The organism is Lederbergia citri, from assembly GCF_018343625.1.
GTDB classification, from domain to species: Bacteria; Bacillota; Bacilli; order Bacillales; family Bacillaceae_C; genus Lederbergia; species Lederbergia citri.
This window is the reverse complement of record NZ_JAGYPG010000007.1, coordinates 1-81,710: the sequence shown is the minus strand read 5'-3', so window position 1 is coordinate 81,710 and position 81,710 is coordinate 1. Positions and strand designations below refer to the sequence as shown.

77 protein-coding genes, 4 tRNA genes, 3 rRNA genes, 1 other RNA gene and 1 other annotated feature are annotated in these 81,710 nt (G+C 39.7%); of the genes, 6 read left to right on the top strand and 79 right to left on the bottom strand.

The window, feature by feature from the left end:
• The 44 genes from KHA97_RS23710 to metG all read right to left on the bottom strand — a co-directional run.
• A 16S ribosomal RNA gene (locus KHA97_RS23710) occupies positions 1 to 1,453 on the bottom strand; the annotation flags it as partial.
• A gap of 318 nt (positions 1,454 to 1,771) precedes the next feature.
• Positions 1,772 to 3,259 (bottom strand): lysine--tRNA ligase, encoded by a 1,488-nt coding sequence (lysS, locus tag KHA97_RS23705; protein WP_213127266.1) that lies wholly within the window; start codon positions 3,257 to 3,259, stop codon positions 1,772 to 1,774.
• A gap of 87 nt (positions 3,260 to 3,346) precedes the next feature.
• Complete coding sequence (dusB, locus tag KHA97_RS23700; protein WP_213127275.1) at positions 3,347 to 4,339, bottom strand: tRNA dihydrouridine synthase DusB; 993 nt, start codon at positions 4,337 to 4,339, stop codon at positions 3,347 to 3,349.
• A 48-nt stretch (positions 4,340 to 4,387) separates the two neighbouring features.
• Complete coding sequence (locus KHA97_RS23695) at positions 4,388 to 4,603, bottom strand: helix-turn-helix domain-containing protein (protein ID WP_213127265.1); 216 nt, start codon at positions 4,601 to 4,603, stop codon at positions 4,388 to 4,390.
• Positions 4,555 to 5,082, bottom strand: coding sequence for a 2-amino-4-hydroxy-6-hydroxymethyldihydropteridine diphosphokinase (folK, locus tag KHA97_RS23690; RefSeq protein ID WP_213127264.1), 528 nt, complete (start codon positions 5,080 to 5,082; stop codon positions 4,555 to 4,557). Before folK ends, KHA97_RS23695 begins: the two co-directional genes overlap by 49 nt.
• The gene (gene folB / locus KHA97_RS23685) at positions 5,079 to 5,444 is read right to left on the bottom strand and encodes a dihydroneopterin aldolase (protein ID WP_213127263.1); all 366 of its coding nucleotides are present in this window, start codon (positions 5,442 to 5,444) and stop codon (positions 5,079 to 5,081) included. The genes folK and folB overlap by 4 nt, the downstream gene beginning before the upstream one ends.
• Entirely contained in the window at positions 5,437 to 6,255 is an 819-nt protein-coding gene (gene folP, locus KHA97_RS23680) for a dihydropteroate synthase (RefSeq protein ID WP_213127262.1), read from the bottom strand. The genes folB and folP overlap by 8 nt, the downstream gene beginning before the upstream one ends.
• A gap of 345 nt (positions 6,256 to 6,600) precedes the next feature.
• Positions 6,601 to 7,527, bottom strand: coding sequence for a cysteine synthase A (gene cysK, locus KHA97_RS23675; RefSeq protein ID WP_213127261.1), 927 nt, complete (start codon positions 7,525 to 7,527; stop codon positions 6,601 to 6,603).
• 200 nt (positions 7,528 to 7,727) lie between these two features.
• On the bottom strand, positions 7,728 to 8,624 hold the full coding sequence (hslO, locus tag KHA97_RS23670) for an Hsp33 family molecular chaperone HslO (RefSeq protein ID WP_213127260.1): 897 nt from the start codon (positions 8,622 to 8,624) through the stop codon (positions 7,728 to 7,730).
• A gap of 13 nt (positions 8,625 to 8,637) precedes the next feature.
• Complete coding sequence (locus KHA97_RS23665) at positions 8,638 to 9,411, bottom strand: type III pantothenate kinase (protein WP_213127259.1); 774 nt, start codon at positions 9,409 to 9,411, stop codon at positions 8,638 to 8,640.
• 109 nt (positions 9,412 to 9,520) lie between these two features.
• A complete protein-coding gene (ftsH, locus tag KHA97_RS23660) occupies positions 9,521 to 11,527 on the bottom strand; it encodes an ATP-dependent zinc metalloprotease FtsH (protein WP_213127258.1) in 2,007 nt (668 codons plus the stop codon).
• Between the two features lie 171 nt (positions 11,528 to 11,698).
• On the bottom strand, positions 11,699 to 12,244 hold the full coding sequence (gene hpt, locus KHA97_RS23655) for a hypoxanthine phosphoribosyltransferase (RefSeq protein WP_213127257.1): 546 nt from the start codon (positions 12,242 to 12,244) through the stop codon (positions 11,699 to 11,701).
• Positions 12,245 to 12,269: 25 nt separating this feature from the next.
• On the bottom strand, positions 12,270 to 13,586 hold the full coding sequence (gene tilS, locus KHA97_RS23650; RefSeq protein ID WP_325167540.1) for a tRNA lysidine(34) synthetase TilS: 1,317 nt from the start codon (positions 13,584 to 13,586) through the stop codon (positions 12,270 to 12,272).
• Positions 13,587 to 13,763: 177 nt separating this feature from the next.
• Positions 13,764 to 14,708, bottom strand: a complete 945-nt coding sequence (locus KHA97_RS23645; RefSeq protein WP_213127255.1) for a protein kinase domain-containing protein — start codon at positions 14,706 to 14,708, stop codon at positions 13,764 to 13,766.
• Positions 14,677 to 15,414 (bottom strand): vWA domain-containing protein, encoded by a 738-nt coding sequence (locus KHA97_RS23640; RefSeq protein WP_213127254.1) that lies wholly within the window; start codon positions 15,412 to 15,414, stop codon positions 14,677 to 14,679. The genes KHA97_RS23645 and KHA97_RS23640 overlap by 32 nt, the downstream gene beginning before the upstream one ends.
• Positions 15,415 to 15,695: 281 nt before the next feature.
• The gene (gene spoIIE / locus KHA97_RS23635) at positions 15,696 to 18,212 is read right to left on the bottom strand and encodes a stage II sporulation protein E (RefSeq protein ID WP_213127253.1); all 2,517 of its coding nucleotides are present in this window, start codon (positions 18,210 to 18,212) and stop codon (positions 15,696 to 15,698) included.
• A gap of 489 nt (positions 18,213 to 18,701) precedes the next feature.
• Positions 18,702 to 18,775 (bottom strand) — tRNA-Met (locus KHA97_RS23630).
• 174 nt (positions 18,776 to 18,949) lie between these two features.
• Complete coding sequence (locus KHA97_RS23625) at positions 18,950 to 19,378, bottom strand: S1 domain-containing RNA-binding protein (RefSeq protein ID WP_213127252.1); 429 nt, start codon at positions 19,376 to 19,378, stop codon at positions 18,950 to 18,952.
• A 73-nt stretch (positions 19,379 to 19,451) separates the two neighbouring features.
• Entirely contained in the window at positions 19,452 to 19,856 is a 405-nt protein-coding gene (locus KHA97_RS23620; RefSeq protein ID WP_213127251.1) for an FtsB family cell division protein, read from the bottom strand.
• A 16-nt stretch (positions 19,857 to 19,872) separates the two neighbouring features.
• Positions 19,873 to 20,511 carry a spore cortex biosynthesis protein YabQ gene (gene yabQ / locus KHA97_RS23615; protein WP_213127250.1) on the bottom strand — a complete coding sequence of 213 codons (639 nt, stop codon included), beginning with the start codon at positions 20,509 to 20,511 and terminating at the stop codon, positions 19,873 to 19,875.
• On the bottom strand, positions 20,508 to 20,810 hold the full coding sequence (gene yabP / locus KHA97_RS23610) for a sporulation protein YabP (protein ID WP_213127249.1): 303 nt from the start codon (positions 20,808 to 20,810) through the stop codon (positions 20,508 to 20,510). Before yabP ends, yabQ begins: the two co-directional genes overlap by 4 nt.
• Positions 20,811 to 21,095: 285 nt before the next feature.
• Positions 21,096 to 21,365 carry an RNA-binding S4 domain-containing protein gene (locus KHA97_RS23605; RefSeq protein ID WP_213127274.1) on the bottom strand — a complete coding sequence of 90 codons (270 nt, stop codon included), beginning with the start codon at positions 21,363 to 21,365 and terminating at the stop codon, positions 21,096 to 21,098.
• Between the two features lie 25 nt (positions 21,366 to 21,390).
• Positions 21,391 to 22,854 carry a bifunctional methyltransferase/pyrophosphohydrolase YabN gene (gene yabN / locus KHA97_RS23600; protein WP_213127248.1) on the bottom strand — a complete coding sequence of 488 codons (1,464 nt, stop codon included), beginning with the start codon at positions 22,852 to 22,854 and terminating at the stop codon, positions 21,391 to 21,393.
• Between the two features lie 2 nt (positions 22,855 to 22,856).
• Complete coding sequence (locus KHA97_RS23595; protein ID WP_213127247.1) at positions 22,857 to 24,443, bottom strand: putative polysaccharide biosynthesis protein; 1,587 nt, start codon at positions 24,441 to 24,443, stop codon at positions 22,857 to 22,859.
• Between the two features lie 561 nt (positions 24,444 to 25,004).
• Entirely contained in the window at positions 25,005 to 25,541 is a 537-nt protein-coding gene (spoVT, locus tag KHA97_RS23590; protein ID WP_213127246.1) for a stage V sporulation protein T, read from the bottom strand.
• A gap of 179 nt (positions 25,542 to 25,720) precedes the next feature.
• Positions 25,721 to 29,233, bottom strand: coding sequence for a transcription-repair coupling factor (gene mfd, locus KHA97_RS23585; RefSeq protein WP_213127245.1), 3,513 nt, complete (start codon positions 29,231 to 29,233; stop codon positions 25,721 to 25,723).
• 121 nt (positions 29,234 to 29,354) lie between these two features.
• Complete coding sequence (locus KHA97_RS23580) at positions 29,355 to 29,585, bottom strand: anti-sigma-F factor Fin family protein (RefSeq protein ID WP_213127273.1); 231 nt, start codon at positions 29,583 to 29,585, stop codon at positions 29,355 to 29,357.
• Between the two features lie 66 nt (positions 29,586 to 29,651).
• Positions 29,652 to 30,212 (bottom strand): aminoacyl-tRNA hydrolase, encoded by a 561-nt coding sequence (gene pth, locus KHA97_RS23575; RefSeq protein ID WP_213127244.1) that lies wholly within the window; start codon positions 30,210 to 30,212, stop codon positions 29,652 to 29,654.
• A 269-nt stretch (positions 30,213 to 30,481) separates the two neighbouring features.
• A complete protein-coding gene (locus tag KHA97_RS23570) occupies positions 30,482 to 31,117 on the bottom strand; it encodes a 50S ribosomal protein L25/general stress protein Ctc (protein ID WP_213127243.1) in 636 nt (211 codons plus the stop codon).
• Between the two features lie 215 nt (positions 31,118 to 31,332).
• Positions 31,333 to 31,920 (bottom strand): GNAT family N-acetyltransferase, encoded by a 588-nt coding sequence (locus KHA97_RS23565; protein ID WP_213127242.1) that lies wholly within the window; start codon positions 31,918 to 31,920, stop codon positions 31,333 to 31,335.
• 325 nt (positions 31,921 to 32,245) lie between these two features.
• A complete protein-coding gene (locus tag KHA97_RS23560; protein ID WP_213127241.1) occupies positions 32,246 to 33,205 on the bottom strand; it encodes a ribose-phosphate diphosphokinase in 960 nt (319 codons plus the stop codon).
• Between the two features lie 14 nt (positions 33,206 to 33,219).
• A complete protein-coding gene (gene glmU, locus KHA97_RS23555) occupies positions 33,220 to 34,593 on the bottom strand; it encodes a bifunctional UDP-N-acetylglucosamine diphosphorylase/glucosamine-1-phosphate N-acetyltransferase GlmU (RefSeq protein ID WP_213127240.1) in 1,374 nt (457 codons plus the stop codon).
• 437 nt (positions 34,594 to 35,030) lie between these two features.
• Positions 35,031 to 35,324 carry a septation regulator SpoVG gene (spoVG, locus tag KHA97_RS23550; RefSeq protein ID WP_213100123.1) on the bottom strand — a complete coding sequence of 98 codons (294 nt, stop codon included), beginning with the start codon at positions 35,322 to 35,324 and terminating at the stop codon, positions 35,031 to 35,033.
• A 175-nt stretch (positions 35,325 to 35,499) separates the two neighbouring features.
• Positions 35,500 to 35,874: a RidA family protein gene (locus tag KHA97_RS23545; protein ID WP_213127239.1), complete on the bottom strand. Its 375-nt coding sequence runs from the start codon at positions 35,872 to 35,874 to the stop codon at positions 35,500 to 35,502.
• Between the two features lie 31 nt (positions 35,875 to 35,905).
• Positions 35,906 to 36,739 carry a pur operon repressor gene (purR, locus tag KHA97_RS23540; RefSeq protein WP_213127238.1) on the bottom strand — a complete coding sequence of 278 codons (834 nt, stop codon included), beginning with the start codon at positions 36,737 to 36,739 and terminating at the stop codon, positions 35,906 to 35,908.
• Between the two features lie 141 nt (positions 36,740 to 36,880).
• Positions 36,881 to 37,735: a 4-(cytidine 5'-diphospho)-2-C-methyl-D-erythritol kinase gene (ispE, locus tag KHA97_RS23535; RefSeq protein WP_213127272.1), complete on the bottom strand. Its 855-nt coding sequence runs from the start codon at positions 37,733 to 37,735 to the stop codon at positions 36,881 to 36,883.
• Positions 37,736 to 37,889: 154 nt separating this feature from the next.
• Positions 37,890 to 38,066, bottom strand: a complete 177-nt coding sequence (locus KHA97_RS23530) for a small, acid-soluble spore protein, alpha/beta type (protein ID WP_213127237.1) — start codon at positions 38,064 to 38,066, stop codon at positions 37,890 to 37,892.
• A gap of 122 nt (positions 38,067 to 38,188) precedes the next feature.
• Positions 38,189 to 38,458, bottom strand: a complete 270-nt coding sequence (gene veg, locus KHA97_RS23525; RefSeq protein ID WP_213111945.1) for a biofilm formation stimulator Veg — start codon at positions 38,456 to 38,458, stop codon at positions 38,189 to 38,191.
• A 218-nt stretch (positions 38,459 to 38,676) separates the two neighbouring features.
• The gene (gene yabG, locus KHA97_RS23520) at positions 38,677 to 39,537 is read right to left on the bottom strand and encodes a sporulation peptidase YabG (protein WP_213127271.1); all 861 of its coding nucleotides are present in this window, start codon (positions 39,535 to 39,537) and stop codon (positions 38,677 to 38,679) included.
• A 176-nt stretch (positions 39,538 to 39,713) separates the two neighbouring features.
• Entirely contained in the window at positions 39,714 to 40,598 is an 885-nt protein-coding gene (gene rsmA, locus KHA97_RS23515; protein WP_325167537.1) for a 16S rRNA (adenine(1518)-N(6)/adenine(1519)-N(6))-dimethyltransferase RsmA, read from the bottom strand.
• Complete coding sequence (rnmV, locus tag KHA97_RS23510) at positions 40,598 to 41,152, bottom strand: ribonuclease M5 (RefSeq protein WP_213127235.1); 555 nt, start codon at positions 41,150 to 41,152, stop codon at positions 40,598 to 40,600. The genes rsmA and rnmV overlap by 1 nt, the downstream gene beginning before the upstream one ends.
• 200 nt (positions 41,153 to 41,352) lie before the next feature.
• Positions 41,353 to 42,573 (bottom strand): G5 and 3D domain-containing protein, encoded by a 1,221-nt coding sequence (locus KHA97_RS23505; protein WP_213127234.1) that lies wholly within the window; start codon positions 42,571 to 42,573, stop codon positions 41,353 to 41,355.
• A 227-nt stretch (positions 42,574 to 42,800) separates the two neighbouring features.
• Positions 42,801 to 43,568 (bottom strand): TatD family hydrolase, encoded by a 768-nt coding sequence (locus KHA97_RS23500; RefSeq protein ID WP_213127233.1) that lies wholly within the window; start codon positions 43,566 to 43,568, stop codon positions 42,801 to 42,803.
• A gap of 175 nt (positions 43,569 to 43,743) precedes the next feature.
• A complete protein-coding gene (gene metG / locus KHA97_RS23495; protein WP_213127232.1) occupies positions 43,744 to 45,705 on the bottom strand; it encodes a methionine--tRNA ligase in 1,962 nt (653 codons plus the stop codon).
• 584 nt (positions 45,706 to 46,289) lie between these two features.
• On the opposite strand from metG, the gene KHA97_RS23490 reads away from it, so the two are divergent.
• The gene (locus KHA97_RS23490) at positions 46,290 to 46,568 is read left to right on the top strand and encodes an AbrB/MazE/SpoVT family DNA-binding domain-containing protein (RefSeq protein WP_213127231.1); all 279 of its coding nucleotides are present in this window, start codon (positions 46,290 to 46,292) and stop codon (positions 46,566 to 46,568) included.
• 15 nt (positions 46,569 to 46,583) lie between these two features.
• Here the strand turns inward: KHA97_RS23490 and KHA97_RS23485 are convergent, their stop codons facing one another.
• From KHA97_RS23485 to dnaX, 25 genes are all read right to left on the bottom strand, one after another.
• On the bottom strand, positions 46,584 to 47,753 hold the full coding sequence (locus KHA97_RS23485; RefSeq protein WP_213127230.1) for a bifunctional cystathionine gamma-lyase/homocysteine desulfhydrase: 1,170 nt from the start codon (positions 47,751 to 47,753) through the stop codon (positions 46,584 to 46,586).
• Positions 47,750 to 48,679, bottom strand: a complete 930-nt coding sequence (locus tag KHA97_RS23480; RefSeq protein WP_213127270.1) for a PLP-dependent cysteine synthase family protein — start codon at positions 48,677 to 48,679, stop codon at positions 47,750 to 47,752. Before KHA97_RS23480 ends, KHA97_RS23485 begins: the two co-directional genes overlap by 4 nt.
• A 1-nt stretch (position 48,680) precedes the next feature.
• Positions 48,681 to 49,148, bottom strand: a complete 468-nt coding sequence (locus tag KHA97_RS23475) for an S-ribosylhomocysteine lyase (RefSeq protein WP_213127229.1) — start codon at positions 49,146 to 49,148, stop codon at positions 48,681 to 48,683.
• Positions 49,145 to 49,798, bottom strand: coding sequence for a class I SAM-dependent DNA methyltransferase (locus KHA97_RS23470; protein WP_213127228.1), 654 nt, complete (start codon positions 49,796 to 49,798; stop codon positions 49,145 to 49,147). The genes KHA97_RS23475 and KHA97_RS23470 overlap by 4 nt, the downstream gene beginning before the upstream one ends.
• A gap of 394 nt (positions 49,799 to 50,192) precedes the next feature.
• Positions 50,193 to 50,738: a helicase gene (locus tag KHA97_RS23465; protein ID WP_213127227.1), complete on the bottom strand. Its 546-nt coding sequence runs from the start codon at positions 50,736 to 50,738 to the stop codon at positions 50,193 to 50,195.
• A gap of 193 nt (positions 50,739 to 50,931) precedes the next feature.
• Positions 50,932 to 53,550: a phosphoenolpyruvate synthase gene (gene ppsA / locus KHA97_RS23460; RefSeq protein WP_213127226.1), complete on the bottom strand. Its 2,619-nt coding sequence runs from the start codon at positions 53,548 to 53,550 to the stop codon at positions 50,932 to 50,934.
• A 503-nt stretch (positions 53,551 to 54,053) separates the two neighbouring features.
• Positions 54,054 to 54,233 carry a hypothetical protein gene (locus tag KHA97_RS23455; RefSeq protein WP_213127225.1) on the bottom strand — a complete coding sequence of 60 codons (180 nt, stop codon included), beginning with the start codon at positions 54,231 to 54,233 and terminating at the stop codon, positions 54,054 to 54,056.
• A 91-nt stretch (positions 54,234 to 54,324) separates the two neighbouring features.
• The gene (locus KHA97_RS23450; protein ID WP_407658069.1) at positions 54,325 to 54,660 is read right to left on the bottom strand and encodes a YnfA family protein; all 336 of its coding nucleotides are present in this window, start codon (positions 54,658 to 54,660) and stop codon (positions 54,325 to 54,327) included.
• Between the two features lie 139 nt (positions 54,661 to 54,799).
• Positions 54,800 to 55,675 (bottom strand): 16S rRNA (cytidine(1402)-2'-O)-methyltransferase, encoded by an 876-nt coding sequence (rsmI, locus tag KHA97_RS23445; RefSeq protein ID WP_213127224.1) that lies wholly within the window; start codon positions 55,673 to 55,675, stop codon positions 54,800 to 54,802.
• On the bottom strand, positions 55,653 to 55,937 hold the full coding sequence (locus KHA97_RS23440) for a GIY-YIG nuclease family protein (RefSeq protein WP_213127223.1): 285 nt from the start codon (positions 55,935 to 55,937) through the stop codon (positions 55,653 to 55,655). The genes rsmI and KHA97_RS23440 overlap by 23 nt, the downstream gene beginning before the upstream one ends.
• Entirely contained in the window at positions 55,924 to 56,667 is a 744-nt protein-coding gene (locus KHA97_RS23435) for a tRNA1(Val) (adenine(37)-N6)-methyltransferase (protein ID WP_213127222.1), read from the bottom strand. The genes KHA97_RS23440 and KHA97_RS23435 overlap by 14 nt, the downstream gene beginning before the upstream one ends.
• Before the next feature lie 136 nt (positions 56,668 to 56,803).
• Entirely contained in the window at positions 56,804 to 57,169 is a 366-nt protein-coding gene (yabA, locus tag KHA97_RS23430) for a DNA replication initiation control protein YabA (protein WP_213127221.1), read from the bottom strand.
• A 13-nt stretch (positions 57,170 to 57,182) separates the two neighbouring features.
• Entirely contained in the window at positions 57,183 to 58,010 is an 828-nt protein-coding gene (locus KHA97_RS23425) for a PSP1 domain-containing protein (protein WP_213127220.1), read from the bottom strand.
• A complete protein-coding gene (holB, locus tag KHA97_RS23420; RefSeq protein ID WP_213127268.1) occupies positions 58,003 to 59,004 on the bottom strand; it encodes a DNA polymerase III subunit delta' in 1,002 nt (333 codons plus the stop codon). Before holB ends, KHA97_RS23425 begins: the two co-directional genes overlap by 8 nt.
• A 56-nt stretch (positions 59,005 to 59,060) precedes the next feature.
• Positions 59,061 to 59,390, bottom strand: a complete 330-nt coding sequence (locus KHA97_RS23415; RefSeq protein ID WP_213111928.1) for a cyclic-di-AMP receptor — start codon at positions 59,388 to 59,390, stop codon at positions 59,061 to 59,063.
• Positions 59,391 to 59,499: 109 nt separating this feature from the next.
• The gene (gene tmk / locus KHA97_RS23410; protein ID WP_213127219.1) at positions 59,500 to 60,138 is read right to left on the bottom strand and encodes a dTMP kinase; all 639 of its coding nucleotides are present in this window, start codon (positions 60,136 to 60,138) and stop codon (positions 59,500 to 59,502) included.
• Positions 60,139 to 60,319: 181 nt separating this feature from the next.
• Positions 60,320 to 61,738: an aminotransferase class I/II-fold pyridoxal phosphate-dependent enzyme gene (locus tag KHA97_RS23405; protein ID WP_213127218.1), complete on the bottom strand. Its 1,419-nt coding sequence runs from the start codon at positions 61,736 to 61,738 to the stop codon at positions 60,320 to 60,322.
• An 86-nt stretch (positions 61,739 to 61,824) separates the two neighbouring features.
• On the bottom strand, positions 61,825 to 61,998 hold the full coding sequence (locus KHA97_RS23400) for a sigma factor G inhibitor Gin (protein ID WP_407658068.1): 174 nt from the start codon (positions 61,996 to 61,998) through the stop codon (positions 61,825 to 61,827).
• 362 nt (positions 61,999 to 62,360) lie between these two features.
• Positions 62,361 to 62,433: transfer RNA gene (locus KHA97_RS23395), tRNA-Ala, on the bottom strand.
• Positions 62,434 to 62,450: 17 nt separating this feature from the next.
• Positions 62,451 to 62,524: transfer RNA gene (locus tag KHA97_RS23390), tRNA-Ile, on the bottom strand.
• 88 nt (positions 62,525 to 62,612) lie between these two features.
• Complete coding sequence (locus tag KHA97_RS23385; RefSeq protein WP_213127216.1) at positions 62,613 to 62,876, bottom strand: pro-sigmaK processing inhibitor BofA family protein; 264 nt, start codon at positions 62,874 to 62,876, stop codon at positions 62,613 to 62,615.
• 68 nt (positions 62,877 to 62,944) lie between these two features.
• Positions 62,945 to 63,169, bottom strand: coding sequence for a YaaL family protein (locus KHA97_RS23380; protein WP_213127215.1), 225 nt, complete (start codon positions 63,167 to 63,169; stop codon positions 62,945 to 62,947).
• Positions 63,170 to 63,187: 18 nt separating this feature from the next.
• A complete protein-coding gene (gene recR, locus KHA97_RS23375) occupies positions 63,188 to 63,784 on the bottom strand; it encodes a recombination mediator RecR (protein ID WP_213127214.1) in 597 nt (198 codons plus the stop codon).
• Positions 63,785 to 63,795: 11 nt separating this feature from the next.
• On the bottom strand, positions 63,796 to 64,113 hold the full coding sequence (locus KHA97_RS23370; RefSeq protein WP_233713763.1) for a YbaB/EbfC family nucleoid-associated protein: 318 nt from the start codon (positions 64,111 to 64,113) through the stop codon (positions 63,796 to 63,798).
• Between the two features lie 29 nt (positions 64,114 to 64,142).
• A complete protein-coding gene (gene dnaX, locus KHA97_RS23365; protein WP_213127267.1) occupies positions 64,143 to 65,825 on the bottom strand; it encodes a DNA polymerase III subunit gamma/tau in 1,683 nt (560 codons plus the stop codon).
• Positions 65,826 to 66,174: 349 nt separating this feature from the next.
• Here dnaX and KHA97_RS23360 point away from each other — a divergent pair, with 349 nt between their 5' ends.
• Positions 66,175 to 66,597, top strand: coding sequence for a VOC family protein (locus KHA97_RS23360; RefSeq protein ID WP_213127212.1), 423 nt, complete (start codon positions 66,175 to 66,177; stop codon positions 66,595 to 66,597).
• Positions 66,598 to 66,768: 171 nt separating this feature from the next.
• Here the strand turns inward: KHA97_RS23360 and ffs are convergent.
• Positions 66,769 to 67,034: signal recognition particle sRNA large type (gene ffs / locus KHA97_RS23355), an RNA gene on the bottom strand.
• Positions 67,035 to 67,123: 89 nt separating this feature from the next.
• A complete protein-coding gene (gene tadA / locus KHA97_RS23350; RefSeq protein WP_213127211.1) occupies positions 67,124 to 67,609 on the bottom strand; it encodes a tRNA adenosine(34) deaminase TadA in 486 nt (161 codons plus the stop codon).
• Between the two features lie 231 nt (positions 67,610 to 67,840).
• Between tadA and KHA97_RS23345 the strand changes: the two genes are divergently transcribed.
• From KHA97_RS23345 to KHA97_RS23335, 3 genes are all read left to right on the top strand, one after another.
• Positions 67,841 to 69,124 carry a glycoside hydrolase family 18 protein gene (locus KHA97_RS23345; protein WP_213127210.1) on the top strand — a complete coding sequence of 428 codons (1,284 nt, stop codon included), beginning with the start codon at positions 67,841 to 67,843 and terminating at the stop codon, positions 69,122 to 69,124.
• A gap of 77 nt (positions 69,125 to 69,201) precedes the next feature.
• Complete coding sequence (locus tag KHA97_RS23340) at positions 69,202 to 69,840, top strand: deoxynucleoside kinase (protein WP_213127209.1); 639 nt, start codon at positions 69,202 to 69,204, stop codon at positions 69,838 to 69,840.
• A complete protein-coding gene (locus KHA97_RS23335; protein ID WP_325167539.1) occupies positions 69,821 to 70,477 on the top strand; it encodes a deoxynucleoside kinase in 657 nt (218 codons plus the stop codon). The genes KHA97_RS23340 and KHA97_RS23335 overlap by 20 nt, the downstream gene beginning before the upstream one ends.
• A 42-nt stretch (positions 70,478 to 70,519) precedes the next feature.
• Here the strand turns inward: KHA97_RS23335 and KHA97_RS23330 are convergent.
• The 6 genes from KHA97_RS23330 to guaB form a co-directional block, all read right to left on the bottom strand.
• A tRNA-Ser gene (locus tag KHA97_RS23330) sits at positions 70,520 to 70,612 on the bottom strand.
• Positions 70,613 to 70,704: 92 nt separating this feature from the next.
• Positions 70,705 to 71,979 (bottom strand): serine--tRNA ligase, encoded by a 1,275-nt coding sequence (gene serS / locus KHA97_RS23325; RefSeq protein WP_213127207.1) that lies wholly within the window; start codon positions 71,977 to 71,979, stop codon positions 70,705 to 70,707.
• A 52-nt stretch (positions 71,980 to 72,031) separates the two neighbouring features.
• Positions 72,032 to 72,247: a binding site (T-box leader), on the bottom strand.
• A gap of 24 nt (positions 72,248 to 72,271) precedes the next feature.
• On the bottom strand, positions 72,272 to 72,886 hold the full coding sequence (gene pdxT, locus KHA97_RS23320; protein WP_213127206.1) for a pyridoxal 5'-phosphate synthase glutaminase subunit PdxT: 615 nt from the start codon (positions 72,884 to 72,886) through the stop codon (positions 72,272 to 72,274).
• Between the two features lies 1 nt (position 72,887).
• The gene (gene pdxS / locus KHA97_RS23315; RefSeq protein ID WP_213127205.1) at positions 72,888 to 73,769 is read right to left on the bottom strand and encodes a pyridoxal 5'-phosphate synthase lyase subunit PdxS; all 882 of its coding nucleotides are present in this window, start codon (positions 73,767 to 73,769) and stop codon (positions 72,888 to 72,890) included.
• A 146-nt stretch (positions 73,770 to 73,915) separates the two neighbouring features.
• The gene (locus KHA97_RS23310; RefSeq protein WP_233713762.1) at positions 73,916 to 75,208 is read right to left on the bottom strand and encodes a serine hydrolase; all 1,293 of its coding nucleotides are present in this window, start codon (positions 75,206 to 75,208) and stop codon (positions 73,916 to 73,918) included.
• 214 nt (positions 75,209 to 75,422) lie between these two features.
• Complete coding sequence (gene guaB / locus KHA97_RS23305) at positions 75,423 to 76,889, bottom strand: IMP dehydrogenase (protein ID WP_213127203.1); 1,467 nt, start codon at positions 76,887 to 76,889, stop codon at positions 75,423 to 75,425.
• Positions 76,890 to 76,998: 109 nt separating this feature from the next.
• Here guaB and KHA97_RS23300 point away from each other — a divergent pair, with 109 nt between their 5' ends.
• Positions 76,999 to 77,952: a YaaC family protein gene (locus KHA97_RS23300; RefSeq protein WP_233713759.1), complete on the top strand. Its 954-nt coding sequence runs from the start codon at positions 76,999 to 77,001 to the stop codon at positions 77,950 to 77,952.
• A gap of 628 nt (positions 77,953 to 78,580) precedes the next feature.
• On the opposite strand, the gene rrf is transcribed toward KHA97_RS23300, so the two are convergent.
• Both rrf and KHA97_RS23290 read right to left on the bottom strand, forming a co-directional pair.
• A 5S ribosomal RNA gene (gene rrf / locus KHA97_RS23295) occupies positions 78,581 to 78,696 on the bottom strand.
• Between the two features lie 59 nt (positions 78,697 to 78,755).
• Positions 78,756 to 81,689 (bottom strand): 23S ribosomal RNA (locus KHA97_RS23290).
• Between the last annotated feature and the right edge of the window lie 21 nt (positions 81,690 to 81,710).

Below are 81,710 nucleotides of genomic sequence, written 5' to 3'. Positions count from 1 at the left end.
GGTTACCCCACCGACTTCGGGTGTTACAAACTCTCGTGGTGTGACGGGCGGTGTGTACAAGGCCCGGGAACGTATTCACCGCGGCATGCTGATCCGCGATTACTAGCGATTCCGGCTTCATGCAGGCGAGTTGCAGCCTGCAATCCGAACTGAGAATGGTTTTATGGGATTGGCTCGACCTCGCGGTTTTGCTGCCCTTTGTACCATCCATTGTAGCACGTGTGTAGCCCAGGTCATAAGGGGCATGATGATTTGACGTCATCCCCACCTTCCTCCGGTTTGTCACCGGCAGTCACCTTAGAGTGCCCAACTGAATGCTGGCAACTAAGGTCAAGGGTTGCGCTCGTTGCGGGACTTAACCCAACATCTCACGACACGAGCTGACGACAACCATGCACCACCTGTCACTCTGTCCCCCGAAGGGGAACGCCCTATCTCTAGGGGTGGCAGAGGATGTCAAGACCTGGTAAGGTTCTTCGCGTTGCTTCGAATTAAACCACATGCTCCACCGCTTGTGCGGGCCCCCGTCAATTCCTTTGAGTTTCAGCCTTGCGGCCGTACTCCCCAGGCGGAGTGCTTAATGCGTTAGCTGCAGCACTAAAGGGCGGAAACCCTCTAACACTTAGCACTCATCGTTTACGGCGTGGACTACCAGGGTATCTAATCCTGTTCGCTCCCCACGCTTTCGCGCCTCAGCGTCAGTTACAGACCAAAGAGCCGCCTTCGCCACTGGTGTTCCTCCACATCTCTACGCATTTCACCGCTACACGTGGAATTCCGCTCTTCTCTTCTGCACTCAAGTTTCCCAGTTTCCAATGACCGCTCACGGTTGAGCCGCGAGATTTCACATCAGACTTAAGAAACCGCCTGCGCGCGCTTTACGCCCAATAATTCCGGACAACGCTTGCCACCTACGTATTACCGCGGCTGCTGGCACGTAGTTAGCCGTGGCTTTCTGGTCAGGTACCGTCAAGGTACCGTTAGTTAGACGGTACTTGTTCTTCCCTGATAACAGAGTTTTACGATCCGAAAACCTTCTTCACTCACGCGGCGTTGCTCCGTCAGACTTTCGTCCATTGCGGAAGATTCCCTACTGCTGCCTCCCGTAGGAGTCTGGGCCGTGTCTCAGTCCCAGTGTGGCCGATCACCCTCTCAGGTCGGCTACGCATCGTCGCCTTGGTGAGCCGTTACCTCACCAACTAGCTAATGCGCCGCGGGCCCATCTGTAAGTGACAGCAGAACCGTCTTTCAACCTCTCCTCATGCGAGAAAAGAAGTTATCCGGTATTAGCTCCGGTTTCCCGAAGTTATCCCAGTCTTACAGGCAGGTTGCCCACGTGTTACTCACCCGTCCGCCGCTAACCTTTGGGAGCAAGCTCCCAGGTCCGCTCGACTTGCATGTATTAGGCACGCCGCCAGCGTTCGTCCTGAGCCAGGATCAAACTCTCATAAAAGTAGTTTGTTAGCTCATTGCTGGCAATGGTAAAAACCATTGTTTAAAATAAATAATTTAACGTTCGTTTCGTTCAGTTTTCAAAGATCAAACTTCGCTGCGCCATCTGATGGCGACTTTTCTATTATAACAAAATCGAAAAGTCATGTCAACAATTTTTTTAAATGTTTTTTCAATCTCTATTTAAGTTATTGTCTCTCTATCGGAGGCACGAATAATAATATAACACCATTTTATTATTGTAGCAACACTTTTTTTATTGGAAATATAAAACTTTTATTCCAAATAGAGAATCCCCGTAAATAACGGGGATTTTTAGTTAATCTCGTTTTCTCATTAAAGGGAATAACAGTACATCGCGAATAGACGGAGAATTGGTTAAAAGCATAACCAAACGATCAATGCCTATTCCTAATCCTCCTGTTGGAGGCATTCCATATTCTAGAGCTTCAATGAAATCTTCATCCATTTCATGAGCTTCATCATTGCCTTGTTCACGTTCACGCAATTGATTTTCAAAACGCTCGCGTTGATCAATAGGATCGTTTAATTCCGTAAATGCGTTCGCATGCTCACGTCCGACAATAAACAACTCAAAACGATCTGTGAATCTAGGATCCTCTTCATTCTTTTTGGCAAGCGGAGATATTTCAACTGGATGTCCGTAAATAAATGTCGGCTGAATAAGCTTTTCCTCTATCTTTTGCTCAAAAAACTCGTTGACGATATGCCCGAAAGTCATGTGTTCGGTGATTTCAATTCCGTGATCTTTGGCAAGTTGTCTCGCCTCGTCATCATTCATATTTTTCCAAAAATCTACACCTGTATACTCCTTAACGGCATCAACCATGTGCAGTCTTTTCCATTTAGGTGCAAGGTTCACTTCATGATCTCCATATTGGACGGTAGTGGAGCCTAATACTTCTTCAGCTACATGCGCGATGAGATTTTCAGTCAACTCCATAATATCGTGGAAATCAGCATACGCTTCATAAAGCTCTAGCATCGTAAACTCGGGATTATGCCTTGTCGACACACCTTCATTACGAAAAACGCGTCCAATTTCATAAACCTTTTCCATACCTCCAACAATAAGACGCTTTAAGTGAAGCTCGATGGCGATCCTCATGAAAAATGGCATGTCAAGCGCATTATGATGCGTTTCGAACGGACGAGCTGCCGCTCCACCAGCAATCGCGTGTAGCATTGGAGTTTCAACTTCCAAAAAGCCTTTCTTATCTAGGTAGCGTCTCATAGCTTGAATGATTAAACTACGCGAAATAAACGTTTCTTTACTATCTTGGTTCGTGATTAAATCTAAATAGCGTTGGCGATAACGCTGCTCAACATCTTTTAAACCATGAAACTTCTCAGGCAAAGGGCGAAGGGATTTTGATAATAAAGTAAATTCCTGCGCCTTAATAGAAAGTTCTCCTACCTTTGTCTTAAAAACCGTTCCCGTAACGCCAACAATATCCCCAAGATCCACTGTGTTGAAAAGATTATACTGTTCTTCTCCAACAGCATCTTGTCTAACATAGATTTGAATTTGTCCAGGAAGATCTTGAATATGGGCAAAACCTGCTTTTCCTTTGCCGCGCTTTGTCATAATCCTTCCGGCGATCGTTACAGAAACAGACTTTTCATCTAATTCTTCCTTTGTAAGTTGATCATATAATTCTTTTATTTCTTGCGTATCATGAGTACGTTCAAATCTTTTTCCAAAAGGGTCGATTCCACTCTCACGCAACGAAGTCATCTTGTCGCGTCTTACCCGCACTTGATCATTCAATTCTTCTTGACTCATATATACCACTCCCATCTATTTAATAAAAATAAGCAATTGAAAAAATAAAACAACTGCCAGCGGTTACTGGCAGTGTAGTGAGCGATGTTAAACAGCTTGCTTTTCGTTTACTTCCGCACCATCAGTAATATAATCCAATAAATCGATAAGCTCGGATCTTGTAAGACATTCATTGATCGCATTTCTAATCTTACCATTTCCTTGAATACCTTTTAAGTACCAAGCCGCATGCTTGCGCATTTCTCTAACCGCCACATATTCTCCTTTTAGCGCGATTAAGCGATCTAGATGTAGCTTGCATACGTCCATTTTTTCTTTAACAGTAGGTTCACCTGCTAATTCGCCTGTTTCTAAAAACTTTACGGTTTGATAAATCATCCACGGATTTCCAAGAGCAGCACGTCCAATCATGACTCCATCCACTCCGGTTTCATCCAACATTCTCTTCGCATCCTCTGGAGTTTTTACATCACCGTTTCCAATTAGCGGGATATTAATAGATTGCTTAACTTTACGTATGATATCCCAATTCGCTACACCTTCATACATTTGCACACGAGTTCGGCCATGCATGGAGACTGCTGCACCACCAGCACTCTCTACGGCTTGGGCATTTTCTACTGCAAAAATATGCTCGTCATCCCAACCGATACGCATTTTTACGGTAACGGGCTTTTCAACTGCCTCAACAACAGCTGATACCATATCGTAAATTTTATTAGGTTCAAGCAACCATCTTGCTCCTGCTTCACATTTAATAATCTTATTAACAGGGCATCCCATATTAATATCGATTATATCTGCATTTGTATTTTGATCTACGAATCTTGCCGCCTCTACAAGAGTTTCTTTTTCTCCTCCAAAAATTTGCAAGGATAGCGGCTTTTCGCGTTCATCGATATAGAGCATATTCATCGTTTTTTCGTTTTTTTGGACAATGCCCTTATCACTAATCATTTCCGCACACACAAGCCCTGCGCCAAATTCTTTAACCGTTAAGCGGAATGCTGAATTACATACTCCCGCCATCGGTGCAAGAACAACTTGATTTTTCATTTCGATATCTCCGATTTTTAACAGTTCAGCTACCTCCTTTTCTTACTTAATTCAAGCAAAATCGTAACAAGATTAATCTTCGTCCTCTGATGGGGCCAATTCTTCGATTGTCACACCTAAAACGTTTGATATCGTCAATAGAATATCCTCAGAAGGCAGACGGGTACCTCTTTCGATTTCGCCAAGAACTGATACGGAAATTGCTATATCTTTCGCAAGTCCTTCCTGCGTATAACCTTTTAACTTTCGAAAAGCGCGGATGCGTCTTCCCCATTTATCTGTTTCCATAACCGAACTCCTTCTTTATCAGGTATTTCGTCTAGAACTTCGACTAAAGGGGTATTTAAAGTCGGAAGCACAAGGCTCCGATTTATTTCTAAAAGTGGAATAAGTACAAATGCTCGCTCCGTCATCCGAGGATGCGGCACTTGTAAAGTCTCCATCTCAATATTTTCTTTATTATACAATAAAATGTCAAGGTCTATCACCCTTGGACCCCATCTAAATTCCCTTATTCTTCCTAATTCGAGTTCAATTTTCAAGCAAAGCTCCAAAAGCTGCAAGGCTGAATAAGAAGTGGTAATTTTTACAGCTATATTTAAAAAATTTTCCTGATTCGTATATCCAACAGGATCTGTTTCATAGATAGAGGAGCATGCCTCAACATTTACGTTGTCATCTTCCCTTAATTTTTGTAAGGCAAGCTTTAAAAATTCTTCTCGATTTCCAATATTTGATCCTAAAGATAGATACGCAATATTCTTCATGATGCTCGCTTCCTCGTAATTTCTACCGCAACGGAATGATAGTGTCCTGGAATAGGTGGATCAGGTTTAATCACTTTCACTGTAACGGACTCAATTTTCATGAATTTTTCTAGTATTGCTGACGCTATATGTTCGGCAACAGCTTCAATTAACTTATATGGTTTCCCTTCAACAATTTCTTTACATAGTGAATAAATATCGGCATAGCTGACCGTTAATTCTAAGTCGTCGTTTAGACCCGCTTCTCTAAAATCTGTTTCTGCGACTACATTTACGCGAAATCGTTGGCCGAGCTTGGTTTCTTCGGGAAGAACCCCGTGATATCCGTAAAACTCCAATTCATTTAAATAGATTTTATCCATCATGATTCCCCTTCCCGAGTAAAACATCCATCATAGCCGCCATCCTACTGATTTCTTTTACATCATGGACACGCATAATGTGACATCCTTTTTGAATGCCGAAGCAAACAGTTGCCCCAGTTCCTTCCATCCGCTCTTCCACCGGTAAATCGAGTGCTGTGCCAATCATGCGCTTACGCGAAGTGGCAAGGAGGACTGGATAACCAAGACCAACAAGTTTGTCCAGATTAGCCATCATCTCAATATTTTCATGATAATCCTTAGCAAAACCAATACCAGGGTCTAAAATTATTTGGTCATCCGCGACCCCTGCCTTTTTCGCAAGGGATATACTTTCATACAAATCATTCAACACGTCGCGAATAAAAGATTGATAATCGCGATTTTCACGATTATGCATCAAAATAATCGGAACGTTATAATCAGCAGCGACACTCGCTATATCAGGGTCCTTTTTCGCACCCCAAATATCATTAATAATCGAGGCACCCGCATCGACAGCTCGTTTTGCTGTTTCCGCTTTATATGTATCAATCGAAATGGGAATGGCTGCTTTAGCGGCTATCGCTTCAATAATCGGAACGACTCTGGCAATTTCATCTTCGGCTGGCACAGGTTCATGCCCCGGCCTCGTAGATTCGCCGCCGATATCAATAATATCCGCTCCATCTGCCACCATCTGAACTGCATGTTGAACTGCCGTCTCTATATTGTTGTAGCGGCCGCCATCTGAAAAAGAATCAGGCGTAGCATTTAAAATCCCCATGATTAATGTTTTATTAAATTGTAGTTCATATGACCCGCATTTCATTTTGTTCACACCTTTTTTATTTCTTATTTCATTAGAATAACCTTTTTATAAGAAAAGCGGAAGGCGCCCGATCAAAAGAAGGAAGGCTAAGGGCGCAACGTCCTGTTGCAACGCCTTCCTGACCCGCATCCTACGGGCCTCCGGCAAGCAAATGTTCTGAGTCAAAAAAGTCCGGTCTTTGACTTTTATTGACTCAGGTTATTTGACCTCGAGGGGCTGGCGCCTGGAGCTAGACAGGACGGACACCCGTCCCGTAATAATTCTAAGTAAAAAATTATACTTCCTTTAGCATAAAAATAGAAAAGCAAGCCCTCATTTGGACTTGCTTTTCAGATCGTACATGTATTAGTTTTCATATTGATAGAGTGCTGTACTTAGATAACGCTCTCCATTGTCAGGAAGAACGGCCAATACTATCTTACCTTTTCCTAATTTTTTCGCTACTTGTAACGCCGCCGCCAAGGCCGCTCCGGCTGAAATTCCGCCAAGTACACCTTCTTCTTTGGCAGCACGTCTCGACGCTGCAAAAGCTTCATCATTAGAAATTTTTATAACTTCATCATAAATCTCTGTATTTAATACAGTTGGAACGAAACCTGCTCCGATTCCTTGAATTTTATGAGGGCCAGGCTTTCCACCGGATAGAACCGGAGAGTCTTCAGGCTCTACTGCAAATATTTTAATATCAGGATATTTTTCTTTTAATACTTCGCCAGCACCTGTTATAGTTCCACCAGTTCCAATCCCTGATACAAATGCATCCAACTGATCTCCCATTTGCTCTACAATTTCTTTACCAGTTGTCAAACGATGGATTTCTGGATTAGCAAAGTTTTCAAACTGTTGAGGCATAAAATAGCCTTTTTCTTCTGCCAATTCTTTCGCTTTTTGAATGGCACCTTTCATACCTTCAGGCCCTGGTGTCAATACTAATTCTGCTCCATAAGCCCTAAGCAAATTACGACGTTCTAGGCTCATTGTCTCAGGCATTACGAGAACTGCACGGTATCCTTTTGCAGCTGAAACCATCGCTAGGCCAATACCTGTATTCCCACTAGTTGGCTCAACAATCGTATCGCCTTCTTTTAATTTCCCTTCTTTTTCAGCAGCTTCTATCATCGCTAAAGCGATTCGGTCTTTTACACTGCTTCCAGGATTCATATATTCAAGCTTTACATATACATCTGCGCTGTTTTCATCAACGATGCGGTTCAATTTTACTACAGGGGTATTGCCCACTAAATCGGCGATTGAATTTGCCTTTTTCGTCATGTTCTCCACCTCTAAATCCGAGTATTTTAATTGGTTTATTTACAAATTACCAGTAAATAGGTGTACTGTCAATAACGAACCCTTATTATTTACATAATTGTATGAAAATATACCTATGACTTCTCTTTGCACTACATGTTTTTTTCCTATAAAAATCAAAAAGGCAGTTCATTTACTGACCGCCTTTTATAACACACTATTTAATTCCCACTAAATTTTTCTATCGATGCTTCTTTAAGTTCTTCTAGTTCTTCCTTGGAGTAGTGGTATGTGGAGTTGCAAAAATGACATTGAGCGTTCGCCTCGCCATCTGCATCAATCATATCCTGAATTTCCTTTTCGCCTAGACTGATGATTGCATTGGCAAATCGCTCTTTTGAGCAAGTACAAACAAATTGAACGGGTACCTTCTCTAATATCTTTACATTTTCAGCGCCGAGAACTTGATTAAGAATATCTTCAGGAGCATATCCTTCACGAATCATTGTTGAAACAGGCATAATAGATCCGAGTCGTTTTTCAATATCCTCAATGACTTCATCATTTGCCCCAGGCATAATTTGGATGATAAATCCACCTGCAGCCAGAATCGTATTATCTGGATTAACGAGTACTCCTACTCCAACAGAAGATGGAGTTTGTTCCGATTTGGCAAAATAATAGGTGAAATCTTCCCCTAATTCACCAGAGACGATCGGAACCTGTCCTGTAAAGTGGTCGCGCAGCCCCACATCCTTCACTACAGATAATGTCCCTTCCGTCCCAACCGCTCTCCTTACATCCAACTTTCCTTGTTCATTTAAATCAAAGTGAGTTTGAGGATTCGTTACATAGCCACGCACATTTCCTTTTGCGTCTGCATCAACAAGGATAATGCCGAGTGGTCCGTCACCTTCTACTTTAATCGTAATTTTTTCTTCACCTTTTTGCATTGCACCCATCATTACACCCGCTGTCATCGCTCTGCCGAGAGCCGCTGAAGCAGTAGGCCACGTGTAATGACGACGCTGTGCTTCTCCAACTGTTTCTGTTGTAAGTGCTGCATATGCACGTACTTGTCCATTATATGCAAGTGCTTTTATTAAGTAGTCCGCCATTTGCTAGCCCCTTTCATTCGCTGACATTTCTCTTATAAATGAGCTGCAACCCTTTAAGGGTTAGATCTTGATCCACAATATCAATCATTTTTGTTTCGGTTGCAATTAAATTTGCAAGTCCACCTGTAGCCACAACGATAGGCTTTTGCTTACTTTTCTCTATAATACGTTTTACAATACCCTCAACTTGCCCAACAAAACCAAATAAAATACCAGCTTGCATCGCCGCCACTGTATTTTTTCCGATGATTTCATCAACATGAGTAATCTCTATCCGCGGAAGCTTAGCTGCCTTTGAATAGAGCGCTTCTGTAGAAATACCGATACCAGGTGCAATGACTCCACCCATATAATCAGATTTTTCATTTATGTAGCAGAACGTTGTAGCCGTCCCGAAATCAACTATAATCAGCGGACTTCCATATTCGTGTATGCCTGCTACCGCATTAACGATTCTGTCAGCCCCTACTTCACGAGGATTTTCGTATTTTATATTTAACCCAGTTTTAATTCCTGGTCCAACAATCAAAGGTTTCACTTGAAAATATTTCGAGCACATTCTTTCCAATGTGAACATAATAGGAGGAACTACAGAAGAAATAATAATTCCGTTTATATCTTCAAAGCGTAATCCAACATGTTGAAATAGGGCATTAATCGCCATGCCAAACTCATCTTCCGTTTTATGCCTGCTCGTTTCAATGCGCCAATGATATTTCAAATCATTACCTTGATATACACCAAGAACGATATTTGAATTCCCTACATCCAAAACAAAAATCAACATCTTCACCACTTTTTTAAAGAGACTTTTTCATCTCAAACATCATACCACAATTACTTTATATAATGGCAATAAAAAAGACACCGAATTTGTACTCGATGTCTTCTTCATTTTATTCCTTTTTATCCTCATCTTGTGAATCGGATGGATCATCTTCTTTTTTCGTCGGACCTAATTTTTCAGGTTTGCCTACAGGAGGATCGATTCGTTCTTCTTTGATCGACATGTCTCCTTCGTCCTTTGGCTGGATAGTTACTTTTGGATCATTTGGATCTGGCGTAACCGTAGAAACTGGGCGATCCGGAAGTGTACCTTTTTCATAAAGGCTCTTAATCTGATCTGCATCAAGAGTTTCCACTTCAAGAAGTGTTTGTGCAATCAATTCAAGCTTGTCACGATTTTCTCTGAGAATTTTTTCAGCTCGCTCGTAACATTCTTTAATGATGCGTTGAATTTCCATATCGATTTCATATGCAATCGCATCTGAATAATTTTGTTCGTTGTGTATGTCACGGCCTAAGAACACTTGACCGCCTTGCGCTTGACCAAATTGAAGTGGACCAAGTTTTTCACTCATCCCAAATTCAGTAACCATGCGGCGGGCAATTCCGGTAGCACGTTGGAAGTCATTATGGGCACCTGTTGACGCTTCATTGAAGGTAATTTCTTCAGCAACACGGCCTCCGAGCAATCCAGTAATTTTATCAAGCAGCTCCGGCTTCGTTTGGAAATAACGGTCTTCCTTAGGAAGCATGACAGCATAGCCGCCAGCTTGACCACGTGGAACAATTGTTACTTTATGAACTATATCTGCTTCATCCAACACGAGACCAATGACCGTATGTCCACCCTCGTGATACGCAACAATGTTTCGCTCTTTCTCAGATATGACTCGGCTTTTCTTAGCTGGACCAGCAATTACACGGTCGGTCGCTTCATCCACATCAAGCATATCAATTTTCTTCTTATTATGCCTTGCCGCAACTAACGCAGCTTCATTCAATAGATTTTCCAAATCTGCACCTGAAAAACCTGGTGTTCTCATTGCGATAGATCTCAAGTTGACTGACTCATCAAGCGGTTTATTACGCGCATGAACACGTAAGACTGCTTCACGCCCGTTGACGTCAGGACGATCAACTGTGATTTGACGGTCAAAGCGTCCAGGACGCAATAGAGCAGGGTCTAATATATCTGGACGGTTTGTAGCGGCTACAATGATAATTCCTTCATTTTCACCAAACCCATCCATTTCCACGAGCAATTGGTTTAATGTTTGCTCACGCTCATCGTGGCCACCGCCAAGGCCTGCACCACGTTGGCGTCCAACTGCATCAATCTCATCTATAAAAATGATACATGGAGCGTTTTTCTTAGCATTTTCAAATAAATCACGGACACGAGACGCACCAACACCGACAAACATTTCAACAAAGTCGGAACCACTGATGGAGAAAAATGGAACTCCCGCTTCCCCAGCAACAGCGCGCGCTAGAAGTGTCTTACCAGTACCTGGAGGTCCAACAAGTAAGATCCCTTTTGGTATTCTTGCACCTAATTCGGAGAACTTTCTTGGATCCTTCAGAAACTCAACGACTTCTACGAGCTCCTGTTTTTCCTCATCGGCGCCCGCAACGTCTTTAAATCGTACCTTTTTCTTTTCTTCTGAGTAGAGCCTTGCTTTACTCTTTCCGAAGTTCATTACTCTACTTCCGCCACCTTGCGCTTGGTTCAACAAGAAGAAGAAGAGAATAAAGATAATGATGAATGGAATAATTGTCGTGAAAAATGACACCCAGCCACTTGTTTCTTTCGCAGGCTTTACTTCTAATTCAGATGCAGCCGCATCAATACGATCCAACATAGCAGGACTATTCATCACATACGTAATAAAAAATTGACCTTCCTGAGCACCTTTTAACTGACCTTTAATTTCATAAACGCCTCGTTCAGGTTGCATTGTATACTTTTCAATTTCACCATTTTCCAAATGCGTGACAAAAGCATTATATGTCATCGGTTTTATTGTTTCATTGCTATTTTTAAACCAGCTTAATATTCCCACAAGAACGAGAAAAATTAGAGCGTAAAAAATAACATTTCTAAAAATCCGGTTCATCCCTTACCTCCTCCCACTTTAAGAAAAGCGAACATATGATTACTGTCTTAAAAATGTATCCTAATAAAAATCTTACACTTTTTTAGCTTTTAAAAAAACTATATTCAATAGTATCATAGTCATTTCTTTCTTTACAACAAATCCACTTCTTTTTCAATATTTATTTCATTTTTATTCATTCTTGCCATAAACTTCAGGCTTTAATATCCCAATATAGGGCAAATTGCGATATTTCTCCGCATAGTCAAGGCCGTAGCCGACTACAAATTCATCCGGTACAATAAAACCTACATAATCTGCTTCAATATTTGCTTTTCTTCCTGTTGGTTTATCCAATAGCGTAACAATTTTGATTGATTTCGCTTTACGATAGCGGAATAAATCAACAAGATAGTTTAATGTCAAACCACTATCAATGATATCTTCAATTATTAGGATATCACGGCCTTCGACAGGCGTGTTTAAATCCTTCAGTATTTTTACCTCTCCAGAGGAGACAGTTGACCTTCCATAGCTCGAAACATCCATAAAATCGATCTCTAAATATGTATCAATCCTCTTCATGAGGTCCGTCATAAAAGGAGTTGCTCCTTTTAGTACTCCAATAGCAAGAGGAAAACGTCCATCATATTCTTCCGTAAGTTGATGGCCAAGTTCAATGATTTTTGCATTGATTTCTTCTTCACTTATTAATACTTTTTCAATATCATGCTTCATTTGTTCGGTTGCCTCCCAAGTATGTTTAGTCGCTATAGTATATAAGGTAATAATCTTTTTGTCGTAAAGGAGGTGTTTCATAAGAAGATTTTTTTAATCCCGGGATCCAAAGGATTTTACCGGTTTGATCAGTCACAATTGGCCATTTTGCCCTTTCTTCCAAAGGTATCTTCATATCAATAAAAATATCTTTGATTTTCTTTGTGCCGTTCATCCCTTTTACTTTTATTTTGTCACCGATTTGTCTTGGACGAATAATTAAAGGGAATTGAATGTCTTCTGGTTGAACAATTATTGTATGTTCATTTTCTATTATTGGAAAATTAGCTGCCTTTTCCACTCGAATCATTTTTCCGTTTGGCAGAACGGCCTGCTCGCCTTCAAAAATTTCGTAGTAAAAGCTTGAGCTCTGCTCTTTCTCACTAAATGTAAATCGGCAAGAATTATAGGACCTAATCACTTTTAGACCATTCGGAAAATCCAATCTTCCAGAAGGGTTATCTCCCTTAATCAGCTGTTGAAATGCGTCTATATGTACCGACGTTAAATCAGGTATGTATTGTTTGTAAAGATAGTTTAATATTAGATGAATCACTCTTCTTTGTAAAGGCAAAGCTATTTGACAAAATGAAGGAATATCAAGTGACATTGCACCCTCTTCATAAACCTGACACATCTTCTTAAATGCCTCTTTTGCCAATTCCTGTAGGTATGTTTCGTCCTCACTTATTTCTTCACTGAAACGTTGAAAATGTTCAATTACACGAGGGTTTTCTTTTTTTAAAAAAGGCAGCACATCCCACCTAAACCGATTTCTTGTATATTTTTTTGTATCATTGCTTAGATCACGACGTGGTTCTAAATGATGTGCTTTACAGTATTCCTCTATTTCTATTTTGGATACGCCCATTAGCGGGCGTATTAACTCTTTACCTTGACCAAATGGCCTTTTCACTTGAATGCCCGCTCTGGAAATCCCACTGCTTCCCCTCACAAGCCGCATTAGAATTGTTTCTATTTGGTCATCACCATGCTGACCAACAGCAAGCTTATTTGCATGAAGCTCTTCCATTACATTTTCAAAAAATTGATAACGGTATTTTCTAGCCGTTTCCTGTAAGCCCGTTTTATCTACTTCCATTTTCGCATTAATATCGATTGAAGCACTTTTAAACATGATATTTCGATGTTCGCAATAACGTTGGACGAAAATTAGATCTTCTTTTGATGCTTCGCCTCTTAACATATGATCAACGTGTGCGGCAGCAATCTTAATGTTATATCTCGTTGACTGATGATATAGGAAATCAAGTAATGCCAAAGAATCGGGACCACCAGACACCGCTATCAAAACATAATCTCCCTCATGAAGCAGGGAATGCCTTGAAATAAAACTATGCGTTTTTCTCTCATAATCCAACACAAAAACCATTCCCTTACGTTATTTCGGAAATTCCCTATCTATATATATCGTATCATTTACTCGATTGAAAGGAATAGCATAAAGCATTGAAATTTCCTATAATATATAGCCATATATATATAAGGTATATAAAATCAAAGTAAGCAGCAGGATTGATGCGGTTTCCCAAAAAGACCTCATTCTTTTCTTTTTTGTTTTTGGTAAATATCGCGTTGTTCGTTGCTTTTGTGACCGCTCACCTACAGAGAGAATCACAAGAATCTCTTTTTTCATTTCTTTAGCGGAGTCGTATTTCCCTAAAAGCGCCTTCATTAAAACCGTTTCAAATTTTATCAATTCCTTATTTCCTTGAATCATAGCGGTTAATTGTTTGATGCTGTCTCCTTTTTTAACAAACCGTTTTGGGTAATATAAATTGATCATCATCATAGCGGTCGAAAAAAGATCATAACTTGGTTCTGCCTTTCTAGAGCCCAGCCCCCAGTAACCACGATCAAAAAACTCAGTAAATTCTTTAATAGCGCGACCCTTCATCGTCGTTCCCCCAACATCAATGCAGCGAATTCTAGGTGTTGGTCCTTCCACAATTAAGTTCTCCGGCTTCAAGTCGCCGAAAATCCAACCTTTTTCATGCAAACCTTCTAAAACATCTAGGAGCTGCACGATCATGACGCCAGTCCAAGATAGACCCTTTTCCCTAATGAAGGATAAAAGCTCTTGTCCTTGAATGTATTCCATCGCATAAAAATGAATTCGTCTTTTTCCGTTCACCCAATCATCTACATCATACAAAGAAGGTCCGAGGGCTGACCCTTGGACCTTCTCAAGTGCTTTTAGGACATTAACCTCCGTGGTGATTGTAACACTATCCACGCTCATCTTCACCGCAGTATAACCATTACGATTTTTGGCGAGATACACCACTCCATTTGCACCTGAGCCAAGCTTTTTAACAATTTCATAATGATGCCTATGCCATTTTCCAATGATGACAGTGCCAGTAGAATAATTACATTGATTCTTCGATATATTGTTCATCATCACCTGATAGCAATCCTCTCAAAGAACGCTTTTTCTTAAAATATGTGATCGCTTCGCGGATAGCAGGTCCCGTTGGAGTAATCCCTCCTACGGCGAGTTTTGGGAAAATACTCGTCAGTAATCCCAAATTTGGCGTCCAATCTAAAAGCCTTTCTACATCTTTCCTTTTCCCGGGAAATATTAAAACCGCAAAACGATTATCGCCCATCCTAGCGTTCAAACTTAAAGACAGGTCTAATAAAGCTTCTTTTACAGTATCCAGCTTCGTTTTCATGCTAGCGCTCGTATCAATTAATATAACGACTTCTACGTCCGTTGTCTCACCGAGTTCATCGACTACTTCCATCACTTCTCCGCGCTGTTCAGGCGGAAGCTCTTCTAACTCCATATCCTTCCCTAAAATTTGCCGCAATTCTTTATTTACAACCCCTTGCAGCGTCTGGTTCATCGCCTTTCTTGTTACCATTTGTACCGTTTGCGATAATTGCTCGGCAAACACAACTTGACTAATCCCGCCACCAGAGGCGGCAATCCCTTCTATTTCCTTTATGCCTTTTTCTTCAATAGAATCGTTTTCAACTACCCCAATGACATTAACCGTAATGCCATGCTCTTTCGCAAGTGCAGCCATAGCTATAGGGTTTTCACCTTGATTGGAACAACCGTCCGTAATTAATAAAATTTGTTTCAAACTGCCCTTTTTCATGTACTCCCCTCCAAATTTAACAGTTTCGCTTCATATGAAACTGTTTATTTAGTATCATCCTCGCCGGGAGTAACTTTTTTTATACTTAAATATACTATAAGTTTTATTGTGTCTATATTTTTGAATTTAGACTTTAGCTGTCCAGCTACAGCGCCTATCGACTAGCAAACTTCTTGCCCTTCTCTTAAGTCAAAGGCCGAAGAAGGAACGTCAACTAAAACCGCCCATCCTGTGGGCCTGTACGTCGATGAACAAGGCGCTTGCGCTTTTCTAATACTTCTTTATGATATTTTCATATGTCTACTTCTTACAGGAATGGCAGCCCATTTTGGCGTATTATGTTTTATTGCCACAACAGCAATCGTCATATCATCCGCAATCACTCCAGATCTCGTTCTTATCACTTCCTCCATAATTAAATCTGCAACAGCCTGCGGTTCATCCGTTTCCATTTCTCTTAGCTTCCGCTTCATCCACAACTCATAATTTTCAACATTTTTAGGTCCTTCAAATATACCGTCGCTCATCATGATAAGTAAGTCGCCGGCACGCAACTGCTCTGTCACGATATCTACATCAAAATCTTGTAAAATTCCCATGGGTAAATTACCAGATTCAATTTTTAATATTTTATCTCCCCTTTTTATAAAACTTGGCGTCGAACCAATCTTAAGAAATTTTGCTTGGGCATTTTGTAGATCAATCATTGCAAGATCTAATGTTGAAAAAATTTCATCTGTCGTTCTTAACGATAAAACGGAATTGACTGATTTAATCGCCACCCTTTCTTCAATGCCAGATTTGAGTATCTTTTGCAAAAGCTTGAGTGTTTCACTGCTTTCATAATGGGCTCTTTCTCCGTTTCCCATCCCATCACTAATAGCTACTGCAAATTTTCCGGGACCTAGTTCGATCGTAGAGTAGCTATCTCCTGATAAAAAACCTCCTCCTTTTGCTGCATGTGCAACACCTGTGTCTACAGTGTAGGCCTTCATTGAACGAAGGGTTGCGTAAGATAAATCCGAACGATACTCTTCATACTCTTCACCCTTTACGATAATCGTTTCATTTAATATGTCGGATATGATGGGTGCGATGATTTTTTCAAATTCTCCTAAACTACTTGCATAAGGAAGAGTTATATCAATGTCCACATTTCCGGGTTCGAGGCTATAAATTTCAATTTGCTCGATCTCAATTCCGAAATCCTGCAAAACATCAAGCATCATTTCTTCCTGCCGATGATGGTTTTCTTGTTCCCGCTGAATTTCTTTTGCAAAATCTCCCATTACTTCAGACACACCTAATAATTGTTCAGCTACAAGCTTCCTGCTTTCCTGCAATTGTGTTTTCAATTGCTGGTTTGCGTTCATAATCGTAAGTTCTTTATGGACTGTATCACGCACTTTTTTTGCTTTATTACAATGCTTGTCCAACTGCCTGTAAACAGGAGGTGAGAGAGTCCCCGAATTTTCATCCATGTCATGCATAACAGTCCTCATTAATTCATATGTTTTATCAAAGTTAGAACTCCAACAATGATTGCGCTTAAAACAGTTTTGGCATGTTTTCTCTGTTACATGACTGAGAAAAAGATCAAATTCCTGTTCTTCGTTTTTTTCATCCTCCCATTTTTCAGTTTGAGAAAAACTATTAGACAAAGCTTGAAAAACAGATGAAAATTGCTCTACCCTTCGGACAGTAATGTCCCTAATTTTTCTTGCATATCGCTGTTGGTCTTTCGCATGCTCGGGAGTTCCAGGAATAAAACGGGCCAATTTTTCGGTCAAGCCTGACGGAGTAATGAAAAATAGTAAGATGGCTGCACATGATTCATAAACAGTCAATTCAAGTGGAGTATTGGACTCACCGTACATTCCAATCAGAATTGTTGCCACCATTAGCCCAATTGCAGAGCCAATGCGTTTTCCTTCTTTAAGAAGACCGCCGAGCAATCCTGCAAAAGCTAACAAGCTCATTTGATAAAGGCTTGCGATATTCGAAAGACTAAATATCAGACCTGTCACGACACCAACAGTCGATCCAACAGTTGCGCCGGCTGTAAAAGCAAAAAGAAGAACAAGATAACGTGAAAGAATATGCTCAACGGATAATTCATACACCGCCCAGCCAATCGTTCCCGTTAAAACAGTAGCAAGCAAGATGATAAGACTAATGACTTCTTCCGTTTTTAAAGATTTTTTTCTTTTACGGGAGGAAAGAAATGGAATACTTTGCATAAATATAAAGACAAGGACATATGCAAGACTCGCTTCAACCGCTGCCATTACGGCATCATAACGAGAGAGAGTCTGTCCATTTTGAACGAACTGAAAACCGCATTTTATAAAGAAAGAAAGAGAAAGAACTAAGTAAGGCAATATTTTAAAAGCATGTTTCAACAAACGGTTCAAAGCTTTAAAAGTAATCAGGAATAATATACATAAAGTAAGGGTATATGCAGCATTTCCTATAGACAGTGTTAGCGAACCTGCTAATAGACCAAAAAGGACTAACGGGGCCTTGTCCCTTTTTAATAAGTAGACGACTGCGAAGAATGGCAAAGCAAATGGAGTTAAATGGGATAATATTAAAGCACGGCCAAGAAGCAGAGATACAAGAAGCAAGGCAATGCCCTTTTGCAGGAATAAATAATCCAGTCGCTGCTGAATGATCCTGAGCTTCTTCGAAATATCAATTTTATTTTCTTGCAGTTCCATATTCCGTAACGGCGCAATGATACTTAGATCTCCTCTTTCCACTTTAAATACACTCCCCACATTTTTAATAGCTTTCATTATAAATGGGCTTGTTTTAGTATTTTGTCATTTTGATGGACATGATTAATAAAAGAGTTCGACTAATTTGGGCAAATTAAAAAGCATAAGACTATTCTTCATGGGAAGAATGTCTTATGCTTTTTTTTGATATTTGGCTGCTGACGCTATAGGCTTGTGGTCAAAACAAGCAAGCGCCTTTCGTTTTGTCTAGCTACAGCGTCTAGCGACTAGCAAATTTCTTGTCCTTCTCCCTACGATAAGTCAACATCGGCTCGTTCCTCGCCGTGTTTCCTTTATCTCAGTCAAAGGCCCTGAAATTTGTACGTCGCTAAACAGACGCTTTCGCATTTCGTATTGTCTAGCTACAGCGCCTAGCGGCTAGCAAACTTCCTGTCCTTTTCCCTACGATAAGTCAACATCGACTCGTTCCTCGTCGTGTTTCCTTTATCTCAGTCAAAGGCCTTAAAGTTTGTACACCGCTGAGCAAGGCGCTTTCGCATTTCAGTATAGCGGCGGAGGGGATCGAACCCACGACCTCACGGGTATGAACCGTACGCTCTAGCCAGCTGAGCTACGCCGCCATGAACCTTATAAAAGGCACAATGTCTATAATACAGACCTCTCAAAAAGTTGTCAATCATATTTTTACAAGAAGTGCGAATAACCATGAATTTCCAGTACGAAAAAACTGCCCAAACCAAGAATTTGTTCTTAGATTTGGGCAGTCCCATATATTTTATTAAACAGACAGCAAGTTAACCTCTTCTCGCTCCTCGTCCACCACGTTTTGATTCCGTATGACGCTTCAATGAAGATAAGCGGTCTTCACTATCTTTCAAAAACTTGTTCATTTTTTGCTCAAAGCTTTCTTTTGTACGAACATCATTTACTCGATTTTGTCGTGGACGTGGATTTGAATGTGAATGTGAATGAGATTGAGCCGGTGGCTGATCTTTTGCTTTACGAATTGACAAGCCAATTTTTCCGTCTTTCTCAACATTTAAGACCTTTACTAGGACTTCATCGCCAACTTTTAAATGTTCATTGATGTCTTTCACATAATTGTCGGCTACTTCACTAATGTGAACAAGACCTGTTGTGCCTTCGGGCAATTCAACGAACGCCCCAAAATGAGTGATGCCTGTTACCTTACCTTGTAACTTGCTGCCTACTTCGATCGACATAAAAAAAATGATCCTCCTTAAAGTATAAAAAATAAGCCTTATTCTACATTATATAGAACTTATAAAAAAAGTGTCAATAAGACACCTTATCTTCTTTCTTTTTCTTTTTTGGTTCTGGGATATTAAAAATGATTTCACCTTCTTCAGAAAGGAAATACTCACTTCTCGCCAGCTTTGCTAAGTATTCATCATCGTTTAGCTTCACAATTTCATCTTCCAACTTTATTTGTTCTTTCTCTAATTCAGCGAGCGTTTTTTCCAGCTTCGCTTCTTCCTTTTTCTTAGCTTCCAGGACACCTGATCGATACATAAAAGTGGAGATGACTAAATAGGATAATGCCACGGTTAGGATGAGGAATATAGACAATCTTCGAATGAGAAGTTTTTTTCTTTTGGCTGTTCTTCTCATGATGACTTCTTGCTGCTTCATATAGTTTGTTTCTAGTGAAGTAATCGGGCTGATTTTTTTTACTCCCATCCTATGGCCTCCTTATTTATTTATTGCGAAACATTTCTTTTATAAAATGAACCACTTTCATCATTACATTCTTGATAATTTGAAAATATCCTGCTATTACGTCATATGATTTTCGGAAAGCTTTTTTTACTTGTTTTGGAACAAGGTAGAGAAGTCCTTTACCAATTAATTTTAACGGATACAGGACAACCTTTAAACCCCATAATAACACTTTTCCTACAATTTTTACAAGTGTCAAAAGGACCTTCCCTGTAAACACTAAAACCCCTAATAGAAATAAAACAAGCCATTTGATTGGACTATATACAAGTGTAGTAAATAACTTATGAATAAAACGAATGGTAGCTTTTGTGAAAGTTATGACTGCTTCAAGGACTTTTAAGTAAAATTTTTTTAATAAGGCTTGGTAAGCAGCAAAGCCACAAAGAAGCGCTAATAAAAGGTAAAAACGTAGTTCTCCATAATTAACCAGATACAAAATATAAAAAGCGATAAGCCCATGGAAAATCCAAAATAAAATATCGTTTATAAAAAGAATCAGTTTTTTTCGATTCTTTCTATTTAAAAACCGCTGATACGTATCGAGGGATGCGCCAAAAAAGCTTCCCATGGCGATCATGGAAAGCATTGTATAAAACTGAGTAGATAAACTCATCGAAATAGCTTCCCAAAGAATCCTTTTGCCTTCTCGCCGTGATGATCATCAAGATAGACTAGATCATATATCTTACCTTTTATCGAGACAATCCCCTTGTCTACATCTAGATTCTTCATTTGAAGATTTTGGCCACGTATCGCCAAAAAGCCCATTGACGTTTCTAATAAAAATTCTTCATTATCAAAGCTTTCTACTTGCTTTACCCCTGTTATATCAAGAATTTTTCTGCCTCTCATCACTACATCGTGATCAGGCACCGCTCCCTTTGAAGGCATAGATTCGTAATATTGGTTCATTTTCATCCCTCATTTTCGCACTAATTTTGTTTAATACATATGAGAGAAAATGAAATAATAGAACAAGCCTTACGAAAAGCGGAAGTGCCTGTTCATCGACGTACAAACTTCAGATCCTTCGACTGAGATAAAGGAAACACGATGAGCCTGGAAGGCGAATCGATGTTGACTTATCGTAGGGAGAAGGACAAGAAGTTTGCTAGTCGATAGGCACTGGAGCTAGACAATACGAAAAGCGAAAGTGCCTTGCTCATCGACGTACATACCCAGGAAGGCCAGACTATTCTAAAGCTCTTCCCTAGCAGCTTTTTCCTCTTTCAACACCGTATACATATTAGCTGCTTCTTCTTTTCTAGATGATTCTTGAAGAGCGTCAATTTTGACGGTCACCGTTTTTTGCCCGAAACGAATCTCTAGCTCGTCCCCTACTTTAACATTGGAGCTAGCTTTTGCAATTTGTCCATTTATTGCAATTCTACCTTTATCCGCTACTTCTTTTGCGAGAGTGCGCCTTTTTATCAATCGTGACACTTTTAAAAACTTGTCTAAACGCATTGTTGCCATCTAAATTTACCCCCTATTATAAACCTGCTTTTTTTGCATCGTTCCAAAATTGATCTAGTTCTTCCAAAGTATATTTCTCAATTGGTTTCCCGCTCTCACGTACTTTTGATTCTATAAAAGAAAAGCGGCGGAAAAACTTTTCATTCGAAGTCTGCAGTGCTTCTTCGGGATGAATATCCAATAATCTTGCTACATTCACCAACGCAAATAGCAAATCACCTAGCTCAAAAAGTTGTTCCTGCTTATTTCCATTCGTTAATTCGTCTTCGAATTCCTGCATTTCTTCCTTTACTTTTTCCCATGCCCCTTCTGGAGCACCCCAATCAAATCCAACTTTTGCTGCAAGTTTTTGGTAATCAAAAGATCTTAACAAGGCGGGCAAACCTTTACTCGTTCCATCTAGCAACGATTTTTTACTTGTTTCCGCATTTTTTTCCTTTGCCTTGATCTCCGCCCAATTTGCCACTACTTGTTCAGAGCTTTCTGCTTGAACATCGCCAAAAACATGTGGGTGACGACGGACCATCTTTTCACTTATGGCTTCAATGACATCCTCAATCGAAAACATTCCTTCGTCTTCGCCAATTTGAGCATGTAGCATAATTTGCAGCAAGACATCGCCTAATTCTTCTATCATATTATCGATATCATCACGGTCAATTGCATCAAGAAGTTCATACGCTTCTTCAATTAAATATTTTTTTAAGGATTCGTGGGTTTGTTCTTTATCCCACGGACAGCCATCAGGTCCTCTAAGTTCTGCTATGATCTCTCTTAATGTGGAAAATTCTTTATAAGCCAGCTCTCTTGTGGAAATAGGCGGCACGTATAAACTTGTCAAATTATCCAATTTTATTTGTCTGTCTAGTTCGTACAACGGGATTTTTTTGATTTGTTCCAACGTGCTTCCTGCAGCAGTTACGATCACAACCTCATAATCATCAGGATATTTTTCCATCAATGTTAGTTTTACATCTGAAGCTACAAAAGCATCATACACTTGAGCAATAATTAAATGTTGATCAATTCTAATCTGCTCTTTTTGAAGAATCGTCCCATCCAGCAGTTGGAAACCTTCAACAGGATCTACTTTTACCGCTGCAAATAGACTGTCCAAAAAGCTTTGACCACCGCCTATTTTTACCTCCACTCCACGTGTAGATCCCCGTTCTAACAGCAATTGAACGGTCCTCTCCGCTACCATTGGATGTCCTGGAACAGCGTAAATAATATCTTCAGCCGCCATGTTTAATAGAGTTTCCGTTATTTCTTCATAAACTGCTTCAAATTGATCGTGTTTTTCATATACGTGGTCAAAGGATTCATAGTGAATATCTTTACGCAAAAGTTCTTCTACAACTGGGTGCTCTTTTGTTCTTAAAAAAAGGCGCCCGCCTTGCTTTAACAGTTTATAAACGCCATACGGCAATTGGTTTAAATCACCCGATCCAAGTCCGATAACTAAAATTTCTTTATTCATGATTACTTCCTTTCCCGCTCTTTCCTTACGAGTCGTTTCCCAAAAGGAATTAACGCTATTTCATCAGCAGTTAATGTATGACTTTTTACTATCATTACCAAATATATAGCCGCTCCTACCATCACGCCGCTTAATGCAGCGAATGTAAAAACAAGTCGGCCATCACCGAGCAAAGAAATTAGAAATAGCCATAATTGTAAAACAGCCGTCATGGCAAGCACAGCTACTATAAGCTTTGTAAATATTTTTTTCAAAACAGCTATAACGACCACTCTTTTATTTAATTTTTTTAACATTAATACGGTGATAACCGCTAAACCTGTTATCGTTGCAATAGCTGCCCCCATCGTATCAAATATCGGTATAAATAAAATATTTAAGCCCATTTTTACTAAAAGACCGATCAGAATAAATTTCCCTGGGGCAAAGACATGCCCCAATCCTTGTAAAATTCCCGAACAAATTAATATTAAAGAACTGAAAAAAATGGCTATCGCTAAAACGGAAAGAACGAATGTTCCTTCATCATTTGCGAACAGCATCGCATTGGTAGGCTTCATAATATTTACGAGCCCTGCAGTAGCACCAACGCCAATAACGGTAGTGATTTTAATAGCGCTGATCGCTTTCTTGTGAATGACATCCTCTTCATCTTTCATCCAAGCTGCCGCTATAAGCGGTACAAGGGCTAAAGAAAAGGATGAAGCAGCGACTGTTCCTAGTTGAAGCAAGGGCTGCCCTCTATCAAATACCCCTTTCCATGCTTTCGCCTCATCCGCACTTATGCCTGATTGGACGAGCAAGGAATATAAGCTAAATGAATCAATCAACTGAAAAAGAATGAGCAGCATCCCGCTTAAACAGATAGCGGTTCCGTGAACAAGAACGATTTGCGCCGTCTTATAAAATTTACGAAAAGATAGTCCTTTTTGAAATAACATTCGAATTGCTTTATTTCTCATGACATAGATGGTGAGAATAAGTAGCCCAAAAATCGTTCCAAGTATGGAGCCCGATACTGCGCCACTCCCGACATCATATAAAGAATATCCCTTTGACGTCAGCAAGTAAGCGAAAACAAGGATAGCAGTGACCCTTGCTAGTTGCTCCGTCACTTGGCTAATAGCCGTCGGCGTCATCTTTCCGACACTTTGAAAATAACCACGCCATACGGAAAAGAACGGTAAAAATAAAAACATAAAGGCAGAAATTTTGATTAAAGGGGTTAGCCCTACATCGCCCATTGATAAGGCAATAAACTTTGCTGCAAAAAACAAAATAGAAAATAATGAAACGCCAACAAGAAGAAGAGTAAGGAAAGCGGCTTGCAATCCATGTGCAAGATGATTTCGTTTTCCGACCCCACTTTCAGCCGCCAATTTTGAAATAATAACGGGAAAACCGGAACTGGAAAGAACCGCTGCTATTCCGTAAAGCGGATAAACTTGCTGATATATGTAAAAACCGACATCACCCACAATGTTTTGAAAAGGCACCCGATATACCGCACTCAGCAATTTTACAATAAAAGCAGCCATCGTTAGAATGAGTGCGCCGTGCATAAACTGATTTGATTGTTCTTTAGGCAAACTCGCCCTCGCCTTTCTGCGTAAAATCTTGATAAAAGATATTATAGCATAAGAACAAATGCGCAAGCGCCTGTCCATCGACGTACAGGCCCACAGGATGTGGGTCCGTCGACGAAGACATAAGGGACGTGGCGGTTTTAGTCGATGGTCCTATTTCGGCCTTTAACTGAGATAAAGGAAACACGGCGAGGTTGGAAAAGCGGAAGGCGCTTGGTTAAAAGAAGGAAGGCTAAGGGCGCAACGTCCTGTTGCAACGCCTTCCTGACCCGCATCCTGCAAGGCCTCCAACAAGCAAATGTTCTGAGTCAAAAAAATGTCTGTATTTTGACTTTTATTGACTCAGGTTATTTGACCTCGAGGGGCTGGCGACTGCAGCTAGACAAAACGAGCCGATGTTGACTTACGCAAAAGGGAAAGACAAGAAGTTTGCTAGTCGATAGGCGCTGGAGCTGGACGAAAACCTCCTACCATGAAAGTTGTCCACAAAGTTCAATGTTATTTTTTCAGTAAAAACAAATAACCCGAAGATCATAAATATCTCCGGGTCGTATATATAGCTTATTAAGATTCCATTTGCCTTGCAAGAAAGCTCGCAGCAGTTTCCGCAGATTTTTTTTCAACGTCTCCGATGGTCTGTTCTTTCGAAAAAATGACAACTGCTCCAATTGGATCCCCGCTGGCAATGATTGGAGATATTGCATAAGAGGAAAGTTCTTCCTCATGGCCTTCAATAAGTGCAATTTTACCTGGGTTTTTTTCGAGATGAGACGACCGCTCGGCCATCGCTTTTTCAATTATATCTCCATTGCTTTTATTTAAATATTCTTTTTTAGATGTTCCACTAACAGCAATAACTGCGTCTCGGTCACAAATGAGTATTGAGCTTCCTAGGCTTTCATATAATGCTTCTCCATATTCTTTAGCAAAATCGCCTAATTCATTAATGGGAGAATATTTTTTTAATATTACTTCCCCATCACGATCTACAAAAATTTCTAATGGGTCACCTTCCCGAATTCTAAGAGTTCTACGAATTTCCTTTGGAATTACCACTCTTCCTAAATCATCAATTCGACGAACAATACCAGTTGCTTTCATCCTAAGTTGCCTCTCTTTCATCAGATGATTTTACGTAAGCTTTCGTATTAATGAAGCACCTAAATTTAAAGAAAAGCTTCCGTTTTTACAATTCATTACCATTGGTAGTTGAATTTAGTATCTTTCAGTTAGAGAGTTCTATACATTCTAAGTCATTTTTTTCTAGATGAAAGCAATTTTTACTTTTTGGCACTTCCCAAATCTTTCATAATCTCTGTTGAGATGGTTAGCCATTCTTTAGTTTGCAATCGATTTAGTTGGATTGTAATTTTTAACCGTGAACCATCCATCCCGAGGCCAACCATCCGACCATGTCGATTGCATATTGCAAATACTTTTGTTCCGTCTATTTCTTTCGTACCTTCTTCCGACATAAAAATGGATATATCGGATTTTGTTTGCTTAATAAGCTCAAGCTTCGCATGACGGGCATACACTTTCATTTCAGCAACCGTAAATAAATAGCCGACCTGTTCCGGATAGTCGCCGAAACGATCAATCATTTCATCTTGTAATTCTTGCAACTCTTCCAAAGAATCAATATTCCTAAAGCGTTTGTACATTTCTATTTTCAGATAACCATCGCCAATATAGGAATCAGGTATATAGGCATCTAATTCAAGTTCCACTTCAAAGGCAGGTACATTTTGCTCGTGTATCGTTCCCCTTCGTTCATCGATGGCATCTTTAAGCATCTGAGAATATAAATCAAACCCGACGGAATCAATAAAACCATGTTGTTGGGCACCAAGTAAGTTACCAGCACCTCTTATCGACAAGTCGCGCATCGCAATTTTAAAACCGGAACCAAGTTCTGTAAATTCTTTAATGGCCTGCAATCTTTTTTCAGCCACTTCCGTAAGAACTTTGTTTCGTCTGTACGTGAAATAAGCGTATGCAATTCGATTAGAGCGCCCAACCCGTCCCCTTAATTGATATAGTTGAGAAAGTCCCATTCGATCGGCATCATGGACAATCAGTGTGTTTACATTCGGGATATCAACACCCGTTTCAATAATCGTGGTAGTCACAAGTACGTCAAATTCTCCATCAAGAAAACTTAGGATAACCGATTCCAGCTCTGTCTCCGTCATTTGCCCATGTGCATACGCAACCCGAGCGTCAGGGACAAGCATTGAAATCTCTTCTGTCTTTCTTTCAATATCTTCAACTCTGTTATATAGGAAGTAAACTTGGCCGCCCCTTGCCAGCTCACGCTCAATGGACTCTTTTACAAGTGCACCATTATATTCCATAACATAAGTTTGCACAGGGAAACGATTTTCTGGCGGCGTTTCAATGACAGATAAATCCCGAACGCCTAACATTGACATATGGAGTGTTCTAGGGATAGGAGTTGCCGTCAATGTCAACACGTCAATATTTGCTTTTAACTGCTTGATTTTTTCTTTATGTGTCACTCCAAAACGCTGCTCTTCATCGACAATTAATAGTCCGAGATCAGCATACTGAATATCTTTTGATAAAAGACGATGGGTTCCAATTACAATATCGACCGTACCGTTTTTTAACCCTTTTGCCGTTTCAGTTTGCTGTTTTCTTGAACGAAAACGGCTAAGCAAGCCAATATTAATTGGGTAATCTTGAAATCTCTCCTTAATAGTTTCGAAATGCTGTTGCGCCAAAATGGTGGTCGGCACTAATACAGCAACTTGCTTTCCGTCCATAATCGCCTTGAACGCTGCACGGATGGCTACTTCTGTTTTTCCATAACCGACATCCCCGCAAAGCAGGCGATCCATTGGCCTTTCTTTCTCCATATCTCGTTTGATTTCTGTAATCGACCTGAGCTGATCCTCTGTTTCTTGGTAAGGAAAAGAAGCTTCGAGTTCCCGTTGTAAATCGCTATCCGGCGAAAATGGATACCCTTTGGCGGCTTCTCTTTCTGCATATAATTTAATCAAGTCATCCGCGATATCCTTAACTGAAGACTCTACCTTTTTCTTTACACGCTTCCAATCACTGCCGCCTAATTTATAAACTTTTGGCTCCTTTCCTTCAGAGCCTACATACTTTTGAACGAGATCTATTTGTTCGACTGGTACATAAAGCTTATCGTCGGCTTGATATCTAAGATGTAAGTAATCTTTATGCACACCATTGATTAATAAGGTTTCAATCCCCAGATACTTTCCTATTCCATGATTGACGTGAACAACATAATCGCCGACCTGCAATTCAGAATAGCTTTTAATCCGCTCGGCATTTGAAAGTTTTTGCCTTCTCTTTGATTTCCGGGTTTTTTTATTAAAAATTTCTTCTTCTGTTATGACAGCCATTTTTGCCAATGGCAGCTCAAAGCCTGAATTCAATGCACCTTGAATAATTTGAATTCCAAAAACAGGATGAGCTTCATCTTTTACATTAGATGCTTCGATTTCATAGTCATATAAAACAGATTGTAATTTCTTTGCCCGTTCAGCATTTGGAGCAAGAAAAATAACAGAATAGCGATTTTTTTGCCAGCGTTCCACCTCACCTTTAAGCAAATGCATTTGACCATGGAAGTTTTGCATAAGCTTACAAGGAACATTGGCAATATTTTGCGGATTCGTATTCGCAATATGCCTCATAAATAAGGATAAATACACTTTCGGTAAATTATGTTTAGTCAATAATTGAGAAAATGGATTCGACACGGCCAGATCATGAATGATTTCCCCGTGTTCAAGTAAGGACGTATACCATTCAGCTTCTTCCTTATCAAGTCTTTCATTCATTTCTTGGATGCGGCTTAGCTCATCAAAGATTAGTAATCCATTCTCAGAAAGATAATCTAGTAAACTTGCAGGAGGCTCATAGGCGTACGATATATATTTATAAAATTGCTCCGGCTTTTGACCATTGCGCAGCTGTTCTAAATCATAACCAATATTTTCGGATAAAAGCTCCTTTGCCTTTTCACTTCTAAGTTTTTTCAATGAACGTGAAAGTCCAGCTTCAATTTGATCAACCATTTTTGCCAATTGATTACGATTTACCGGTGATTCGGTGGCAGGACCAATCATTACACTTTTTCTTTTATCTTTCGAACGTTGGTCCTCAAGAGAAAAAGTTCGGATTGAATCTACTTCTGTATCAAAAAGCTCAATGCGAATAGGATCAGTTTCTGTAAGCGGATAAATATCTAATATTCCTCCGCGCACACTAAATTCACCTGGTGCGCTAACCATGTCCGTTCTGCTATATCCCATTTGCACAAACTTCAACAAATCTTTCTCAAGATCTAGATCTTGCCCTAATTCAATAAGCATTTGATATTCTTGCCATATCGATGGTGGTGGCAGTATTTTTCGTAAACTAGCAATCGGAACGACAAAAACACCGCGACGACCCGAGACCATATTATTAAGCGCTTCAATTCGTTGGGCGCGCAGCTCCGGGCTTGCGATACTAAGTTCTGCAGCAATCAGCTCATTGGCAGGATAAAGAAAGAGCTCATCTTCATCAATAAATTGAGCGAGATCCTCATGAAGTTTTTGAGCTTGCAGAAGATTATGGGTAATAACGATGGTCGATTTTCCGGTTTTTTCTGCAGCAGCTGCTATGAATGCTGCCCTTGCCGAACCTGATAACCCAGCTATCAATTGTTCTCGCAGATTTTCTTCAATTCCAGAAAGAATCGATTGTATTTCGTTTTGCTCTATAATTAAGTTTTTAATGCCTTGCATGTTTATCTCCTCTTCATAGAATAGGCAGTTATTTGAGAGGTTAACTTGTACTCTATCTTTTTATAAAATGGGTGTATTATATTCCAACGGAAAAATGCTTTGGATTTCCGTCCAAAGCTTTTTAATGGATAAGATAATCATATTGATGCAAGTCAGGATTCTTTTTAAATGCTTCATGGCAATCGTCACATATCGATTGAATATGAATATCTCCATCTGACCCATACGAAACCATATCTTGTTTTTCCTCATTCGTTAATGTATGAATGCCAAGTTGTTCTTCATTTAAAACGGTATCATTAATGGTACCCATTTTGGTAGAACAATGGCGACAATAATAATGAATAGGTATAGTAAGCCCTCCTCACAAAAGGAATCCGTTCATAGTATGAACACCTTTATAAGGAGTTATTCATGACTACCCATTAAATTGGTTCATGACTTCTAAAAAAGGCTTATCCAACCACTCTTCGCATGCATCAACACATTTTTCGACAACCGCTTGTATTTCTTCTTTTTCTTCTTTGCGAAATTTACTTAAGACATAATCAGGTACTGTCATCCCTACAGGAGGGCGATCGATTCCTACTCGTATTCGTTTGAAATCTTGAGTACTGAGATTGGCAATCGTAGACTTCATCCCATTATGTCCGCCGGCGCTTCCTTTTTGCCTTAATCGTATTTTTCCAACCGGCAAATCAAGGTCATCGTAAATCACGAGTAAATTTTCCACCGGGATGTCATAGTAATCCATGAGCGGACGGATACTTTCTCCCGATAAATTCATATATGTCAAAGGTTTAAGTAAAATAACCTTTTCTCCATTTTTATGAACAACAGAATAAATTCCATTAAATTTTTTCTCAGATAAAGTAGTCCCTAATCTTTTCGCTAACTCGTCCACAATGACAAAGCCGATATTATGACGAGTTTTTTTATAAGAAAGACCGGGATTCCCTAATCCTACAATTAATTTCATCCCAAACACCCCAAGTTACACCTGTTTCATATTATTATACGTGATAATTGCTAAAACGGAAACAAAAGCACAAGCTTCTGCAGCTGGAAAAACGATGAAAAAGTTAAGAAGGTATGATTCAAAATTATTGGGGTATGTGACAAAGAACGAACAAATTAAGAAACTTTGTCCAATGTAGCATGGTTATTGGACACACAGTTTGCTAGCCACTGGCTGTTTGCGCGAGACGGAAACAAAAGCGCAACCATCTGGCTGCGCTTAAATCAATATTATGCATCTTCACCTTCAGCTTTATCATCGTTGCTATTTTCAGGTGGGTCCTCTTCTCGAACTCCTCCATCTGGATCTTCTTCTTGCGTACGTGGAGGTTGGATATTCGCAATTGGCTCATCGTCTTCGTGATTAATTGTACATGATACATTTCCACGAATTTCCCCAACAGTTATTGATTCTCCAATGTTTAAATTTGTAATATCAATTTGGATGACTTCTGGAATTTCATCAGGAACAGCCGTTACGGAAAGTTCATGCAACAAGATCTGGAGAACTCCACCACTCTTGACACCTACTGAGTCTTCTGATAATTCCACCCTTACATTTGCCTCAATCTCTTGATTCAGATCAATCGCTAGAAAATCAGCATGAAGGATATCATTTTTCAATGCATCTTCTTGATATTCATGTAAAATAACATTTACTTTTTTTCCTTCAAGATCTAGAGAGATAACACCATTTCTTCCGACTTCTCTCATAGTTTTCATAAAATCGGCACTATTTACAGAAATTGGGGTACTTTCAACCTGGTAACCGTAAACTACCGCTGGTATACTACCTTGCATGCGAATGGCAGTCAATTGTGATCGTTTCCCATTCGTACGACTTTTTGCTTCTAGTACAGTACTCATTAGTATGACACTCCCTCTCCCTATTATGTAATGCATCTCTATTAATACCCTAACATAAAGAAAAATAAACTTCTAATGATAAGAAAATTGAAACAGTCTGCTAATCGGAAAATCGAGGAAATTCTTCACAAAAACATCGAAAAAGTGGTGATTCAAGGGTAAAGCTAGCCTCATAACTGACCAAAACTTAAGGGAAGTACTCATTCCTGTCTTAATCAATCATTTACGTTAATTTCCTCCATCAAGTCATCTTTTTGTTGTTCTGCAAATATTACTACTTCATCTACACTTTCTTTTGGCTTACCATATACTTCCCGCGCTTTATATGAATGGATGGTTTCATACATTTTTTGTACCTGTTTAAAAACTTTTTCCTCCATCTCTTTTTTATTTGGGGACCAATATAAAATCTCCAATTCCACTGGCTTACCAGTGGATGATGAACGGGTTTTATAACCAATAGAATTGGCGTGAACAAAACCTTCTCGATTATAAAATCGTAATCTTTTTTCCGTATCAGAATCATCATAATCGATCGGTTCTACCTCTAGAATAATAGGCTTACTTTTCTTTTTCATTTTTTCAATCAATTTATGTCCAATACCCTGACCCCTTGCTCTTGATGATACCCAGATATAATCAATAAAGACAAATTGATCGAATTCAGCATACATCATCACATGGTATGGGCCTTCATCCTTGTGGTAGATATTCCCTTTTTCATTTAATAATATTTCCATATGCTCTTTTGATTTCATTTCTTCAGCTGGAAAGTATTCATTTAATTTCTTGTACCAATTCATATGACTGCTCCCTATCATTTATTTACTCGTCTGTAACCTCAAATAATAAATAGTAAACGAAATATCCTGCCAAACCACACGCAGGAATGACCATGAATAAACCCTAATATTAATATTTGCAAAAAGATAACACTTATCCTTAATCTGATATAAGAAACGGCATGATGTGCTCTTATTTCTGTACTAGGTAAATTTAGTCTATGCTCATTACCTTTATGTATAAGTTATTTATCCTTAAACAGATGGCTCCCTAGAACTAAACTTATTGATAAAACACAGCAATATACAAAAAGACACCGGAGATTCCGATGTCTTTTTGCATGTATTAATCAAACAATGTACTTACAGATTGATTTTCGTGAACTCTTATAATCGCTTCTCCTAATAAAGGTGCTACGGAGAGTTCTTTAATTTTAGAGATTTTCTTTTCTTCTGGAAGTACGATTGAATTAGTGACCACTAATTCCTTAATATTGGAGTTTTGAATCCTTTCAATAGCAGGCCCTGATAAAACTGGATGTGTACAACATGCATATACTTCCTTAGCTCCACTTTCAGTAAGAGCATTTGCCGCTAGCGTTATTGTACCTGCTGTATCAATAATATCATCGATTAAAATCGCAATTTTCCCATCGACATTACCGACAATATTCATTACTTCCGCTACATTCGGACGAGGACGTCGTTTATCAATTATAGCAATCGGTGCTTTTAAACGATCCGCTAGTCTTCTAGCACGTGTAACACCGCCATGATCAGGAGAAACAATTACGATATCGTCTTTATATAAATTTTTTGATTTAAAATATTCACCTAAAATAGGAACACCCATCAAATGGTCGTTAGGGATATCAAAAAAACCTTGGATCTGTGGTGCGTGGAGGTCAAGATTGATCATCCGTGTAGCCCCAGCTGTTTCAATAAGATTGGCAACGAGTTTCGCTGTGATTGGTTCACGTGCTCTTGCTTTGCGATCTTGACGAGCGTATCCATAATAAGGCACAACTAGATTGATCGTTTTTGCTGAAGCACGCTTTAACGCATCAATCATGATGAGAAGTTCCATCAAATGATCATTTACAGGATCGCTTGTTGACTGAACTACATATACATCGCAGCCACGTATACTTTCCTCGATATTAATTTGAATTTCTCCATCGCTGAATCGATTGACTGAACATTTACCAAGTTCAAGACCGATAAATTTAGCAATTTCTTGCGCCAAAGCACGATTAGAACTTAACGAGAATATTTTCAAGCTAGGGTCAAGATATTGATTTGACATGATGAACCTCCATTTTAGTTTTTCAAATTTAGTTTCTTGACGTAATTTTCTTTATTAACCTGCCTTGCGCGCGCGATGGATAGAGATTCTCCCGGTACATCTTTTGTTATGGTTGAACCTGCGGCGATATAAGCACCCTCTCCAATTGTTACAGGTGCAACAAGATTAGAGTTACAGCCAACAAACACATTATCTTCTATTTTCGTTAAAAATTTGCTCTTACCATTATAATTAACCGTAATCGAACCGCAGCCAAGATTTACATTGGAACCAACCTCAGCATCACCAATATAACTCAAATGGGAAGCTTTACTTCCTTGTCCGATTTCAGCTTTTTTAATTTCTACAAAGTTTCCAACTTTTACATCATCATGAATATTGGATTCTGGTCGAATATGTGCAAAAGGTCCAATTTGGACTTTCGATCCAACCGAACTATCATGAACGACAGATTGTCTAATTACGGTTTCTGATGCAATTTGGGCATTAACGAGTTCACTGTTCGGACCAATTTGACAATCCTCGCCTATAACCGTTTGTCCTTTAATGATGGTACCAGGAAGTATTATGGTATCCTTCCCAATTTTTACATCTGAATCAATATACGTATTAGTTGGATCGATGATCGTAACGCCATTTTGCATATGAATCGTATTAATTCTGTTTCTCATAAGCCTTTCCGCTTCAGCAAGCGCAACACGATCATTAATTCCCATTGTTTCATCAAAGTCAGATGTTTGAAAGGCAGAGACAATTTTTCCTTTTGCTTTTAATATTTCAATCACATCAGGAAGGTAATATTCTCCTTGTACATTGTCGTTTGAAACTTCTTCAAGTGCTTCAAACAATGCTTGATTATCGAAACAATACGTTCCTGTATTGATTTCCTTCACTTTTCGTTCATCTTCATTTGCATCTTTATGTTCAACAATTCTTTCTACAGTTTCATTAGAATTGCGAATTACCCTGCCATAGCCGTCAGGTTTTTCTGTAAAAGCTGTTAGGATTGTTGCTGCTGCTTCTTGTGATTCATGCAGTTTAATCAGCGCTTCCATCGTTTCAGCTGTAATAAGAGGTGTGTCACCGCATATGACAAGAGTTGTTCCGTTCTGATTACTTAGCACTTCCTTCGCCTGTTTGACTGCATGGGCAGTTCCAAGCTGTTCCTCTTGTAGAACAAAATCACTTTTTCCTTCCAAGCTAGTTTTTACAAGCTCCGCCCCATGGCCTACAACCGTGACGATTTTGTCAGCGTTCACGTTTGAAATATTGTCCAAAACGTGCTCTACCATTGGCTTTCCACAGACAGGATGAAGTACTTTATATAATTTTGACTTCATTCGTGTTCCTTGGCCAGCAGCCAATATTACAGCGAATCTTTTTGTCATAAACGGGCCCCCAATAACCTTTTTTTCCATAATTGAATATATCTTAATTACTGCTTTTTTTCAAGAATTCGAGAGAATGTATGAAAAATCTTCATAATATAGAAAAGCGGAAGGCGCTTGATCAGACCCGACAAGCAAATGTTCTGAGGCAAAAAAGTCGCTCTTTGACTTTTATTGCCTCAGGTTATTTGACCTCGAGGGGCTAGCGCCTATAGCTGGACAATCGAAATGAGAAAGTGTCTGTTCATCGACATAGAAACTTCAGGGTCCGGTCCTTGACTTATCGAAGGAAAAGAACAAGAAGTTTTCTAGTCGATAGGCGCTGAAACTAGACAATCGAAAAGCGGAAGGCGTTTGCCGGACAATGCATCTTTAGAGTTAAAAAACGCAAACAAAAAGAGCCTTACTTATGCAGTAGGGCTCTCGTTGATCTTATTTTAGGAAGCTCCGGCTTCTTCAAGTTCCGGCTCTTCGACTTCTCCTAAACGATGGTATTCTGCCAATACGACATCCTGGATTTTACTCCTTGTATTAGAGTTTATTGGATGAGCAATATCGCGAAATTCTCCGTCCGGAGTGCGTTTGCTTGGCATCGCCACGAATAGACCATTATTACCGTCTATTACACGAATATCGTGGACGACAAATTCATTATCTAGAGTGATTGAAGCTATCGCTCTCATTCTCCCCTCTGTGTTGACGCGGCGTAGTCTCACATCTGTTACTTCCATTGTGCTCACCACCTTCTTCTCCTAGATAGAACCATAATTATGTATTCAACATAAATTGGAAAATTCCTTCTTGAAATGTTAAATTTTTTAAATATTTATAATTTGTTGTTAAAAAGCTGTAAGCGCTTAAATATTTTGCCTCAATTTGGCCTTCAGTGGCCAAATATGAATTGAGTTATTTTACAAGTGCTATTACTTCGATTTCCAGTAATACATCTTTCGGCAAGCGTGCAACCTCTACGCATGAACGGGCAGGTTTATGCACAGAGAAATATTCACCATACACTTCATTAATGGTTGCAAAGTCATCCATATTTTTAATAAAAACGGTAGCTTTTACAACTGACTCAAAAGAAGCTCCCGCCTCTTCCAAAACAGCTTTAAGATTTTGAAAAACTTGATGAGTTTGTTCAACTACTCCGCCTGAAACGATTGTACCTTCTGGAGTCAAAGGAATTTGACCAGAACTATAAAACATATTATTGACGATGATTCCTTGAGAATAAGGTCCAATTGCAGCTGGTGCTTTATCAGTTGATACGATTCGCATTTCATTCTCTCCTTATGTTCATTTTATCTTCTTACAAAAAATCACTTCGATCTGAAAAATAATTTCCAGGGGATACGTTAATATGTCTTTCTCTTACATTCACGTCGGTTAGCTTAATAAGTGATATATAATCGTCTACTAAACGTTCTTCGTCAAATTCAGACTCCACTAATACCGCAGTGCCAGCAACGGTTGCATTAAATTCAGCCAGAAGGTTCACCATCCCATTTATAGTTCCACCTGCTTTCATAAAGTCATCCACGATCAATACTTTTGCATTCTCTTTTAAACTTCTTTTAGAAAGAGACATCATTTGCAAGCGTTTGGATGAACCAGATACATAACTGATGCTTACGGTTGAGCCTTCCATTGCAATATTATCACGCCGTACCACGATAAATGGAACATTTAAATGATGGGCGACGGTTTGTGCAATCGGAATCCCTTTTGTGGCTACCGTCATGACGACATCAATTTCTCGGTCAGAAACAGCGGAAGCAAGATGTTTGCCTACTTCATTCAAAATTTGCGGGTCACCTAACATGTCGGTCATAAATAAGTAACCACCAGGAAGTAATCGCTCAGGATCAGCGATTAATTTGCATAATCGGTTAATAAATTCCTCTGCATGCTCTTTTTTAACCCTCGGAATATATTTTACCCCACCTGCTGCACCTGGAAGAGTCTGTAGCGTTCCAATCCCTTGATTTTCAAATGTATCTTTTATAATCACTAAATCCTCACTGATGGATGATTTAGCTGAATGATAACACTGTGAAAAATAAGTCAACGAAACAAGCTCCCGTGGATGATTCATTAAATAATGAGTCATATCTACAAGACGCTCGCTGCGGCGAAATTTCATCCTTTTTCCTCCTATTACCCCTAAATGCGAATATTATTATTGTAAATATACATGATTGTACGTATATTAGCAAGGTTATGGAAGAATTTCACTGTTAATGTAAACCATGTGCGTGAAATACAGCTCTTATCAATATTTGTCTCACTCGCCTAACATTCTTACCGCGAACACTTGATGACAAAATCCTCGAAGTCCGTTGTATATTCTCTGTAGGCGTGAATCATGCTGGACAAGTCCAAAAACAGTAGGGCCACTTCCGCTCATTAATACAGCATCGGCGCCAAACTTCTGCATTTGTTCCTTAATGTGAAGAACCTCGGGATACATTTCTAGCGTAACTTTTTCTAAGGAATTGCCTAAATGGCGGCATACTTCATCGTATTGATGATTTTGAATAGCATTCACCATTGCTTCAGTATTGGGATGATGAATCTTCTCTAAATTGACATTACGATAAATATCAGCTGTCGATACACCGATTGAAGGCTTGGCCAAAATAACCCAGCAATTTGGCGGGGCAGAAAGTTTCGTAATTTTCTCCCCTCTACCACGTGCCAAACCTGTTCCTCCATAGACACAAAAGGAAACGTCCGAGCCAATTTCCGAACCAATTTCCGCCAGTTGATCCATAGATAAATGAAGCTCCCATAATATATTGAGACCTCTTAAAGTAGCGGCTGCATCACTGCTTCCTCCTGCAAGGCCTGCAGCAACGGGAATCGTTTTGTCAATCGCTATCGTTACGCCTTGTTTGATATTAAATTTTTCTTTCAGAAGCTTCGCGGCTTGAAAGGCAAGATTACGCTGATCATCCGGGACAAAGCGGCTGTGCGATATAATGATGATTTGGCCATCTTCCCGTTTCTCTAGTTCAATCCTGTCTGCTAAATCAATTGTCGTCATGACCATTTCCACTTCATGATAGCCATCCGCGCGCTTGCCAAGAACATCCAACGTCAAATTAATTTTAGCTGGAGCTTTCATTAAAAGCCTCATGTTATCACCTGCTTGTCTCTCCGTCATTTAACTTTTCTCATTTTAACATGAAATGACATAAACACATAAATTTCTTCTGTGTAACAAAAAAAAGCCGAAGCAAGTGCTTCGGCTGCGGGTAGTGAATATCTTTAGGCAGTTGGACATTTCAATGTCATTGTTTATTGGCAAGCTGTTGCTCGGCTATTTCAATTGCGCGTTTAACCATATTACCTGCATCACGGGCTTTAATTCCGCCCCATCCTTCATCCTGAACAACATCATAAAATCCTAGCTCTTTTGCCAGTTCCACTTTCATTTGATCTGACATGATTCCTCTTCTTCGCCCCAAAAAAATTCCTCCTTATACCCGCTTTTATAGTGTGGGCAAAAAGGAGGTAATTATAGATTTACTTAAGATTATAAACGTAATTAATCCCAGGAACGAAAAAACAGCAGTAAACAAAATTATGTTTACTGCTGTCCCAGCGCTAGATTTCCTGCTGTATCTTCAAAAAATGTAAGTTCAACCGTTTCAGTAAGTACATCTGCATAGCTGTAGGAAACTCGCTCAAAAGAATTTTCCTCTTGGTCTAATTCGATGACAAAAACCGATGGATAAGTTTCTGCCAAAACCCCAGAACGTTCAATGGTTTTCCTGCGTCCTCCATTGGCTTTCAACATTAATCTTTTACCCAAGTTTGAATCAAGGGATTTTTTAATGCTTGCTAATGTTTTTGGCATTTTCGCTCCACCTCACTGTAAATAATTATAACACGGCGAACAACTAAAGTCAAATAAATTATTAATTTTATCAATGATACCTGCTAATTGTCAACGTTTTTTTATCTACAATTTGTTCTCTTTTCCAACAATTTTTATTATGTGCCATTTTATAATAATTATGTACAGCTTTAAAATGTTCTCATGGAAAAAGCACTGGATATGATTATTCCAATGCTTCAGTCATCAATTGGTGGTTTAAAAGGCATGCCCGTTCGCAATACTCCTTTTGTTTCTACTCCTCCTAGCCCCTTCTCCCCGGTAAGAGTATTTCGCAATACATCCCACACATTGATTCTCTCCATAAATGGTGTGAAACCAATTTTAGCAACGATATAAACAGGGTCAAGGGCATGAATATTCACACGAAGGGGAGAGCTAGCGAAATTGGCTCCAGCAAAAATAAGTGATTCGAAATGTGATTGACAGGCGCCCGCAAAAATGACGAGCTGATCCAAGTTCGGGACTTTCTTCCGCGCCTCTTTAACGGTTTCTACGAAGTACTTTGAATGCCGATATGCATTAAGATCAATTTTTTTCCCTTTCGATTTTGAATAGGAGTCGTGACCAGTAATCACAAGAATATCCGGACGGTATTGTTCGATTAACGGACCAACACGGAGGTGCATTTCTTTCTCATTACAATGAATGCCGATTACTGATACACCAAGCTTCTCATATAAGTCTAGGCATTTTTGCAAATAATTTGGGTCGCCATCAAGGTGAAGAACACGACCAGGTAATTGAAAATAATTGAAATCCCGTTTATAACCTGATGTCACTTTATACTCTTGTTCAAGCCGGATGAGATCTATATCCTGCCTAAATAATTCGAATGATTGCTCTTCGAGTGAACGTACTTCTGAAGTCCTTTTAAAACGTTCCGACTCACTTATAGGGACTAAGTCATCAATGGGTGCGTCTGCTGCCAGGCGGTAATCCTCACCGGATAATATCGCAATTCTTTGACCGTCAATCTCCATGATATCGATGACCCTAAATAAAAGGTCACATTGATAGGACAAGCGGCCGACAATCATATTGATTTCAATCACGGTCGTCAACTCCAATGAACAGTAAATAAATTATGTTCCTCATGGATTAGGCTATGCAGACGACTCGCTCCATGTGACTATTAAGAAAAGAGGAAGGCGCCTGGAGCTAGACAGCAAACCTTAAGTTCAAAAAATATAAGTCAATAGAGGCTAAAACTTTTCTAGCTAATCCCAAATTTCGGCAGTAACGCATCACTCAACGACCCAAATTCTTGGATTGAAAGAGTCTCCCCTCTTCTAGAAGGTTCAATGCCAGCTAATTGTAAGGCATGCAGGATTTCTTCCTTTTTTTCCTTTCCTTTTTCAAGTCCAGTCGTTAAATTATTCAAAATCGTTTTTCTGCGTTGAGAAAATGACATTCGGATAACATTGAAGAAAAATTGCTCATCCAAAACCTCCACTGCAGGCTTTTCTCTTTTAATTAATCGAATAACTGCTGAATCAACATTCGGCTGTGGCATAAAAACCGTTTTGGGTACAATCATAACCGTTTCTGCTGTTGTATAATATTGAATGGCAATCGACAATGAACCATAATCCTTCGTACCAGGATTTGCGGCAATCCGATCTGCCACTTCCTTTTGCAGCATTACAACCATCCCGCGTATTGGAAGATTGTTTTCAAGCAATTTTAAAATAATCGGTGTCGTCACATAATAAGGAAGGTTGGCTACGACCATTACATCTTGAATGCCTGAGAACTTTTCTGGGATAATGTCTTGTAAATTAGCCTCCAAAATATCTTGATGGAGAATTTCAACATTATCATAAGGAGAAAGAGTATCCTCAAGAATTGGAAACAATCGTCCATCAATTTCAAATGCGATGACCTTTTTACTTTCTCTAGCTAAGTGCTCGGTCAATGCGCCAATTCCCGGTCCAATTTCAATGGCTCCTGTTTCCTTTGTCAGTCCAGCAAATTTGGTGATGTTTCGCAATATGTTGGGATCAATCAAAAAGTTTTGACCCAGACTTTTTTTAAAAGAAAACCCATATTTATTTAAAATTTCTTTCGTACGTATTGGGGTGGCAATATCTTTTTGCACTACTTTTCCTCCTGTAAAACACATTTTAATGCTTCAATAAATTCTCCCTTTGTTATTTGAAACATCATTAATCGTTTATGGAGCTGCTTACCATTCGTATAGCCAATTTTAAGCAGTTCCCCAAGTCTTTCCCTTCGTTCCTTTGCTTGGGGTCCTCCAATTAGGCCAGCATCAATTAAATCCTCTTTAGATATTAGTTCTTGGGTAGTTTCAGTCATGATTTGGGCTTCCTTCAAAGCTTCGCGAATGACTTCCCTTGAAGCATGCTCCACTCCCAGGCCCCGACCAGATTTACGTTTCGCAAATTTTTTATCTATAAAAGCATGCTTACAACCAGGAACGTGCTGTTGAATCGTTTTGCGGATTTTTTCACCCGGATAATCGGGGTCTGTAAAAATAATGACTCCCCTAACTTGTTGAGCAAGCTTTATTTTTTCAATCGTTTCCATCGAAATGGCCGAGCCATTCGTTTCAATGGTGTCAGCATCCACCGATTTTTTTATCGCTTGCGTATCATCTTTTCCTTCAACCACGATAATTTCTTTTATTTTCATTTTTCCTCCAAAAAAAGTTGAAACATTTTTGTAACTAAAACGTCTAATACAGTAAGATAGTTTTCCCCTATCTTCTTTGTCGATTATCTTTTGTATCATAACAAGCGGTTCAGGAGATGATCGACTCTTTTTTAATTATTATAAACGTTAATCCCCAAAAAGAAAAAAGCAGAGGATACTTTCCCCTGCATAAATTATCATTAATTTAAAATACGAATTTTAACTTGTTTTCTGCCAAAACGGTAGGCCTCTTCTTTTGAGGCAACAAAGATATCGATGCGATTGCCTTTTATAGCGCCGCCCGTATCTCCCGCAACGGCATATCCATATCCTTCCACCCAAACTTTAGTACCGAGCGGGATGACCCTTGGATCAACGGCAATAACCTTAAGATTAGGGTTTGCGCGTAAGTTAATGCCAGTGGCTGTAACACCTGAACAACCATTGCAATACGCGGTATACGCTGTAGCATTCATATACATTTCCTTGCCGCCGCTTGGAGCTGCTGAACTGGCAGCAACGGTTTTGCCACGAGACACTTGTGCAACCAATTCCTTCGTGCCAACAGCAACAATTTTACTTTCACTTTCTCTTACTTTCGTTTCCGCGATTAATTTTCGTGTAACCTCTTTGCCATTTTCCTTTGTCACTTCGTACTCTTTTTTCAACAAGCCTTCTTTGCCTTGTTGTACTAATTTCTCAGTTCCTTTAGCCAAATTGGCGTCTTTTCTCGTAACTATTGTGTAATCAATTGGTTCTTCCACTACATCGGTGACCTTTTCAACTCGGACAATTTTTATTTCACCGTTTGGTTCCACGTTTTTGTCTAAATCTGGCTCCACACGGTCCATTTTACCAAGTGTAATTCCTTGTTGCTCTAAAAAGTCAGCGACCGTAGTCGAAGTGCTCCATACTTTTTCCTTTTGTTTTCCATTTACTAACACAAGAGGAAAAGCTCGATCAATTACTAGTTTCAAATTTTCATATATTGGATCTTCTAGCGAATAATTGAGTTTATCGTGATCGTCTATATTTAATCTCTGACTTTCCATAAATTCTTTTACTGTCTTAGCTGTAGTATATACATCCTCTTCATGATCGCCGTCCTGTATCGTAACTTTTTTGGCCGGTTCCCACACTACATTCAGCTTATTTTTTACTGCGGTATTTAGAGAATGTGAAATGAAATCATCTTCGTCTACCACGACATTCAGATCTTTCAGCATATCCCCGATTGTTTCTGCGTGGGTTTTTACTATCATTTTTTCCCCATCAACCGAAAGAGCGACCGTTTTCTTCGTCCCTTCATAAACAAGTATTGTCAAAGTAGCTATAAAAACTAGAAAACTAGCAATGAAAAGACCTAACTTCTTTCGAGTTAATGAAGAAAAATAAGAGTATATTGCGGGTTTTGTGTTCATACAAACACGCCTCCTTCTTCTCCGAGAGATTATACAAACATCGTTTGCAAATTGTCAACTCTAACTACTTTTCACAAGGTAAGCTCTATTATGCACAGGTAGTAGTGAAAAGAAAAGAGAGAGTTATCGACAACCCCTGACTTGGAAGAAGTAAAGTTTTGTAGAATTTACTGGAATCTCTATTAAAAGACTTGAAATCATCTAGCATTTTCCATTACTAGATTTTGTCAATCGATGCCGAACACTTTTTTTGCATTTGCTGTTGTGATCTGTGCTACTTCTTCCAAACTTATGCCTTTTAAATCAGCAATTTGCTCTGCAACAAGCCTTACATAACTAGGCTCGTTTCTCTTGCCTCTGTATGGATGCGGAGCTAAATACGGGCAATCCGTCTCGATCAAAAGACGGTCAAGTGGGACTTGGATTGCTACCTCTTTCGGCTTTTTCGCATTTTTAAATGTTACGGGACCACCGAGAGAAATATAAAAGTTTAAATCCAAGCATTGTTTCGCCACCTCAGCACTTCCGCTGAAACAATGCATTATGCCACCAACTTCTTCAGCATGTTCTTCCCGCAAAATTTGGATGATGTCTTGCGTCGCATCTCGGTTATGTATAATAATTGGCATGTTTATTCTTTTAGCTAGCCTGATTTGTTTACGGAATACTTCCTTCTGGATTTCCTTTGGCGATTTATCCCAATGATAATCTAGCCCCATTTCGCCTAAGGCCACCACTTTAGGATGTGCCGCAACCTCTTCAAGCCATTGTAGATCGTCTTCTGTCATATCTATTGCATCAACGGGATGCCATCCAACACTAGCATAAATTAAATCGTGCTCACTAATGATTTCCAATGCTTTTTCGATTGTTTTTCGGTCAAACCCCACTACAACCATATATTCAACACCTGCGTTTTTCGCGCGGGCTATGACTTCATCCATGTCTTCAGCATATTGGTCATCATTTAGGTGTACGTGTGTATCAAATAGCATAATTAGACTCCTTTAATGAGTATACTCTTTTATTTCGTAACTTTTATCACAAGCAACTAACATTTCCATTACAAAACGAAATAACATAGAGAGCGAGCAAAAAACCATTTTATGTCGTAATCTCTCTATGTTATCAACATTTGTTAAATGTTATGAATAAACAGAAATATTAAATTTACTTTACAATTGCACCGTTTTCTAGATTTTGATCAACACTCGCTACTGAAAGTACCCCATTTTTCTCTCCTGCAAGAATCATCCCTTGGGATAATTCTCCACGAAGCTTCACAGGTTTTAAATTTGCGACTACGATTACTTTTTTCCCGATCAGCTCTTCAGGTTTGTAAAATTCCGCGATGCCTGAAATGACTTGGCGCTTTTCAAATCCAAGATCAAGTTGGAGCTTCAGAAGTTTATCGGCCTTTTTAACAGGCTCACAATGTATGACTTCCGCGACACGCAATTCTACTTTCATAAAATCATCGATTGTAATTTCTGGAAGGTGCTCCTCTTCTTCCTCTGTTTTTTGTTCTTCGGCAGGTGCTGATCCGCCTTGCATTTGATTTTTGATATAGTTTATTTCTTCCTCCATATCTAGACGCGGGAAAATCGGCTCACCTTTTTCAACGACGGAAGTGCCTTCAGGAATGGAGCCAAATGTCTCCAAACTTTCCCAAGAAGAAAATTGTTCATTTGTAATATTTAATTGAAGAAGGATTTTATTCGGAGTTTCAGTTAAAAATGGTTTTAATAAAATCGATACTCTTCTTAAAGATTCTGCAAGATGAACCATGACACTGCCCAATTCTTTGCGCTTTCCTTCATCTTTCGCTAAAACCCATGGCTGAGTTTCATCGATATATTTATTCGTCCTGCTAATTAACTGCCAAACAGCGGTAAGAGCGACGGAATACTCCATATTCTCCATTGCTTCTTCATATTGTGTAATCGTTTCTTTATTTACTTTTTGTAAATCATCATCAAATGGAGTGATAGAGCCTTCGTAAGTTGGAATGTTTCCATCAAAATATTTATTGATCATCGCGACAGTTCGATTTAATAGATTTCCTAAATCATTCGCCAAATCAAAATTGATTCTTTCGACAAAGCCTTCCGGCGTAAACACTCCATCTGCTCCAAATGGAACCTCACGCAATAAATAGTAACGGAGAGCATCAAGTCCATAACGATCAATGAGTGTAACAGGATCAACTACATTTCCTTTTGATTTAGACATTTTTCCATCTTTCATGAGGAGCCAGCCATGAGCAAATACTTTTTTAGGCAATGGCAAATCTAATGCCATCAACATAATTGGCCAATAAATCGTATGGAAACGAACAATTTCCTTTCCGACAAGATGGACGTCAGCTGGCCAATATTTTACATACTTAGAATCATCTTCTGTTCCATAGCCAAGCGCTGTAATATAGTTTGTCAGTGCATCAATCCAAACATAAATGACATGCTTTGGATTCCCTGGAACCTTAATGCCCCAATCAAATGTAGTCCTAGACACAGCCAAGTCTTCCAATCCCGGCTTAATAAAATTATTGATCATTTCATTTTTACGAGACTCCGGCTGGATAAATTGAGGGTTTTCCTCATAATATTTCAAAAGACGATCGACATATTTACTCATTTTGAAGAAATATGATTCTTCCTTCACCTTTTCTACTGGGCGGCCGCAATCAGGACAATTTCCATTTTCGAGTTGACGCTCAGTGAAGAAAGATTCACATGGCGTACAATACCAACCTTCATAAACATCTAAATAAATATCCCCTTGGTCGAGAAGTCGTTTGAAAATTTTCTCTACCACTTGTTTATGTCGAGGTTCAGTTGTCCGAATAAAGTCATCATATGAAATATCGAGTTTTTTCCACAAGTCCTGTATGCCGCTGACAATTTCATCCACGTAAGCTTGCGGAGTTAAACCACTCTCTTCCGCCTTTTGTTGGATTTTTTGCCCATGTTCATCTGTTCCAGTCAAATACATGACATCGTATCCACGCATTCTCTTATAACGAGCCATTGCATCTCCTGCTACGGTTGTGTAGGCGTGACCTATATGTAAATTTCCGCTCGGATAATAGATCGGGGTTGTTATATAAAATGTTTTTAATTTTTCCTTCATTAAAGTTCCCCTCCATCATTTTTCTTGATTTTGGATGTCTAGGTCCAGGTGTTACGCCCTGGTGACGACATCTTATGGGCCTGTAAGTCGATGAACAGGCGCTTGTCCAGTTCCAGGCGCCAGCCCCTCGAGGTCAAATAACCTGAGTCAATAAAGTCAAAGAGCGACTTTTTTTCCACAGAACATTTGCTTGTCGGAGGCCCGCTGGATGCAGGTCAGGTAGGCGTTGCAACAGGACGTTGCTACCTTAGCCTTCCTTCTTTATCCAGGCGCCTTCCGCTTTTCTTCCTATATACGCATGATTACCTCTTATATCATCAAAATATACGTGAAAATTAGTATTTACGCAACTTAAGCATGTCAGTTTTTTTATTTGACTAAGAAGTTATCATTGTTTACATTATACAATTATGGAAAGACACTTACTTGTATAGCGCAAACCTATCAAAAAGCATGTCACCTCTAGCTTTCTGATTGACTTTAAATGGAAGAACTGCTATGATAAAGAAAGAAGAACTTTGTCGAAAAATGACGATAAATATTAAAATAGACATCGATTTAATTATGGGGAGGAACAAAAGATTATGAAGTCCACTGGTATTGTCCGTAAAGTTGATGAACTTGGCCGTGTAGTAATTCCTATCGAACTTCGACGTACTTTAGGAATTGGCGAAAAAGATGCGTTAGAAATTTATGTCGATGACGATAAAATCATCTTGAAAAAATACAAACCTAGCATGACATGCCATATTACAGGTAATGTTTCAGAAGATAATGTCGTATTAGCAGGCGGAAAACTAGTACTTAGCCGCGAAGGTGCCGATGAGCTAATTAAAGAAATCGGAAATGCCTTTAAAAAATAAACAGTAAAGCCAGCTCTATATGTGAGCTGGCTTTTTTAATATATTCATAGTATGTTGTTCTAACGCTTTTCTAAGATCGTCCAATAAGTCCTCGACATCCTCAAGACCAACCGAAATTCGTATTAGTCCATCCTCGATTCCAAGCTCTAATCTTCTTTCGCGAGGGATGGAAGCATGTGTCATTAGTGCAGGAATCGAAATTAAACTTTCCACTGCCCCTAAGCTTTCAGCAAGGGTAAAATACTGGACCTTATTCAATACATCCAAAGCTGTTTCTTCACTTTCTACTGTAAAAGAAATCATTCCACCAAATCCACCAGCTTGTTTTTTATGAATATCATGGCCAGGATGCTGTTCAAAACCGGGATAATATACTTTCCCGACTGAAGGATGTTCTGCTAGAAAGGATGCTATCGCGTTTGTATTTGCTTCGATTTCTTCCATCCTTACTCCTAGCGTTTTGATTCCTCGCATTAAAAGCCAGCTATCTTGTGGTCCAAGCACACCGCCTGTCGAATTTTGAATAAAGTGTAGTTCTTCTCCCAATTTTTCGTTTGCGACAACGACAAGCCCTGCCACTACATCACTATGTCCTCCAAGATATTTGGTTGCACTATGAAGCACAATATCAGCACCTAACGATATCGGAGTTTGCCAATAAGGAGTACTAAACGTATTGTCGACAATGAGTAATAGTTCTCGTTCTTTAGCAATTGCACTGACTGCTTGCAAATCTGTTATTTTTAATAAAGGATTTGTCGGTGTTTCAATATAAATTGCTTTTGTATTTGGTAAAATGCTTTTTTCGATTTCCTCTAAATCAGTCGTATCCACAAATGATACGTCAATTCCGAAACGGTTGAATACTTTCGTCATGACTCTAAATGTTCCACCATACACATCATCCGTAATAACGAGATGGTCACCTGCAGAGAATAGCTGGACAACAGCTGTAATGGCTGCCATACCTGAGCCAAACGCAAATCCTCTCGTTCCCTCTTCAATATCGGCAATTAACTTTTCCAACGCTTCCCTTGTCGGATTTCCAGTTCTCGCATATTCATATTTAAAATTGCCGACTCCATCTTGCTTGAATGTGCTAGCTTGATAGATAGGAATAGAAACAGCTCCCGTATATGGATCCCTGCCAACGCCTCCGTGGATCAGTTTTGTTTTCTTTTTCAACGATCCTCACCTCCATCATAAATATGACTGCTTATATACCGCTCACTACTATCAGGAAAAATCGTTACGATATTCGTACCCGCTCTTGCTTTTCTTGCTTCTTTTAATGAGGCTGCTAGAGCCGCGCCTGATGAGCTTCCTACTAATAATCCTTCCAATTTTGCTGCCTCTTTAAGAGTATCGAAGGCTTCCCTGTCGGATATTGTATAGATTTCATCGAAGAAGGATTTGTCCATAAAAGGCGGAATAAATTCCATCCCGATTCCTTCTGTACGATGAGAACCGGGCTCCCCTCCATTTAAAATCGATCCTTCGGGTTCAACGATTACACATTTTACTTTGCTATTCCGCTCTTTCAAATAGGAAGCGGTTCCCATAAATGTTCCTCCAGATCCCGCTCCAGCAACAAATATATCAATTTTCCCATCCAAAGCTTCATACAATTCAGGACCCATCGTTTCATAATACGCAGCAGGATTATTGGGGTTCTGAAATTGCCCTGGATAAAAAGCGTCTGGAATCTCTGCTAAAAGCTCCTTCGCTTTTTGAATCGCACCTTCCATTCCAAGTTCAGTCGGCGTATTGATCACTTCTGCTCCGAGTGCCCGCATTAATGTTTGCTTTTCCTGGCTAAATTTCTTTGGTGTAACAAAAATTGCTTTTACACCAAATTTAATTGCTGCGAGTGCAAGACCAATACCGGTATTCCCTGCAGTTGGTTCGATAATGGTGCCGCCTTTTTGTAGATGCCCCTCTTGAATCGCTCGCTCAAGCAAAAAATGTCCAAGTCGATCCTTTACACTTCCCCCAGGATTGAAATATTCCAACTTTGCAAATAGCTTCACTCCTTCAGGAAGTGGAAAGGACGTTAATTCTAATAACGGCGTATTCCCTACTAATTCATGAATACTCCTTGCATATTTCATGTTAGAAAACTTCCGTCCATTCGCTTCGACGAGAGAGCATTTTTTCAGCAATTTCCTTTGCTCCTTCTAGACTATGGCTTGCTGCCCATCCGCACTGAACTTCATTGCAAGCTGGAACTTCTGTTGCTGTCAGTACATCTTTTAACGTCTTCTCTACTAAAGAGAATATTTCGTCGTAGTCATCATGATTTACGACTGATAAATAAAAGCCTGTTTGGCATCCCATTGGGCTAATGTCGACAATCTTATCTGAATAATTCCTGCTAAATTCTGCCATCATATGTTCCAATGAATGTAATGCCGGCATTTCCATATGCTCTTTATTCGGTTGACAAAAACGTATATCATATTTGCGAATTTCATCTCCGTTGTATCCCGTTTTTACACCTGCAAGTCGAATATAAGGTGCTTTTACCTTTGTATGATCTAAATTGAAACTTTCCACGTTCATCTTTTTTTCTACAGTCATTCTGATTCTCTCCTTTGTTTAGTTGCTTCGATTAACCATACGAATGCATTTTTTGGCGTAAAAGTAACCGTAAAACCGTTTCGTTCGAAAAGCCCCTTCATAATCGGAATTGTTGTATAATATTCTGTTCGCAAGTCATTTGCCAAGCGGTTAAATCCACTAGTCTCGGCTTTTTGAATCATATTACTTTTAGCATCTTCATCTTCAAATACTGTATCGGCAAATACAACTTTACCATCGTCGTTAAGAATAGAATGATACTTTCGTATCGCTATCTCTTTTTCCTCATCTGTTAGATGGTGAAAGGCGTAAGTGCTAACAAACGTGTCGACCGATTGAAAGGGGTGTGTGAACGTAAGAAAATCTCCATGTAAAATCTTAACTTCCGGTAATTTTTGCTTTGCTATTTTCCGCATTCCAGAAGAAGGTTCGATTCCACACACTTTTTTCCCGCTTTTCACTAACAATTCGGTTAGATTACCTGTACCCACACCAAATTCAATGACATTCCCTGTTGCTTTATCGACTACCTCTTCTAATATATGAAAATAGTTGCGAAAAACTTCATTGTATTCTGGATCATGCCCCGTAACCGTTTCATCATAAGAATCAGACCACTCATCAAATAAGGCCGTAAAGTCGGTGGACATTTTTTATCCTCCTTTTCGGATAAAATTACTCGGAATTATTTTTATTATTTAATTTATCACTTGTTGCCTAAAATAGCAATCGGAAAAAAGACTTATACGAAGAAGTCATTAAGAGAATAATCTTCATTACTTCCGCCCAGAGCACCCGCTTTCAGCAGAAAGCAAATCTTATCCTAAGAAATTGGATAATGGGGGAAAAATGGTAAATAAACACTTGGATTTCATATAGAAACACATCAGTATTAACAAACTAAAAAAACTTGGATTTTTAGTCCAAGCTTTTTTGTAGTATATGTTTAGGTTTTGTCTTCTTCAACAAAAGCATCCTTAAATCTTCACAAACTTAATACAGGGATGCAGCACGTTCATCAACAAAGAAAAAGAGTTTTTCTTCTTAGGCCTTTGTTTGACAAAAGATAAAATGATCATCGTGATTCCAAACGTGCAGATGATCTGCACGGTATCCTCGCAGCCACAACTCGCCTTTAATTTTTCTAAGATAAAAGCCTTTTGGAAATTCAACGTCTTCAGATAGTATCCCCGACGATATTGTGATGGAGCCTGATGGAGCTTGATGTCGCTGTAAAGAATTCCCCGAATAACCTTCAGGCTGGTCCAGATATTCTAGTCTTAAATAAGGTCCCAGCTCAAGCGGACACAATTCCAAACCAAGTTCGTTCGCTTTTTTAAAGATCTGAGCTGTAGTAGCTCCAATAGGAAAGCCAAGGTTCCCAACGGTTAGCTCTACGGTCTGAAGATTGTACTTTTTACCAGAAGTCGTAAATTTATCATGAGCTAATAGCCTCTCTCCATACTCATTTATCAAGATATAGTATTGTTGCAATTTTTGGATAAGTTGCGATTTCGTGAGTCCCCCAACCTCTATTTTTCTAGTAATAACTGAACAATCAGGGTATATTTTTTCATTTTCAAAAAGCAATCGTAGTCATTCCTAACATATAGTATATAAACGGAAAAAAATGAATGGATTCATTTAAACACCCTTGGACTACCCGCAACTTATTGTTTGTTTTAAAGTGGAGGATTCCAAAGAACATGAATCTTTTGATTCTTTATGAATTAGGCGCTTCCTGGAGCAAATGCGTCTAATTAAATCTGAACGTATTCAGCCATTACAATATTTGAATATACCCCTCTGTTCCATGCACGCGAATTCGTTGCCCATCTTTAATCAGTTTGGTTGCATTTTCCACCCCGACAACTGCTGGTAAGCCATATTCACGTGCGATAACTGCTCCATGGGTCATCAATCCACCAACTTCGGTGACTAGGCCTTTTATGGATACAAACAATGGTGTCCAGCTAGGGTCAGTAAAGGAGGTGACTAATATATCTCCATCTCCTAGATCAGCATCTTCCATGTTTAAGATGACACGTGCTCTTCCCTCTATTACTCCGGAAGAAACAGGCAGACCTACAATCGCTTCGGCTGGGAGATTTTCACGTTTGTACTGACCTGCAATAATTTCACCATCAGATGTGATAACACGTGGCGGAGTTAGTTTTTCATATAATTGGTACTCGTCTTTTCGTTTGCTAATGTCTTCGTAATCCAGTTTCTTTGTGCGTACGACTTCGTGAAGTTCTTCAAAAGTGAGATAGTATATATCTTCTTTTTCATGAATAACGTTGTCTTGTACGAGTTGTTCGGCTTCTTGCAGTAATGCCTGCTTATAAACATAGTAGCGATTAATCATACCGTATTTTGGATATTCCCTAAACCCACTGAAATTCCGGATTAGGCTGATCATTCGTTTTGTTTCTTTGGCTTTTTGTTCGCCATCCGGTAATTGCTCCAATCGAACTAATAGCTCTTGTTCTTTTTCCAAAGCAACACGCTGCCCCTGCTCAAATTTCCGATTGCTGGCATTTGGCTCAAAGTTTTTGATGTTACCTAGAATCATGGGAACTAGTGTAGCTGGTTTTTCGCTCCAACGATTTTTAGTAATATCGATTTCTCCACTACATCGCATTCCGAATTTGTTGAGAAAAGCATAGATAGCGTCTTGGGCTTCCCGTCCACCATCAAACTTAACCAGGTCATCCAAAAAGTTATCATCTTGTACATGTTGTAAATACTCAATTACTTCGGGATAAGGACGAATCACATCGGCGACATCCAATAGCGCCAGACCCATATCAGAAGTAATATTGTTTGGTACAGATTGAGAAAGCGTATCTGCTACGTTTTTTTCACCTAGCCACTCGTTCATTTTTTCATTGATCCATAATGAAGCATTCATAGCAGCCATAATCACACCCAAACTTTGTGGGTCAAATAAAATCTTCTTTAATTGCTGGATATCTTCTAGAATAAAATCAAATAAATCTGTTCCTGATTTCGATTGGATGTTTTGTTTTAACTCTTCGATCGATGTTTGACTACTCTTAATCAAATCAGAAACGATTGTCGGATCAATATCGATTTGTGTTTGAAAATCGGCAGGCGACACACCTTTATTGCTTTTACCGGGACTCGGTTCTTTTTTATCATTTGGTAACGATTTTATGAAATCTCCTCGCTCTATGATGGCCATGAGTGCGTCTTTTATGAGTGGATCGTGTTGTCCCATGGTATTCAATAAAGTTTCTCTGCTCACAGCTGAAGCTAGCATGGGTGTAACATCAACAAACAATCTTCCACCGGCTTTACGCATGGGTGCAGGAGTCGTTAATAGGAAAAAAGACAATCCCAATGGTTTCATGGGATCGGTCATCATTTGTTGGTGACCGACAGATACGTAAACGTGATTTTCTTGGGTTTCACCTGCTTCAGGAATCGGGAATAAAGTCGTGATTGGCCGACTCTGGACAGTATAAAATGTATCATCAACCAAACACCATTCAATATCTTGTGGGGAACCAAAATAAGCCTCGATCTGTCTTCCGATACGAGCCAGTTGTAAAATTTGCTGGTCAGTAAGTGTTTGATTCTTTTGCTGATCAGGATCGATCTGCTTTGTCTCTGTTCCACCTTCTTTTCGTCCATATATAGCCAATTTTTTGGTTGCTATCATCTTATTGACGATTTCCCCTTCCTGTACTTTATAACAATCGGGAGATACCAAGCCAGAGACGAGTGCTTCTCCAAGTCCAAAACTAGCATCGATTGATAGCAGCTTTCGGTTAGAGGTAATCGGATCAGCGGTAAATAATATCCCTGATGCCTGTGGAAAAACCATCCTTTGAACGATAACGGATAAATAAACTTGACTGTGGTCAAATCCATTTTGCATTCGGTAGATTACCGCACGATCCGTAAATAGGGAAGCCCAACATTTGCTGATATGCTGCAAGATGGCTTCTTTGCCGATGATATTTAAATAGGTGTCTTGTTGACCGGCAAAAGAAGCATGTGGCAAGTCTTCAGCAGTTGCACTAGAACGTACTGCATAAGCATGTTCTTCACCAAACTGGGAGAGATAGTGAGTAACTGCTTTCACAACATCGGACGGAATTTCTACTTCCATAATGATTTGTCGAATCTTCCTGCTGATTTCACCAATTTGATCTCGCTCTTCTACTTTTAGCATGGTTAGTCGATCCAACAAAGCATGGTACGTTTCGTTTTGTTCAATGGCTTTTTGATATCCAACTGTTGTAACACAAAACCCCTCTGGTACTTGTATTCCTTCAATTTTTGATAATTCCCCTAAATTTAACCCTTTTCCGCCAACGAGCCAAAGCTGTGTTTTTTCCATTTCCTTAAAACTGAGAACCAAGGAGCTCATTCTATTACCCTCCAAGAAACCATATTTAAGTTCTCTAACTGGCTTTCTTTAATAGTCGATTCTGTGGTGAAATGTTTCACTTTCTGTAAAGAAAATTCGTTCATGAGTTCATCAAACTCTCCCGAAATAATGTTCCCAGTCAGCAACATGTGATCACTCCTAAACCATAAGGTTATTTTCTGTTAGTTTAACCCAATGTTAAATCCATATGAAGACTACTGCCATCAAGTTGAAGAACAATATTTGGCCTAATTAATAAAAGACTTATTTAAGGATAGCACCCTTTAATGGAATAACTAACATATAGACTAGCTTACCGGTTTATTACAGTATATTTATTTACAATCATACAGGTAGTTTTGTATAGGACGCTACCCCTTTTATGACATAGAAATAGCTGCCGCCCAGAGCTATTTCTACTAATGGAAGTCTACTTGCATTATTACTTTCACTCTCAAATCCCTACTAAAAAAAGAGCGCATACTCATAAACATACTGCATAATTAACACCCATCGATGCCGCAAGCCATTCCTTCTGCCATTAAATAGAGTTTTTGTTTGTTTATTTCTTCATAAATAATTTGTTTCAGGTTTTCATTTGAACGAAAACCCGCTGCAACTGTATCGCCAATAATAAAAGTAGGAACAGCTGTAATATTCGGTTCATAATAAGCTTGTTGCAAAGCTTTTTGGTGTTCTTCCCGATAAGTTCAGTTCTCATAAGCCATAGCCATTGCACGCCCCTTAAATGCGCCCGTTCGTTGAACAAATTTGTTATTGACGTGGTGCAAGTAACATCACCGAAACACCTATTAAACATATTCCAGCACCAATCCAATCATATAAATCAGGGGTTTTTTTATCAATGCCCCATCCCCATAGGACAGATAGAACAACAAATACCCCACCGTAAGCAGCATAAACTCTACCGAATGATGGAAAAGTTTGAAAGGTGGCAAACACACCGTATAAAGCTAACGCTATTCCACCACCAATTCCCCAGTAAAAAGGCTTTCCTTCTCTTAACCATAACCAAATCAAATAGCCTCCACCTATTTCAGCTATTCCTGCAAGAATAAACAAAACGATTGCACTAAAAATGTAAACCACTTCCTAAAACTTTAATGTATATGTAGATTATAGTTTTGTTTAAAATCTTATTCCAGATAATGGCCCATTCATAATGAAAAGCGCCATTAATCAATAATGGCGCCCAATCGTAAATTTCGGATATTTTTATTAAAAAATACTAATCTAAGTGGTATGCCTGATAAACTTCCCGTTTTGGCAGATTGCGGTCTTTCGCCGTTTCTTTAATCGCCTCTTTTGAGGAAAGGCTTTTTTCATCGATATAATGCTGAACATGTTCCTTTATATCCATTGAAAGCCACCATTCTGACTCTTCCTCATGTTCATACATTTCGCTGCTTCCCTCTATAATTAAACAAAATTCTCCACGAACTTCCTCTTCATCTGCCCAACAAATAGCTTCTTCCAAAGTTCCTCGTATAAACTCCTCGAACTTTTTAGTCAGTTCCCGACAAAGGACGATGTTTCGGTTTCCTAAAATATCATGCATTAATTTCAGAGTTTCTTTTAAACGATGAGGTGCTTCATAAAAAATGAGAGCTGCGTGTTGTTTTTTTAATCCTTCTAATTCTTGCTTTTTCTCTTTTTTTCCTCTCGATAAAAAACCATAAAAATAAAAAGGCTGTGGTTTAATTCCGGAAGCAATTAAAGCCGTCAAGGCAGCATTCGCACCTGGTAAAGAGACAACTGTAATGCCCGCTCGAATCGCTTCTGCAGCAAGTTCGTAACCAGGGTCAGATATGCAGGGCATACCAGCATCGCTTACTAAAGCAACCGTCTCTCCTATTTCTAAACGCCTAATCAGTTCCTTTCCGCTGCTTTCTTTATTATGTTCATGGTAACTGATTAAAGGCGTACTAATCTCAAAATAATTGCATAGTTTTTTCGTATTCCTCGTATCCTCTGCAGCAATGACATCCGCTTCTTTCATAATCCGAATCGCCCTGAATGTCATATCCTCAAGATTTCCAATTGGAGTCGGAACCAAATACAGAATTCCTTTTTCGGTTTTACTAAAACTTTTCTGAATTTGCATCCCACTCACCTGCTTCGCTTAAAAATTGTTCTTTTTTCTTTCTCGGCAATCGTTTAAACGCATATTCCGCACGGAGCGCTTCACTTTTGCTTTCATATTTTGCAGCATAAATCATCTTCACAGGATTCCGCACCCTCGTATATTTGGCACCCTTCCCGCTATTATGCTGGGCAAGCCTGCGAGAGAGATCGATCGTGTAACCGCCATAATAAGAGCCATCATTACACTCCAATACGTAGAAATAATGTTCATTCGTTTCCATATAAAATGTCTCTCACTTCATCCGTATATTCATTTTCTTCATTATAGACGAAAAGCGGCGACAGTACCTTCAACCCGGCACTTCCATCCTTAATTCCTTCAACTAAAATCGTATTTGCTTCTTTTCCTGCCTTCGGATAGACAAATCGAAGTCTTTTCGGCTCCAAGCGGTATTCCCTCATTAATGTTAAAATGTCCATTAATCGTTCAGGTCTATGTACAAATGCCGCTTTCCCGCCTTGTCTAAGAAGCTGGCTGCTCGTCTTAACGGCATCTTCCAGTGTACAAAGAATTTCATGGCGGGCGATCGCTAAATGTTCATTCGCATTAATCACCTCTGTAGTTGGAGACAAAAAATACGGAGGATTACATGTTACGACATCGAAACGATCATGTCCTAATCTTTTTGGCATATCTTTTATATCGCCATGAATCATTTCAATTCTGTCTTCTAAATGGTTATAAGAAATACTCCGCGTCGCCATATCATATAGCCTTTCTTGGATCTCAACCCCAATAATCTTCGCTTTCGTTCTTGGACTAAGCAGAAGAGGAATAACACCATTCCCGCTGCACAGGTCAATAATATTCCCTTTTTGAATCGGCAAATACGTAAAGCGAGCCAATAAAACAGCATCCAACGAAAAAGCAAACACAGACGGACTTTGAATAATCCTTAAATTTTCTGCCAACAAATAATCTAAACGTTCATCTTCATAAAGATTTACCATTACGCACTCTCCAAATAGAAAAGCGGAAGTGCCTTGCAGCAGGACTTCACATAAGCTTTTCATAACTAATACAATTAATTTCCTATTTTTAAATAAAAGAACCCTCCTCAATATAAGAGGAAGGCTTAGCATTGTATTATTTTTTATTCAAAAAAGATAAACAAAACAAACAATCTTCGTCACGACGGGGGCTGCCAAAGTGGACATTGCAAATATGGAAGCCTTCTTGATAGAGCCTTGCCAAATTATCATAGCCTTCGCCAATTTCAGAAATCTTTTCGTACACACTTTTTCCCGGAGTATTTCCTTGATCAGATGAGGTATCTGATTCTGGAGTTTCTTTTTCCATAGCCTTGCGCAAATGGTCATTTTCAAGTTTCAAAACGTGGTTTTCTTCAATTAGCTTAGCAAGATGTTGCTTTAGTTCTCCAAGCTGTTGATATAAATGTCCAATTTGCATTTCCATGCTGCTAACTGAATCGAAGAACTCCTTTTTATCCATGACTTACACCTCATTATTCCCTAGCCGGGATAGATGTTGCACTTTCACTAGAAATATCTTCAAGTGTGTATTCCAATATGCGCTCTTGCTCTGGCAATTCTACTTGAATCAAGCGCTCTAATATATTTAACCCAATGACCTTCCCCGATCCATCAGGTGTATTAATATCATCACCAACATCCGGCAATTCTGCCTTCGCTGCCTCATATTCATCATTTTCGTATTTTAGACAACACATCAGTCTTCCACAAAGACCGGATATTTTAGTAGGATTTAGGGATAAATTTTGATCTTTCGCCATTTTAATTGAAACAGGCTCAAAATCTCCTAAAAACGTGGAACAGCAAAGCATACGGCCACAAGGACCAATTCCACCTAACATTTTCGCTTCATCCCTTACGCCAATTTGTCTTAGCTCAATTCTCGTCCTAAAAATCGCCGCTAAGTCCTTTACGAGATCGCGAAAATCTATTCTACCATCTGCTGTAAAATAAAAAATGACTTTATTTCGATCAAATGTATATTCGACATCTACAAGTTTCATATCAAGGTCATGTTCGATAATTTTCTCGTTACAAACTTGATATGCCTCTTCTGCCGCGATTTTATTTTCTTCAACATTTAATTGATCCTTTTGATCTGCCATCCGCACCACTTTTTTAAGTGGAAGAACGACATCATGATCATGTACTTGCTTTTTATCCGTAACGGCTTTACCGTATTCAATGCCACGGGCCGTTTCCACGATGACAAAGTCATTCTTGCGGATTGGAAAATCGCCTGGATCAAAATAATATATTTTACCGGCTTTTTTAAACCGGACACCTACAACATTATACACAAGAAGGTCCCCCCTGCAAACTTAGCAAAAGCTGTTCCATCAAAAGATGGGGATTCATATTTGCATTTAATTTCCGTTTGGCTTCCAAAATTGCACTCATTTGTTCAGACAGCCTTCTTGAAGAGGTTTGCAACGCATCCGCTGCAAATTTTTCCCGCCAATCGGGATAGACAAGCTGTTCTTCTTTCCCTAATTGAATATAAAGTAAATCTTTATATATAAGAAGCAAAAGATTTAATCCCAAATCTATTTGTGCTTTTTCTTTAAAATGGTGTATCCATTCATCCTGAAGAGAAGTCATGGCGTAAAGTGTCCCCTTCTTCTGGACTTCATATAAGTTTAACACTATTTTTCTTGCTTGTGCAAACCAATCATCACCATCCAACTCTAAAGCTTCCTGTAAATGATTAGTAATGGCGGCTAAAAGAGGGGCTTTTATGTTATTTATTCCAGCATCCTGCAGTTTTCTAGTCAACACTTCACCAGGGATCGCCTTAAAAGATACCGTTTGACAACGCGATAAAATCGTTGGAAGGATGCGTTGAGGTTGTTCTGTTACAAGAATAGCCGTTGTTTCAACATTCGGTTCTTCTAGAAACTTCAACAAGCTATTAGCTGCTGGAATGGTCATCTTTTCTGCATCTATGATGAGATATAATTTTTTCTTCGATTCTACCCCTGATTTACTAAATTCTGTTCGTAATGAACGAATTTGTTCAATTTTTATCGACAATCCGTCTGGTTCAACGATATGAATATCGGGATGGTTGCCATGTTTAATCCTTTTACAATTCACACAGTCTCCACACGGAATAAAGTTATGCTGTATATTTTCGCAGAACAAACTTGCAGCGATTAAAATGCTTGCAGCACGCTTACCTGTACCTCGTTCCCCTTCAAATAAATAGGCGTGGGCTACACGGTCCTTTTCAATGCTGCTTTTTAACATTTTCGCTGCAAACGGTTGCTCTTGTTCAAATTCCTGCCAACTCATGGCATTCATTCACTCGCTATCTTTTTAAAATAATCTATAAACAATGTAATATTGCATTAAAATTGATGAAATTGCTCGATTGGAAGAACGAATACAGTTGCTCCTCCGACAGAAACCTCTACCGGATAGGGAATGTATGAATCTGCATTGCCGCCCATTGGAGATACAGGAGCCATTAGCTGCTCACGAGATTTACAATTATCTCTAATGACTTGAAGAGCCTTATTGACCCTAACATCTTCTGTTCCAATCATAAATGTCGTGTTACCAGATTTTAAAAAGCCGCCTGTCGTTGCTAATTTCGTTGCTCGAAAATTATTCTCTACCAACGCACTCATCAAACGATTGCTGTCCTGATCTTGTACAACTGCCATTATTAATTTCATTAACATTCACCCCTCCATAATATTTGCTGCATACCTCTTATTTATTATTATATCAGCTATTCTTAGTATGTTACATCGATATTCATGAATTTTCTCACGAATTTAATGCCTATTTTAAATTTTTTGCAATTAGCTCTTCTACTAAACTTTTTGCATGAGAATAAACTGTCTCAAATGATGCACTGGCGTCTATTTCAACGATGCGATCTGGAAACATGTGTAATAGAGTTTTATACCCTTCCCTTACACGATAATGAAAATCTAGTTTTTCTAAATCCAAGCGATTGATTTCCCGCCCTTTATGTTTTTCAATTCTCTTCAATCCAACTTCAGGATCTACATCAAAATATAAAGTCTTATCGGGCATTAAATCTTGAATAGCAAACTGATTAATCGTAAATATTTCATCAATCCCTATACCTCTTGCATGCCCTTGATAAGCAAGCGAACTATCGATAAATCGATCACATAGGACGATGGCACCACGTTCCAACGCCGGAACTACTTTCTCAATTAAATGCTGTCTACGCGCTGCTGCATATAATAATGCCTCTGTCCTGCCATCCATCGTCGTATGATTTGGATCAAGTATAATTTTTCTAATTTGTTCTGAAATTTGAATCCCACCTGGTTCCCGGGTTAACACGACGTTAAACTGTTGCTCTTCCAATTCCTTTGCGAGTTTTTGAAGAATCGTAGTTTTCCCCGCTCCCTCAGGTCCTTCAAATGTAATAAATAATCCCTGCATTCTTTTCCTCCATAAGCACTGCTAGATGTGGTTTAAGTATACTATAAGAACAGCGAAAGCGCCTGTCCATCGTCGTAAAAACTTCAGGGCATTTGACTGAGATAAAAGAAACACAATGTGCCTTTTAGCGATGTACTTTGTAAAAAGTATACTCAATATTTTATACCTTCGTCCTTATCTTTCAAATAAAAACCGCAATCTTCCCTTGTTTTAATTGTGTTTCTCCTTGAAAACGAGCACCTGCTTGTAAAAGTTTTTGAAGTTGAGTAATATGTTCATCCGTAATTTTTTCGCCAGGTAAGAATAATGGAATACCCGGAGGATACGGAATAATCATTTTTGCTGCAATCCTTCCGACAGATTGATTTATGTATACCCATTCATACGGCATATTGAGCATTTCTTTATAAGAATAAGATAGTTCCACTAAATCAATAGGATTTTTCATTTCGAAAAGAATATTGTTTTCTTTAGATTTCCTTAGTGATTTTAAAGAAACCTGACGAATTCCATCGATAGCTTTCGTAAACGGAAAACTCATCCCCTGTTTTATTAATGGGAGAATAAGCAATACCTGATACGGGTCAGCCAGTTCAGGAATTACGCATACTTTTTCAAGCTGTTCCTGTAATTCAAAGCCAGATAAATTTTCATGACGGAGTATTAATTTAAGCGGATCATCACTTGTCATAACAGTGAGACCGGAAACCTCCTGCAATTTTCGGATATACAATTTTCTCTCATGAATGAAAACATCTCTATCCTCTTCTGTATAATTACCAAGATAATAACGTGCATAATCAAGCGAGGCCATAATCGGATAAGAAGGACTGCTTGATTGCAGAACATTTAAGTAAAATTCCACTTTTTGCTCATTAATTCTTTCACTATTAATATGTAAAAAAGATCCCATCGTCATCGCCGGTAATGTTTTATGAGCAGAATGAACAACGATATCTGCGCCAAGCTGAAGTGCAGATGGAGGAAATGGATTTCCTAGCTGGAAATGTGCTCCGTGAGCTTCATCTACTAGTACGACTATGTTATGTTCATGTGCAAAATCAATAATTTCCTTAATATTATAGGTTTGTCCATAATAGTCAGGGTACGTGAGTATCAATATTTTTGCATGAGGATTTTTCTCAATGGCGTACTGGATGACTTTTTGATTTGGCCCCGATGGTATCAAAAGATTTTTATTAATGTCAGGTGAAAAGAAAACAGGTTTCACTTTTGCAAGCATTAGACCATTTAATATAGATTTATGACAGTTTCGCTGCACTAAGACAGTGTCATCTTCCTGGCAAGCAGCCAAAATCATCGCTAAATTCCCTACCGTACTTCCATTGACAAGAAAGTAGCTTTTCCTAGAACGGTATAATGCTGAGAGTAGATCCTGAGCTTCCTTAATCACTTCCTGCGGATCGTGCAAATCATCTAAGCCTAAAAGCTCCGTGACATCAAACTTGGCAAAGGACTTAAAAGGGATTTCTTCACTAAATAACTCACCATTTTTATGTCCTGGGACATGGAAGGAAATTGGATTTTTTGAAATATGGTTGACTAGACTTTCGTATAGAGGCATACTCTTTTGGTGCATATAAAAACCTCTCTTACATCATTTCTTTCCTTTTATTGTACTATTTGGACTTAAAAAAAACAGGCTAACTTTTAGCCTGGGCAAATTTATGAAAATATCTTCTTTTCTGTTATCGCTTTTAATTGTTTAATATAATATTTATAAATTGGATCCTTCGTACTTGTGGCAATAATAGCTTTCTCACAATCTGTGCAAATAAAAGATGTATAAAGATGAATTCCTTGTTTATCAGTTTCTTCACAAATTATGCATTTTTCCACATCTCCACCTCCATACATATCAGTTTGCGCCGTTCCCTTTATTTGTATACACAATTTTTAACATTTTTCATATTACGAAACTCTGCAATTTAATTGTATGCATTTGGGACAGTTGCTGTGTTTGTACTGAAGGATAATACTAAAAAAGGACACGATGTGGTGCATTCACCAAATCATGTCCTTTTATTATATGTAGAATTTGCTTTTCTTTGCCCAGCTACAGCGCCTATCGACTAGCAAACTTCTTGCCCTCTTCCCTACGATAAGTGAACATCGACTCGTTCCTCGTCGTGTTTCCTTTATCTCAGTCAGAGGCCCTGAAGTTTGTACGTCGATGAGCAAGGCGCTTTCGCTTTTCTATATGGAGCCTAGCGGGATCGAACCGCTGACCTCCTGCGTGCAAAGCAGGCGCTCTCCCAGCTGAGCTAAGGCCCCGTTATCATGTGGGGTGATGGGCCTGAGTGGACTCGAACCACCGACCTCACGCTTATCAGGCGTGTGCTCTAACCAGCTGAGCTACAGGCCCACACTATAAACGACTTTTATATCCTATCATGGTTATAAATCAGTGTCAATTACTCATAAAAAAAATCCACCCCTTAATGGAGTAGATATTATAAAATCCATAATTGAATCATCGCTAAAGCTGCTACTCCTGGTATTCCCAAAAATCCAGATATAGCCGATGTGGCAAAATTAATCGGCACGAAAACCCCAAATTGATTTCCGATTGCGTTCAAAAAAAATAAAAACAATGCCCCAATCACTAGCTTCATACATGCTTGGCCAATCCACTTTAAAACCTTACCTGGTAAGCCAGCCATTAACAAGAAAATAATCAACACGCAAAGTGTAGATATGATAATAATTGACTCCAAATCCCGTCCCTCCCGGATCAATCCTTTTAATTAATTGTATGAAAGGATTGTCCGAAAAGAACTTTTTGTTATATTCCATATTTATTTATGGAGATTTTTCTTACTTTTGCTTCATGAAATAAAAAAAAGTATTTCGCTTTTGCAAGTTGGGTGAGTACTTGCAAATCATCGCTTTTTTCAAAACTCATCTTTAATAGCTGAGATTGAATCATCCAATCCTTTTTTGTTGTGTCCATCAGCTCAATTAATTGTTGATCATATTCCCTACGGAGCTTTTTCTTTTTCTTAAACACGACAGGCTCCCTCCACCTCTAGATTTCTCTTCTTCCTTCAAGTGCTTTTGAGAGGGTGACTTCATCAGCATACTCTAAGTCTCCGCCTACCGGGAGCCCATGAGCGATTCTCGTTACTTTAATTCCTGATGGTTTTAAAAGACGTGAGATATACATGGCTGTCGCTTCCCCTTCGATATTAGGGTTCGTTGCCAAAATAACCTCTTGGACTGTTTCATCTTGTAATCTTTTCAGTAAATCCGGTATGTTAATATCTTCAGGGCCGATTCCCTCCATTGGGGAAATAGAACCATGCAACACATGATATAGCCCATTGTATTCCTTCATTTTTTCCATAGCGATGACATCTTTAGGCTCTTGGACTGTACAAATCACGCTACGGTCGCGGCGTGGATCTTTGCATATATAGCAAGGATCTTGATCCGTAATATGGCCACAAACGGAACAATAGCCTAAGTCCCTTTTCGCATTGACAAGGGCCTTTGCAAAATCCAATACGGTTTCTTCCTTCATACTAAGAACAAAAAACGCCAGGCGGGCTGCTGTTTTGGGCCCAATACCCGGCAGTTTCATAAAGCTGTCGATAAGCTTTGATATCGGTTCTGGGTAATGCATCAAATGACCTCCTAAAACCCTGGAAGATTGATGCCTTTAGTAAATTGTCCCATCGTTTGATTTGTTAAATCATCTGCTTTTTTTAGCGCATCATTTGTTGCAGCTAGGACAAGATCCTGTAACATTTCAATATCTTCTGGGTCCACTACTTCTTCTTTTATATTTACTTCAATGACTTCCTTATGGCCAGATACGATAACAGTTACCATACCGCCGCCAGCCGTACCTTCAATACGCTCTTCCCCTAATTTTTCCTGTGCTTCAGCCATCTTCTTTTGCATTTTTTGCATTTGTTTCATCATACCTTGCATATTTCCCATTCCACGCATCATCTTTTATGACCTCCAAAAATAATCATTTAATTTTTAAATTCAATCAGATCAGCACCGACTAACTTCATTGCTTCAGATATTAGTGGATCTTCATGTTCTTCCTCATCTTTATTTCCATCCTGTTTTTGATTTTGTAGAAATTCTTCGCGAATTTGCATCCACTGGTCTTCTGGAACTCCAACAAATTGAAGACTTTTACCAGTAATTTCTTCAAGGATGTTTGAAGTGATGTCTAAGAACGTCTGGTTTTCCATCGCCATTTTACAATGGATTTCATATTTAAATTTTAAAATGAATCCTTTTGGTGAAGCAGCTGCTGGCTCTGCATCGTTCAACAATGCTGATTGTGAGCGCATTTGCCTGCTATTAAGCGCCTCTAGTAATTCGCCCCAATGACTCTTGACGGAATTTAAATCCTCTCTCGTCGCATCTGTTAAAATTTCTCTTACCATCCTCGTATTTACTCGGAATTCCTTCGACGCGCGAGCCGTTTTCTTAGGAGACTGAGCTTGGGACACTTCCTCCATAGCCGGGCGATTTGTTCGTAATGCTTTAAGTTCTTTTTCAAGCCCTTCTATTTTAGCATGTAATTCTTGAATTCCAACCACTTCTACTACTTTCTTTGATTCTATTTGGCATAGTTTGACTAAACATACTTCTAAGTAAATACGGGCATGGTTGGAAAATTTCATTTCTTGTTGAGTATGATTTAGTATATCAATATAGTTATATATTTGCTCCGGCTGTATTTCTTTCGCCAGATTTGTAAAATCTTCATCAAGCATGGCCCGTTCTAATGATTCCTCTAGGTTAGGAGCCGTTTTGTAAAGGAGAATATCGCGAAAATATAAAATCAAATCTTCTGCAAATCTCGCCGGATCTTTTCCTTCCAACATTAATGCCTCAAGAGCAGTCAAAGCTTCAGGAATATTTTTTTCATAAACAGCTCTGCCTATTTTGTTCAAATAATTATGAGAAACTGAACCTGTAACCGTTAGGGCGTCTTCTACCGTAACACGTTCTGTGCTGAATGAAACGGCTTGATCAAGAAGACTTAACGCATCCCTCATTCCACCGCCCGCAGATCGGGCAATTATATGCAGCGCCTTCTCTTCATATTGAAGACCCGATTCTGTAGCAATATGAGACATTCTCCCAACAATATCTTGAGCTGTTATTCGTTTAAAATCAAAGCGCTGACACCTAGAAATAATTGTTAGCGGTATTTTATGAGGCTCCGTTGTCGCCAAAATAAAAATGACGTGTTTTGGCGGTTCCTCTAATGTTTTTAATAGGGCATTAAACGCGCCAATGGAAAGCATATGCACTTCATCAATAATGTAGACCTTGTATGGGACAGCATTAGGTGCATATTTTACTTTATCGCGGATATCCCGTATTTCTTCTACTCCATTATTGGAAGCCGCATCAATTTCAATAACATCTGGAATCGAGCCATCTGTGATCCCGCGGCAAGCCGAACATTCATTGCAAGGTTCAGCAATAGGCATTCTTTCGCAATTGACTGCCTTAGCTAAAATTTTTGCCGCACTTGTTTTACCAGTACCGCGAGGGCCCGAAAACAAATACGCATGGGTCGTCTTTTGTTGGAGGAGAGCATTTTGCAGGGTTTTCGTCACATGTTCCTGACCAATCACATCCGCAAATGACTGTGGTCTCCATACTCTATATAGTGCTTGGTACACGATACTCCCCTCCTTTTTTTATCTTCCATTCTTTTCTCGTCCTTTTATTATACCTTATTCAAGGATATATTTACAAAGTGATTATCCTCACGTTTTTAAAGAGAAACGTATATTTTTTCTAACGTACAACTTCGAACTTTTTCTATCTTTTTCACCAAAAGAAAAGCATTTCCCCTATTTTTCGATAATATTTCCCAGGAAATGACCATTATTTTTTGTGGATCCGTATTGTCGGTATTGTCGTTTTGAGTTGGTTAGAAGAATTCATATTGCCTATAAAAACTTTAGTTTTTCTCCTAATCATTAATTGTTGTTATATAATTAAAAAAACAGTTATTTTGGAGGTGCCTATTTGAAACCCCGTATTACAGTAATTACTTTAGGTGTAGACGATTTAGTAAAGTCATTACATTTCTATCGAGATAGTCTTGGTCTTCCAACTGAAGGTATAGTCGGTGAAGAATTCGAACATGGTGCAGTTGCCTTTTTTGAATTGCAATCAGGTTTAAAACTTGCTATATGGAATCGTAAAGACATCGCACACGAGGCAAAAGTTCCTTTAACAAAACCTAGTCCTACTGAATTTACATTAGGTCACAATGTTAATAGTAAAGATGAAGTAGATAAAGTAATGGAACAAGCTAAACAAGGTGGAGCAATCATAACTGATCCTGCTCATGAAACTTTTTGGGGGGGATACTCTGGTCACTTCCAAGATCCAGATGGGCACTTATGGGAAGTTGTATGGAATCCACAATGGGATGCAATTGAATAAACTCTGTAATTAACTTTATCATCGCTTACCATGTAGTCCTGATTTTTCAGGTCTGATCGTTAGTCCTTTCTAATAATCAATTTTACGTCAATGAGCAATACTCTTTTTTTACAATGCGCTAAAAAACCCATCCACAAAGTGAATGGGTTTTTGTATGCAATTTATAAACTGCCGCACACCTTCCTCTGACTGTGTACCATAAGCGTTACTCAAGCAGTTAGCTCAATCCAGGCTACCCTGCGGCACATGAGAGATTCCACTTAATGCTGCTTCCTTCCGGACCTGACATGGTTCATAGATTCCCATTGCGCAGGACCCAGATGTCAACACCACTTACTTGAGGCAGACCCTACAGTACAACAGCCTCGGGAAGGAATTCAACCCCGCTGGAGCGGATTGCGGGTTACAGGGCTCCGCTACTTCCCCGTCTAGCACGGCAAAATTGATACCATATTCAATTGCGCAACTCATATGCGCATGATTTAGTATACTATTTTTTCACTAAAAAATCAATGTTTCGGCGGGATTACTGATTGTTTTGTTTTTCCATTTTCTTTTTTTCCCTCAACTCACGAAAGAATTGACTTAACAGCATCCCACATTCTTCCTTCAAAACTCCATCTACCACTTCACTCTGATGATTAAAACGTTCATCTTGAAGTAAATTCATTAAAGTTCCTGCACACCCTGCCTTTGGGTCCGATGCCCCGTACACCACTTTTTTTATCCTCGATAAAATAATGGCACCACTGCACATCGGACATGGTTCAAGTGTTACATAAAGCTCGGCTTTTTCCAATCTCCATGTTCCAAGCTTTTTACAAGCCTCTTCGATCGCTAGTATCTCAGCATGAGCGATCGAATTTTGCTCGGTTTCCCGTAGATTATGGGCGGCCGCTATAATGTTGCCTTCTAACACGATAACAGCACCAATTGGTACTTCATCATACTCCCTTGCCTTTTTAGCTTCTTCGATCGCTGCTCGCATAAACTTTTCATCTATGAGTTCCATTGAAAATCTCCCTGTTCATGAATATCTTTTATTTTACAAAACTTCTTTGAGTAAATCATGTCTATTACTATATTTCACCTCATAAAATGGTTACAACCATTACTTTGTTTCTAAGGAATATTATAAAACTTACTATGGCTTTTATTTTTATTTTAGAATGTGATGTCCAGCTCCAGCGCCTATCGACTAACAAGGCGCTTACACTTTTCTATGTTTAAAGGAGGTTGAACTATGCAAATTCATATTGTCGAGGCTAATCAGACATTAACTTCAATTGCTTCAAGATATGGCGTGCCTGCCAATACCATTACAGAAGCAAACGATCTGCCCAATCCCGATAAGCTGGTTGTTGGTCAGGCAATAGTTATTCCTATCGTTGGAAGTTTCTACTGGGTGAAAAGTGGGGACAGCCTCTGGTCTATTGGTCAGAAGTTTGGGATTTCCTATCAAGAACTTGCCCGCATAAACGGAATTCCTGTTAACACCCCTATTCATGTAGGCTTACGTCTCTATATTCCTGAAAGGCCAAAAACTAACCGGGAGTTCAATGCCTATGTTGAACCATTTGGGGAAACCGTCTCTCCAACTCTCGAAACGAGTGCAAGGCAAGCTGCTCCCTATTTAACGTATTTATCGCCATTTGGGTATTTAGCAAAGAGTGATGGTTCGTTGACAGCTCCGCCACTGAATAATTTTCCAACCATTGCTCGTGCCAACCGCAATACATTAGTGATGGTCATAGCCAATCAAGAAGCTGGCCAATTCAGTTCTGAATTGGCGCATACCTTGCTTACAAACCAACGAGTCCAGAATACATTTCTAAATAATATCATTCAAGAAGCAAAACGAGTCGGCTTTGGAGATGTTCACTTTGATCTTGAACGACTTTTTCCAAGAGATCGTGAAGCCTATAATCGTTTTTTGCGGACGGCTCGAGATCGATTTCATAACGAAGGATTAATGATTTCGACTGCACTTGCCCCAAAAACAAGTGCCACTCAAAAAGGCGAATGGTATGAAGGACATGATTATAGAGCGCATGGAGAAATTGTTGATTATGTCGTTATCATGACATATGAATGGGGTTATAGCGGAGGACCAGCGATGGCTGTCTCACCGATTGGACCAGTACGAGATGTATTAGAATACGCGATTACAGAAATTCCTTCCAGCAAAATATTCATGGGTCAAAATTTATACGGCTACGATTGGACACTCCCGTTTGTACAAGGAACAACGGCAAAAGCAGTTAGTCCGCAACGAGCGATTGAAATAGCGGCTGCAAATAATGTATCGATTCAATACGATCAAAAAGCTCAGGCACCATTTTTTACGTATACGGCTCAAGATGGGAAAAGGCACGAAGTATGGTTTGAAGACGCAAGATCCATTCAAGCCAAATTTGATCTCGTAAAAGAGTTAAACCTTCGTGGAGTGAGTTACTGGAAGCTCGGACTTTCCTTCCCACAAAATTGGCTTTTAATTACCGATAATTTTAATGTAGTAAAAAAATAGTGTAGGGGGGATCATTTCTCCCCAACTCCCTCTCAATGGTATGATGGAAGAAATAGGTATATGGGGGAGGATTATTAATGGGACAAGCACCTTTTATTGCCGTCGAAGGACCAATTGGAGTAGGGAAAACTTCTTTGGCAAGTGCATTTTCGAAACAATTTGGATTTTATTTTTTAAAAGAGATTGTTGAAGAAAATCCATTCCTACATAAATTTTATGACAATATTCATGAGTGGGCCTTCCAAACCGAAATGTTTTTTCTCTGCAATCGCTACAAGCAGCTTGGTGATATGGAAAAAGATTATTTGCGTGCCGGACAACCTGTTGTAGCCGATTATCATATTTTTAAAAATATCATTTTTTCTAGAAGAACATTAAATTCCGAGCAATTTCTAAAATACGAACAAATATACAATATCCTTACCCATGATCTCGCTAAACCTAATTTGATTGTCTATTTGACTGCTGACCTAGAAATATTATTGGGCAGAATAAAAAAGCGGGGAAGAGATTTCGAATATAATATTGATCCATTTTACCTTCAACAACTAACCGTTGATTATGAAGAGTTTATGGAAAAACTCCCTATACCCGTCGTTCGTATTGATGTAACCAATTTAGATTTTGTAGCAAATCCCGATGATTTGAAAACAATCTTTTCAATCCTGCATCCTGCACTGGAAAAAAGGAGCATTAATCGAAATGCGTCAATATAACATACCTGAAAACTCTATTATTACCGTTGCCGGCACAGTCGGTGTAGGAAAAACGACGATGACTAAACGACTTGCTGATGCTCTAGGGTTTCAAGCTTCTTTTGAACAAGTAGATGTCAATCCTTATCTCGATTTGTTTTATGATGATTTTAAAAGTTGGAGCTTCCATCTGCAAATATATTTTTTGGCAGAACGCTTTAAGGAGCAGAAAAGAATATTTAATGTAGGAGGAGGTTTTGTTCAGGACCGCTCCATTTACGAGGATGCTGATATTTTTGCGAGAATGCATTATGAAAATGGTACGATGACAGAAGTTGATTATAAGACCTATGTAAATTTATTCGAAGCGATGGTACTTACCCCTTATTTCCCTCAACCAGACTTACTCATTTATCTTGACGGACCACTTGAATACATTTTGGAGCGCATACACCAGCGGGGACGTCCTATGGAAGTAAAGACTGCCGATGAATATTGGGTTGAGTTACATAGTCGATACGAAAACTGGATTCGGAACTTTGATTTATGCCCCGTACTAACTTTAAACATTAAGGATTATGATCTTAACAACCAACATTCTTTGGAATCCATTATTAAAAGAGTTGAAAAATCGATAAAAAAACCCGATGCCAATTAGCATCGGGTTTCCTATCTCCAATATTATGCAATGTTAATGTTATGGCGGAGGAAGAGGGATTCGAACCCCCGCGCGGTTTAACCCGCCTGTCGGTTTTCAAGACCGATCCCTTCAGCCAGACTTGGGTATTCCTCCATGGCAACAAAAAATATTGTAACAGCGCTACGTTCTAAAGTCAACTAGAAAAATAAAAAACCCTGTGAGTTTTTTTCACAGGGCTCCTTGAATTAACCAATTACTTCCTTATTTCTCATATATGGACGAAGCACTTCCGGTATGATAACTGTTCCATCTTCTTGTTGGAAGTTTTCCAAAATGGCTGCTACTGTTCTGCCAATCGCCAAACCAGAACCATTTAATGTATGAACATGTTGTGGTTTTGCATTTGGCTCAGGACGAAAGCGTATATTTGCACGTCTTGCCTGGAATGCTTCAAAGTTAGAACAAGAAGAAATTTCGCGATACGTTTGTTGGCTTGGAATCCATACTTCAATGTCATATTTTTTAGCAGCTGTAAACCCAAGATCTGCTGTACACATGCTTAATACTCGGTATGGTAAATTAAGAAGCTGCAGAACTTTTTCCGCATGGCCTGTTAATTTCTCGAGCTCAGCATAAGAGTCTTCTGGTTTCACGAACTTCACCAATTCTACTTTGTTAAATTGGTGCTGACGGATGAGACCACGTGTATCCCTTCCGGCAGATCCAGCCTCAGAACGGAAGCAAGCACTAAAGGCCGCATAATTTAATGGCAATTGATCCCCATTTAAAATTTCATCGCGATGATAATTAGTAACAGGCACTTCCGCTGTTGGAATCAAGAAATAATCTTCACTCTCAACCAAGAATGCATCTTCTTCAAATTTTGGAAGCTGCCCTGTTCCTGTTAAGCTAGTACGATTCACAAGATATGGAGGCATAATTTCCTCATATCCATGCTCTTCAATATGAAGATCAAGCATAAAGCTAGCTAACGCCCGCTCTAGTCGTGCTCCTAAGCCTTTATAAAAGACAAAACGGCTTCCCGTCACTTTTGCTGCCCGTTCGAAATCTAATATTCCTAAATCTCCAGCGATATCCCAATGTGGCTTTGGTTCAAAACCAAAATCTCGAACCTCTCCCCATTTATGGATCTCTACATTATCATCTTCCGTCTCCCCGACTGGAACACTTTCATGAGGAATGTTCGGAATGGATAACATTAAATGATCCAACTCTTCTTCTACTTCACGAATGGTTGTATCAAGCTCTTTTATTTCATCCCCAACTGCACGCATTTCGGCAATTAAGTCATCTGCATTTTGCTTTTCTTTTTTCATCTTGGCAATTTGTTGGGATACTTCATTACGCTTACTTTTTAACTGCTCAACCTTCACAATCGCTTCACGACGCTTATGGTCGAGCGTTTCAAATTTGTCTAAATCCGTTAAATCTTCTCCACGATGCTGCAATTTAACTTTAATTTCTTCCAAATTGCTACGCAACAATTTAATATCAAGCATGTGATTTCCTCCTTAAAAATTTTCTTATAAACACAAAAAACTCCCATCCCTAAAAAGGGACGAGAGTTTACCCGCGTTGCCACCCAGATTGAAAGCTTTCGCCTTCCGCTTAATTAGATAACGGCTCTGCACCGAAAATGCTTACTGGCATAAAGCGTTCAACATTTTGCTCGAGGATGGATTCACAGTATGCGCCGCCGATTCTCACCAACCATCGGCTCTCTTAAGACTGCCATTACTTGCTACTATTTCCTCTCATCGCATTACTCTTGATAAAGTTCTTCATACTATACTACATCGAAACATCGATTGCAACTTTTTTATCAGTATTTTCTTTTGCATTTTTACACATATCGATAAAGTATTGCGTCAAACGTGTATCATCTGTTAACTCAGGATGAAACGAACAGCCAAGGAACTGTCCTTCTTTTGCTGCTACAATTCTTCCATTGTATTTCGCAAGAATTTCAACATTTTCACCAGCTTCAACAATATGAGGCGCTCTAATGAAAACGGCTGTCATGGAATCCGCTACTCCTGCTACTGTTAAATCCGCTTCGAAACTGTCTACCTGACGGCCAAAAGAATTCCGCTCCACCGTGATATCCATCATGCCTAAATGTACGTCGTTTTCTTCACCGATTCGCTTTGCAAGTAAGATTAACCCGGCACATGTACCAAACATCGGCTTGCCGTTAGCTGCAAATTCTTTTAAAGGTTCCATAAAACCATATTTATCAAGCAATCTGCGCATCGTAGTGCTTTCACCGCCAGGAAGAATTAACCCGTCAAGTTCCGCTAATTGTTCAACCGTTTTTACAACGACTGCTTTCGCACCGCACTGTTCCACGGCGTTTACATGTTCACGAACTGCTCCCTGCAATCCAAGTATGCCGATTGTGATCATATTACCACCCGCGCTCTTGCATACGGTTTTCTTTTGTAAGGGTAGAAATTTCAATACCTTTCATAGCAGTTCCTAAACCTTTTGAAAGCTCAGCAATCAACTCATAATCTTGATAATGAGTCGTTGCTTCTACGATCGCACGAGCAAATTTTGCAGGATTCTCTGATTTGAAAATACCTGACCCTACAAATACTCCGTCAGCGCCAAGCTGCATCATTAAAGCAGCATCTGCTGGAGTTGCTACCCCACCAGCTGCAAAGTTAACAACCGGCAAGCGGCCAAGACGCTTAATTTCAAGTAACAATTCATACGGAGCACCAAGAAGTTTCGCTTCCGTCATTAACTCATCTTCATTCATATTTACTACTTTTCGCACTTGAGCATTTACTTTTCGAATATGGCGAACCGCTTCGACGATATTACCTGTCCCAGGTTCTCCTTTTGTTCTAAGCATTGAAGCTCCTTCACCAATGCGGCGAGCTGCCTCTCCCAAATCGCGGCATCCGCACACGAAAGGAACCGTATATTCTTTTTTATTTAAATGAAATTCCTCATCTGCAGGTGTTAAAACTTCACTTTCATCGATATAATCAACACCCATTGCTTCTAAAACTCGTGCTTCTACAATATGGCCAATTCGCGCTTTTGCCATAACTGGAATAGAAACAGCTTTCATGACCTCTTCAACGATAGTAGGGTCAGCCATTCTAGCTACGCCGCCTGCTGCTCTTATATCAGAAGGAACACGCTCAAGCGCCATTACAGCTACCGCTCCAGCTTCCTCCGCTAATTTTGCCTGTTCTGCATTGACTACATCCATGATTACGCCGCCTTTTTGCATTTCTGCCATGCCGCGTTTCACACGATCTGTTCCAGTTTTCATTTCCAGCGCCCCTTTTTTTATATAAAATATCTTATTAATGCTATCGGAATAATTTTAGTTAACTACAAATATAGTAACGTGTCAATATAGGGAAGCAGCCAACTCTAGTCCCTCGAGAGGATTAAAGTTAGCTGCTTTATTCTTAATTAGAACCAGCCCTTCACTGTTTTCGTTACGCTTGTCCACATATCAGAGAAAAATCCACCAGTTCCTCGCATCATCAACACAAACCAATTAGCTTTCTCAACTTTTTCTTGAGTGACCATGTTGATTTTTGGCGCAAAATCCTTGGATAAGTAGCCAAAATCATTCTCTCCACTATAGGCAAGATCAACTGTACCTACTACTTCATTTTTCTTGAGTGGAGCTGTTAATTGGCCATCCTTATTTAACTTCTTTTTATCAACCTTAAAGACTGGTTTATATAGTTTTTCTTCACCATTTTTAATAACTAGTTTTATCGGTTTATCTGTATAAATTTTGACAGACTTTTCTTTCCCTTTTACAACAGGTAATGAGTCATGCTTCTTGATTACATAGTTTTTTGGATAAAGCTCCTTAGTGGAATAATTAGTAAATGCATATTCCATCATTCTTTTAGACTCATCAAAACGAGATTTATAGTCACCTTGTCCTTTTGAATTTTTCGCATTCATGACAACCGTGATAACCCTTAAATCGTTTCGTTTCGCTGTACCTGTGAAACAATAGCCCGCAAAATCAGTTGTACCTGTTTTCAGTCCATCTACTCCCTCATAGCCATAAATCAAACCGGGAAGCATCCAGTTCCAGTTTTTCATCTCACCAGGCATTGTGCGGAATTCTTTTTTCGTGATACTCGTTGTTTCTAATACTTCTGGATAGTCTCTTAATAAATATGCAGCTAATTGCGCGGTAGACCTAGCCGACATTACATTTTCATCTTCTGCACCCGTTCCTTCAGGATGCATCCCTTTTAAATCACGATTATTTAAACCAGTAGAATTAACAAATTTATAATTTTTCAAGCCTAGTTCTTTTGCTTTGTCATTCATCATTTGAACGAATTTTGATTCGGAACCAGCAATCGCTTCGGCAATGGATATAGTGGCTCCATTTGCAGAATATATTGCCATCGCTTCATATAACTCTCTAATCGTAAATTTTTTCCCCTTTTCAAGAGGAACATTTGATAGATTCGTATCTACTGAGATTTTATTTACATAATCACTAATCGTTTGTTCTTGATCCCATTTGATTTTTCCATCATGGATCGCTTCGAACATAATGTATTCCGTCATCATTTTCGTCATGGACGCAATCCCTAATGCAGCATCCTCATTTTTCGCGTATAAAATTTTTCCGGTACTTGCTTCTATGAGAATAGCAGCATCAGCATTTATATTTAAAGCATCTTGAGCAAAAGCGCGATTTGGTAATTGTATCGAACTTAATAGCAGTAATAAACCTAAAGTAAAAGCAGCAAAAATTTTGAACGTTCTTTTTTTCACAAGTTAGCCCTCCAACGTTATATGTACACCCTTGTCATTTTATCATAGATAGTGATGAATTTGTAGACGACAAAGGAATTTCATCTTTAACAAAAAAATGGCAGAAACCCATGAGCATAGGAGCAAATGGTTCTACCATTTAAATATTTATTTATCAAAAAATTTAAGATATTGAGTAGTTAGGAGCTTCTTTCGTAATTTGCACATCATGAGGATGGCTTTCACGCAAACCTGCACCTGTCATTTTAATAAATTGAGCATTTTCGCGGAGTTCCTGTAAATCAGCTGCTCCACAATAACCCATTCCAGAACGAAGTCCGCCAGTTAATTGGTAAAGTGTATCAGCTAGTGGTCCCTTATAAGGAAGTCTACCTTCGATTCCTTCAGGAACAAACTTTTTCGCATCCTCTTGGAAATAACGATCTTTCGAGCCTTTTTCCATAGCGGCCTCTGAACCCATGCCTCGATATACTTTGAAACGGCGTCCTTGGAAGATTTCTGTTTCTCCAGGACTTTCAGACGTTCCAGCAAGCATACTTCCAAGCATAACAGCATGTCCACCTGCAGCTAATGCCTTTACGATATCTCCAGAGTATTTGATTCCACCATCTGCAATGATCGCTTTGCCGCGTTTTCTCGCTTCTGAAGCACAATCATATACCGCAGTAATTTGTGGCACACCCACACCCGCTACAACACGTGTAGTACAAATCGAGCCTGGTCCAATTCCAACTTTGACAACATCGGCACCAGCATCAAATAATTCCGCTGTTGCTTCAGCTGTCGCCACATTCCCGGCAATAATGTTCAAATTCGGATAATGGTTTCGTATTTCTTTTACAGTTGATATAACGCCCGCTGAATGTCCGTGCGCCGTATCAACTACAATTACGTCGACATGGGATTTCACAAGCATTTCCACTCGTTTTAATGTATCCTTTGTGACTCCTACTGCTGCACCTACTAATAGTCTTCCCTTTTCATCTTTTGCAGAGTTCGGGAATTCAATGACTTTTTCAATATCCTTTATCGTAATTAATCCTTGTAAAACACCTTTTTCGTCCACAAGAGGTAATTTTTCAATTCGATGCTGTTGTAAAATGCTCTCAGCTTCAGCAAGAGAAGTACCAACTGGGGCAGTTACAAGATTTTCCTTTGTCATGACGTCCGATATTAATAAAGAATAATCTTGAATAAAACGCATATCGCGATTCGTAATAATCCCTACTAAAATTCTTTCTTCTTCGTTATTTACAATTGGAACACCAGAAATTCGGTATTTTCCCATTAAATGCTCCGCATCGTACACTTTATGTTCAGGAGTTAAAAAGAAAGGATCTGTAATAACGCCGCTTTCAGAACGTTTTACCTTATCTACTTGCTCTGCTTGCTGTTCAATACTCATATTCTTGTGAATGATGCCAAGGCCGCCTTGACGAGCCATTGAAATGGCCATTTGAGATTCAGTTACAGTATCCATACCTGCACTAATGATAGGAATATTCAATTTTATCGTATTCGTCAACTCTACTTTCAAACTTACATCCTTAGGTAAAACTTCTGATTTTGCTGGAATTAATAATACATCATCAAATGTTAAACCTTCTTTTGCGAACTTTGATTCCCACATTTTTTTATCCTCCTGCCCAAAATATTATTAGTAGGTTATCAATTGGTTAAAATACTGTCAAGGATATGTCGTGATGTTCCATTTTTCAAATAATTTGGAGGTTTTAAGCTTGTATATAGAAGGTGACATATGGAAACGCTTTTCTATTTTTCAATCAGCCGAAACGACTCAACGCTACTTAAAAAAATGCTATACAGAATTGAAAATCGAGGGAAGTGAATCGAAAAGTTACGATAATTGCTATGCATTTATGTACTATCTTGAACAAGGAGAAGTATTTTATAATCAAGCCGCTACTTCACCATTATCTGTAAGACCGATTTTGCTATTTTACGGGCTCATCCATTTAATAAAAGCCTGCCTTCTGACAGTTGATCCGTATTATCCAAATTCAACTTCTGTTTTAGCACATGGGGTATCAACGAGAAAACGGAAAAAGCGCCATTATAAATTTTTACATGATGAGATAAAAGTACAAAAACATGGATTATGTACATTTTTTTCGGAACAACTGTTCCACGTGAAACAGCTCGAAGGAGAAAAATTTAGTATGCGAGATCTCCTGTATTTGATTGTCGAGTTGGAAGAGATGATGCAGCATATTTTTGGAAAACCTAACATGCTTGCACTTAAATATACCGAGTACAAAAAATGGGAGATGCCCAAAGAAATTCATGAATCCTATTTTGTGGACGAAAAAAGATTGAAAGAATTATTAAACAGCAAATATCCGGCGGAAATACGATGGAACGAAAATAATTTAGAACTACCTACTTTAAAAAATCAAAAAATCGTTTCTCCTCCTTTTCGCTATCACTTGTTTAATCAAAAACTTTACCTTCCTGCTCAACTTCACCCTAATATGGTGCTTCCAGATATGATTGTTCATTATCTTTTACTTTATAATTTAAGCATGATTTCCCGCTACGAAACAGAATGGTGGATCGATTTAATAAAAACAACTCCCAACTCTGATTATCCTTTAATTAAATCGTTTCTTGAAATAACAGAAAAAAAAGGCCCCTTTCTTGTAGAGGAATATATAAGGATGAAGTTATTATAGGTGGTTAGATGAAGGTAGGATTAGGGACTATTCTGGATATTCTTCAATTTCTCCTGGAAAGTACGCTTTAATTCTCGATGAAACTTTGTATTATTCCAATTTGGTCGTGAATCACACCTTTATTCTCGATGAAATCTTGCACTTTTCCTTATTCATCGTTAATTTCATCATAATTCTCGGTGAAACCCTGCAGTATTCCATTTTCGTCGTGAATTTGACCTTTATTCTCGATGAAACTTTGTATTATTCCAATTTAGTCGTGAATCATATCTATTATTTAATACCTTCAGTATTTGATTGAATAAAACAAAAAAGACACTCTCATTTGAGAATGTCTTTGATTGCCTGGCAACGTCCTGCTCTTGCAAGGGGAAGCCCCTTACTACCATCGGCGCGCGAGCTTAACTTCCGTGTTCGTGCTGCGGATCAGGATGACCGGCGAATCTCTTCGTCATCGGCGCTCGTTCGATTCTCATGGGCATAGCCCATTCCGAGTCTCTCTCCCTTGATTCCTCGATCTTCTTGGTCCTCCTGATCCTCGCTTACAAAGTTTTCGATTCTTTTCTTCCATGCCTTTCGGCACTTTTCAAAAACAAAAAAGACACCCATTGATTGGGTGTCTTTGGTTGCCTGGCAACGTCCTGCTCTTGCAAGGGGAAGCCCCTTACTACCATCGGCGCTGAAGAGCTTAACTTCCGTGTTCGGGATGGGAACGGGTGTGACCTCTTCGCCATCGCCACCAGACAAGTATGTTGGGAAGGATTCATTCCTTCAAAACCAGATATAGAGAAAACAAACCGTATTTGATTAAGTCCTCGATCAATTAGTATCCGTCAGCTCCATGTGTCGCCACACTTCCACACCGGACCTATCAACCTGATCATCTTTCAGGGATCTTACTCGCTTGCGCGATGGGAAATCTCATCTTGAGGGGGGCTTCATGCTTAGATGCTTTCAGCACTTATCCCGTCCGCACATAGCTACCCAGCGATGCCTTTGGCAAGACAACTGGTACACCAGCGGTGCGTCCATCCCGGTCCTCTCGTACTAAGGACAGCTCCTCTCAAATTTCCTGCGCCCGCGACGGATAGGGACCGAACTGTCTCACGACGTTCTGAACCCAGCTCGCGTACCGCTTTAATGGGCGAACAGCCCAACCCTTGGGACCGACTACAGCCCCAGGATGCGATGAGCCGACATCGAGGTGCCAAACCTCCCCGTCGATGTGAACTCTTGGGGGAGATAAGCCTGTTATCCCCGGGGTAGCTTTTATCCGTTGAGCGATGGCCCTTCCATGCGGAACCACCGGATCACTAAGCCCGACTTTCGTCCCTGCTCGACTTGTAGGTCTCGCAGTCAAGCTCCCTTGTGCCTTTACACTCTGCGAATGATTTCCAACCATTCTGAGGGAACCTTTGGGCGCCTCCGTTACTCTTTAGGAGGCGACCGCCCCAGTCAAACTGCCTGCCAGACACTGTCTCCCACCCGGATCACGGGTGCGGGTTAGAAGGTCAGTACAGCAAGGGTAGTATCCCACCGATGCCTCCATGGAAGCTGGCGCTCCCATTTCCTAGGCTCCTACCTATCCTGTACAAGCTGCACCAACATTCAATATCAGGCTGCAGTAAAGCTCCACGGGGTCTTTCCGTCCTGTCGCGGGTAACCTGCATCTTCACAGGTACTATAATTTCACCGAGTCTCTCGTTGAGACAGTGCCCAGATCGTTGCGCCTTTCGTGCGGGTCGGAACTTACCCGACAAGGAATTTCGCTACCTTAGGACCGTTATAGTTACGGCCGCCGTTTACTGGGGCTTCAATTCGCACCTTCGGTTTGCACCTAAGCGCTCCTCTTAACCTTCCAGCACCGGGCAGGCGTCAGCCCCTATACTTCGCCTTGCGGCTTCGCAGAGACCTGTGTTTTTGCTAAACAGTCGCCTGGGCCTATTCACTGCGGCTCTCTCGGGCTTACACCCTATCAGAGCACCCCTTCTCCCGAAGTTACGGGGTCATTTTGCCGAGTTCCTTAACGAGAGTTCTCTCGATCACCTTAGGATTCTCTCCTCGCCTACCTGTGTCGGTTTGCGGTACGGGCACCTTTTACCTCGCTAGAGGCTTTTCTTGGCAGTGTGGAATCAGGAACTTCGGTACTATATTTCCCTCGCCATCACAGCTCCGCCTTAGGATGAAGGATTTGCCTCCACCCCGGCCTAACTGCTTGGACGCGCATATCCAACAGCGCGCTTACCCTATCCTCCTGCGTCCCCCCATTGCTCAAACGGTAAAAAGGTGGTACAGGAATATCAACCTGTTGTCCATCGCCTACGCTTTTCAGCCTCGGCTTAGGCCCCGACTAACCCTGAGCGGACGAGCCTTCCTCAGGAAACCTTAGGCATTCGGTGGAAGGGATTCTCACCCTTCTTTCGCTACTCATACCGGCATTCTCACTTCTAAGCGCTCCACAAGTCCTTCCGGTCTTGCTTCACCGCCCTTAGAACGCTCTCCTACCACTGACACCAACGGTGTCAATCCGCAGCTTCGGTGATCCGTTTAGCCCCGGTACATTTTCGGCGCAGAATCACTCGACCAGTGAGCTATTACGCACTCTTTAAATGGTGGCTGCTTCTAAGCCAACATCCTGGTTGTCTAAGCAACTCCACATCCTTTTCCACTTAACGGATACTTGGGGACCTTAGCTGGCGGTCTGGGCTGTTTCCCTCTCGACTACGGATCTTATCACTCGCAGTCTGACTCCCAAGGACAAGTCATTGGCATTCGGAGTTTGTCTGAATTCGGTAACCCGATGAGGGCCCCTAGTCCAAACAGTGCTCTACCTCCAAGACTCTTCTCCTTGAGGCTAGCCCTAAAGCTATTTCGGAGAGAACCAGCTATCTCCAGGTTCGATTGGAATTTCACCGCTACCCACACCTCATCCCCGCACTTTTCAACGTACGTGGGTTCGGGCCTCCAGTAAGTGTTACCTTACCTTCACCCTGGACATGGGTAGATCACCTGGTTTCGGGTCTACGACCTCATACTCAAAACGCCCTATTCAGACTCGCTTTCGCTGCGGCTCCGTCTCTTCGACTTAACCTTGCATGAAATCGTAACTCGCCGGTTCATTCTACAAAAGGCACGCCATCACACATGAATGTGCTTTGACTATTTGTAGGCACACGGTTTCAGGATCTCTTTCACTCCCCTTCCGGGGTGCTTTTCACCTTTCCCTCACGGTACTGGTTCACTATCGGTCACTAGGGAGTATTTAGCCTTGGGAGATGGTCCTCCCAGCTTCCGACGGGATTTCACGTGTCCCGCCGTACTCAGGATCCACTCAGGAGGGAACGAAGTTTCAACTACAGGGCTGTTACCTTCTATGGCGGACCTTTCCAGATCGCTTCGCCTACCCCGTTCCTTTGTAACTCCATGTTGAGTGTCCTACAACCCCAAGAGGCAAGCCTCTTGGTTTGGGCTCTTTCCGTTTCGCTCGCCGCTACTTGGGAAATCGATTTTTCTTTCTCTTCCTCCGGGTACTTAGATGTTTCAGTTCCCCGGGTCTGCCTTCCATTTCCTATGAATTCAGAAATGGATCCTACCCCATTACGGGCAGGGGGTTTCCCCATTCGGAAATCTCCGGATCAAAGCTTGCTTACAGCTCCCCGAAGCATATCGGTGTTAGTCCCGTCCTTCATCGGCTCCTAGTGCCAAGGCATCCACCGTGCGCCCTTTCTAACTTAATCATAAAAAGGTTTCTTATGGAT

Excerpts from the sequence above, each read along its gene's own strand:
- KHA97_RS23440 (WP_213127223.1), bottom strand. The coding sequence starts at position 55,937 with ATGGAAACGAATGAACATTATTTCTACGTATTGGAGTGTAATGATGGC.
- pdxS (WP_213127205.1), bottom strand. The coding sequence starts at position 73,769 with ATGAAAACTGGAACAGATCGTGTGAAACGCGGCATGGCAGAAATGCAA.
- yabP (WP_213127249.1), bottom strand. The coding sequence starts at position 20,810 with ATGAACCAATATTACGAATCTATGCCTTCAAAGGGAGCGGTGCCTGAT.
- cysK (WP_213127261.1), bottom strand. The coding sequence starts at position 7,527 with ATGACGAAAAAGGCAAATTCAATCGCCGATTTAGTGGGCAATACCCCT.
- rnmV (WP_213127235.1), bottom strand. The coding sequence starts at position 41,152 with ATGAAAATAAAAGAAATTATCGTGGTTGAAGGAAAAGATGATACGCAA.
- KHA97_RS23490 (WP_213127231.1), top strand. The coding sequence starts at position 46,290 with ATGAAGTCCACTGGTATTGTCCGTAAAGTTGATGAACTTGGCCGTGTA.
- KHA97_RS23500 (WP_213127233.1), bottom strand. The coding sequence starts at position 43,568 with ATGCTATTTGATACACACGTACACCTAAATGATGACCAATATGCTGAA.
- hpt (WP_213127257.1), bottom strand. The coding sequence starts at position 12,244 with ATGAAGCATGATATTGAAAAAGTATTAATAAGTGAAGAAGAAATCAAT.
- KHA97_RS23605 (WP_213127274.1), bottom strand. The coding sequence starts at position 21,365 with ATGCGTTTAGACAAGTTTTTAAAAGTGTCACGATTGATAAAAAGGCGC.
- holB (WP_213127268.1), bottom strand. The coding sequence starts at position 59,004 with ATGAGTTGGCAGGAATTTGAACAAGAGCAACCGTTTGCAGCGAAAATG.
- hslO (WP_213127260.1), bottom strand. The coding sequence starts at position 8,624 with ATGGCGGACTACTTAATAAAAGCACTTGCATATAATGGACAAGTACGT.
- glmU (WP_213127240.1), bottom strand. The coding sequence starts at position 34,593 with ATGACAAAAAGATTCGCTGTAATATTGGCTGCTGGCCAAGGAACACGA.
- KHA97_RS23560 (WP_213127241.1), bottom strand. The coding sequence starts at position 33,205 with ATGTCAAATCAATATCTTGACCCTAGCTTGAAAATATTCTCGTTAAGT.
- rsmI (WP_213127224.1), bottom strand. The coding sequence starts at position 55,675 with ATGCAAATTCAGAAAAGTTTTAGTAAAACCGAAAAAGGAATTCTGTAT.
- tadA (WP_213127211.1), bottom strand. The coding sequence starts at position 67,609 with ATGGAACTCATAGATGAAAAGTTTATGCGAGCAGCGATCGAAGAAGCT.
- ppsA (WP_213127226.1), bottom strand. The coding sequence starts at position 53,550 with ATGAGCTCCTTGGTTCTCAGTTTTAAGGAAATGGAAAAAACACAGCTT.
- serS (WP_213127207.1), bottom strand. The coding sequence starts at position 71,979 with ATGCTTGATATTAAATTGTTGCGTAGCAATTTGGAAGAAATTAAAGTT.
- yabA (WP_213127221.1), bottom strand. The coding sequence starts at position 57,169 with ATGGATAAAAAGGAGTTCTTCGATTCAGTTAGCAGCATGGAAATGCAA.
- folK (WP_213127264.1), bottom strand. The coding sequence starts at position 5,082 with ATGAAGAATATTGCGTATCTATCTTTAGGATCAAATATTGGAAATCGA.
- spoVG (WP_213100123.1), bottom strand. The coding sequence starts at position 35,324 with ATGGAAGTAACAGATGTGAGACTACGCCGCGTCAACACAGAGGGGAGA.
- spoVT (WP_213127246.1), bottom strand. The coding sequence starts at position 25,541 with ATGAAAGCAACTGGTATTGTTCGTCGAATTGATGATTTAGGAAGAGTG.
- KHA97_RS23505 (WP_213127234.1), bottom strand. The coding sequence starts at position 42,573 with ATGAACACAAAACCCGCAATATACTCTTATTTTTCTTCATTAACTCGA.
- KHA97_RS23640 (WP_213127254.1), bottom strand. The coding sequence starts at position 15,414 with ATGAAAAAGGGCAGTTTGAAACAAATTTTATTAATTACGGACGGTTGT.
- KHA97_RS23620 (WP_213127251.1), bottom strand. The coding sequence starts at position 19,856 with ATGGGAGTAAAAAAAATCAGCCCGATTACTTCACTAGAAACAAACTAT.
- KHA97_RS23645 (WP_213127255.1), bottom strand. The coding sequence starts at position 14,708 with ATGATGAACAATATATCGAAGAATCAATGTAATTATTCTACTGGCACT.
- lysS (WP_213127266.1), bottom strand. The coding sequence starts at position 3,259 with ATGAGTCAAGAAGAATTGAATGATCAAGTGCGGGTAAGACGCGACAAG.
- KHA97_RS23565 (WP_213127242.1), bottom strand. The coding sequence starts at position 31,920 with ATGAATTGGTACAAGAAATTAAATGAATACTTTCCAGCTGAAGAAATG.
- KHA97_RS23415 (WP_213111928.1), bottom strand. The coding sequence starts at position 59,390 with ATGAAATTAATAATGGCAGTTGTACAAGATCAGGACAGCAATCGTTTG.
- spoIIE (WP_213127253.1), bottom strand. The coding sequence starts at position 18,212 with ATGAAAGCTATTAAAAATGTGGGGAGTGTATTTAAAGTGGAAAGAGGA.
- folP (WP_213127262.1), bottom strand. The coding sequence starts at position 6,255 with ATGAAATGCGGGTCATATGAACTACAATTTAATAAAACATTAATCATG.
- KHA97_RS23370 (WP_233713763.1), bottom strand. The coding sequence starts at position 64,113 with ATGCGTGGAATGGGAAATATGCAAGGTATGATGAAACAAATGCAAAAA.
- mfd (WP_213127245.1), bottom strand. The coding sequence starts at position 29,233 with ATGCAAGGCATTAAAAACTTAATTATAGAGCAAAACGAAATACAATCG.
- KHA97_RS23435 (WP_213127222.1), bottom strand. The coding sequence starts at position 56,667 with ATGGTAAATCTTTATGAAGATGAACGTTTAGATTATTTGTTGGCAGAA.
- yabG (WP_213127271.1), bottom strand. The coding sequence starts at position 39,537 with ATGATTGTCGGCCGCTTGTCCTATCAATGTGACCTTTTATTTAGGGTC.
- ispE (WP_213127272.1), bottom strand. The coding sequence starts at position 37,735 with ATGAGGCTTTTAATGAAAGCTCCAGCTAAAATTAATTTGACGTTGGAT.
- pdxT (WP_213127206.1), bottom strand. The coding sequence starts at position 72,886 with ATGATCACAATCGGCATACTTGGATTGCAGGGAGCAGTTCGTGAACAT.
- KHA97_RS23345 (WP_213127210.1), top strand. The coding sequence starts at position 67,841 with ATGCAAATTCATATTGTCGAGGCTAATCAGACATTAACTTCAATTGCT.
- veg (WP_213111945.1), bottom strand. The coding sequence starts at position 38,458 with ATGCCAAAAACATTAGCAAGCATTAAAAAATCCCTTGATTCAAACTTG.
- ftsH (WP_213127258.1), bottom strand. The coding sequence starts at position 11,527 with ATGAACCGGATTTTTAGAAATGTTATTTTTTACGCTCTAATTTTTCTC.
- KHA97_RS23475 (WP_213127229.1), bottom strand. The coding sequence starts at position 49,148 with ATGACTGTAGAAAAAAAGATGAACGTGGAAAGTTTCAATTTAGATCAT.
- folB (WP_213127263.1), bottom strand. The coding sequence starts at position 5,444 with ATGGATAAAATCTATTTAAATGAATTGGAGTTTTACGGATATCACGGG.
- pth (WP_213127244.1), bottom strand. The coding sequence starts at position 30,212 with ATGAAATTAATTGTAGGATTAGGGAATCCCGGTCTTTCTTATAAAAAA.
- KHA97_RS23340 (WP_213127209.1), top strand. The coding sequence starts at position 69,202 with ATGGGACAAGCACCTTTTATTGCCGTCGAAGGACCAATTGGAGTAGGG.
- KHA97_RS23665 (WP_213127259.1), bottom strand. The coding sequence starts at position 9,411 with ATGTTGATTTTTGTTTTGGATGTAGGGAATTCAAATATCGTTCTTGGT.
- tmk (WP_213127219.1), bottom strand. The coding sequence starts at position 60,138 with ATGCAGGGATTATTTATTACATTTGAAGGACCTGAGGGAGCGGGGAAA.
- metG (WP_213127232.1), bottom strand. The coding sequence starts at position 45,705 with ATGAAGGAAAAATTAAAAACATTTTATATAACAACCCCGATCTATTAT.
- KHA97_RS23545 (WP_213127239.1), bottom strand. The coding sequence starts at position 35,874 with ATGCGAATCGTATCAACTGATAAAGCACCAGCTGCAATTGGACCTTAT.
- KHA97_RS23695 (WP_213127265.1), bottom strand. The coding sequence starts at position 4,603 with ATGGAAACAGATAAATGGGGAAGACGCATCCGCGCTTTTCGAAAGTTA.
- yabN (WP_213127248.1), bottom strand. The coding sequence starts at position 22,854 with ATGAATAAAGAAATTTTAGTTATCGGACTTGGATCGGGTGATTTAAAC.
- purR (WP_213127238.1), bottom strand. The coding sequence starts at position 36,739 with ATGAAATTTCGCCGCAGCGAGCGTCTTGTAGATATGACTCATTATTTA.
- yabQ (WP_213127250.1), bottom strand. The coding sequence starts at position 20,511 with ATGAGTTTATCTACTCAGTTTTATACAATGCTTTCCATGATCGCCATG.
- KHA97_RS23470 (WP_213127228.1), bottom strand. The coding sequence starts at position 49,798 with ATGTCCACCGACTTTACGGCCTTATTTGATGAGTGGTCTGATTCTTAT.
- recR (WP_213127214.1), bottom strand. The coding sequence starts at position 63,784 with ATGCATTACCCAGAACCGATATCAAAGCTTATCGACAGCTTTATGAAA.
- KHA97_RS23570 (WP_213127243.1), bottom strand. The coding sequence starts at position 31,117 with ATGAGTACTGTACTAGAAGCAAAAAGTCGTACGAATGGGAAACGATCA.
- KHA97_RS23625 (WP_213127252.1), bottom strand. The coding sequence starts at position 19,378 with ATGTCGATCGAAGTAGGCAGCAAGTTACAAGGTAAGGTAACAGGCATC.
- guaB (WP_213127203.1), bottom strand. The coding sequence starts at position 76,889 with ATGTGGGAATCAAAGTTCGCAAAAGAAGGTTTAACATTTGATGATGTA.
- KHA97_RS23480 (WP_213127270.1), bottom strand. The coding sequence starts at position 48,679 with ATGAAATATGCAAGGAGTATTCATGAATTAGTAGGGAATACGCCGTTA.
- KHA97_RS23405 (WP_213127218.1), bottom strand. The coding sequence starts at position 61,738 with ATGCACCAAAAGAGTATGCCTCTATACGAAAGTCTAGTCAACCATATT.